The 115,343-nt window shown below is 65.8% G+C and carries 100 protein-coding genes and 1 pseudogene (1 of these 101 running past the window's edge); 46 read left to right on the top strand and 55 right to left on the bottom strand.

Translation table 11 applies throughout. The features are described 5' to 3' along the window. The 3 genes from AOM45_RS13405 to AOM45_RS13395 form a co-directional block, all read right to left on the bottom strand. On the bottom strand, positions 1–491 hold the start of the coding sequence (locus AOM45_RS13405) for an amylo-alpha-1,6-glucosidase (RefSeq protein WP_301313412.1). 1,621 nt of this gene lie to the left of the window's left edge; the window shows 491 of its 2,112 coding nt (coding positions 1–491); its start codon is at positions 489–491; its stop codon lies beyond the left edge, outside the window. A gap of 66 nt (positions 492–557) precedes the next feature. Then, positions 558–1,001: an Hsp20/alpha crystallin family protein gene (locus AOM45_RS13400; RefSeq protein WP_030466802.1), complete on the bottom strand. Its 444-nt coding sequence runs from the start codon at positions 999–1,001 to the stop codon at positions 558–560. Positions 1,002–1,304: 303 nt separating this feature from the next. After that, positions 1,305–2,408: a baeRF10 domain-containing protein gene (locus AOM45_RS13395; RefSeq protein ID WP_030466803.1), complete on the bottom strand. Its 1,104-nt coding sequence runs from the start codon at positions 2,406–2,408 to the stop codon at positions 1,305–1,307. 51 nt (positions 2,409–2,459) lie between these two features. On the opposite strand from AOM45_RS13395, the gene AOM45_RS13390 reads away from it, so the two are divergent. The 3 genes from AOM45_RS13390 to AOM45_RS13380 all read left to right on the top strand — a co-directional run bounded on the left by AOM45_RS13390 (position 2,460) and on the right by AOM45_RS13380 (position 4,565). After that, complete coding sequence (locus AOM45_RS13390; RefSeq protein WP_051783040.1) at positions 2,460–3,002, top strand: hypothetical protein; 543 nt, start codon at positions 2,460–2,462, stop codon at positions 3,000–3,002. Positions 3,003–3,348: 346 nt separating this feature from the next. Next, on the top strand, positions 3,349–4,278 hold the full coding sequence (locus tag AOM45_RS13385) for a S1C family serine protease (RefSeq protein ID WP_236703444.1): 930 nt from the start codon (positions 3,349–3,351) through the stop codon (positions 4,276–4,278). Beyond that, positions 4,275–4,565 carry an iron-sulfur cluster biosynthesis protein gene (locus tag AOM45_RS13380; RefSeq protein WP_156093723.1) on the top strand — a complete coding sequence of 97 codons (291 nt, stop codon included), beginning with the start codon at positions 4,275–4,277 and terminating at the stop codon, positions 4,563–4,565. The genes AOM45_RS13385 and AOM45_RS13380 overlap by 4 nt, the downstream gene beginning before the upstream one ends. Positions 4,566–4,635: 70 nt before the next feature. Here AOM45_RS13380 and AOM45_RS13375 read toward each other — a convergent pair whose 3' ends face one another. Continuing rightward, positions 4,636–4,818 (bottom strand): hypothetical protein, encoded by a 183-nt coding sequence (locus AOM45_RS13375; RefSeq protein WP_030466807.1) that lies wholly within the window; start codon positions 4,816–4,818, stop codon positions 4,636–4,638. A 30-nt stretch (positions 4,819–4,848) separates the two neighbouring features. Between AOM45_RS13375 and AOM45_RS13370 the strand changes: the two genes are divergently transcribed. The 4 genes from AOM45_RS13370 to AOM45_RS13360 all read left to right on the top strand — a co-directional run bounded on the left by AOM45_RS13370 (position 4,849) and on the right by AOM45_RS13360 (position 8,113). Continuing rightward, positions 4,849–5,985 carry a glutathione-independent formaldehyde dehydrogenase gene (locus AOM45_RS13370; protein WP_030466808.1) on the top strand — a complete coding sequence of 379 codons (1,137 nt, stop codon included), beginning with the start codon at positions 4,849–4,851 and terminating at the stop codon, positions 5,983–5,985. Positions 5,986–6,323: 338 nt separating this feature from the next. Then, on the top strand, positions 6,324–7,559 hold the full coding sequence (locus AOM45_RS13365; RefSeq protein ID WP_081902005.1) for a glycosyltransferase: 1,236 nt from the start codon (positions 6,324–6,326) through the stop codon (positions 7,557–7,559). Positions 7,560–7,571: 12 nt separating this feature from the next. Beyond that, on the top strand, positions 7,572–7,712 hold the full coding sequence (locus AOM45_RS50815) for a hypothetical protein (RefSeq protein WP_156093724.1): 141 nt from the start codon (positions 7,572–7,574) through the stop codon (positions 7,710–7,712). 131 nt (positions 7,713–7,843) lie between these two features. Continuing rightward, positions 7,844–8,113: an STAS domain-containing protein gene (locus AOM45_RS13360; RefSeq protein WP_156093725.1), complete on the top strand. Its 270-nt coding sequence runs from the start codon at positions 7,844–7,846 to the stop codon at positions 8,111–8,113. 53 nt (positions 8,114–8,166) lie between these two features. On the opposite strand, the gene AOM45_RS13355 is transcribed toward AOM45_RS13360, so the two are convergent. Both AOM45_RS13355 and AOM45_RS13350 read right to left on the bottom strand, forming a co-directional pair. Then, positions 8,167–9,342, bottom strand: coding sequence for a zinc-dependent alcohol dehydrogenase (locus AOM45_RS13355; protein ID WP_030466811.1), 1,176 nt, complete (start codon positions 9,340–9,342; stop codon positions 8,167–8,169). Further along, positions 9,339–9,881 (bottom strand): SRPBCC family protein, encoded by a 543-nt coding sequence (locus AOM45_RS13350; protein WP_030466812.1) that lies wholly within the window; start codon positions 9,879–9,881, stop codon positions 9,339–9,341. The genes AOM45_RS13355 and AOM45_RS13350 overlap by 4 nt, the downstream gene beginning before the upstream one ends. Positions 9,882–10,163: 282 nt before the next feature. On the opposite strand from AOM45_RS13350, the gene AOM45_RS13345 reads away from it, so the two are divergent. Together AOM45_RS13345 and AOM45_RS13340 are read left to right on the top strand one after the other, a co-directional pair. Further along, the gene (locus AOM45_RS13345; RefSeq protein WP_030466813.1) at positions 10,164–10,466 is read left to right on the top strand and encodes a hypothetical protein; all 303 of its coding nucleotides are present in this window, start codon (positions 10,164–10,166) and stop codon (positions 10,464–10,466) included. A 134-nt stretch (positions 10,467–10,600) separates the two neighbouring features. Next, on the top strand, positions 10,601–12,031 hold the full coding sequence (locus tag AOM45_RS13340) for a recombinase family protein (protein WP_236703433.1): 1,431 nt from the start codon (positions 10,601–10,603) through the stop codon (positions 12,029–12,031). Positions 12,032–12,654: 623 nt separating this feature from the next. On the opposite strand, the gene drmB is transcribed toward AOM45_RS13340, so the two are convergent. From drmB to AOM45_RS52300, 15 genes are all read right to left on the bottom strand, one after another. Beyond that, on the bottom strand, positions 12,655–14,565 hold the full coding sequence (gene drmB / locus AOM45_RS52825) for a DUF1998 domain-containing protein (protein WP_030466815.1): 1,911 nt from the start codon (positions 14,563–14,565) through the stop codon (positions 12,655–12,657). Continuing rightward, positions 14,562–18,071, bottom strand: coding sequence for a helicase-related protein (locus AOM45_RS13330; protein ID WP_030466816.1), 3,510 nt, complete (start codon positions 18,069–18,071; stop codon positions 14,562–14,564). Before AOM45_RS13330 ends, drmB begins: the two co-directional genes overlap by 4 nt. Beyond that, entirely contained in the window at positions 18,068–19,774 is a 1,707-nt protein-coding gene (locus AOM45_RS13325) for a nuclease-related domain-containing DEAD/DEAH box helicase (protein WP_030466817.1), read from the bottom strand. Before AOM45_RS13325 ends, AOM45_RS13330 begins: the two co-directional genes overlap by 4 nt. Beyond that, the gene (locus tag AOM45_RS13320) at positions 19,771–21,285 is read right to left on the bottom strand and encodes a DISARM anti-phage system protein DrmE domain-containing protein (protein ID WP_030466818.1); all 1,515 of its coding nucleotides are present in this window, start codon (positions 21,283–21,285) and stop codon (positions 19,771–19,773) included. The genes AOM45_RS13325 and AOM45_RS13320 overlap by 4 nt, the downstream gene beginning before the upstream one ends. After that, positions 21,282–21,749 (bottom strand): hypothetical protein, encoded by a 468-nt coding sequence (locus tag AOM45_RS49495; RefSeq protein ID WP_081902006.1) that lies wholly within the window; start codon positions 21,747–21,749, stop codon positions 21,282–21,284. The genes AOM45_RS13320 and AOM45_RS49495 overlap by 4 nt, the downstream gene beginning before the upstream one ends. Positions 21,750–22,687: 938 nt before the next feature. Beyond that, positions 22,688–23,548 carry a pentapeptide repeat-containing protein gene (locus AOM45_RS13315; RefSeq protein WP_236703431.1) on the bottom strand — a complete coding sequence of 287 codons (861 nt, stop codon included), beginning with the start codon at positions 23,546–23,548 and terminating at the stop codon, positions 22,688–22,690. Positions 23,549–23,581: 33 nt separating this feature from the next. Then, positions 23,582–24,604 (bottom strand): hypothetical protein, encoded by a 1,023-nt coding sequence (locus AOM45_RS13310; protein ID WP_156093726.1) that lies wholly within the window; start codon positions 24,602–24,604, stop codon positions 23,582–23,584. A gap of 1,128 nt (positions 24,605–25,732) precedes the next feature. Further along, the gene (locus AOM45_RS13305; RefSeq protein WP_156093727.1) at positions 25,733–27,175 is read right to left on the bottom strand and encodes an SAVED domain-containing protein; all 1,443 of its coding nucleotides are present in this window, start codon (positions 27,173–27,175) and stop codon (positions 25,733–25,735) included. 26 nt (positions 27,176–27,201) lie between these two features. After that, positions 27,202–27,651 (bottom strand): M67 family metallopeptidase, encoded by a 450-nt coding sequence (locus tag AOM45_RS49490; protein WP_236703532.1) that lies wholly within the window; start codon positions 27,649–27,651, stop codon positions 27,202–27,204. Positions 27,652–27,695: 44 nt separating this feature from the next. Next, the gene (locus AOM45_RS13300) at positions 27,696–29,270 is read right to left on the bottom strand and encodes a HesA/MoeB/ThiF family protein (RefSeq protein ID WP_030466822.1); all 1,575 of its coding nucleotides are present in this window, start codon (positions 29,268–29,270) and stop codon (positions 27,696–27,698) included. 8 nt (positions 29,271–29,278) lie between these two features. Next, positions 29,279–30,361 (bottom strand): nucleotidyltransferase domain-containing protein, encoded by a 1,083-nt coding sequence (locus tag AOM45_RS13295; protein ID WP_030466823.1) that lies wholly within the window; start codon positions 30,359–30,361, stop codon positions 29,279–29,281. Between the two features lie 193 nt (positions 30,362–30,554). Continuing rightward, positions 30,555–31,748: an SAVED domain-containing protein gene (locus tag AOM45_RS13290; protein WP_236703507.1), complete on the bottom strand. Its 1,194-nt coding sequence runs from the start codon at positions 31,746–31,748 to the stop codon at positions 30,555–30,557. Between the two features lie 80 nt (positions 31,749–31,828). Beyond that, positions 31,829–32,752, bottom strand: a complete 924-nt coding sequence (locus AOM45_RS13285; protein WP_030466825.1) for an AAA family ATPase — start codon at positions 32,750–32,752, stop codon at positions 31,829–31,831. Between the two features lie 23 nt (positions 32,753–32,775). Next, a complete protein-coding gene (locus tag AOM45_RS13280) occupies positions 32,776–33,294 on the bottom strand; it encodes an HORMA-1 domain-containing protein (protein ID WP_030466826.1) in 519 nt (172 codons plus the stop codon). 2 nt (positions 33,295–33,296) lie between these two features. Beyond that, positions 33,297–34,295, bottom strand: a complete 999-nt coding sequence (locus AOM45_RS52300) for a CBASS oligonucleotide cyclase (protein WP_030466827.1) — start codon at positions 34,293–34,295, stop codon at positions 33,297–33,299. A 123-nt stretch (positions 34,296–34,418) separates the two neighbouring features. Between AOM45_RS52300 and AOM45_RS52295 the strand changes: the two genes are divergently transcribed. Next, a complete protein-coding gene (locus AOM45_RS52295; protein WP_156093728.1) occupies positions 34,419–35,264 on the top strand; it encodes a hypothetical protein in 846 nt (281 codons plus the stop codon). Positions 35,265–35,309: 45 nt separating this feature from the next. Further along, positions 35,310–35,861, top strand: a complete 552-nt coding sequence (locus AOM45_RS49485; RefSeq protein ID WP_081901991.1) for an STAS-like domain-containing protein — start codon at positions 35,310–35,312, stop codon at positions 35,859–35,861. Positions 35,862–36,558: 697 nt separating this feature from the next. Here the strand turns inward: AOM45_RS49485 and AOM45_RS13265 are convergent. Next, positions 36,559–37,719, bottom strand: a complete 1,161-nt coding sequence (locus AOM45_RS13265; protein WP_030466829.1) for a DUF5677 domain-containing protein — start codon at positions 37,717–37,719, stop codon at positions 36,559–36,561. Positions 37,720–37,799: 80 nt separating this feature from the next. Here AOM45_RS13265 and AOM45_RS50810 point away from each other — a divergent pair, with 80 nt between their 5' ends. Further along, complete coding sequence (locus tag AOM45_RS50810; protein WP_156093729.1) at positions 37,800–41,198, top strand: NACHT N-terminal Helical domain 1-containing protein; 3,399 nt, start codon at positions 37,800–37,802, stop codon at positions 41,196–41,198. An 834-nt stretch (positions 41,199–42,032) separates the two neighbouring features. Here AOM45_RS50810 and AOM45_RS13255 read toward each other — a convergent pair. Continuing rightward, positions 42,033–42,794, bottom strand: a complete 762-nt coding sequence (locus tag AOM45_RS13255) for a hypothetical protein (protein WP_156093730.1) — start codon at positions 42,792–42,794, stop codon at positions 42,033–42,035. Positions 42,795–43,217: 423 nt separating this feature from the next. Next, a complete protein-coding gene (locus AOM45_RS13250) occupies positions 43,218–44,873 on the bottom strand; it encodes a restriction endonuclease (RefSeq protein WP_030466832.1) in 1,656 nt (551 codons plus the stop codon). Between the two features lie 198 nt (positions 44,874–45,071). On the opposite strand from AOM45_RS13250, the gene AOM45_RS13245 reads away from it, so the two are divergent. The 6 genes from AOM45_RS13245 (at position 45,072) to AOM45_RS13225 (ending at position 51,656) form a co-directional block, all read left to right on the top strand. After that, positions 45,072–48,299 (top strand): hypothetical protein, encoded by a 3,228-nt coding sequence (locus AOM45_RS13245; RefSeq protein ID WP_051783051.1) that lies wholly within the window; start codon positions 45,072–45,074, stop codon positions 48,297–48,299. Positions 48,300–48,742: 443 nt separating this feature from the next. Next, complete coding sequence (locus AOM45_RS13240) at positions 48,743–49,078, top strand: hypothetical protein (protein WP_030466834.1); 336 nt, start codon at positions 48,743–48,745, stop codon at positions 49,076–49,078. Next, positions 49,075–49,515, top strand: a complete 441-nt coding sequence (locus tag AOM45_RS13235) for a MerR family transcriptional regulator (protein WP_030466835.1) — start codon at positions 49,075–49,077, stop codon at positions 49,513–49,515. Before AOM45_RS13240 ends, AOM45_RS13235 begins: the two co-directional genes overlap by 4 nt. Continuing rightward, entirely contained in the window at positions 49,496–49,744 is a 249-nt protein-coding gene (locus tag AOM45_RS50805) for a hypothetical protein (protein WP_156249722.1), read from the top strand. The genes AOM45_RS13235 and AOM45_RS50805 overlap by 20 nt, the downstream gene beginning before the upstream one ends. Then, positions 49,738–50,073: a YnfA family protein gene (locus AOM45_RS13230; protein WP_174517902.1), complete on the top strand. Its 336-nt coding sequence runs from the start codon at positions 49,738–49,740 to the stop codon at positions 50,071–50,073. The genes AOM45_RS50805 and AOM45_RS13230 overlap by 7 nt, the downstream gene beginning before the upstream one ends. 89 nt (positions 50,074–50,162) lie before the next feature. After that, the gene (locus AOM45_RS13225) at positions 50,163–51,656 is read left to right on the top strand and encodes a sialidase family protein (protein ID WP_030466837.1); all 1,494 of its coding nucleotides are present in this window, start codon (positions 50,163–50,165) and stop codon (positions 51,654–51,656) included. 138 nt (positions 51,657–51,794) lie between these two features. On the opposite strand, the gene AOM45_RS13220 is transcribed toward AOM45_RS13225, so the two are convergent. The 3 genes from AOM45_RS13220 to AOM45_RS13215 are packed head-to-tail and all read right to left on the bottom strand — an operon-like array spanning position 51,795 to position 53,422. Beyond that, the gene (locus AOM45_RS13220; protein WP_030466838.1) at positions 51,795–52,067 is read right to left on the bottom strand and encodes a hypothetical protein; all 273 of its coding nucleotides are present in this window, start codon (positions 52,065–52,067) and stop codon (positions 51,795–51,797) included. After that, positions 52,057–52,221, bottom strand: coding sequence for a YkvA family protein (locus tag AOM45_RS50800; RefSeq protein ID WP_156093731.1), 165 nt, complete (start codon positions 52,219–52,221; stop codon positions 52,057–52,059). Before AOM45_RS50800 ends, AOM45_RS13220 begins: the two co-directional genes overlap by 11 nt. A 19-nt stretch (positions 52,222–52,240) precedes the next feature. Further along, on the bottom strand, positions 52,241–53,422 hold the full coding sequence (locus AOM45_RS13215) for a cytochrome P450 (RefSeq protein WP_030466839.1): 1,182 nt from the start codon (positions 53,420–53,422) through the stop codon (positions 52,241–52,243). Between the two features lie 118 nt (positions 53,423–53,540). On the opposite strand from AOM45_RS13215, the gene AOM45_RS13210 reads away from it, so the two are divergent. The 3 genes from AOM45_RS13210 to AOM45_RS13200 are packed head-to-tail and all read left to right on the top strand — an operon-like array spanning position 53,541 to position 55,437. Next, on the top strand, positions 53,541–54,089 hold the full coding sequence (locus AOM45_RS13210) for a TetR/AcrR family transcriptional regulator (RefSeq protein WP_051783052.1): 549 nt from the start codon (positions 53,541–53,543) through the stop codon (positions 54,087–54,089). A gap of 26 nt (positions 54,090–54,115) precedes the next feature. Beyond that, positions 54,116–54,817 (top strand): TetR/AcrR family transcriptional regulator, encoded by a 702-nt coding sequence (locus AOM45_RS13205; protein WP_030466841.1) that lies wholly within the window; start codon positions 54,116–54,118, stop codon positions 54,815–54,817. Next, positions 54,814–55,437, top strand: a complete 624-nt coding sequence (locus AOM45_RS13200) for a class I SAM-dependent methyltransferase (RefSeq protein ID WP_030466842.1) — start codon at positions 54,814–54,816, stop codon at positions 55,435–55,437. Before AOM45_RS13205 ends, AOM45_RS13200 begins: the two co-directional genes overlap by 4 nt. Positions 55,438–55,473: 36 nt before the next feature. Here AOM45_RS13200 and AOM45_RS13195 read toward each other — a convergent pair whose 3' ends face one another. From AOM45_RS13195 to AOM45_RS13185, 3 genes are all read right to left on the bottom strand, one after another. After that, entirely contained in the window at positions 55,474–56,364 is an 891-nt protein-coding gene (locus AOM45_RS13195; protein ID WP_030466843.1) for a carboxymuconolactone decarboxylase family protein, read from the bottom strand. A gap of 94 nt (positions 56,365–56,458) precedes the next feature. Beyond that, the gene (locus AOM45_RS13190) at positions 56,459–57,670 is read right to left on the bottom strand and encodes an MFS transporter (RefSeq protein ID WP_156093732.1); all 1,212 of its coding nucleotides are present in this window, start codon (positions 57,668–57,670) and stop codon (positions 56,459–56,461) included. An 11-nt stretch (positions 57,671–57,681) separates the two neighbouring features. Further along, a complete protein-coding gene (locus AOM45_RS13185; protein WP_030466845.1) occupies positions 57,682–58,335 on the bottom strand; it encodes an ArsR/SmtB family transcription factor in 654 nt (217 codons plus the stop codon). 54 nt (positions 58,336–58,389) lie between these two features. Here AOM45_RS13185 and AOM45_RS13180 point away from each other — a divergent pair, with 54 nt between their 5' ends. Genes AOM45_RS13180 through AOM45_RS13170 form a run of 3 tightly spaced genes read left to right on the top strand, consistent with a single transcriptional unit; the run spans position 58,390 to position 62,137 of the window. Beyond that, complete coding sequence (locus tag AOM45_RS13180) at positions 58,390–59,742, top strand: MBL fold metallo-hydrolase (protein WP_030466846.1); 1,353 nt, start codon at positions 58,390–58,392, stop codon at positions 59,740–59,742. Then, entirely contained in the window at positions 59,739–60,977 is a 1,239-nt protein-coding gene (locus tag AOM45_RS13175) for an MFS transporter (RefSeq protein ID WP_030466847.1), read from the top strand. Before AOM45_RS13180 ends, AOM45_RS13175 begins: the two co-directional genes overlap by 4 nt. Continuing rightward, positions 60,974–62,137, top strand: coding sequence for a cysteine desulfurase family protein (locus AOM45_RS13170; protein WP_030466848.1), 1,164 nt, complete (start codon positions 60,974–60,976; stop codon positions 62,135–62,137). Before AOM45_RS13175 ends, AOM45_RS13170 begins: the two co-directional genes overlap by 4 nt. Positions 62,138–62,337: 200 nt before the next feature. Here the strand turns inward: AOM45_RS13170 and AOM45_RS13165 are convergent, their stop codons facing one another. Further along, a complete protein-coding gene (locus AOM45_RS13165; RefSeq protein ID WP_030466849.1) occupies positions 62,338–65,046 on the bottom strand; it encodes a YncE family protein in 2,709 nt (902 codons plus the stop codon). Between the two features lie 770 nt (positions 65,047–65,816). Continuing rightward, positions 65,817–66,599: a sulfite exporter TauE/SafE family protein gene (locus tag AOM45_RS13160; RefSeq protein ID WP_030466850.1), complete on the bottom strand. Its 783-nt coding sequence runs from the start codon at positions 66,597–66,599 to the stop codon at positions 65,817–65,819. A gap of 219 nt (positions 66,600–66,818) precedes the next feature. Between AOM45_RS13160 and AOM45_RS13155 the strand changes: the two genes are divergently transcribed. The 7 genes from AOM45_RS13155 to AOM45_RS13125 all read left to right on the top strand — a co-directional run bounded on the left by AOM45_RS13155 (position 66,819) and on the right by AOM45_RS13125 (position 72,505). Further along, the gene (locus AOM45_RS13155; protein WP_030466851.1) at positions 66,819–67,223 is read left to right on the top strand and encodes an ArsR/SmtB family transcription factor; all 405 of its coding nucleotides are present in this window, start codon (positions 66,819–66,821) and stop codon (positions 67,221–67,223) included. Positions 67,224–67,226: 3 nt separating this feature from the next. Further along, entirely contained in the window at positions 67,227–69,260 is a 2,034-nt protein-coding gene (locus AOM45_RS13150) for a heavy metal translocating P-type ATPase (protein WP_030466852.1), read from the top strand. Between the two features lie 13 nt (positions 69,261–69,273). Continuing rightward, entirely contained in the window at positions 69,274–69,681 is a 408-nt protein-coding gene (locus AOM45_RS13145) for a hypothetical protein (RefSeq protein ID WP_156093733.1), read from the top strand. Positions 69,682–69,761: 80 nt separating this feature from the next. Beyond that, on the top strand, positions 69,762–70,448 hold the full coding sequence (locus AOM45_RS13140) for a DsbA family protein (RefSeq protein ID WP_030466854.1): 687 nt from the start codon (positions 69,762–69,764) through the stop codon (positions 70,446–70,448). A 20-nt stretch (positions 70,449–70,468) separates the two neighbouring features. Then, entirely contained in the window at positions 70,469–71,044 is a 576-nt protein-coding gene (locus tag AOM45_RS13135) for a vitamin K epoxide reductase family protein (RefSeq protein WP_201779947.1), read from the top strand. Positions 71,045–71,105: 61 nt separating this feature from the next. After that, the gene (locus AOM45_RS13130; protein ID WP_035909765.1) at positions 71,106–71,762 is read left to right on the top strand and encodes a DUF305 domain-containing protein; all 657 of its coding nucleotides are present in this window, start codon (positions 71,106–71,108) and stop codon (positions 71,760–71,762) included. A gap of 125 nt (positions 71,763–71,887) precedes the next feature. Next, the gene (locus AOM45_RS13125; RefSeq protein WP_030466857.1) at positions 71,888–72,505 is read left to right on the top strand and encodes a methyltransferase family protein; all 618 of its coding nucleotides are present in this window, start codon (positions 71,888–71,890) and stop codon (positions 72,503–72,505) included. A gap of 59 nt (positions 72,506–72,564) precedes the next feature. Here AOM45_RS13125 and ligD read toward each other — a convergent pair whose 3' ends face one another. From ligD to AOM45_RS49455, 8 genes are all read right to left on the bottom strand, one after another. Continuing rightward, positions 72,565–74,556: a DNA ligase D gene (gene ligD / locus AOM45_RS49465; protein ID WP_030466858.1), complete on the bottom strand. Its 1,992-nt coding sequence runs from the start codon at positions 74,554–74,556 to the stop codon at positions 72,565–72,567. Between the two features lie 94 nt (positions 74,557–74,650). Continuing rightward, a complete protein-coding gene (locus AOM45_RS13115) occupies positions 74,651–74,959 on the bottom strand; it encodes a hypothetical protein (RefSeq protein ID WP_030466859.1) in 309 nt (102 codons plus the stop codon). Then, positions 74,952–75,281 carry a hypothetical protein gene (locus AOM45_RS13110; RefSeq protein WP_030466860.1) on the bottom strand — a complete coding sequence of 110 codons (330 nt, stop codon included), beginning with the start codon at positions 75,279–75,281 and terminating at the stop codon, positions 74,952–74,954. Before AOM45_RS13110 ends, AOM45_RS13115 begins: the two co-directional genes overlap by 8 nt. A gap of 65 nt (positions 75,282–75,346) precedes the next feature. After that, positions 75,347–76,315: a tyrosine-type recombinase/integrase gene (locus tag AOM45_RS49460; RefSeq protein ID WP_308202532.1), complete on the bottom strand. Its 969-nt coding sequence runs from the start codon at positions 76,313–76,315 to the stop codon at positions 75,347–75,349. Positions 76,316–76,352: 37 nt separating this feature from the next. Further along, a complete protein-coding gene (locus AOM45_RS50795; protein WP_156093734.1) occupies positions 76,353–76,880 on the bottom strand; it encodes a hypothetical protein in 528 nt (175 codons plus the stop codon). An 87-nt stretch (positions 76,881–76,967) separates the two neighbouring features. Beyond that, the gene (locus tag AOM45_RS13095) at positions 76,968–77,648 is read right to left on the bottom strand and encodes a helix-turn-helix domain-containing protein (RefSeq protein ID WP_030466863.1); all 681 of its coding nucleotides are present in this window, start codon (positions 77,646–77,648) and stop codon (positions 76,968–76,970) included. Next, a complete protein-coding gene (locus tag AOM45_RS13090; RefSeq protein ID WP_030466864.1) occupies positions 77,645–78,229 on the bottom strand; it encodes a hypothetical protein in 585 nt (194 codons plus the stop codon). Before AOM45_RS13090 ends, AOM45_RS13095 begins: the two co-directional genes overlap by 4 nt. Next, the gene (locus AOM45_RS49455; RefSeq protein WP_081901995.1) at positions 78,219–78,524 is read right to left on the bottom strand and encodes an HC3 family zinc finger protein; all 306 of its coding nucleotides are present in this window, start codon (positions 78,522–78,524) and stop codon (positions 78,219–78,221) included. The genes AOM45_RS13090 and AOM45_RS49455 overlap by 11 nt, the downstream gene beginning before the upstream one ends. Positions 78,525–78,784: 260 nt before the next feature. Between AOM45_RS49455 and AOM45_RS49450 the strand changes: the two genes are divergently transcribed. Beyond that, positions 78,785–80,065: a helix-turn-helix domain-containing protein gene (locus AOM45_RS49450; protein WP_081901996.1), complete on the top strand. Its 1,281-nt coding sequence runs from the start codon at positions 78,785–78,787 to the stop codon at positions 80,063–80,065. Positions 80,066–80,071: 6 nt separating this feature from the next. Here AOM45_RS49450 and AOM45_RS13075 read toward each other — a convergent pair whose 3' ends face one another. Together AOM45_RS13075 and AOM45_RS13070 are read right to left on the bottom strand one after the other, a co-directional pair. Further along, complete coding sequence (locus AOM45_RS13075; RefSeq protein ID WP_030466866.1) at positions 80,072–80,713, bottom strand: HAD family hydrolase; 642 nt, start codon at positions 80,711–80,713, stop codon at positions 80,072–80,074. Between the two features lie 57 nt (positions 80,714–80,770). Beyond that, complete coding sequence (locus AOM45_RS13070; RefSeq protein WP_030466867.1) at positions 80,771–82,138, bottom strand: helix-turn-helix domain-containing protein; 1,368 nt, start codon at positions 82,136–82,138, stop codon at positions 80,771–80,773. Between the two features lie 241 nt (positions 82,139–82,379). Here AOM45_RS13070 and AOM45_RS53630 point away from each other — a divergent pair, with 241 nt between their 5' ends. After that, positions 82,380–83,132, top strand: coding sequence for a hypothetical protein (locus AOM45_RS53630; protein WP_030466868.1), 753 nt, complete (start codon positions 82,380–82,382; stop codon positions 83,130–83,132). A 254-nt stretch (positions 83,133–83,386) separates the two neighbouring features. Further along, positions 83,387–84,376 (top strand): acyl-CoA dehydrogenase family protein, encoded by a 990-nt coding sequence (locus AOM45_RS13060; RefSeq protein WP_169792636.1) that lies wholly within the window; start codon positions 83,387–83,389, stop codon positions 84,374–84,376. 26 nt (positions 84,377–84,402) lie between these two features. On the opposite strand, the gene AOM45_RS13055 is transcribed toward AOM45_RS13060, so the two are convergent. After that, entirely contained in the window at positions 84,403–84,909 is a 507-nt protein-coding gene (locus AOM45_RS13055; RefSeq protein WP_236703429.1) for an NUDIX domain-containing protein, read from the bottom strand. Between the two features lie 145 nt (positions 84,910–85,054). Here AOM45_RS13055 and AOM45_RS13050 point away from each other — a divergent pair, with 145 nt between their 5' ends. Beyond that, positions 85,055–85,999 (top strand): DUF5753 domain-containing protein, encoded by a 945-nt coding sequence (locus tag AOM45_RS13050; protein ID WP_156093736.1) that lies wholly within the window; start codon positions 85,055–85,057, stop codon positions 85,997–85,999. Between the two features lie 7 nt (positions 86,000–86,006). On the opposite strand, the gene AOM45_RS13045 is transcribed toward AOM45_RS13050, so the two are convergent. After that, positions 86,007–86,933 carry an aminoglycoside phosphotransferase gene (locus tag AOM45_RS13045; RefSeq protein WP_236703427.1) on the bottom strand — a complete coding sequence of 309 codons (927 nt, stop codon included), beginning with the start codon at positions 86,931–86,933 and terminating at the stop codon, positions 86,007–86,009. Positions 86,934–87,869: 936 nt separating this feature from the next. Here AOM45_RS13045 and AOM45_RS13040 point away from each other — a divergent pair. The 9 genes from AOM45_RS13040 (at position 87,870) to AOM45_RS13000 (ending at position 97,883) form a co-directional block, all read left to right on the top strand. Continuing rightward, positions 87,870–88,928: a hypothetical protein gene (locus tag AOM45_RS13040; RefSeq protein ID WP_236703425.1), complete on the top strand. Its 1,059-nt coding sequence runs from the start codon at positions 87,870–87,872 to the stop codon at positions 88,926–88,928. After that, positions 88,925–89,212 (top strand): hypothetical protein, encoded by a 288-nt coding sequence (locus AOM45_RS13035; protein WP_030466874.1) that lies wholly within the window; start codon positions 88,925–88,927, stop codon positions 89,210–89,212. Before AOM45_RS13040 ends, AOM45_RS13035 begins: the two co-directional genes overlap by 4 nt. A 50-nt stretch (positions 89,213–89,262) precedes the next feature. Beyond that, positions 89,263–89,982, top strand: a complete 720-nt coding sequence (locus tag AOM45_RS13030) for a hypothetical protein (RefSeq protein WP_236703423.1) — start codon at positions 89,263–89,265, stop codon at positions 89,980–89,982. Between the two features lie 42 nt (positions 89,983–90,024). Beyond that, positions 90,025–91,311, top strand: coding sequence for a hypothetical protein (locus AOM45_RS13025; protein ID WP_030466875.1), 1,287 nt, complete (start codon positions 90,025–90,027; stop codon positions 91,309–91,311). Next, positions 91,308–92,813 carry an SCO6880 family protein gene (locus AOM45_RS13020; protein WP_030466876.1) on the top strand — a complete coding sequence of 502 codons (1,506 nt, stop codon included), beginning with the start codon at positions 91,308–91,310 and terminating at the stop codon, positions 92,811–92,813. The genes AOM45_RS13025 and AOM45_RS13020 overlap by 4 nt, the downstream gene beginning before the upstream one ends. Positions 92,814–93,079: 266 nt before the next feature. After that, positions 93,080–94,309, top strand: a complete 1,230-nt coding sequence (locus AOM45_RS13015) for a putative type IV secretion/conjugal transfer ATPase (protein WP_236703419.1) — start codon at positions 93,080–93,082, stop codon at positions 94,307–94,309. Between the two features lie 75 nt (positions 94,310–94,384). Then, positions 94,385–95,446 carry a C40 family peptidase gene (locus AOM45_RS13010; RefSeq protein ID WP_236703417.1) on the top strand — a complete coding sequence of 354 codons (1,062 nt, stop codon included), beginning with the start codon at positions 94,385–94,387 and terminating at the stop codon, positions 95,444–95,446. Further along, the gene (locus AOM45_RS13005) at positions 95,443–97,311 is read left to right on the top strand and encodes a type IV secretory system conjugative DNA transfer family protein (protein ID WP_051783046.1); all 1,869 of its coding nucleotides are present in this window, start codon (positions 95,443–95,445) and stop codon (positions 97,309–97,311) included. The genes AOM45_RS13010 and AOM45_RS13005 overlap by 4 nt, the downstream gene beginning before the upstream one ends. Next, the gene (locus AOM45_RS13000; protein WP_030466880.1) at positions 97,308–97,883 is read left to right on the top strand and encodes a hypothetical protein; all 576 of its coding nucleotides are present in this window, start codon (positions 97,308–97,310) and stop codon (positions 97,881–97,883) included. Before AOM45_RS13005 ends, AOM45_RS13000 begins: the two co-directional genes overlap by 4 nt. 186 nt (positions 97,884–98,069) lie before the next feature. On the opposite strand, the gene AOM45_RS50790 is transcribed toward AOM45_RS13000, so the two are convergent. Continuing rightward, entirely contained in the window at positions 98,070–98,849 is a 780-nt protein-coding gene (locus AOM45_RS50790) for a DUF7662 domain-containing protein (protein ID WP_156093737.1), read from the bottom strand. A gap of 233 nt (positions 98,850–99,082) precedes the next feature. Further along, complete coding sequence (locus AOM45_RS12990; RefSeq protein ID WP_156093738.1) at positions 99,083–102,622, bottom strand: DUF4365 domain-containing protein; 3,540 nt, start codon at positions 102,620–102,622, stop codon at positions 99,083–99,085. Between the two features lie 423 nt (positions 102,623–103,045). Between AOM45_RS12990 and AOM45_RS12985 the strand changes: the two genes are divergently transcribed. After that, positions 103,046–103,972, top strand: coding sequence for an aminoglycoside phosphotransferase family protein (locus AOM45_RS12985; protein WP_030466883.1), 927 nt, complete (start codon positions 103,046–103,048; stop codon positions 103,970–103,972). A 113-nt stretch (positions 103,973–104,085) separates the two neighbouring features. On the opposite strand, the gene mobF is transcribed toward AOM45_RS12985, so the two are convergent. Together mobF and AOM45_RS12975 are read right to left on the bottom strand one after the other, a co-directional pair. Further along, positions 104,086–108,948 (bottom strand): MobF family relaxase, encoded by a 4,863-nt coding sequence (mobF, locus tag AOM45_RS12980; RefSeq protein WP_030466884.1) that lies wholly within the window; start codon positions 108,946–108,948, stop codon positions 104,086–104,088. 308 nt (positions 108,949–109,256) lie between these two features. Next, positions 109,257–110,276, bottom strand: coding sequence for a hypothetical protein (locus AOM45_RS12975; protein WP_156093739.1), 1,020 nt, complete (start codon positions 110,274–110,276; stop codon positions 109,257–109,259). Between the two features lie 851 nt (positions 110,277–111,127). On the opposite strand from AOM45_RS12975, the gene AOM45_RS12970 reads away from it, so the two are divergent. Beyond that, entirely contained in the window at positions 111,128–111,565 is a 438-nt protein-coding gene (locus AOM45_RS12970) for a hypothetical protein (protein ID WP_030466886.1), read from the top strand. Here the strand turns inward: AOM45_RS12970 and AOM45_RS12965 are convergent. The 7 genes and pseudogenes from AOM45_RS12965 to AOM45_RS12935 all read right to left on the bottom strand — a co-directional run. Further along, positions 111,562–111,990, bottom strand: coding sequence for a hypothetical protein (locus AOM45_RS12965; RefSeq protein WP_030466887.1), 429 nt, complete (start codon positions 111,988–111,990; stop codon positions 111,562–111,564). The genes AOM45_RS12970 and AOM45_RS12965 overlap by 4 nt on opposite strands. A gap of 623 nt (positions 111,991–112,613) precedes the next feature. After that, positions 112,614–113,087 carry a single-stranded DNA-binding protein gene (locus AOM45_RS12960; protein WP_059362400.1) on the bottom strand — a complete coding sequence of 158 codons (474 nt, stop codon included), beginning with the start codon at positions 113,085–113,087 and terminating at the stop codon, positions 112,614–112,616. Positions 113,088–113,414: 327 nt separating this feature from the next. Next, the gene (locus AOM45_RS12955) at positions 113,415–113,633 is read right to left on the bottom strand and encodes a hypothetical protein (protein ID WP_030466889.1); all 219 of its coding nucleotides are present in this window, start codon (positions 113,631–113,633) and stop codon (positions 113,415–113,417) included. 77 nt (positions 113,634–113,710) lie between these two features. Continuing rightward, entirely contained in the window at positions 113,711–114,052 is a 342-nt protein-coding gene (locus AOM45_RS52290; protein ID WP_201779946.1) for a hypothetical protein, read from the bottom strand. A gap of 39 nt (positions 114,053–114,091) precedes the next feature. Beyond that, positions 114,092–114,571 carry a hypothetical protein gene (locus AOM45_RS12945; RefSeq protein ID WP_030466891.1) on the bottom strand — a complete coding sequence of 160 codons (480 nt, stop codon included), beginning with the start codon at positions 114,569–114,571 and terminating at the stop codon, positions 114,092–114,094. Between the two features lie 105 nt (positions 114,572–114,676). After that, positions 114,677–115,051: a hypothetical protein gene (locus AOM45_RS12940; RefSeq protein WP_030466892.1), complete on the bottom strand. Its 375-nt coding sequence runs from the start codon at positions 115,049–115,051 to the stop codon at positions 114,677–114,679. A gap of 47 nt (positions 115,052–115,098) precedes the next feature. Further along, a pseudogene (locus AOM45_RS12935) lies at positions 115,099–115,343 on the bottom strand (IS630 family transposase); the annotation flags it as partial.

The following is a 115,343-nucleotide window of genomic DNA, read 5'->3' as shown; positions in this document are numbered from 1 at the left end:
GCGTGCTCGCCGCTCACCCACAGGCCACGGCTGCGGCGGCTGAGTCTCAGCCCGTCACCGCGCACCTCCGCGGCGTGCCTGTCGTCCGGGCGCACCCGGTCTTCCTTGACCTCGAAGAGATCCGCGAAGTCCGCCTGGACGTGCACGGTCAGCGTCACCGCCACGTCCGCCGGGCCGTAGTTGCGCAGCACCACGTCTTCCCGCATGCCCGCGCCGACGTACCGGGTGCGTTCGACCAGCAGCGAGCTTTCACCGTGCTGCCCGAGGTGTGCGCGGCCGAGGAACGTCGTGCGGAACGGCTCGCCGGGCACTACGGTGATCGGCTCGACCGGCGCACCGTTGAGCAGCACCCGCCACCTGGACACGATGCGCGTGTCCAGGTAGAAGGTGCCCTGCGGTCCCGCGGGATGGATGTCGCCGTCGTGGCCGCAGACGCAGAACGACGTGCCGTTGACGAGGGTGACGATCCCGCCGCCCGGACCGGACGGCAGCGCCGGCGGCTGTCCCTCGAACGCCCAGCCCTCGGTCACGTTTCCGCTACCCACACAGGACCTCGCTCAGGAGCCGGTGTTCTGAGCCTCGATCACGCGTGGCTGCTCGCTGCCGCCGGCGATCTCGACGCGTCGGGGCTTGCTCTCCTCCGACACCGGGATGCGCAGGGTGAGCACGCCGCGGTCGAAGCTCGCCTCCAGTCCGTTCATGTCCAGGTTGGCACCCAGGAAGAACTGACGGCTGAACTCGCCTTGCGGCCGTTCGTTGATGATGACCTCGTCGTTGTCCCCGTGCAGTGGGCGACGGGTCGCGCGGATGGTGACGACGTTGCGTTCGACGGTCACGTCTACGGTGCTCGGCTCGACACCGGGCAGGTCGACGTGCACGTACACCTCGTCGCCCCGGCGGTAGGCCTCGATGGGCATCGTCGAGCGCGTCCGCGTGCCGCCCAGCACCTGCTCGGTGACGCGGTCGAGCTCGCGGAAGGGGTCGAACCGCATGAGTGTCATCGTCCTGTCTCCTCTCGTGGCGGACACCACCAGGCTGGCAAACGACCGGGCCCGCTCGCGTACTCCTGCGAGGTCCAACTTCCCCGCCCGCGTTCGTGCTCCAGAGACAGGACCACCCGTATCGGCCGGAAGAGACGTGCCGCACTCCAGGCCTTCGCGCAGGCCGCGGCGGAACCGGCCTGGTTCCCGGTGCCGGGCCTCACGGGCAGCGAATGCGACCGTCCACTGTGGATTTTCCGGTCGAGCAGCACGAACGTGCCCGTGGTCAGTGAGCACATCGGCCGCCGGCGCCCGCAACCCGCGCTAGGGGAGCGGAGGGAGTGGAAACCTGAGATGAGCGGCCACGACGTGCTCGCGCAGCGGCGTGTCCACCCGCACGTGTTCGACCGATCCCGCCTCGTTGACCACCGTCTCCACCAGTTCGTCGAGTACGTCCGGTGTACGGCGAAGCTTCCTGCCGCACAGCGGGCAGTCCGCGCCTTCGGTGGCGAGCCAGTGGTTCTCGTCGCACACCACGCCCGGCGTCATGACGTCGTCCTGCACGAGCAGCACGTCCACGGCGGCCGTCGCTCCGGCCCACAGGCAGTCGCGCAGTCCCACGGCCGCCAACCCGCCCGTCGCGTGCTTCTCCAGGGTTTCCTCGACCTGCGTGCGCTCCTGTTCGCGCTCGTACCGTTCGAGGATCCGGTCGGCTTCCGTTCGTACAGCGGCGTTCGTGGCGCGGTCGAGGTCGACGTGGAACTCGCCGGCGATCCTGTTCTCGAGTTCCTTCGGCAGCATCTCGACGAGCCCGGCGACTTCCTCGTGCACGCCGCCGAGCACGAGAATCTCGAAGTTCCCGGCCCGCCACAGGTCGTGCACGGCGCCGACCACCCGTCGGAAATGCCGTTTGTCCAGTTCCTCGTCCCGGTGGCCGTCGAGCTCGGGCGCGACGGGGTCGCGGAGCTTCTCCAGCTCCTCGATCTCTTCCTGGTACAGCGCCCACAGTCGCGCCTCGCGCCGCGTGGTCACCACGACCAGCGCCCGGTGGTACTCGTCCAGCACGCCGAGCATGGGCCGTACCCATGGTGTGGCGTCCACGACGACCCGATCCGTGACGTGCCGCGGCAGCTCGACCTGTTCGAAGAGGTCCCTGCCGCTGCAGGAGAACATCGCGACGGTTGTCGAGTTCCTCCAGTTTCCGGTGCGGATCGCGTTCTCGATCCGGTCGAGATCGTCCCGGACGGACAGCCGCGCCTCGCGGTCCAGGTCGTCGTCCTCGGCGAGCGGCTTGAGCTCGTGCAACATGCTGGACACCTTGGACACCACGGCGCCGGGTTCACCACGCACGTCCACGTAGACCGAGGTGACGGGCAACCCGTCACCGCGAAGCCTGATGATGCGGTCGATCGTCTCTGCGGTCAGCATGTGTCCAGCGATACCCGTGTTTGGCTCGGCCATGCACGGCTATCTGGAGCCATGGCCCACTTCAGTCTCGACCCGGCCCTGGTGCGCGAGTTCACCGAGGACCAGCTGGCCCCCGCGGACGAACGGGAACTCGTGAACCAGGTAGCCCGCGTCCTCCCGTTCCACGCGGAGCTGCCGCACGCTGTCGCCGCGGACATGCTGCGCGTGGTGAAGCACGTGGGCGGCGACAGCGCCCTGCTGTCCTGGCTGGACAGTCATCCCGGCCATCCCCGCCTGGTCGCCAGAGTGTTCCGCGTGATCGGCGTGCTGGACGAGCTCACCGCGCGTCCGGACGTGGTGTCGGCGCTGCGTTCGCTGCGCTCGTCCGACGGTGACCCTCCTGACCTGGAGGGTGTTCTGCCGCCTGCCACCGACGACTCCACGCTGGCGAGCCTGTCGTGGCGGATCGAACGGCTGCTGGGGGACGCGCGTGACTCCGAGGCCGTGCGGCTCGCAGTCGCGTCGGTGGACCTGTTGCGCCGGATCGTGCCATCGCTCGACGCGGAACTGACGCGACTTCGGGAGGACCTGTGCAGCGCGGATTCCGGCGGGTAGCCGGGTGTCCTCGACGCCCGCACGCCCGTCTTCGCGGTGTTCGGCAAACGGTGAACCGGTCGAGTTCGGTGGAGTGCGCCTTCTCCTGTGAGGACGAAGTTTCCGTCCGCGTTCGTCCTCCAGGAGCAAGTCGCCGACCGGAGACGAACCCCGGAGACCCTGCGGCGTGCCGGCGCACGAGGGCGGAGACTGCGCGTCTGTCCTTCTTGGACGCTCAACGTGGTGGACCTGTTGCCGCAGGTCCTTCCCTCGCTGCAAGCGAATCTGCTGGGATTTCAGCTGTACCTCGTGTGAGTCGGGTATCGGCGGGTAGCCGGGCGACATGTTCGCACGAATTCTGACTTTCTTGCTCTTGTTGCTGGGCGTGGTCGCATGCTCGGACAGTCGGTCTCCGCCGCCTGCCGGTGCGGGCTCCTACGCCGACGTGGTCACGCGCACCGCGCCTTCGGCGATGACCGTCCGCGTCGAGGACGGCGTGGGCAGTGGCGTGGTGCTGCGTTCTGACGTGGTGGTGACGAACGAGCACGTGGTGAAGACCAACCGGCAGGTGCGCATCCGGTACGCCGATGGGCAGGAGTCCGGTGGCGAGGTGCTCGCCACGGATCCGTTGTCGGATCTCGCGGTGATCCGCACCGAGCGGAAGAACCTGCCTGCTGCCGAGTTCCGCGACGAGCTGCCCAGGCCGGGGGACACCGTGCTGGCGATCGGGAGTCCACTCGGGTTGGAGTTCACGGTGACGGCGGGGATCGTGTCCGGTCTGCACCGGACGTTGCCCGGCGGGCCGCAGGTCGAACTCATCCAGACCGACGCGCCGATCTCGCCCGGCAACTCCGGTGGCGCACTGCTCGATTCAGCCGGACGTGTCATCGGGATCAACGAGGCCTACATCCCGCCGGCGCAGGGCGCGGAGTCCCTCGGGTTCGCGATTCCGTCCGGCGTGACCCTGAACGTGGCGGAGAAGTTGTTGTCCGCCGGCAAGGTCGAGCACCCGTACCTCGGGGCGTCCTTGGGGGACCTCACGCCGGAGATCCGCTCGCGGTTCGGGATTTCCGCTGAACGCGGAGCTCTGGTCCTGGGGGTCGAGCCCGGAGGGCCTGCCGAGACCGGCGGGATGCGAGCCGGGGACGTGATCGTGGCGATGAAGGGTGAGGAGGTCGGCGATGTGCAGGACGTGCAGGCCGTGTTGAGGTCTTCGCGCGTCGGGGAAAGGACGTCTGTTTCGGTGCAACGCGGGGAGCAGCGGACCGAGTTGACGGTCGTCCTGGGTGGTCGATGATCGATCGGGAGGTTGCAGTGCTGGAGATGACGCCTGTTGCGGCCGGTGTGATCAGGGAGCTGATGGCGGGGGAGGGACCGTCGGCGGGACTGCGGCTCGACTTCGCGGACGGCGACCTGCACGTCACGCGAGCCGACGCGCCCGAGGAGGGCGACGAGGTGGTCACCGCTCGTTCCGGCGAACGTGTCTTCGTTTCGCCGGAATCGGCGGACTATCTGAGTGACAAGGTCCTCGATGCCCGCACGGACAAGGACGGCACCCCTGTCTTCGCGGTGTCAGGGCGGTGAGGCACACGTCCAGGCCGCGGTTCGTCATCCGCTCACCGCCCGCACGGCGAGCTCGGGTGCTCGACCAACGTCAGGGCCTGTCGGACGCGGCACTGTCCGAGAACTCCCACCACGCGAGGGAGACCCAGTCGCCGTTGACGAACGCGTCGACGGAGGTCCCACCGCCGCGGATGACCACTTCCGTGCCGGCTGGATACAGCGTGCCCGACAGTCCCTGAACGGAGACAAGCAGCGTGCCAAGGCGTTGCGCCATGGCACGAATCTACTGCCGAAGTTGGTGAACATGAAGGCTGTCGTTTACAAGGAGCCGTACAAGGTAGCTGTCGAAGAGGTACCGGACCCGAAACTCCAGCACCCCGACGACGTGATCGTCCGCATCACCTCGACCGCGATCTGCGGATCCGATCTGCACATGTACGAGGGACGGACCGCCGCCGAGCCGGGCATCGTGTTCGGGCACGAGAACCTCGGCGTGGTCGAGCAGGTGGGCGACGGTGTCACCGCGATCAAACAGGGCGATCGGGTGGTGATGCCGTTCAACGTCGCCTGCGGGTTCTGCGTCAACTGCGTACGCGGCTACACGGGATTCTGCGTCACGGTGAATCCCGGGTTCGCCGGTGGCGCCTACGGATACGTGTCGATGGGCCCGTACCCCGGTGGGCAGGCCGAGAAGCTCCGCGTGCCGTACGCGGACTTCAACTGCCTCAAGCTGCCGCCCGGAAATGAGCACGAACTCGACTTCGTGTTGCTGGCCGACATCTTCCCGACCGGCTATCACGGCTGCGAGCTCGCCGAGGTCACCCTCGGCGAGTCGGTCGCCGTGTTCGGTGCCGGTCCGGTCGGCTTGATGGCCGCCTACTCCGCGCTGTTGCGCGGTGCGGCCGAGGTGTTCGTGGTCGACCGCGTGCACGAGCGGTTGCAGAAGGCACAGGAGATCGGCGCCGTGCCGATCGACTTCACCAAGGGCAACGCCGCGCAGCAGATCGTCGAGCAGTGCGCCGAGCTCGGCGGTGCGGACAAGGGCGTCGACGCTGTCGGATACCAGGCGCACTCGGACAGCGGCGCCAAGGAGGAACCGGCCGTCGTGCTGAACTCGTTGATCGAGGCGGTTCGTGCGACCGGCATGCTCGGCGTGCCAGGACTGTACGTGCCCGCGGACCCCGGTGCGGCGGACGAGAAGGCGAAGCAGGGCATGCTCCTCGTGTCGATCGGGCGCATGTTCGAGAAGGGCCTGCGGATGGGCACTGGTCAGTGCAACGTCAAGCGTTACAACACGGGGTTGCGTGACCTGATCATCGCGGGCCGGGCGAAGCCCAGCTTCGTGGTGTCGCACGAACTGTCGCTCGACGAGGCGCCGATGGCGTACGAGAAGTTCGACAAACGGGTCGACGGTTTCACCAAGGTCGTGCTGCACCCGTGACCGGAACGGCCGCCGGGTTCGTCCTGGGAGGCCGAAGAGCGTGGCCGCGTTCGCGTGCACGCCGGTGAGCCGGACGTGCCGGCGGGGACGCCCGCCGGCACGAAGTCCGTGCGGCCCGGTCAGGTCCCCGGTGGCTGCTGCCTTTGCGTGAGAACCGGAACAACGACGTACGGCCGCGCCCCGTGTCGCCGCCACACCTGTGTGAACCGGCGTGACCAATCAGGACCGTCGACTTCGTCCTCCTCTGCTGAAGCGCCACCGTGGCCGGTTCGTCGACGATTGCCTTCTTCATTCGACGCGAGGAGGCGGACGTGAAGCACGACCGATTCCGGATCGCGATGGTGTCGGCACAGGAGTCCGGTGCCGGACAGTTCGTGCACGTCGCAGGACTGGCTGCGGCACTCACCGCCGGCGGCCACGACGTCACGGTCTACACCCGCCGGGAGTGCTCGCGTCCGCCCGGCCGCGACCGCACGGAGTTCGGCTACGACGTCGTGCGCGTGTCCGCCGGGCCCGCGCAGCGCGTCGACGAGGACGAGATCGTCCCGCACCTGGGCCGGCTCGCCGATTCTCTCGGCCGCGAGTGGCGGGACAACCCGCCGGACGTCGTGCACGCGCACGGTTGGACGTCCGGACTGGCCAGCGTGCTGGCCGAACGCCAAGGGATTCCCGTGGTGCAGACGTACTACGGGATCGGCGGTTCTGCCAGGCGGCAGCAAGGAGAACGACTCGTCGGCGGAGAGGCGACGCGGGTCGCCGCGATGTCGTCCAGCGAGGTGTTCACGCTCGTGCGCATGGGGGTCGATCGACGCCGGATCTCCGTCGTTCCGACCGGTGTGGACGTGCGGATGTTCACTCCGTGGGGACAAAGCGCCAAACGTGGTACGCGGAGTCGCATCGTGGCGGTGTGGACCACTGCGTCGCACAGCGGGCTGGCCGACCTCGTGAAGGTGCTGTGCCAAGTGGACGACGCCGAGTTGGTGATCATCGGCGGACCGGGAAAACGGCACCTCGGGCGGACACCCGAGGTGCGGCGGTTGCGCGCGTTCGCCACGTGCGCAGGGGTCGCGGACCGGATTGTGTTCACCGGCGCCGTGCCGCGTGAGCAGACGGCCGATTTGCTGCGTTCCGCGGACATTGTGGTGTGTGCGCCGCGTTGTGAACCGGTCGGCCACGCCTCGCTCGAGGCGATGGCGTGCGGCGTGCCCGTGGTGGCGACCGCGGTGGGCGCGTTGGCGGACTCGGTGGTCGACGGGGTGACGGGTGTGCACGTGCCGCCTGGCAGGCCGCGTCATCTGGCCAAGGTGCTGGGCGGGTTGCTCGGCGATGAGATCCTTCGCGAGGAGTTCGGTGTCGCGGGCCGCGACCGGGCGTGTGCGCGGTACTCGTGGGACCGGGTCGCGGCCGACACCGTCCGGGCCTACGAACGGGCGGGCGCGCGGACCTCCGGCTCGGTGCAGCTGGCCGTCAGCGCTGCACCCGGTCGCGGTGATCTCGTCGCGTGCGGGGGAGTGACTCCTGCCGCGGCACCTCGGGCTCCGGAAACGGACGACGACGAGTCGTCAGGCGGATAGTGCCGGTCGCGCGTGGGCCAGTTCACCGAGCGTGTGGATCTTGAGTTCTGCGATGGCAGACCCGGCATCGTGATCGCCGAGCTTCGCGGCGTCCTCGACGACGCCGCCTGCGGTCACCGCCAGCAGGAGCGCCGCGAGAAACTCCGGAAGTGACCCCGCAGGTCTACCGCCTGCCGGGGAATTCTGCCTCGCGGACCGAAGCGTCGCACGCGTGTGGTGCGGGACCGTCTTCACCCGGAGATCTGCTGGAGGTGCGCATCTTGGTACCCGTCACCGTCGCGAAGATGACCAGACTTCGCGTGATTCATCTCAGTGGGGAGATCGATGCGTCCACTGTGGACCTGTTTGTCCGCGAGATCGAGCCGCACCTGGACATGTCGAACGCCACGATCGTGCTGGACCTGAGCCAGGTGACGTTCCTGGGAACCGTCGGCTTGAAGGTGCTCGCCCAGGCCGAGCGACGCGTGAACCGGGCTGGGTCGAAGCTCCGACTGGTCGGTGCGACTACGGCTGTTCAGCGTTCGCTCGAGATGCTGGACGCGCTGCGCGCGTGACTCACCCGCGTTCGGTCACCGTGCTCGTCGCGGTGACCGAACGCGGGTGTCTGTCAGGGTTTGAGGACGACTTTCTCGCAGTTGTCCTGCTTGTTCTTGAACATCTCGAAGCCGCGTTCGGCCTCGTTGAGCGAGAGGGTGTGGGTGATGATCCTGGTCGGATCGATCTCCCCGCGTTCGATGCGTTCCAGCAGCGGCTTCATGTAGCGGTGGACGTGGCACTGCCCGGTGCGCAGTGTCAGCGAGCGGTTCATCCACGCGCCGGCGGGGAACTTGTCGATCAGTCCGCCGTACACGCCGATCACCGAGACGACGCCGCCGCTGCGACAGGACATGATGGCCTGACGCAAGGCGTGCGGTCGGTCGGTCTCGGACCGCACGGCCTGCTTGACCCGGTCGTAGGCGGAGATGTGCGGGCTGCCGTGCGTGGCTTCCAGGCCGACGGCGTCGATGCACTTGTCCGGTCCGCGCCCACCGGTCAGCTCCAGCAGCCGCGACCGCACGTCGACCTCCTCGAAGTTCACGGGCGTGTGGCCTGCCTGTGCCGCCATCCGCAGCCGATAGGGCTCCTTGTCGATGGCGATGACCTCCGCGGCGCCGAGGACCCTGGCGCTGTCCATGGCGAACTGGCCGACCGGGCCGGCACCCCAGACCGCCACCACGTCGCTGGGCCGGATGTCGCACATGTCGGCACCCATGTAGCCGGTGGGCAGGATGTCGGAGAGGAACAGCACCTGCTCGTCGGTCAGGTCCGACTCGATCTTCAACGGGCCGACGTCGGCGAACGGCACGCGCGCGTACTGCGCCTGACCGCCGGCGAAACCGCCGGTCAGGTGCGAGTAGCCGAAGATCCCCGCGACGGGGTGCCCGAACATCTTCTCCGCGATCCCGGCGTTCGGGTTGGTGTTCTCGCAGCACGAGTACAGCCCGGCCGCGCAGGCGGCACACGCGCCACAGGCGATCGGGAACGGCACCACGACCCGGTCCCCGACGCGCAGCCGGTCGGGGGCGACACCGGGGGCGACCTCGACGACCTCGCCCATGAACTCGTGCCCCATGACGTCGCCGTCCTGCATGGTCGGCACGTAGCCGTTGACCAGGTGCAGGTCCGAGCCGCAGATCGCGGTGGAGGTGATCCGGACGATGGCATCGCGGTTGTTCAGGATCTTCGGGTCCGGCACGTCGCGGACCTCGACCTTGTTGCGGCCCGCCCAGGTGTTCGCCCTCATGCGTCCGGTCCCTTCTCCAGTTCGGCGTCCGACAGCGGTTGTGCCGGGCGCTGCGGGAACTCCTCGCGGGCCCGCTTGCCCCACGGGGCGCCGTCGGACCGGACGACCTCACCGGTCTCCAGCACCTGCTTGAACCGGCGCAGGTCGTCGTCGAGCTGTTGATGCGGTTCCTCGCCGAAGTACTGGGCGACCGCCTTGCCGATCGCACCGCCCGGAATCTCGTACACCAGGCCGACGTGGACCTCGGTGCTCTCGCCGTCCGGGGCGGGCACGAACCGGACCGTGCCGGCGTTCGGCACGTCGGCGTCGCCGGTCGACCGCCAGGCGATCTTCTCGGCGGGCACCTCGTCGGTGATCTCCGCGTCCCACTCCACGTTCTGACCGAACGGGGCGTCGGCGACCCAGTGGCTCGTCCGGCCGCCGGTGGTGCGGATCTCTTTGAGATGTCCCATGAACGTCGGGAGGTTCTGCAGGTCGCGCCAGAACGCGAACACCTCCGCGACGGGTTTGCGGACGGTAGTCGCAGCTGTCAATTCCATGGATCCTCCTTCGCATGCCCCGAACCAACGGCACGGAGCCGATCGCCCCGGCTCGGTGATCGGTCCGACGGACAGCGCCGGTGACCCCGCTGAGGGCTCGTTGTGGTCGTGGACGACGTTCCGGCGCGGTAAGGTCCACCGCCTCGTTCAAGCCGGGGGTCCACTCGGACCGAACTACCCCTCGGAGTTGCGCCTAATCTCGCCGGTCGACCGAAATGCGTCGGCCGCGGCGCGGTTCACTCGTGTAGACGTCCAGACAGCGGGAACACCGCGTACGTGGCCATGTCGAAGTTGCGGGACGTAGCTACGGCGCCTGGCCCGTTCGCGTTGGTCCACCTCGTTGCATCACACGACACGGAGGACGCGGCCAAGGTCACCGAACTGCGCTGGCGAGGACTTCGCGACCAGCTCGAGGACCAGGGCACGCCGGAGGAGACGCTCGCCGCCCTGGACGAGGCCGTGCCGGCGGCCGATCCGCCCGCCGGCAAAGCCGGGCGCGTGCTGATCGCTTCGGGCGCACAAGTGCTGGTGGACAAACTCTGCCGGTGCCGCCGTGTGTCCCCTGCACCGTTAGATGACATCTGAGTGGGCTAGCCGTGATGGGGAGCTGGCCCGATGTCTGGTGTGGCTCGCGCTTGGTCTGTTCGGGTGGAGATGGACAGGACGTCGTCACGATGCCTCTGGCGTGTGGGTCTCGGTTTTGACCGAGGGAGCTGACTGTGGCCACGTTGACGAACGCCGAACTGGTTGCCGCGTTGACGGGACGTCGCCGTCCAGTGGCACCGTCTGAGGAGCCTGGCCTGCGCTTTGCGTTCTACGGCCGGATGTCGACGAGCAAATTTCAGGATGTGCAGACGTCTCGCGCGTGGCAGCGCGCCGTGTCGGATGAGTTGATCGACGGCGTTGGCTCTGTCGTCGCGGAGTTCTTCGATGTGGGTGTGTCGCGGCGGTGGTCGTGGCTGGACCGTCCGGAGGCTGCGGCGTTGCTGGCGGCTGCCGCGGGCCCTGATCGTGACTTCGACGCGGTTGTCGTCGGTGAGTACGAGCGGGCGTTTCACGGCGATCAGTTCCGCGAGGTCGTGGCTCGGCTGAACGCACTGGGTGTCGAGGTATGGCTGCCGGAAGCGGGAGGTCCGGTGGAACTCGGCAGCCCTGTGCATGAGGCGTTGATGGTGTTGCTGGGTGCACAGGCGCAGCGTGAGGTGGCGCGTGCGCGTCAGCGGGTGTTGGCGGCGATGCGGTCTCAGACGCGGTTGCAGGGGCGTTTCCTGGGTGGACGGCCGCCGTACGGCTATCGGTTGGTTGATGGTGGTCGTCATCCGAATCCTGTGCATGGTCGGTGGGGCCGGCGTGTGCAGGTGTTGGCGCCGGATCCGGTGACCGCGCCGTGGGTGCGATGGATTTTCGCCGAACGTGCACGCGGGCGGACGGTGGCGTCGTTGGCGCGTGAGCTCAACGAGCGTGGCGTGGTATGCCCGTCGGGCGCGGATCCGAAGCGGAACGCTCACAGGTCGGGAGAGCGGTGGATCGTGCGGACGGTGGCGATGATTTTGGAGAATCCGCGGTATACCGGTCGGCAGGTGTGGAATCGAAGCAGTACGACAGGTCACGGGTCACGCGGACGTGTTGGCGGGCGCGGCTCGGGTGCGCTGCGGTACAACCCGGTCAGTGAGTGGGAAGTGTCCGAGCGCATCGTGCATGAGCCTCTCATTGATGACGAGACGTTCGTCGCGGTTCAGGGCTTGCGGGTGGCGACGCCTGCCAAGGACGGGGAGGTTCGGCGCTACCTGCTCGCCGGGCTCGTGGTGTGCGGGCTGTGTGGCCGGCGGATGGATGGGCACTGGGTTCATGGGCGAGCGGGCTACCGGTGCAGGCATGGCTTCAGCAGCGCCAAGCGACGCCCCGAGAACGCACCGCGGAACCTTTACGTCCGAGAAGACCACCTGCTCGAGGCGCTGCCACATCTACTCGCGCGGACTGCTGGGTCGGTGCAGGAAGGTGTGGGCGAGGAGTTGGTCGATCAAGTCCGCGAGCAACGCCTGCAGATTCACTATGACGATTACCGTCTTGAAATTCGACCTGCACCACTAATCCTGAAAACCATGGAGCCTGCTCGTCGTCCAGTTCAACCGGCGCTCGCGTTGGATTAGTGCGCTGGCGTAAAAGTGGTCGAAATATGAACTACCCCACGGGATTCTGAGGAATCCCGTGGGGTAAGAGAATGTCCGAGGACGAAGTCGCACACTATTCACCCACGTAGCGCTTCCTGGCTCTGAGTAGGCCACCTAGCCCGTTCGATGGAGGAGGCCCGTCCCGCGGTGATGACGCGGGACGGGCCTCGGTCGTGGTGCATGGGGGCGCTGCCTGCGGTTTCACGCGCCGGGACGTGTGGGACACGCCAGCTGAACCCGTCCTTGCGATGGACGATGGCAGCTTTCTGGCCCGATCACGAGGAAGCAGAGGGGGACGGGACAGCGTTCTCTCGCTGCAACCAGTCCGCTCGTCAGCGTTGCGGCTCAAGCCGGCTGCAGTGATGATTTTTCGAGCGGTACAGGGTGGAACGACGCGCCTACCTGGGCGGACAGCTCGACCGGCGAGATTGGGACTGGGGACAGACACGTGCCACGCTCGCCGTCTTCTGTCTCCGGTGGTGGCTCGTGGAGGGAGTCCGGAGGGACGGCACACCTGACCAACAGGCTCCATTAGCTCAACCCCGCTGGACGGGACGCTGTCGCCCCTGCCTCGTTCACCACGGTTTGTTGGCCAGGTACAGCTAGGCGAACGAAGAGAAGTAGCCAAGAGTCGGGTCGGTATATGTCCCGATCACTAGGCCCCGATCGAGGAAACGGTTGAACTCCTCGCAGCTTGTTTCCGGGAGCAGCGCGCAGCCGTGACACGCAGCCAGGTTGCACGAGTCCGGTCCCTGTCCCTTTTCTCCAACATCCATGCATACGGGATCGGTCGAGCACCAGCGGGCGTCCGAGATCGCCGAGGCGAAGACGGAGCGAAGGTTGTCGGGACGCGCCATCCGTACCAGACCGCCCATCGTGCCCTCTGAGTCGCCGGCTGCCGTGTAGATCAGTAGTCCGGCCATCTCCCTCCCGACGGTCGTCGAGACGTAGAGCCGCTCACGGAGCGACGCCGAGCTGTAGCCGCAGGCGAAGATCAACTCGTTGATCAGCAGGTGCCCGAGAGTGTGCAGTAGCACGAACCGCGGAGTCAGGGCGCGGTCCTGAAGGCCGCGCTGCGCGGCGACTTGACCGTAGTTGTTGGTGATGTTTTGGGCACGGGTCTGGACTTCAGCGCGGATCTCCCACGCCGCGAGCCTTCCGGGGTCGAGCTCGAAGTAGATGCCCTCGCCCTTGACCACGTAAGCAGGCAACCAGTCCTGGACCGGCGGCAGCGGCTGACGGCGTAGTAGCGCCTTTCCGGCGCTCAACTTCAACACGTCGTCTCTAACTCGGGTGAAGCCTCGCAGCGCTCGGGTCTCTCGAAGCACGTCGACGGAGCGGGCGCGCTCTAGGTAGCGATTGAGGTCCGTGTGGAGACCGGGATTGGTCGCCGTTAGGTAGTCATCCTTCGGCGTTTCGCGGATGTGCTGGAACTCCGGAAAGCGCCACACGTCGCCGCCGGTGAGCAGTTCGGCGTCGGATTCCTCGCCGGACTCCGGTTCTTCCTCGCCGACCCCAAGAAGATCGCGGTATCCGGCGATGAGTTCCTCATCGGAGATCGGGCCGAACAGTTCCGGCGGCACGTTCTTAAGGAGCTGCTCGCGGAGCATGTTCACGCCGAGTTCGGCACCAAAGATGCTGTGCAGCGTCCGCATAGTGCCGCTGACTGCTGGATGGCCCATTAGTTTATGCATTTCTTCACTGACTGCTCCCTCCTTGCGTGGCAGGTAAATGGAGGATTCAACCTTTGGGAAGTAGACGTTGCCGGCGGCGCGTAGGGCGCCGCGAATCGGCTGGTCACATACCCCGTCGAGTTTCGCCAACCACGGGCGGGCACCAGTACAGAGATAGGGGTCGTTGGGCGACGACAGCTGGTCGCTCAAATTGGTGTGCTCTTCACCGTTAACGTGGCGCGCCTCGGTGATGCCCCGAAGGTTGCGCTCCTTGCCGCAGGCGTCACAGACCACTCGCTGACCGTCCAGACCACCGCCGCCCAGCGACTTGAGGCGCAGTGTCCCAGTACAGGTCGGCTGGTGCGACCTGTGCACCCATTTCTCGAACGGGAAGTCGTCGAGGTGCCCGGCGGAGCAGACGGCAACGAACGGCACCTGCGACATACGCGGCTTGTACTTCAAGTCGGCGTGCTTCTTGTCTTTGCAAATGACCGGCTGCTGCATAGTGAGCGTAGAGAGTTCGAGCCGCTTGCAGAACATGCAGAAGCACCACCGAGGGAAGCGGAGCACCGGCACGGTCAGCTTGACGTTGCGCTTGTCGTTGCCCTGGCCTTGGGGTCGGAAGTCCGGCGGTAGCCGGAATTCCGAAACCTGCAGCCTTGCCTCCAGCCTCCAGTCGTGTTCCTGGTATTCCTCGAGTGCGAGCGTGCCGATGTCGTCGGGCTTGTACCAGTGGTCGAGTCCTGCCGTGATGACAGACGTGCCGTTGACGAGCACGCTCATGGCACCCACGCCGAACGGTGTGACGAGCTGGGCTCGCCGCATTGCACCAGTGCTCATAGTCCGTCCTCCATGTCAGCATCGGCGTGGGTGTAGGCCAGCGAAATCGCTAGACGGCATTCGGCGTCGACGTTTCGCATGCTGGTAGGTACGTCCCAGATGGTGGCTTTACTGCCTAGGTCGGGAAGCATGCCGGCGTAGCGCATCAGTCCCTGCTTAGGGTCGCCCCACGGCGGCGGGTTGGCTTCCCACTGCGTCCGTTCCCAGCCATTCCACTGGCGGGCTCGCTTTTCCGCGATCTTCTCCAGTATCAGGACCTCGTCCTTGTCGGCCATGAGGGCACGCTCGCGGAGCAAATCGATTGCCTCGTCGAACTCCTGAGCCGGAAACGGGTACGGCGGTAGGTCCCTGGGGGAGACCTGGCGGACGTACGCCACGGCGGCGGCGTGGAGCGCCCGGCGCAGTACTGGGGTGGCGAACGGCGTGACCGAGGTCGGCTCGACCTGGGCATAGAGCTGCTGGTGGTAGGTGCGGAAGCGCTCGTAATGGCTGCGGTCTCTCGGCTTTGCAGCACCATAGATGGTGATGACTAGGCCAGGGCTGACGTCGGCGCGGCGGCCGACACGACCAGAGACCTGGATGTACTGCGCGGTGGTCTTTGGCTGACCGACGATGGTCATCAGACCAAGACGGTCGATGTCGACCCCAACCTCGATGATATTCGATGCGAGGCAGATGTCGATTGCCTCCTGACGGTCCTGTCCCGGCACGTAGCGCACCTGAAGTTGTTCGATCGCCTTGGGGATCTCGTCCGACCGGCGACGGGACGTCAATTCCATGGAGCGGTTCGGCCAGCGGGGATCGATGCCGTCGCGACGTACCAGACCCGTCAGGTAGTCAGGTACGTCGGACTCCAGCAGCGAGACGGTATTGCCGAGCTCGCGCAACGAGTTCAGGAAGTTGAGATTGGTCCAGTAGCCGTCGCGATCATCCTCGGGCACCTTTGTGGCGCCCTGCAGGGTGGCGGCAAGCACCCGGGTCTGGATAGTTTGCATCGACCCGAGCGAGGCGCTCATGATCCCCATGTAGCGCCGTCCCGGTTCCAGTTCCCCACTGGGCAGCCGGGCGGGCTCGGCGAAGAAGGAGCGGCCTTCCTCCAGCCCGTGCGGCGGAAACAACGCGACTTCGTCGCGCCCGTAGAGGCCCTTGATCTGGTCCTCGAAGCGCCGGATGGTGGCGGTCGAGGCAATTATCTTGGGTGGGATGGGGGCCTCGCCGCGGCGGTCAGTGCACAACTCGTCAACAACTGGTTCGTAGAGCCCGACCATGGAGCCGAGCGGTCCGGAGATGAGGTGTAGTTCGTCCTGGATGATCAGACCAGGGGGTGAAACGGAGCGCTCGCCCTGCTCGTCCAACCCGAATAGGTTCCGTGCTTCGGGACGCCATGCCATCATGGCGAACTTGTCGACCGTGCCTATGACGATCGAGGGACGGACTGCGTAGATGTCCTCGTCGACGACGTGGACGGGAAGGCCGGCGCGCCGGGAGTAGCGGCACTGTGAGTCGACGCAACGTAGGACGACTTTCTGCCGCCTGACCTCTTCGTATCCAATGACGTCCTGCCCTCCCCTGCCCTTGGGCTTGGTGCCCATTTGTGTACCGCACCATGGGCAGCGCAACAGCAGGAAGAGGTTCTGCTCGTGCGGGTTGCGGCGCAGCTTGCCGAGCACTTCAACGGCTTTCTTCCAACTGTTCGGTGTCGACGACCCGCCGAGCCAGATCCCAATGCCGAACGGCGAGACTCCAAGAGAGTCCGGGTTGTTGTCGCGAATCTCTTCGAGCACGCAGACCAACGAGGCAGCGCGCAAGAACTGCTGTGCGGTGAGCAACCGCAGCGTGTACCGCATCAGGATGTCGGTACCAGCATCGTCCGGATTGCGGAGCCGCCGGGCCAACAAGCTGATCGCGGAGGCGCCGAGGTATGCCTCAGTCTTACCACCGCCAGTCGGGAAGAAGATCAGGTCAACGAGCGAGCGGGTCTTCCGGGTCGGGTCGACCAGCTCGGGCAGGCTGGCGAGGATGAAGGCGATCTGGAAAGGACGCCATGTGCCTCTGCCTTTCGGGATGTCCGGCTTGGGGTGGCTGCCCTTGATCCGAAGGACATCGTCCTTTCCTCGCTCGACTTCTCGCAGCGGAAAGTTGGATCGTACTTGCTGGTAGAGCATCGCCTCATTAGCCCAGCGGAAAGCCTGGGTCGCTGTCGGGTTCGATTCCACCAGCGCCCAGCCCTCCTGCATCCGCTTGAGAGCATCGCTCGCCAGCTTCATGTGCCGGCGCGCGGCGGGGCGCAAACGTTCGGGCAGGTCGTCGATCTCCGACGTTCGGCCAGCGATCCACTCGCCGTATAGCCGTAGAACGGTCTCGACCTGTTGTTTGCCCCTGTCGGTGCCGTCAGCAAGTTCCTTCATGCTGACATTGACGGCCTGGCGGTTGCCTTCGGCGTCCAACAGGTACCTGCCGCGCTCATCGGTTCGGTAGACGTCCGGTGTCAGGCTGACAACCTCATAGGTCGGCAACGCGACCGCCTTCACGAACGGCACGGGCGATCCCGCGCCACCGTCCCACTCTGCAGCGCAGCCGTGCCCGATGGCATAGGTCCGCTTGTTGCGGTAGAGCAGGTCGATGGACTGCTCTTCGGCATCTCGATCAGGCAGCTCAACCTCGGGATAGGGTTCGATCGTCAGGTCACCGACGGGGGTGACCGTGAAGCCCATCTGAAACAAGGCGCTGCTGGGCCCAGTGCCCATCGCGTTGTTGACCACAGCCACGGTGATGAGACGCAGCTCCGGATCATCCCCGCCCGGCACCGGTCGGCTGAAGACCTGCGTTGTTGGAGCGACGCCTGGCACGTCGCCCTCAGGGACTGTGGGGACGTTCTTGAGCCGGTTGGTCTCGTGCCGCAGCACGGCCGCCGGGACGATGCCCAGCAGCTCGAACGGGCGGCGGACCCACCAATCGACAGGCTTGCTGACGCTGGGAATGTGCACCATGAGCTTCTTGTAATGGGCGCCGCTCACGCGGATTCGTAACGAGCCGCCAACAGGGACGCGACACTGAAACGAGATGGCCATCGCGGACGGTTTGAACCTGTTTGCGTCGGTCAGGTCGAAGTCGTCGGAGTCGGCCTCGTCCTGCCAGAGCGATCCCTTGATCTCGATCGGCGGGCCATTGGGGTCGTCCTCGCTGGTCGCCACGCCGGGGACGCCGGTCAGGTCGACGTCGTCGCCGTCCGTCGTTCCAGATGCTTCGATGGCTGTGCCAGCGACGGCGGCACCGCTGTAGAGCACGCCGATCCCGTAGCGGGACAGCGGTGTCCCGATGGTGAGGATCTCTTCTTTGGTGGTGGCGTCATGGAACTGCCCCCTGCTTTCCTCAGCATTGGCGAAGGTGAGCGTGCCGCTGGCGCAGTCGAGGGGCTTCCCGGTGGGATCGTCGTCTCCTGTGGGGCCGAATAGTTCGCGCCGTAGTTCGGCTTCGACGATGGCGCGGGCTTCGAGTCCGCTCATGCGGTGCCTCCTACGGCCTTGCGGAGTGTGTTCGTTTCGATTAGGGCGATTAGGCGGTCGGTGGCACGCGTCAGTCCGATGTAGAGCAGTGAGTCGAAGTTTTCGATGGCCGCTACCTGGCGGTCGAGGTCGGTGACGACGACCGCTGGCGCTTCTAGTCCTTTGAAGGCATGGATGGTCGAGTACTGCACCTGGCCGGGACGGGCTGGGAGTCCGTCGGCGGCTTTCAGAATCTGCCGAAGCCACTGCTCGTTTGTGGTGGCCGCAGTCGAATAGTCGCGATGGGGACTGAGTACGACGATCTCGTTCAGCTCGTAGCCCTCGTTCCTGAGTTCCCGGATAGCGGCTGCGAGGAGCGCTGACTGGTCCTGCCCGGCCCGGTATTGGCGGAAGGTCGGGTCGATGCCGTCGTCGGGGCGGCGGAACCGCTGGTAGCCCGGCTGGAGGTCGCAAAGGAGATTCACCTGGTAACCGATTCGCGGCAGATTGCGACAGTTGTGTATCAGCTTGTGACTGGTCAGGTGGGGCGTGCGGGCGCGAAGTCGTTCGCGACCGGTCTCGTTCTCGAAGATCGCCTGGCGCTCGAAGTCGCCGAACAGCAGCACCCGCCCATCCTTCAGCCCGCCATCCACCATCAAGTCGAGTACGTCGAGATACTGCTCGGTGGCGATGTCTTGGATCTCGTCAACAATCAGGAAGTCGTTCGCCGACGCCGGGCCGCTATTTATCAGCGTCTCTAATGCACGTTCGGGCAGTTCCTCCCTCCAGAACCCGCGTGTTGGGTTGTTGGGAGCATGGTGAAGCCCAGCGAGACGGAGCAACTCCTGATGGAAGGTGCCGACCGTGAGGCCGTCGAGGTCTGCCATGTCGGCGACGAGACGTTTGCCGAGAAAGCGGTTGAAACACAGCAGTCGTCCCTGCTTTCCGGTCGCCACCTCGCGCCGGGCCGATTCCATGGCGAGAAACGTTTTGCCTGTACCCGCTGGACCTGCAAACAACACGCTGCGGTTCTCGGCCACGGCGTCGAGGGCGAGGAACTGCTCCTCGATGAAGGAGACAAGCTGGGTTTTGTGGGCACGGCGACGATCTCCGGCGACCGTTGCCAGCTCGAACTTGGGACGCAGCAGCCTGGCGACGCGGTCAGCAGTCTCCCCGTCAGGTCCGACGCCGCCGTAGGAGAAGTACTTGATCTTGCCGTCGAGGTGCTTCGTCCCGGCCGTTAGTGTCCGCACGACGGCTGCTGGGGCGGCTTTCAGGTCCTCCGAGTCCAGCACTTGCCAGTCGTGCCACTCTGGGTTCGGCGGCAGCATGGTACGAGCGCGGACGCCGGTGAACCAGACAGCGGAGAGCATCGGCACCGAGCGCAGGTCGACGCGTTTTTGCCTCAGATAGGCGCGAAGGCTGTGCATAGCTTCGCTGGCCTGCTGGAATGGTCCGCGGGCGGTCGGCGCGTCGTTGCCGAGTTTCCAGCTCCCATCGGCACGCCGGTCGATCGACTGATGCGACTTTACCTCGATAATCAGGATTCCGGTATTCGGAATGATGACGACAAAGTCGGCCTCGCCTTCGACCTGGCGCACGTGATCGGCGATGCCGAGGGAGTGCAGTACGACCCAGTTGTCGGTCTCGCCACTCTCTCGAAACGCCGTATACACAGCCTTCTCGCCCGGTGACACATCATCCGGGCAGAATGCGGGCATCATTCGAGCCACTGCCCACCCCGATCTTCAAACGGCACACGTGCATCATGTCGTGGCACGATTTCTGTGAATGGAGAGACCGCAAGCACGCGGGTCGCGAGGATGCCCCGAAAGCCTTCGGCCTCCACGTCCAGCCTGATACGGCCACCAGCCTCCAGTTCTGAAAGGTCCGCAGAAGAGACGGCCCCTTCAAGTAACTTCCCGATCTCCGCGCTCACCTGATATAGCGTCCTGCGCAGCGTGGAGGCATAGCCGAACGTCGGCTGGGTCGGAATGCCGAGCCACCGCAGGAGCCGTTCGAAGTCTTGATCGCTGACAGGGCGGATCAGAGCGGGATTCACCCAAGCACGCGCCCGGTCTGCGGCTTTCACTCCTACTGCCCGCAGCTGCTTGACCACTTCTCGATACCCTGCCTTCTGAATCCGCTCAGCTAGCAGGTACTTCCAGGCCCGCTGGGCCTCGTCGATGACCACACCGCGCGCCAGGCGGGCAATAGCCGCCTGGTACAGCGCGTCGCGCTCGGTCTGACCCTGCCGCAGCAGCAGGTACGTGCCCGTCCTGACCGCTGCAACATCCGTGTAGGTGACACGCTCTCCGGCAGGCTGCTCCGGGTTAAGGGAGCGGATCCTTTCCCCGTCGTCGAGCCACATGGCTCGGTTGCCGCTGAGCAGCACCTTGCGAGCTTCGACCTCCTCGCTGGTTGGCTCACGATCACCGTTCTGGTGCTTGCCCCAAACTGGTTGGGGCAGGTAATCATTCGCATCCTCAGGCTCGTCCGACGGAGCGGGGCCCGACCCAGCCGTGTCGCCCTCAAGGAAAACCCGGGCTTCGATTCGGATCGCTCCCTCTGCGTAGGCGGCGATGGCAGACCGGGGCACGCTGCGGTCACCAAACCAAGCTGGCAGGAAGAAACTCACCTCGCTGGTGACTGGCGCTGTTACCAGCGACGATCGGTAGAACCGGGGCGGTCCAATGACGTAGGCCTGATCACGCTGGGACTCGTTTCGCTCGAGTTCACCTACGGTGGACAGCAGTACGTCGTGCTCCTGAAGCCATGACTTCAGTCCCGCCGCGGCAGCCTTGCTGCCAGCGATCACGATGATGGAACCCGCACCAACCTCTTCGATCGACCGCAGCAGCAGCGTCCCCACAACGGGATCGCTCGAAGCCACCAGGTCAGCTGCGGAAGCGAGCTCGTCGAGCAGCCCTTGATCCCCGATGGCCCCGTGCAGGCGCTTGGCGTGCTTAGTGACCTCTCTGGCCAGTTGGGGCAGGCTGGGGTTGAATTCCAGAGGCTGGGCCTGGGTGATCTGCCGCCAACGTAGCGCCTTGGCCGCGCCGACCAGGTCCTCAATGCAGGCTCCACCATCGTCCTTGAACAGCGCAATTAGTCGACGGACAGCAGCATTGAAGCGTGCCCCAACAGGATCCTCGACGGCGACGACTTCAACTCCGGTATGAACGAGACTGGCAGATGCAGCGTAGCGCTGGTTCAGCCCATCGATACGGCTCATAGCGCCACAGTGAATGCCAAGGCTTCGACACCAGCCGGCGGGGGCCAACCAAGGTCATTATTAAGCGACAACGGCTCGCTACGAGTATTGCGCAGCTGAATCACAAGCTCTGCTGCTGTCTCGTCTGCAACCGAGCGATCCAATACGCAGATCACGACGGGAGCTTCGATCTCGGATAGGTACTTGATAGCTCCGTTCCCGTCGAGAATCACTGCGTTCACGCTTCCAGGTATGGGCAGGTGGTCTGCGAGACTGGCTGAGGAATACACCAGGGTAAACCAGGTTGCCACTCGGCCAATCTTTGGCATGAGCAAAGACCCTATTCTGCTCGACGGCAACTGGTCGTTTTGCCGAGCGAGATGTGCCTCAAAGTCCTCCTTCAGCCACGCCAACGTTCCGACAATGGCGAGGTCGGCAGCCGGCCTTGCGAGGCGGTCATCCCACGCCTGATCGAGTCGCGCCATGTGTTCGAGGCTGCCTGGCTCCGGACGAGGTGCGCGTTCAGGCTGGTCAAGCTCAGTAATTGGGGCCAGCGCTCGGATGCCGTCGATCCTCCATGACGACCCGGCGAAGTGCGCCTGGGGCGGATGCGCTCGTTCGTCCAGGTACGAGAACACCCCCGCGATCACTTGACGGCTGTTGACGGCCCGGAGTGGCTGTCCTGGTTCCATGTCACGGAGAGCATCCAGCGGCGCCGTTAGAGTCGGTGCCTGGCTTGCGAGAACCCAACCACACCCGATCAGAGACGCTGCAAAGTCCCGCTTCGGCACTGACAGAGCGATAACCAACTGTCGGCCGATTGACTTCCGTGAGTAGCGCGCGGCCCTAGCTCCGAGTGCCAAGAGCGGCCCAATCCACGGCGCCGCTCGCCCTGGTTCGTCGTAAGACATTGACAGCACAAGCCGAACGGGTCCGCCCTGGAGAGACGCCATCACAGGCACCTCCTCTTGAATCGACCTCGCGCGCTGTTCGCACGACTGATCATTCGCGAGAGAGGACCCCCTCGTTACTTCAGCTGGATGCTTCGGCAGTGTCTCCATGTCTGGAGAGCGACTTGTGCCTGGCCTTGCGCAGCCGTTGCCGCCTGACGACAGGCGTGTTCATGGGCGTGATCGTCTACGGCCTGGGCTCGAACGACTACACGTCCAAGCCCTACGTCCGAGTGCGCCCAGCTGGTCTTGTCCGCCAGGCTCCCCTCGAGGTTGGAACACAGCCGAGGTTGGTGCTCCATTGGGGTGAAGTTGGCCGAGCACTGCCACTGACGAGCTTCTGATCGCCGTCAGAGCGGATCTGGGGCCAATTCGCATCGGCGTCGTTTGCTCGGCTGTCTCGCTGATCGCAGCACAACATCAGGAGACGATGCATCGGTTTGAGCCAGGCCTCGAGGACAACCTGAGCCGTGTCAGCGCGAGCATGCCGTGGCGGAAGCTGGTGACGACGATGGCCAGGACGCTGCCTGGCGTTTCTGTAGTTCGGAGACCACCACGTCGTCGACTGCGGCGTTTGTCGCCGTTACCTTCTCTAGTACAGCCCCGGATAGGTTCGCGCCACGAAGGCAGGCATCAGTCAGGTCTGCCTCGGTCAGGTTCACCCCACTGAGGTCGGCACCACGGAGATCGGCGCCGCGCAGTCGGGCGGCGTGGAGGTTCGAACCGCGGAGATCGGCACCCGCAAGTTTGGCGCCCTCCAACACGGTGTTGTCCATCGAGGCGCCTCTGGCGATGACACCGTCCAGTTGAGCGTCGCGCAGAACCTGCCGATCGATGTTGATGGCGTTGAGGGACGTGCCTCGCGCCGAGCCGCCGCGTAGGTAGTCGGCATTCGGGGGCGCATTGGTTGCTGATGATGTCTGCGCTGTGCCGATCGGCCGGTAACTGAGGAGACCGAAGCTGTAGCTCGCGAAGATACCGATCAGAACGACACATGCGGTGAGTGCGATTGCAATGCTCACGATCCGGGGGAATACGCCGGAACCGACGTAGAGAGCCAGTATCCCGGTAATTGCGACCCCGGCGAGCAGCACTCCGAACGGGCCCCACACCTGACCCAGCACGGCCATAGCCGTGATCACCGCGATCGGCCAGCCCCAGAGCCACCGATCGCGCCGACGTAGTTGCGGGCTGTCCGTTTGGCTGCCGACAGGTCGTGCCGCTGCTTGGCCAGGGCGCCAACCTCGGGGCTCGTTCCGGTTGGCCGGCGGGGGGATCCGGTTGTCCTGCGGCGCGGTCTCGTCCGTCTGCTCGTCACCTTGGTCAGCCACCACAGCCGAATCGTGTCAGGTTGTTCCAGGCAACGGTCATTCGGGCGGCTCGGCCGCAGCCTGCTTGACAATCAGCTCGACGCCCTGCCGGGACGGAAGGGGATGTTCGTAGGGCAGGGATGCCTTGCGGTCGAACCTGAAGACCTCCATCAGTGTCGCGTTCCTCGCGCGTTCGTCGGCTCCGTTGGCGACTTGCGGGAGCCGCAGACGGTCATACAGATCGAACCTGCTGAGATCAGTCAGTACAGCCAAACTAGTGCCGTACTCGTGCGCGAGGGCGACCGCGCCGCGGTAGGCGAAGAATGAGACGCCGTAGGGCACGATCGCAAGGAGCATCCAGAGCCCGTGACGGCCCATCAGGACGAAGGTAATGACCATCGCGCACAGCGCGACGAAGGTAGTTCTGATAGCGAGTTCGAGCTGGACCCGTTGATCCTGCACGTAAGAGATCTCCCGCTCGCCGCCGAGCATCACGAGCCTCGGAATGGTCATTAGCGGATCGAGTCCGTAGGGTGCGCCGACGTTGGTCTCGTAACGTCGCAGCACATTGCCCAGCCTCGTCGGCATGACGTCGGCGATGTCCGGGTAACTGTTGCGTGCTCGGCTGCTCTCAGCGCGGACGACGGCGGACTCCACCACCTCCACAGGTACGTCCTCGTAGCGCAGCGCTAGTGGGCCATGGGCCTTCACGTTGTCGTCAGCCGCCAACTCCGCTACTTCTAATGCAGTCCGGCGACGACGATGGTGCATCACTCTTGCGGTCGCCAACGCGACTCCCAGGCGTGAGGTGCCCCAGTAACCTTCGAACATCTGGATCATTGGGAATTGCAGCGGGTTTGTGGCGAGGGCCAGCACGAGCGCGCCAAGTCCGAGGAACGCGATCTCGTGCAGCTTCACCTCGGAGAGCGCCGACCAGTTGACAGGCCCCGACCAGCTCACCCGCACGAGCATGTACGTGTAGGCAATGAGCAGGATCGACGGCATCGTGCTGACCACTGTGAAGTACCGGCCGACCTTTCCAGAACCACTGGAGATCGTTCCCACAGCATCGGAGCTCACCCTGTCACCTGCCATTCCGTTCCACAGGCCTCACAGACCCCACGATTGCTGCCGAGCAAGCACACGACATAGCCCTGTTCGCACTCTTCACATAGGTGCGGTGCAGCGGTGAACGTGTGCTTGGTACGCCCAACGCACCTGACCTTGGAGTTGCGCCCGATGGGACTGAGAGCGGAGCAGCCTGGGCACAGCAGCGCGTCCGCCTCGTGGTCGTGTGGACACCGCCAGTGCCTTCCGTTCCAGCTGATCAGGAGCTCGTCGCACAACAAACACGGGCTCCATCGGAAAAGGCCATCACCTCGACACCACCCGCTGTGCTCCGTGAGCCACGTAGAACGAGACTCGCAATAGGGACAAGACAGAGATTTCGTAGGTTTCCACCCGAAACCAGGTGGTGTATTTCCCGTGAATCTGGCGAGCGCCACGACGCAGAGCACGCTTGCCAGCGTGACCGGTCCCATCAGTCGGGAGGGGTGGCGAGGGCGTGAAGGTGCGCGTTCGCAAGGTTCCATGTCGCCACCCCCCGTCGCCGTAACAGGTTAGGCGGCCGTTCGTGAACAGGCTGCCAGCCATTCGGGCTACGGCGCGCGCCGTCCACGTCTCACGTCCGTGGGATCCACCGAGCAGAGCCGTCGCCCAGTGCGCCGGTGCGAGGAACCAGGGCACGGCTGCGGAGGTGGACGAGGTCGAGCAGGCCGTCGAAGACGGGACCGAGTGACAGGCAGCATGCGTCGTACTGGCGCCGAGCACCCCTCCACAGCAGGAGAGCATCAGTCGCGTGGTGGTGCGCAAAGGTGAAGCTTCTAGACCCCGACGGATGTTGGCGCATTACCGCCTGTCGAGCGAATGGAGCTGGCTTGTGTCCGTGGTAGTGGGGAAGTAGCGGCACCGGTTGATCATCTGAGCACCGAGTCCCTGTCGGATGTCTGGGGTGTACGAGGGCAGTCCGGCTCGGTCTTGACGAGGCGTTCAGAGGAGCGCACCAGTCGAGCCACAGATGTGGAACCGCAGCTCGCATCGACGAGTTGCTGTTCGGATAAGCGTGCGCGTTCTAAGCGGCAAACCCGAGAACGAAAGCGGGCCAGGATTGAACACTGACCCGCTTGATCAACTCGAACCGCAGCGAGGTCAAGCGCGAACGACGAAGGCGGGGGTGTACTCCTGTCCACCCAGATGCTCGTACACGTGCGTGGTCGTGAGTCGGTTCCAATGGTGTCCGAGCAGCACGGCCAGTCCGAGAGGTCCGATCAGGAACAGGTGGAGCGGACCTGCTGGTGCGTGCGGCCGGGCAAGATCTCGAATCGCCACGGCGAGGCCGTTGGCCGCCTCGGCTGTGGGCACGGACTTCGGCCCCACCCCGCGGGACGGCGTGACAGTGAGGATCTTGCTCACCGGCACCTCGTTGGCAGTGATCCAGCTGATGGCGTCTTCTGCGGCGTTGGCCGCGACGTTCACGATGATCGCGGTTCCTGGCCCCGACTCGACGACCGTCTCTGACACCGTGAGGTCGTACGGCGGCGTGTTCGCCTCGCTGGTCCAAAGCTGGTCGCCTTGGCGAATTCCGACTTCGTAGCCCAGCACGCGCCGCAGTTCGGAGCCGACCAGGAAACCCGTGGCCTGTCGCAGGTGCCCGCTGACCAGAACCCTCTTGCTGCCGCCGAGCCGGTCAGGAACGGACCGGACGTCTGCGGCGAGGTCGTCCCAGGTGTGCGGCGGCAGGGGCGCGATCCGGGTCCAGTCCGTGTCACCGCTGAAGCGGTCCACCCAGTCGAGGGCGACCGCTGCCTGGTGCGCGACCTGGTCGTGTTTGATGGTGGCGATGGAGATCGTCGTCCACGGTGAACCGCACTCCAGCCCCAGAGCCATGATCGCGCTCCTAACGTCGTCCGCGCCCAGCCTCCGGCGGCCGGCGATGACCTGCTGTGAGATCCAGCCGGCACCGAGGCTGACCGCGACAGCGTCGGAACGGAGTCCGTTCGCGGTCATGAGCAGGCTGACGTCCTTCCGGAGCCGGCCAAGGTCGTAGGCGACATCGAGGTGGAACTGGCCGAGGAAGGCCATCAGCGTCGGCTCGTCGACCTTCGCCTTGGCCGCCCATTCGGCTCGTGCTTGTCCTCGTTCTGACCGCGGGCCTCCCTGCGCGGCACGCGGCAGCAGCCTGCCGTCGCGACCGTCGCGGTCTCGGAGCAACGTGTCGGCGGGATCGATGGTGCGATTGGTCACGAGGCGCATCTCCACCGGGTCGCCCCCGGCGGTCAGCGTGATGTGCGCCTGGACCATCTTCCGGAGAACGTCCTGCTGGTCGAGATAGTCGAGACTCACCGCTGCCCGGTGGTCCACGGCGTACTTGACCTGAACGTAGGTGTTCGGTGGCCGCTGCCGGTAGAGCACGACGTCGTCGCCGTTCCCGACACCAGGTTCCTCCACCCCGACCGCGACGACGGGGTTCGGGTGGTGGCCGGTGATCGCCTCGTACAGCATCTCCATGCAGTAGCGCCAGGCGTGCAGCCATTGGTAGTCGTCACCGGCGACCCTCGCGCCGCTGGCGCTGGGCATTCCGTTGGCGGGCAAGAAGTCCTCCAGTGTCTCGTGGCCGGCTAACGCGGTCGAACCTGAGGCGAAGGGGGATCCGGCGGTGGTAGATCCCCCGCGAGCGTCACCTCACATTTTCGGGGAGTGACAACGACGACTCGGTGTGCGTCAAGCGAATGGCCGGCGGCCGTAGCGCGCACGACCACCAGGGTGGGGTTCGGTTTCTGAGGGTGCTTGACGGAGATGAGCGCGAGGCTCATGAGGTCGGTGGAACTCGGTCCGACGTCGGAGGGATGGCTGTGCCAGTCCCCGAGGTACCCCAGCCGCCGATCGGACTTCCTGGCGTTGCGCACCGCCGCCTGGGTCGTTCCTCCTGGGAGCTTGTAGTGGCGGCGTCCCCGGTCCACACTGGAGATCTCCACCGCGGCCGTGACCCACGGCTGACCGTCGACGTACACGCCGAGCAGGATTCCGCCTGTCTCGCAGGGATGTTCGCGAGCGGCTGCCCTGAACATGGTGGCCTGCGCGGTTTCCGACATGATGAGGACGGGACGACGGGTCATGTCGTCCCGTCCATCTCCGGGCGGGGGCCGTCGTACGTCCCGGCGCGATCGAACGGGGGCTTCAGCGCCTGGTGCACGATGATGCGCTCGTCGGGCAGTTGGCGTCGGCCGGTGAGGAGGTCGACGGCCGTGCGCGAGATTTCCGCGGCGGTGTGCAGAACGGCGACGGGCGATGCGTTGTGCACGGGCGCGGTGCAGCCCAGCTCCAGGAAGCCTGCTGACGGCGCGACTGGATCCTCCGTCGGCAGATCGAGGTAGGCCGGATCTGCCGGACGCGCGGCGATGGGTGTGTCGCCTTCTGCCTGGCGTTGGACGCGGGCGAGGGCACCTCCGTGGTAGAGCGCGCCGGTGACGAGCGGGACACCCGTTCTCCGGCAGATCTCGGCCAGTGCCGCCGACAGGGAGAACAGCCCGGTGCAGTCGACCACGAGATCGACTCCGTCGATCTGCTCGGTCAGTTCTGCCTGGCCGTGGGGGAGAACGTCGTGCAGCACTGTGCGGGTCCACGGTGCGTGGTCACCGATCACGAAGGACACGGCCGCGGTCTTGGGAAAACCCACGAGGTACTTCGGGCAGACGTGGCGGACCAGGTTGCCGGACGTGAGGTGGTCGTTGTCGTGCAGGGAGATCCTGCCAACGCCGGCAGACGCGAGCGCGACAGCGACGTGGCCACCGACGGAACCCGCTCCAGCGACCAGCACCTTCTTGCAGTCCAGCAGGTCCGCGTCCGGACCGGCTCGCCGCCTGCGTGTGCCGGTGTCGTTGGAAGTGGCGGGCAACGCCGATGTGCGGAGTGTGCCGTCCTCATCCTCGAACGCCAGCACCATCGCGTCGTAGGTGTCGTGGCGAGACCAGGCGAGCACGACGAAGTCGAGTCCCCCACTGGGTTCCGCCAGTCGAGCCGGCGATCTCCGCGCCAGGCCGCGGTCGAGGTGCAGCCTTTGTCGGCGGGTCAAGGCATCGAGAACCTCACCGAGGTTGCGCGGTGGGGTGCCGATGTTGCGACGGAGACAGAAGGCTCCGTTGAGGCGCGAGGTTTCTTGCTTGGGCGGTCCCGCGCGTTCCTGCGTTTCGATCATCAGAGTGCTCGTGCCCGCAATGGTGGCGATGAGCCCGAAAAGGGTGCCGTCGCTGCTGTGCTGGGTCAGGTCGGCGAACGGAAGTTCAGCCCGGTAGCTGGTCGACCTCCGTTCGAAGACGAGGTAGGAGTCGAGCGCGCGGTCCTCAACCCGGAACCCCTTCTGTGCGAGCGCAGCCCACTCGTCCAGGCGGTCCCACAACGCCTTGAGATCACGCCCGGCGACCTGAGCCGGATCGTCGTCCGCCCACAGGCAGATCGTTCCTGCTGCGGAGTGTTCAGAGTGGAGTCCTTCCACCACCACGCGGGCGTGTTGGAGCGGCCAGCCGTCGTAGAAGTAGATCTTCATCCGGGTGGTCGGGGTGAGCGACCGTAGGCTTGGTGGAAGCGGACCGCTCCACTCCCGCTGCTCGGTGCCGGGGACCGGGGAGAAGCCCTCGTTGACCAGTCCGGCGCAGAAGCGTTCGAACGCCCCGATGTCGTACGTGTCCACCTCGTTGGTCAGCCTCGCGTGATGAACGGTGCCGTGGGGCTCGCGAAGCCTCGGGGCTGGTCGCTGCCCACCGCGGTGACGGCGGAGATCGCGCCGAGCGGGAGCCCGTTGGCGTCGCAGCCGTCGGGCAGCACGAGCACCTGACCCCGGTCGTTCGTACCGAGGATCTCGCGCCAGATCTTGGCCGCCTTGCAGGGATCTGCGTCGAGGGCCTGACGGGCCAGCGTCGCGAATCCGTCGAAGGCGTGCGCCGCCGCTGTCCACAACCCAGGTTCGAGCGTCGGCTTCATGGGGGTGCCGAACACGGGGTCGGGCAACCCGCTCGTCGCGCAGTCCGCGAACTTTCCTGCGACCTGCTCAAGAGTGGAGGTGAGCAGGTCAGCCCAGGTGGAGCCCGCCACCAGTTGGGCCTTCCACACGTGGAACGCCGCTACCTCGACGAACAGGCCACCTGGACGCCGGTCTCCGAGATGCACGTGACGCACCTGCCGTAGCAGCCGCACGATCGGCCGGTACGCGTTGTCGCCGCCGACCTGCGGGCTCCATGTAGCAACGGAGAGGGCCTCGGTGTCGTCGGCGAACTGGATCGGGTCGGTCTTGATCCAGCGGCGATCTTCCTTGTCCCACTCCTGCCGATCGCGGTTGGGAATGCCCCAATGTCCTTGCAGCGGCACTGCTGGTACCGCGTCGATGGAGAACGACGTGTCGCCCAGTGGCTCGTCCGGATCCGGAAAATCGATCTTCAGCGACCGGGGCTGGGGGGTGACGCGGCCGTTCGGATCCTCACCCTTCAAGCCGTACTCTGCGACGAGCACGCGCTGCACCGCGTTGTAGATCTTCGCTGGGTCGTGGCGAGCGGACAGCTCGGTGAAACGCAGGAAGACGTCGACATCCTTGCCAGGGTAGCGGGCTGTCAGGCGGGCGTACGAGCCGATGAGGATCGAGTTGATTCCCCACTCGCGCAGTTCGGCATCCGCTTCGAGCAGTTCGCGGACCTCTGTGTGCGCGGCGATCGCACGCGCCTGCTTCTCGTCCCGGATGGTCACGTTCCGGACCGCTTGTTTGAACTCCTTGTCGAGTGTTGTTGTCACTCGTGCCTCCTGCTGTTGCACAGCGAATGTGTGCTGGTGTCGTGAGGGCTCTGCGGTGAGATGACTACTGCTGGTGCGTGCCCGGCACCGAGGTCTCGGCGGGAGAGTAGGCACACCAGACGCCCGCTGGCCTCCTGTGAGTGGCCCACACACGAAGTTGTCAACAAGCTGTCCACTTTGTACGTCGCTTTCCTCAGCGGTCGGTCGTCCAGCTGATGACGGGACCGCCGCTTCGGCCAGCTGACACGGTGGCCATCTCGAGGTAGGCGGGCGTTTCCCCCTCCCGTTCCCACTCGTAGAGCACCACGCGCAGCGTGTTGCACGCTCGACCCAGCAGCACCGCGACTGGAAACGGAACGCGCAGGAATAGGTGGACCGGCGAGCCCGCCGCGAGCTCCCCGATCCGCCGACGTAGCTCGGTCACCAGCGCGGGACCGGCTTCGGCCGGAATCAGCTCGCGCTCGGCGACGAGGATCTCCACCGCTCGCGCGAACCGATTGCTCTCGACGTAGCGCCGGAACTCCTTGTTGGGAGCTGTGTCCACGAGGTCGAGGTACACGGCCACCGGGCCGTCCGACACGTCGCCGAGAGAGATCTCCTCCTCCGCCAACGGCACCGACGGAGCTGTTCCACCGCTCCAGTCGTTGCCGTGGTGGTCCACCACGGAGACGGTCAGACCGGAGGTCGTCGGAACCGCCGCGCCGAGGGCGAACGCGATGCTCAGATGTGCCCCGCCGGTGATGTGCAGGTGCTTGACCCCGGCTGCCTGCACCAGCCGGGGGAGATCGGCGAGGAACGGGGCGATGTCCGCCCACGCCTCGGGCGGGGGGACGCTGGTGCCGGGCAGCGGCGGGCGGGTGCGGACCGCCAGCGGCGCCTTCGGCGTGCCGCGTGCGGGGAGACGCGTCTGCAGGTTCAATAGCAGTCGGCCATCGACGGCGGCACGGCGTACGCGCCGGGCGGCCATCTCCCCAGCCAGCCGGGCGATTTCCTCGCGGGTCGTCACCGGGAACTGGTCGAAGTCCCGCAGTGACCACCCTTCCTGAGGTAGGAAGCGGTCCGGCGCGCCGAAGTCCAGCTTGCCCGTCGAATCCATCACGACGCTGCCGATGGCGAATGTGAAGGCCGAGTCCGCTTCTAGCGCAAGCAGCGCGGGCAGCTCCTGGTTCCGCACGATGTCCGAGTGGACGATGTCCGGGGTGATCAGCAGCACCGCTCCGGACAGATCGGACTTGAGCGCCTCGTCCAGCCGACGGTCGAACCGTCCCGGCGGGAGATGAGTCTGGTCGTGCCAGACCGGAACGCCGTGGGAGCGGAGGACCCAGGCCGTGGCCTCCGCCAGCTCGTCGCCGTCGGAATGCCGGTAGCTCAAGAAGACCTGGTCCATGTCGTCCACCTGGGCCACCTTCGAAAACCTCACTCACGGGTGCACAACTGCAGGTCGGATTGGGGCAGGGCGTGCCGGCTCTACGCGAGCTCGGAGAACACCGGGCTGGGCGGGAGTTCGGCTGCGAGGGTGAGCAGACTGTCGTCGGTCACCGGTCCGGTGGGGAACGCGTCGAGGATCGCGGCGGGGATGAGGCGCTGGGTCAGGTCCGAGCTGGTGAAGCCGGGGCGGCTACTGTGCGGCCCGGTGAGCTCGACGAGCTTCGCGAGGGTGTCCTCCCGGATGCCGAGTCCGAGGAGTCCTGCACCGAGTATGGCGTGCCGCTGTTGTGCGTCGGGCCGGGTGAAGGTGAACGTCGCGGCGGCGCGACGCATGACGGCCGGGTCGAGCGCGGAGACCCGGTTGGTGCACAGGACCACGAGGATCGGCAGCCCGGCACCGGCGAGGCTGTCGACTCCGGCGAGGAAGGCGTCGACGCCGGCCCGGTCCTCGTGGTGCATCTGCTGGGCCTCGCGGGACTGCACCAGGGCGTCGGCCTCGTCCACGACGAACACGAGGACGGTGTCTGCTCCGTGGCGGGTCATCGCGAGGTTGCCCTCCTCCCGCAGGCGGGTGAAGGCGTCGCCGATGAGCGAGGTCATCTCGCCGACGAGACCGCTGCCGCGAGTGCTGAGCCTGAGCCGGTACAGGTGCACCGGAAGTCCTAGCTGGACGGCCAGGTCGCAACCGAACGACTCGGCCAGCGCCGACTTGCCGGAGCCGACGTCGCCCGCGAAGACGAACAGGGGCGCACGGTCGGCGAAAAGCGACAACGCAGCGGTGTCGGCTCCCGCGTGGTGCTCCGCGGCCCACCGGGCCAGGCGGTCGGGTGTGGCGAGCAGCATTGCCTCCTTGCGGAGCCGGTGCTTGACGTCGTCGAGCCCGACGAGCCGGTCGTACCGGGCTTGGCGAACGGGCTCGGGCAGTTCGATGACAGGGTGGAAGAGGTCGTCCAGCGTGCTCACGGGAAGGTACTCCAGCAGTGGGTTCAGTACTCGGAGGCGACGTACACGTCGCGGGTGACGCCGATGCCGTTGCGGCCGTAGCCATGGCCTGGGGCGGTGTAGCTGGAGCCGGTGCCGGGCTCCGTGCCCGTAGTCCGGCTGATCGGGAGCGTCTCCTTGAACGCGTGCTGTTCGGAAGGAGGGAGCGCGTGGAAAGCGGGGCTGTAGGTGAGGAAGGAGTGGAAGGGCAGTGTGGCGACGTCCGCGGTGCGCGGGAGGCGCCCTGGCGGGTTGTCCACCAGGTGGCCGCCGAAACTTGCGCGGTAACGCATGCGCAGTTTCCACACGTTGCCGGTGGCGTCGCGGAATCCGTAGTCGACCGTGTCGAGGTAGCCCTGGTTCAGCAGCAGGGCTACCTCCTCCACGTACCGGTCGATCAGGTCGAGGTCCGCGGGCTTGCCGTACACGGCGCGGAGCTGGCGCAGGTCCGCGCCGATCTTGGCGCCCACGTAGCGGGCGTCCGTGATCGTGTAGGAGGAGGAGCGCGTCAACGAGCGGGTCATGGTCAGATTCCCGGGAAGGTAGGTCCGAAGAGCTGGCGCCAGGCGTCGTTCGCCGTGCCTTTGGCGGGCGTCGTCGCCGCCCACGAGACGTTGTCGAGCGCCTCGCCGGCGAGGTCGACCAAGCGCCGACGGTCAAGGTCGCTGTAGGTCGAGGCGACGTTGTTCGCCGCGTTCACCGGATCCCAGATCTGGACGGCGTCCGTGGACGGCCCAACGGCGTCGGGCTGGTAGAAGTCGTTGAACACGATCGGCTGCTTCAGTTCGGTGACCGTGAGGTATGACAGCACCTGCTCGAAGGCAGCCGGGTAGTCGTTCACCTGAAGCGGAACCGCGTGCCAGCCGACCTCCCACAGGTGTGCCACGACGAGCTCGAGCAGGAAGCTCTTGCACCGCAACTGCGGGTCGTGGCGCTTCGCGTGCCGGATCCACGCCTTCAGCAGCCGGATGAGCTCGGCGTAGCCCGGACCGGCCGCGGCCTTCCGCTTGGCGATGAACCGCAGGTGGAGCGTGACGGACGTCAGCACCCGCTCACCTCGGCGGGTGACGAGGTAGCCCTGGTCGTCTGGATCGTTGAGGTACAGGACCGGGGCGACGTCGATCTTGAGCCCGGACCCGCGCAGGACGATGCCGACCGCGTGCTGCGAGATCGTGAAGTCGTCCGCGACCTTGGTCTTGCCGTACACCTCGACGCAGCGCTCGTGCAGCCACTCAAGGATCTTCGCCTCGTCGAGGTCCGGATCACCGGTCCGCAGGTAGGCGGCGACGTCCGCGTCTGACCCTTCGCCTCGCACGGCCTTGATCGCGGTGTGCTTGGCCGTGCTGCCGGACGCGCGCAGCTTCACCAGGTCGTAGTCCGGGTTGACGCTGATGTGCGCCTCGAGTCGCGCCCGGAGGTGTCCGACCTGTTCGCGCCGTTTGCACGCGTCCTCCTTCGCGACGTTCACCCGGTTCTCCGCAAACCGTTTGAGTGCCTTGTGATCGACGTGGTTCTCTCCGGCCACTGTGGTCGCTCCTCGTGGCTCGCGTTCGGCTGGGCGGGCGGGTGCCGCGCTTTCATTGAAGCACGTGAAAGCGACACCCCTGTGGCGGGGGTCCCAGCGTGTCCGTCTGGGATGCTTGGGTGCATGCGCATCGAGTTGACGGGCCGGTGTCCTTTGCGGCGCCGTGAGTTGCGAGTCGAACCCGTCGACCGGGGGCGGTTGGTGCTCGACGCGCGCGAACTGACGTTCGCCTGCCCACTCGAGCTGACGGCCATCGTCACCCTCGCCCGCTCGGCGGGTGACCGGAAGACCGTCCTGATCACTCCGCGGGACGGGGGTGTCATGTCCTATCTGGAGCGGATGAACGTGCTGTCCCTTCTGCCGGAAGGGGCAGTGATCGATGGTGAGCTGCCGTTCGGTGACCGGAAGAACCTGTCCGACCGGCTGCTCGAGGTCGTTCACCTGGCCGGCCAGGACGAAGCCGACGACGTCGTGCTGAGGCTCGGGCGGATGATCAGGACTCACTTCAGTCCCGAGCTGCGGGGGCTTGTCTTCCAGGCGGTCGGTGAGCTGATCGACAATGCGATCAGTCACGGAACGGGTCCGCTCGGGGCTTTCGCCGCGGCCCAGTTCTACACCGGGCGCACCAGTGGCCGCCAAGGGCTCGAGTTTGCAGTGTGCGACACGGGTGTTGGTGTCCTCACACACTTGAGCCGCAACGTCCGCCACCGTGACCTCGACACCGCGGAGGCCGCGCTCCTTCGCGCGCTTGAGAAGGGGGCCACCGGAACAGAGGAGGAGCGGGGCAACGGTCTCGCCGACCTGTGGCGGGTCACCCGTCATGGCGGAGTGACGCGGCTGGTGCTGCGCAGCGGTGACGCGGTGGCCAGTGTGGTGGCCAATCGGGACGAGCGACGTTGCTCAGGGCTCACCGTCGAAACGCGGGTCTGCGGCACCTGGGCCTGGCTGCGCGTCACCTCTCCCCACTGACTCGTCGACATGGTTCAATGCGTTCAATGAAGTCGGGAGAGGATCATGGCTGCGGCACAGGTGTTTGACGTGGGCGCGCATGGCGAGTTCCTGGCCACGCGGAGCAAGGCGCGGACTGTCAGGGACAGCCTGGAGAAGCAAGTTGACGCTCCATCTTCGGGCTCTGAAGTCGTCATTGATTTCGTTGGTGTGGATGCAATGACGATCAGTTTCGCTGATGAATTTCTTGGTAAGTTCTACACAAGTGTGGCAGCCGGAGACGTGTCGGCTGCCGTGGTCGTCCTGAGCGGTCTTAACGACGAAACTCGAGAGACGATCTCGGTGTGTCTGGAACGGCGTGACCTGGTTGCAGCGTCGGTTGATCGTGGCGAACTTCGTCTGATAGCTGCGCCTGAATTCTTGGTTGAGACTTACGAGCACGCTGCGAATCTGAAGACGTTCCGAGCCAATGACTTGTCCGAGTCTCTTGGTGTCACGTTGTCCAACATGAACAACCGGCTGAAGCGACTTGCGGCCGTCGGAGCACTTCGACGAGAGCGCAGTTCTACCTCAAACAGAGGTGGCAAGGAATATGTGTACTCGATTCCTTCTGCGTAAGTTCAGTTGATCGTGAGTACCCGCGCACGGCTTCACTTGTCCGATCGCTCCACCAGCTTGCAGGAGGTTCTCCGCGCGGCCGTCCGCGCAAAGGCCAAGCGAGCTCCAGGATCTCGTTCGTCTGCATGAGATGCCGGACTCCTGTGTGCAGCCGGAACGTGTCGTTTCGCTCGGCGGGCGGCAGTCCCTGTGAAGGCTATGCAGCCCGCCGTACGGGCCTTCTTGATTCATGCCCGCAATGTCGCGTAGCGCGCGCCTCGATCATCGAACCAATCGCCCTAGCAGCGACACGTTGAGATTCGAACTCATTGCGAAACTCGGGCGGGCAACGCTTCGAAACGATAACGGCCATCTTCCTCAGGAACGGAAGCGGTCTCAAATCTGCGACAGCTCAAGAGTGAAACCAGCAAGTGGGTCGTCGCGACTAATCATGCGACAACCCACTTGCTTGATCAACTTCGATGTCCGAGGGGGGACTTGAACCCCCACCGCGGGGCAATTTCCCCAAAACGGGGGAGACGCACCGGCGTCCCCGTCATGCCTCCGACTACCTGCAACCGGGGAGAGTTCCCCCAACTGGGGAATCTGCTCCATGGTTGCAGAAGGTACCAGACCGGCGGATGTTGCATGATTCCAGCTGGTTGCGGACCTCTCGGACTGAACTCGCCTAGTCGCCAAACGTCGGGTGATGCTGCGACTATTTCGAAAAGATCAGGCGCCACTCGACCCAAAGGTGACGTCTCCATGGAGTCCAGCGATGCACCTGCTGTTCCATCTTCTCCACGAACGTTTCTGCGTCTTCGAACAGCTGGGATCCGTCAGCGATCAGATGTTCCAACGCCTTGCAACCAAGAAGCTCAATCGGAGAAACCTCGTCTGTGCTGTGCAGCAACGTCCGGACGCACAGTTCCAGCGATGCCAGCGCCCAGACGGCGGGCTCGGCAAACCCGAACAACATCGGTCCGGTCTGCTTGTACAGCGTCTGCCCCTGCTCGAAGACGTTGAGCAACGACCCTCTCGCATCGGCGTGGATCTCGTGACTGGCCCAGCTGTAGTGACCTCGAAGGTGGGCGACGTTGACGAGCTTCTCCAACTCGGCGAAGTTGGGACGTCTCAGTCCGTTGAGTCCTGTGGCCCAGCCGTAAGACTCCTTGTACTCGGTCCCGAACCTGTCGAGGAGTTCCTGTCGAGATTGATCGAGTTGGGCGATCTCCTCTGCGGGGAGAGGATCGGTTCCCAGTTCGGCGCAGTGGAGTTGGTAAGTCCTCGCGTCCTTGGCTGTCAGGACCGCCTCGTGAAGGTAGAAGCGTTCAGCCAGATCTGCGTGGTCGTCGGTCTCTCCGAACTCTGAGAGGACGCGCATGATCACAGCGATCTCATGCAGGGTGCGGCAGCGAGCGAGCGCGGCCATGGGAAAGCCACCGGCGAGCGCGTGATGCACCTCGAAGGCTGTCCGGCATGCCCGAGCGTGCAGGCCGGTTAGCACCTCGAAGTGAAAATCCTGTCGCTCCTCGGCTTCGCGGGCCAGCCGCTTGTCGAACCGCTCCCCAGCCTCGTGAACGGCGACACAGACGGCGAGATAGAGATCAAGCGGACGTCCCCAATACGCCTGGAGTGCGCGCTGGAACAGCTTGTGTCCCCGGCGGCGGCGTCGCAACATTCGTGGCGCGGTTCGCCGGATGTCTGCGGCCACCACAGGGGCAGTTAGGTCCATCGCCTGGATCCAGGCTTTCGCTGAAGCTTCTGTGGCCTCGTCCTCTGCTAGGCCGGCGTCCGTGAATCGGCGAGTTCCTTCGACGAGCATCGTGAAGGTGTCATGGTCGAAGTCGTCGCGTCCCCCGCGCCTGAGGAGCCTCATGGGGGCATGCTACGGCTGACATGCGGCGGTCTGGTCTAAGCGATACTGCCTCTAGTGGTCGAATGGTGGGGGAGGGGAATGTGTCGCTGCTCGGAGCCGTGCTCGTCAAGCTCGCGGAGACGGTGGTGAAGTTCGCCGTCGAAGCCGGCACTGGTAGCAAGGTCGCGGGCGAGTTGGGCGGCGGGACCGTGGGTGTGCTCGGCGGGCGCGCTGCCAGCCTGTCCGACGACCGGAAGGTCCGTCGCGCACTTTCCCAGGTGGCACAACGGTTGGGCGACGAACTGTACGTCGCGTACGGACACGAGTACAGGAACCTCTCCGAGAACGATCGAGCTGCCGCGGCTGCTGCCGTGGTGGAGGTACTTGAGCAGTGCGGCGACCAGCAGAGTCTCGTTGCGCGCAATAACGCGGATTCAGGTCGTCTGGCAACTGCCCTTCGAAACGGCGCCGACGAGATCTTGCGGCGGACAGCGCTCGGCGGGGACGGCGAGGAGTACTTCGATCAGCTGCTCCAAGCGGCATGCGTTCAGGTTGTAGCGTTGACGACCCGTCGCCAGGAGTTTCTAGTCGCAGCCGGCACGGAGACGCTCTCGAGACTGACCACGCTGGACCTCACCGTGTTGCAGGAGTTCGCCAAACTCAACGCCCGGCTGGATCCGTTGCTTGCGTCGCGGCCTGAAACAGGGCCGTCCGGTTCCGTTGTGCAGAACTCCGTCGACGGCTCGGTCTCTGGACCGGTTGTCCAGGCGGGCCACGTGTCCGGCAATCTGAACATCACTTATTGGGGTGACCGATCACCGACGGAACTGATTGCCTCGGATCTCGGAACGGCTGCTTGGCGGCCCATTCGTTTCGGCGGACCCTGGGAGCTCGCGACGGCGCTGAGCGGCAGTCCTCTCGGCCCTGGAGCCGCTGACGTCTGCCCGCGGTTTCATGAGGTCGTTGAGGTGCAGACCGCGCTTGAGGCCACCTGCGCGGCAATCCTGGTGGGAAGAAGCGGCAGCGGTAAGTCGGTCACCGCGTTCCAGGTCGTCGCCGATCGGGTCCGTGAGGGATGGAAATCCCTGCGGCTCCGCGACTCGGCACGACACGTCGACGGCAGCCTGCTCGTGGACGAACTGCTTGCCGTCGAAGGCCCTCTCATCGCGTTGATCGACGATGCGCAATCCGTTCCGGGTGACACCTTGCGTGAAATTCTCGAGGCTGCAGAGCCAGATCGCTGCGTTCTGGTCGTGAGCACGGAGGAGGTGCGAGGGCCTGCGCCTGTGGTGCGGATGGTGGAGAAGCGTGCCGTAGCAACGCTTCACGCGGAGTTGTCGAAAGATCTTGCCTCACTGACTCGGCAGGTGAGTCGCGTCGACCCGAACGTGGGAGAGAGGTTTCATGACGAGTCGGTAGTTCCTCGTCTCCGCGCCGCGGCGAACCAGGGTACGCCTTGGCAGTTCTGCTTCGTGTTGTCCGGTAGGTGGCGTCGCGTTGCGGGAGCGATCGCACGAGTGCGTGATCGAGAGGATGCCCACCTTGCGCTGGTTGTCATCGCTGTCGAGCAGATTGCGACCGCAGACGCGGGTACGTCGGTGGCAGCTCTTTGTGAGAAGGCGGTCCTTGTAGGACGTGACGAGGCATGGGTAGTTCGAGCCCTCGAGGTTCTGCGCGCAGAACAGTTGATCTACGATGAGGACGGCTACTACAGGTGCGCGCATGTACAGGCTGCATGGAACGCTCTGCGGTATCTACTTGATCCTTATCCACACGAGGCGCCACCATACGTACGACCGAAGGTACTCCCGATAGTGGATGTGGGGGACCGACCGGTGACGGCACAACCAGCGCTTCGCAAGTCGACTCCGGCTCCACCTCCGCCGAAGGATGATGTGGAGCGAGACCGCCGCGTCATCGCCGCTGTCGTCGAGGCTGCGATCGCAGATCCGACGACCAGTCTCGCCGGACTTGCCTGGCTCACCAGTTGGCACGGGTTTGGCTGGGATCACATGTGGATCCTGCGGTCGCACGGCGCTGCGAGCGACGCAACGATCGCGCAGTTGATCGATCGGCTCATAGCCGTGGACGTGCGAGGCACCGACATCGGCCTCCGCGCTCATGTCTTGTGCTATCTCGGGCGTTGGCAGGACGGCCTTGCACAGACGCGCCAAGTCACTTCAATGGCTGCGGTGCTCAAGCAGTGGGTCGATGAGATGACGGCTAAGGACGCTTCAGGCGTGAGGGAGTTGTTCAACTGGCTTGGCGCGGAACGTAGCGACTTCACTACGGAGCTTCTGCGGGACATTGACGTGCGCAGCTTGACCTCCAGGTGGGTCGCCGACGACATGACATCGGCCGCGATCTTTGGAGAGGCGGTCGACAGGATCTGGTACGCCGGTGGTCCTGCGCTGCATGCGTCCATAGCCGAGGCACTCGACGCCGGTGCCCTGCTCGACCTGTTCAAGGACAACAAGAGCGAGGCTTGGGCAGGCTGTCAAATGGCTAAGACGATCGCGTGGCTTGATCCACCGCTTAGCCTGCGGCTGGCAGAGGTGTTCCTTCCAAAGGTCGCCGCCGCGATCAACGCCGATCCCGTGGAGTCCTGGCCTGACGGCGTGTACGACTTTCTGTGGCACGTACTCGGGTTCGGACCGAGCTTCCTACGCTACCGAAAGCCAACGAGACACAGTGGGAGAGTGGCAGTCAAACTCGTCTCGCAGCTCGACGCCATGGTGCTGGCTCGCGCGATCAGTTCGTCCATGCCCCGAGGATGGCAAGCACTCTCGGAACTGATGACGTTCGTCTGGGAAGCAGACCTACCTGCCTTCGAGAAGATCGTTGCTGCCGTGGACATGTCAGAGCTTGCCGAAGCTATCGAGCCGTACTTCGGCCAAAACGACATGCACATGTTGCAGATCGTTATGGTGATGGCAGAAGCCAGGCCGCAGGAGACCGAGCGGATGATCGAGTCGATGCTGGCAGACTCGGAGTCGTTGGTGGCATTGCACGCAGTCCTCGCTCCACAGGCGACAATCGAGGCGTTGAACCGCGGTGTGCCGCTCGACCTTGATGCCTCAGCTGGTCGTTGGAAGCTCGCTGCCGATGCCCTAACCGCACTCCAAGGCTGTGACAACTACACGGCGGAACAGGTCTTGGTTGCCAACTACGAATCGATCAAACAGGGGTTGCTGCTGGAATGTCACGGGTCGGATCACGAGGGGCTGTCCGAGTTTCTGCAGGTCTGTGACCACCTGTCTGCCGAGTCGCTGGACAAGGCCCTCACCGAGATCATTGACGAGGCGGAGGCCCACTGGCAGAGGGAACTGAGACGGCGAGGCTCCGTGCGCGTGCCGGTGTTGGAGCTGGTTCGGCGTGCAGCGCGTCTTCGTCCAGACCATGCGGCGATTCAACGACTTGAACGCCGTTTCCCATCGTTGAGACCCGTCAGCTGGATGAACCTGGGTTGTGCAGCCATACAGCGGCAGCGAGATGCGTGATCTGGCTGACAGTCCATCCCCGTCCAGCCCCTGCGTGGCGTTCAGTTGACGCTGAACTTGAGCGGCCGTCAGCCGCGGCGCATCTCGAACCAAGCCGCTACTACCGCAGCGATGACGCGCTGCCACGGTCGCCGGCGGGGCGGAGCGCTCGGTTTGGCCAGGGCAGTTCTGACGGCGTCTGCGTCGCGGGCAACCGCTTGACCGTTTGTCAGCAGTGCCACCACTGCGAACGCTCGAAGTGGCCAGCGCCGCGTGGAGAGCGTCGACGGTGTCCGGATCGAAGTCGAGCAGCATCAGCCGATCCCGTTCCAACCAGGACTCGAAGCCGACCAAGGTGCCGGTCGTCGCGGTCCACCACTGGCCGATGTAGTGGCATTGCCCCTTGTAAGAGGGGAAGCGTCGCACCGGCAGGCAAGACTCGAACGGCACCGACCACGCCTCGGTCAGGGACAACCGCTGCTCGCCGGCCTCGGTCACAAACGCGACCTCGAACTCCGAATTCAGCGTCGGTGGAGCGCCTCCGGGGACAAGATCGAAGTTCGGCACCGTGGCATTGTCCCGGCAGGTTTGCAGCACTCCAACACGGCTCCTGGACAATCCACAGAGTATCCAGTGGAATCGGCGTTGACCTGGGCTGATGGGAGCGCGCTGCCCAAGCGGGCGATTGGCGAGGAAGATGATCTCCTGGCGCCAACTAGGGGTCCGAACACCGATCTTCACGCGGACAGGACATTACCTGAGGTGTCTTGTCCGGCTGAACTTTGCGGGAGTGCGCCGCGCTGGGCTGTGGTTCGAAAGGTAGGCCCGGAAGGTGGCCGCGCGTATTGTCCGGACCTAGTTTTCGGGTTCAGTGGGTCCGTCGGGAACGCTTGAACCCTCGGTTGGTTCGTGGCCGAAGAGCTGCAAGCAGCGGATTCCTAGTGTCGTGATGCCGTGCGCGTCGATGTTCGCCATGCCGTCCCAGGTCCCGTCGCCCAAAGTTCGCAAGGCGCCGTGGCGAACGAGCGCGGCCAGCACCCCGTCAAGAAAACTGTCGTAGTCGGGCAACGCCAGTGCCACATGGGTCCGTTCCCAACCACGGGGCCCGCCAGGGTTGGACCACATCGACTCCGGAGGCACCGGTTGCTTAGCGATCAGCTTCAGCACCACGACGTGCGGTGCCTCCAGGTCGTTCACCATCGAGGCCAGCAGCCTCGCTTCGTCAAGGTGGCTGTCACTGCGCAGGCCATCGGCGAGGATCTGGCCGAGGGCCTGGATCTTGTCCTCCATCGAGGTCCTCGCCGCTGCTTCCAAGACCTGGGCGAGCAGTTCGAGACGAGCGTCATAACCAACTGCACGCTCCACCAGGATGTCGAGGCCAACGTCCATCAGGTCGGCCGCGTGCTTGAGCGACCGCGCCGCGCGGTCCCCGCGACGCTCTCCTGCCTGGGTCCAGACCTGTTGCAAGTACTTGAGCACTGGTGCGCTGCCGCCCACCAGCGTCGCCCCGATGGGGTTCGCGCCAAGTGCGACACTCGCCAACGTGGCGAGCGCTCCGAGCGCAGCGTCTTGACCTACCCCCGAAACCGCCTTGCCCGATCTATCGCGCTTCGTCATCGTCACTCCTGCCCAGTTTCGACTGGTGGTCGTGGTGTCTAGTTTGTGGATGCGGGCAGGTAATGACGGCGCGGCGATCCGCGTCGGCGACGCCGCAACTGGTCGCGCAGATGCCCGGTGCTTCGCCCGCAGGCGACAGCTGGGTCGGCGAGTTCGACCCGACTGGAGCATGCGGGTGCGCGGAATCCTGCGGCGGCGCACCGCCAGCGCCTCTAGTCGGCTACGTCACGCTCCCGCCATAACGCAGCGGGCCGGATACTCGATGCGAGCATCCGGCCCGCTGTTAAGGATGAAGCCGGTGACCGTGGACCGAGTTGAACACTCGGTCCACGGACTCTACCAGCGCACTTTGCTGGAGCTCGACAGTTGATGTTCGTGGTTTTGGCTTGTCGACGGCAAGGGTGCCGTGGGCAGGAGCGCGATCTAGCCGTGACCAGCGCTTTCGTTAGACGCGGTGACTGGTTCAAGGGATGCGATCGTCGTCGATTCGGCTCGAGGGTGAAAGACGCACTTCACCTCTCTCCCTGCGAGGGCCGCGTCTTTGCATGCCTCGGGGTTCTGAAGATCGAGTGAGCTGAACTGAATTGTCAGCGGCCCAATTTCGAAGTTTACGTCGTTAAATGTCAGTTGTACGCTTTCGCCTTGGATTCTCATGTTCACGCGAGTCGTGGGAACGATGTTGAGCAGGTGCAGATGTTGCTCCGCCGATTGGTGGAAAGTCGGTTGGGTACGTCCAGGTAGCGCGGCGGACTCGCCGCGGAGGATTTGGGCCGCGAACCGGATGTTGCGTTCGTCGGAGCGTCGCCATCGCTGAGGTATTGGAAGGTTCAGGCCGAGTGAATCTCGCACGGTGACGAGATCCTCCAGGAGGTCGCGTAGCCGTGCGAACATTGGATCGGCTGGCGCTGTGAGCGGTGCGTTTGCGCGCCCGTCCGGGAAGCTGATCTCCATTGTGCGGCCGACGTCAATGCCTGCCAGCAGCTCGTTGAGTCGCAGCAGCGCGGCGGGGTCGACCGCCGAGAGGGGCAATTCCGGCGATGTGCCGTCTGAAGCGACGAGACTCGCGCTGAAGGTAGGTTGGCACCCTGGCCTCTGGCGAAGTACGAGTTGAACTGTCAGGAGCCCGGTGACGTCTCTTCCGTGCAGCGTGATGCCCTCGAGTCCTCGCTCCCGACGGCTGAGGATTACCTGAAGTGGTCGAGTGGGTTGCTGGCCACCGCCCGTAGTACGGAAGGTGACTGGAATCGGCAGGCCGTCGGTTTCCGGCGGGGTGGCGATGGTGAGCTCGCCGGGACCGGCCAAAAGCCCGAGTGCCTCCAGCCCTGCGTTGCTGATGCTCGTCACGTACTGGGGAGGGATCGTGATCGTGCCGCCAACCGCGACCACGTCCTCGTATTGGCGCCGGGTGGCTTGCGCTCCCTGGTCATCGGAAGGGAAGTCCAGTTCGAAGTTGATGCGGACGTCTTCAGGCGGTGCGCCCGGTTTCGGGCTTGCGATCACCTCGTTCTTGGTCGCATCCCACCGGATGTTCCACGAGGGGGAGAGTTCGTTGGCTCGGCTGTGCAGCGTCATGGCTCGTGAGGCGAAGTCCGAGGCTCCGATGAGGAAGTCCGCTTCTGCTCGTGCTTCGGCGACTGCCTTGAACACCTCGATCTGAGCGCCGTCGAGGACAGAGCGTCGGATGTCGGGGTGTGCTGCGATCCGTTCGTCCAGCCAGTTGCGGCCAAGCCACTCGATCGTGAACGGGACGTCTGTGGCGAGCTGCGAGGTGAACCACTCGTGCTGGGTCGGCGTGGGGTCGGTTGGTACGACGAGGATCCAACGAGCGGGCTGGTAATTCGCGGCGTTGCCGAGCGAGCGCTTGATATGGCGCCGCTGCGTGTTGGCGATCTTGGTGTACTTCTTGCACTCGAAGATGACGAGGCCGTCGGGGCTGTCCCAGCGCAGGTCGACACCACCGTCTCCACCGCGCCCGTCGATGGCGACGGCGCCGGGGAACTCGCGGAGGATGAGCAGCTTGGCGAGCCTCTCGTACCCGGCTGGGTTCTCGTCGAAGTCCTCCCAACGCACGGCCACCACGGACGGTCCTCCAACTGCGACGTTTGGCCAGATGGTCGAACACGATACGTCGAAGGCCTGACACCGCGGCGGCACAGCCGTTCGGTCCTCGCAGGGCAGCGTCACGAGCAGTTCGACGCTGCTGACAGGGGAACCGGCACTGCGCGGCGAGTCGTCCGCGGAATCAACGAGGTGCTGCCACAGACTGATTCCGTGTCGATGACCGCAGGCGACGGCCTGCCCTTGCCAGAGTTGCCGCCTGAGGTGGTTGCTCAGATCGAGAACGAGTTGCCGGAGCGCGGTGGCAAGGTGGTTGCCGCGCTGAAGACGGCGGCGGCGCTGCTTGGTTCGGCACTGAGTGGTGACAGTGATCTTCGATTGGCGGAGAGCGCGGTCTACAACCTTCGTGAGGCGCTGGACGCGGTGGTCAGCGGTCGAACGCCGGTTGCCGGTGGTCTTCCTGCGGTTCTGGATGCTTGGGGACAGTACGAGTCTGAGGTTGCTCAGTGGGACAACGACGATGACGCGTCGTTGGAGAAGCTGAAGGTTGTTCTGCGGAAGGTTGCAGAGAAGCGAGATCGGAACTCGGTTCACGCTGCCAGGTTGCTGGGCTACTTGAAGGCGAAGGCCGGTGTCGACCCGCTCTCAGGCCAGCTCGACCCTGTCGTTGAGTACAACCGGTTGCGTCAGCGTGCTAGCGCTGGGCTGCACACGGATACTGCCTTGGCACATGCCACGACCCTCTACGAAAGCACAATCGCTTGGTTCGTGCGGATGTTCACTCCGCCGGATGACGTTGTGCGTGCTCTGCGTGAGTTGGCCGTTGAGCCGTGGAACGACTCTGATCAGATTGATCGGCTTCGGGCGTTGGCGACCAACCACCATCACCTCAGGCTGTTCCTGTCGAGTTTGTCTGATCCAGCATGGCTGGAACCTTTGTATGAAGCGGAAGTGTTGACGGCACCGGAGCCCGGGACTGCATGGTCCGGAGGTGCGCTCGTCGACGGGCTTGGGCGGACCGCGCCGGCCATGGTGGCGGCTTTATTGGCGTCGCTGTTCGCTGACTCGAAGCACCTCCCTGTCGAGCAACGCCTCGAAGCCAGGTTCCAGCTCCTAAGCGTTGCGACGCAGCTGGGTGAAGCCGGCCACGGGATCGTGGGTGATGTGATGGCCGCGCATCCCGACAACCGAGCCGTACGCGCGCTGGCTGTGGGCGCGGTCAAGAAGGCCACACCGGCGGCTCGCGTGGTCGATCGTGTGGCGCGTTGTGTGCTCAATGCGGAACCGATGGGGAGCGACAGGTACTACTACAAGACGGTGCTCGAGCCGCTTGTAGCGGGACTGAATGCTGAGAACGTTGTCGGCAGAGTGCGCATGATGGTGGCCAAGGTCCGTGATGCGGCAGGCCATGAGACTGCGGCGTGGGTGGTGCAAGACATCTCAAGGTTGACGACCGATCTAGGGGACGATGACCGGTACTACCTGGTGATCATCTCGCACTACCTCGCCCGGCTGATCGGGGAAGCGCGCTGCTTCGGTGTTACGACGGCACAACTTCGAGAGTGGGTCAGCAGCATTCCCGGAGTCGCGGGTGAACGGCTGATGGCGCGAGTGCTCGCTGAAGCCGAGGACGTACCTGTGGCGGAGAAGATCGAGTACGTGCGTCGCCGTCTCGCGGGATCTCCGACAGGCGACGACAAAGACCTCATCGACGAAGTTCTTGCGAACGACCCAGAACCGGACGCCCTTGCGATCTGGAGGGAAGCGCTGGGTACCCCGTCCACCATGGACAGTGATGTTGTGCCCCGAGATTGGGTGAATGCCTGGCTGTGGTCCGCGGTGCTGCCAGACCACGTGCTGGAGGCCTGGCAGGCGGAGATTGCTCACGTGACTGCCAAGTACGGACCCCCCGAGGTGCCGTTCGACACGAGAACACCGACGTCTGCCGGGTACTGGAGCCGGTCGCCGCACAGTGCCGAACAGCTGGCGGCGCTCCCTGTTCTGACGGCAGCCGAGTTGGTCGCGCAGTGGCGTCCTGATGAGGCGGCTGAGCGTGAATTGGTGAGCGCACGAGAGCTGGCAAGGGCGCTACAGGCTGCTGTAGAACAAAACACGATAGCGTGGGCAGTCGATCCAGCCGCCGTTGTGCGGATTCTGCGTGAGCCTGTCCACGTCTCGCACTACTTCGTCGGCCTCTCCAAGAAGGTTGGCGAGGTCGTGTCGCAAGTGGACTCGATCATCGCCGCCGGCGAGCTCGGCTTGTCTGAGCAATGGCCGCCGAACGTGCTCGGAAGAGATAACGACTTTGACTACGACGCCGACTGGGGCCCGACCGAGGTTGCGTTTGTTGACCTGATCGGAGCGCTTGCTGACCATGATGCGCCGATCGGACAGCATCTGGACGCTCTGTGGTCACGCGCGTCGGCACTGATCGATCGTGACGCGCATTCTGGTGATCTTTCCTCGGGCGGCAGGGACTATCTGAACAGCGCCCTCAACAGCAGGAGAGGTCGAGGCCTGTACGCCGTGCTGGCTCTGGCAGCCTGGGAACATCGACAGCAGGGCAAGGCTAGGAGCGAGTTCATCGCACTGCTCGACGAACTGGTCAGGCTTCCAGGCGCGGTTGGTATGGAGTACCGCGCGGTGCTCGCCCATAAGCGCTTGCGCCTGGAGGTCATTGCGAGCTCGTGGCTCGAGGAGAACCTCGACGTGCTCTTCCGCGACTCCGCACTTGGTGACGCAACGTTCGATCTGACCCTCAAGTACTCAAGTCGATCCACGCCGTGGTTCTACGAGGCGCTTCGCGACGACCTCTTCGAAGCCGCCAAACGAAAGTCCGAGGGCGCGGTCATGTGGATCCTCGCAGCGGTCAGGGACGATGTCCCCGGCTACGACGTGGAGACTGTCATCCGGAGCTTCCGCGGCGACGCAGACCTGCTTGCCGCCGTGTTGAACGACAGCGCGTTTCTCGTTCAGGAACGTGCAGGTGACTCGCCTGCCATGGAAAAGGCGGTTGCTACCTGGCGAGCTGCCCTTGATGCCAACCAAGCGGTCGTCCCGGTGGAGGCACTCAAGGCTGCCGGCCGGTGGGCGTTCGTGTCCGGCCTTTCGAACGAGACTTGGACAGATCTCACGCTTCGCACGTTGCAGCTGACAAACGGCGAGATCGACTATTCCACGGACGTGGCTGAGCGGTGCCAGCCCGCAACTGTCCCAGGGCAAAGCACAAGCATCCTGCTGGCGCTCCTGGGGAAGGGGGAACCCTGGGAACAGCACCACATCGCTGGCATTGCGATGAACGTGCTGCGAGAGCTCAGCGACACGCGATCAGACGAAAACTTCGATGCGCTGCGAATCCGCCTGATCGAACTCGGCTACCACGACGCAACTGACCTGGCCCCGTACGAGGCGCCGCAAGCCGACTGGCCAGCGGATGGTGCTGGCTGAGGACTCCCAGGCCGCGATGCGACCCCTCGGCACCCTGCTCAAGGAACTCGACCTCACCCAAACCCGCGGACTCAAGCTTGTGCCGGCGGATGGACGGGCACTGGGTCCACGGGGCGGATACCGGTGGCGACGTGGCTTCACCAGTGTGCTGCGCCGCCCTGGCGGTGCACCGTGCAACGCTTACGTCCGAGAAGATCACCTGTTGGAGGCACTGCCAGGCCTACTCCAACGGTCGGGTGGACTCGTGGAGCAGGACATTCGCGGGGAGCTGGTCGATCAAGTCCGCGAGCAAGGACAGCAAATCGAGTATGTCGTGCTGCGGGGTCAGCGCCTGCTGCACGCCAACGGAGTAGGCCGTTACGGTGGCCGGGGCCAAGTCCGCTGCTGGATGCGGCTGTCAGTGACTTGCATGCGGTACCTGGGTACAGGCTTACCGTCGAATCATGACCAGAAAAGCTGAGCAGTGGGCGCCGGACGCATGCACGTTGCCCACCGAGGAGCGGCCACTGCGCGTCGCCGAGTTCGACGCGTTGTTCGCGGAGTCGGTGCAGAGCGTTCGGCGCGTTGACGTCACCTCTCTGTCGCTGGACCTTCAGCCGCGGGCCGAGGTGGCCGCGCAGGCGGCCGACCTCGTGGTGCGGGAGACCGGCTGCTGTTCGTTCTTCACGTTCAGCTTGGTCGCGACTGGCGGCGGCCTGCGCCTGGAGATCAAGGTTCCCCATCAGCACGCTGCCGTGCTCGAAGCACTTGCCGCTAGGGCGGAAGGGATGCGGGCATGACCGGGTTGCGAGCCGGGGAAGTCGCTGATGCCGCGGGCGTGAACCGGCAGACACTGCGGTACTACGAGCGGGTCGGGCTCCTGGCGGAACCGGGCCGGACGCTGGGCGGGCACCGGATGTACCCCGCGGAGACGGTGACCGTCATCAGGGTCATCAAAGCTGCTCAGCGGCTCGGCTTCACCCTCGACGAGGTCGCCGAACTGCTCGACCTCGGGACGCACCGGCACGGCAAACCGGGACTCCAGGTGCGGGCGACAGCCAAGCTGGCCGAGGTCGAGACCAGGATCGCCGACCTGGAGATCATCCGTGACACGTTGAAGGCCGCGGTGGCCGCGGGCTGCGACGATCTCATCGCGTGCTCGCACATCCCGTCCTGCCCGCTGCCGTTCGCCGGCCTCGCCGAAGGGAAGGCTGCCGATGCAGGCTCCTGCTGCTGACACGGCGCGCCGAATCGCGTGGTTCGCCGGCGCGGCCTGCCTGCTGTGCTGTCTGGTGCCCGTGCTGGGCGTCGGTGGTGTGGCGGGGTTCTTCTCGGCGATCGGCTTCCGTGACGTGCTGGTTGGTATTGCCGTCGTTGCAGTGGTGGGTGCTGGCACGTGGATGGTGGTTCGTCGCCGGCACCGGTGCGCTGGTGACGGTTGTGGCTGCCAAACTGCCGGATCATGACGGTTCTGCGTTCTGTCGTGTTGTTCGTGCTCGCTGCGGTGGCCGAGATCGGCGGCGCCTGGCTGGTGTGGCAAGGACTCCGGGAACATCGCGGTCTGCTGTGGATCGCTGGCGGCGTGCTGGCGCTCGGCGCGTACGGATTCGTCGCGACGTTCCAGCCCGATCCGAACTTCGGACGGATCCTCGCCGCCTATGGCGGAGTCTTCGTTGCCGGTTCGCTCGCCTGGGGCATGGTGCTGGACGGCTTCCGACCGGACCGGTGGGACTACCTGGGCGCGGGCATCTGCTTGATCGGAGTCGCCGTGATCATGTATGCGCCGAGGGGCTGACGCTTGCTCATCGAGCCGCTGGCGCAACGATCCGGTCTGCTACGACGATTCACCCATGAGGGGGAAAGCAGACATGCGGAGGTACCCCCATGCATGCGACCAGACGGCTCATCGCAGCTGCTGCAGCCGTCCCTCTGGTTCTCTTCAGCGCAGCGGCTCCTGCGCCGGCCGCGCCCTTTGCCGCTGGTGTCGACGTCCTGGTCAGCGGCCCATCAACGCTGACGGCCTGTTCCTTCGGCGCATCGGCGGACTTCGCCGCCGCCTACGACAACACCGAGGTCGAGCCGCAGGTGGCGGTCAACCCGGTCAACCCGGCCGAGATGATCGGCGCGACCCAGCAGGACCGCTGGCCGGACGGCGGCGCACGCGGCCTGTCCTCGTGGATCACGCACAACGGCGGCGCTAGCTGGACCAAGCTGCCGGACGTGCCGTGGAGCGGCTGCCAGGGCGGCCCCACGCGGTTCGGCCGCGTCACCGACCCGTGGGTGACCTACGACAAGGCGGGCAACGCCTACTTCATCGGCCAGCCCATCGACTCGGCTGCGCTCGGCTTGTCCGCGATCTCGGTCACCAGCCTCGACCGGACCACCGGCACCTGGCGGCCGCCGCAGATCATCCAGGAGGACTCCGGCGACCGGGGCGTCTTCAACGACAAGGTCTCCGTCACCGGCGATCCGACCCGTCCCGGCTACGCGTACGCGACGTGGATCCGGGGGACCTACCCCAACGACGGCAAGCAACACCCGATCGCGGACCTGCACTCGTTCGCCTACCGCGGAAAACCGATGTTCTCCCGGACGACCGACGGCGGACTGACCTGGTCCACGCCGGTGTCGATGCGCGACTCGAACACCTACATGCAGGGCAACCAGATCGCGGTCGGCCCGGACGGCACGCTGTACAACGTCGCCGCGAACCTATTCACCGGTGCGGGTAACAACGACAAGGGCGTCTACATGGGCGTCATGACCTCCCGCGACGCCGGCCTGCACTGGTCGGCGCCCGCGAAGATCGCGCCGATCCAGTTCGCCCAGCTGTTCGTGCCCGACGACAACTTCCCGATCCGCGCCGAGGACTACCTGCCCGACATCGCGGTCGACATGACCAGCGGCGCGGTCTACGTCGTGTGGGCCGACGGACTCGGCGCCGCCCTGAACAAGGTCGTGCTGGTCAAGTCCACCGACGGCGGCAAGCACTGGAGCGGCCCGACCGTCGTCGCCACCGGTGGTGCCGGCGTGCAGTCCTACAACCACTCGATCGACGTGTCGGACACCGGCATGGTCACCCTGACCTACTGGGACGACCGGAACAACGTGCTCGGTGACGGCGTCGCCACCACCGACATCTGGATCCGCCACTCGCACAACGGCACCCAGAGCTGGGAGCCAGAACAGCACCTGTACGGGCCGTTCAACCACTACACCGCGCCGATTTCGTACTTCGCGCCCAGCGATCCGAGAGGCTTGTTCCTCGGCGACTACATGGGACTCGAAACGATCTCGGGTAACAACACCATCGCCTTCTTCACCTCAACCATCGCTGACGGAGCCGATGTTCACGCCGTGCGGCTGAACCACAGCTGACAGCGTGCCGGGTGCGGGCGGCAGCATGTACCGCCCGCACCCGCGCCTCGAAGACACCTTTGCCCGTCCAGTTGAAGGGCGCGGCGGTCACGGGTTCGGTGGCGCTACTCGTGTGACCAGGGCTGCAGCTTGGTGGCCTCACTGTGTTGTGTCGTCGTGTGTGCGGTGGCGCAACGCGGCGAGAACCCGCTCGGCCGTGGGCACGTCCAGCCGGCACGCGTGCATCTCCGGTGCACCGTCGTGGTGGTTCATCACGTCGACCCCGTCGACCAGGACGGTGGGTGACGGGAAGTCCCCGACTCGTTCCAGCACGGGGACGTCGAGGTCGAGCTCGCGCAACGCCCCGGTCACCACGTCTCTGGCTGCTGCCGCGTTCGGGCAGTCAGTGGCAAGCAACAACTCAATCCGCACGTCGCACCCCCGTAAGCCTGATGACAGCAGCGAAACCGTCCTCGGTTCCGGGCCGGTGCGCCGACCGCCTCGAGCCCAGCACGCCGCGCAACACCGCGATGACGATGATCGCGTCGTCGGCGTACCCGAGAGCTGGGATGACTCTGACGAGCACGACCGCACTGTCCGAAAGGTCAACGGGCCCAAGTCACCGGAAGTGCCATAAGCCCACCGGTCAGCACGTCGCGGCGGATCGTCAGGTCCTCTACGGGAACGGCCAGGTGCATGGTGGGGAAGCGCGGGATCAGCTGGGAGAAGACGGCTTGTAGTTCCATGCGGGCCAGTGGTGCGCCGATGCAGTAGCGGAGGCCGTGTCCGAAGGTGAGGTGGGCGGCGGCCTGGCGCGAGACATCGACGCGGTCCGGCTCGGCGAAGACGGTCGCGTCGTGGTTAGCGGCGCCAATGTCGAGCAGGACGAGGTCGCCAGCGCTGATCCTGACACCGTCGATCTCCATGTCGGTGCGGGCATAGCGGGGGATCCCGCCGCCGCCCTTGCCGGGCGCGCGAAGGATCTCCTCAACGGCGTTCGGGATGAGGCCAGGGTCCTCCCGCAGCGCGTTCCACTGATCAGGGTTGGCGAGCAGGAGCAGCGCGCCCATGCCGATCTGGACCACGGTCGTCTCGTGGCCGGCGAAGAGCAGTGCCATGGAGAGCATGGCGGCCTCCTCGGTGGAGACGCCGTCGGTCGCGCGCAGGCGGGAGATCACGTCGTCGCCTGGCTCTCGCCACTTGGTCTCGACGAGGCGCATGCCGTAGCCAAACAGGTTGCCGAGACCTTGTTCGGAGACGGTGCGGTCGTTGATGTTCGCGGCGGCTTCGGTCCAGGCGCGGAACTGGTCGCGGTCGTCGTAGGGCACGCCGAGCAGTTCGCAGATCACGAGGATCGGCAGCGGGACTGCGACCGCGGCGTGCAGGTCGGCTGGAGTCTCTGAGGTGGCCAGTTGATCGAGCAGTTGTGCGGTCAGTGCGTCGATGCGGGGACGCAGTGCGCGCATGTGCTTGGGGGAGAAGTGCGGTTGCAGCAGCGCCCGCATGCGGGCGTGGTCGGCCCGCTCGGTGACGAAGTCTCCCAGCGGGCCGCCGAACAGGGCGGATTCGCCGGTGCGCGCAGCGTTCTGCGGGTCGGGGTGGGATCTGCCGAGCCGGTCGTCGCCGAGCAGGTCGCGCACGTGGGCGTAGTCGGTAACGAGCCACGCGTCGTGGCCCACCGCGGTGCGAATCCGGTGGACCGCGCCCTGGGACTGAAGTACGCGCAGTTGCGGAGGGACCTGCAGCGGCTGGGGCTGCTCGAACGGCAGCTGGGCAGGAGAAACCATGACGTGTGCCCCTTGTTCAGGTCATCTTGTATAAGTTGACTTAAACAAAGCTACTTGTTTAGTCTGACCTAAACAAGCGGAGGTAACGGTGGTGGCGAGCCCTCAGAACGTGCAGCGCATGCCGCGTGCACAGCGACGCGAGCAGATCCTGGACGCTGCGACCCGCGCGTTCGCCCGTACCGGATATGTGGCGACCGGACTGGACGGTGTGGCTGCTGAAGCCGGGGTCACCCTTGTGTTGCTGTACCGGCACTTCGACTCGAAGGCCGACCTGTACCGGGCTGTGCTCGATCGGGCGTGTGCCCGGCTGGAAGCAACGGTCGGTTCCAGTGACTACGACGAGAGCAGCATCTCCGCTCTGCTGCGTGCTGCTGCCGACGATCCGGACGGATTCCGCTTGCTGTTCCGGCACGCGGTGCGTGAACCGGACTTCCGTGACGTGGTGAACGGAATGCAGGCGATGTCGGCGGAGGTCACGCGGCGCGAGCTGGCCGCGGTGATTCCGGAAGGTCCATGGCTGGACTGGGCGGTGCAGTACGTGCCGACGGTCACCCTCGAGGGCGTGATCGCCTGGCTCGACGCCGGCCAGCCCGACCCGGATCAGGCCGCTGACCGCATCGCCTTGGTAGTGCACAGCGCAATTCGGGCGGCGAACGGTGTTGACTGACTCAGTCGGTCATTTATGCTGGGCGGGTGCCACGCACTCGTTCAGCGGACATGTTTCCGAAGCTCGTCTCGGCCGCGGCCGAGACGTTCATCGCGCAGGGTTTTCAACGGACTCAGATGCAGGACGTCGCCGACGCGCTGGGGGTGGCGAAGGGCACCGTCTACGGCTACGTCGAGAACAAGGACGCGTTGCTCGGGGCGGCGCTGCGGTTCGCCGACGGGGTGGAGCCGCTGCCCGAAGTGGCCGACCTGCCAGTCCGTGCGCCGGCGGAGGGCGAGCTGGCCGCGATGGTGGCCGAGCGGCTGCGGGGCGAGGTCGAGCAGCTGCGGCTGGTCGAGGCGCTGTCGAAACGACGACGTGGCCCGCTCGCCGTAGAGCTGACCGAGATCATCACGAACCTGTACGACACGCTGTCCCGGCACCGGGTCAGCATCAAACTGGTCGACCGCTGCGCCCCCGAGTTGCCGGAGCTGGCCGACGTCTGGTTCGGCCAGGGACGCTCGGGCCTCGTTGTGGTGCTGACCGAGTATCTCCAGCGGCGCAAGGCGTTGCGGCTTCCCGGACCGGCACCGCTGGTCGCTCGCACGATCCTGGAGACCTGCGTGTTGTGGGCGGTGCATCTGCACTGGGATCCCGCCAGGCAAGAGCCTCAGGACACCGCTGCCGTTCCATCCACGCTGGCAGGCCTGCTCACGCGTGGACTGCTGCCTGAAGGGGCATCGACATGAGCAAGAAGCTCAGCAACGAAGGTCTTCGTGAGGTGTGGGATCGCTACGCGCCGCGCTACGACCGCGACATCGGGTTCTTCGAACGCGTCCAGTTCAGCGGGGGCCGGGAATGGGTGTGTCCGCAGGCGACCGGTGACGTGTTGGAGGTGGCGATCGGCACCGGCCTCAACCTCCCGCACTACCCGGCGGACGTCAGGCTGACCGGCCTGGACCTCAGCCCGGCCATGCTCGACGTCGCCCGCACTCGCGCGGCCGAACTCGGGCGTGAAGTCGAGTTGCACGAGGGAGACGCGCAGGCGTTGCCGTTCCCGGACGAATCGTTCGACACCGTGGTCTGCACGCTCGGCCTGTGCGGTGTCCCCGACGAGCGTGAGGCGATTGCTGAGATGCACCGTGTGCTGCGGCCTGGTGGGAAGCTGCTCTTGCTCGACCACGTCGGCAGTCACCACCGGATCGTCCACTTCGGACAATCGTTGCTGGAGAAGCTGAGCGTGCGGATGTGTGGTGACTACCAGACCCGGCGGCCGTTGCCGTTGGTGGAGCAGGCCGGGTTCGTGGTGCAGCAGCAAGAACGGCTCAAGCTCGGCATGGTCGAACGGGTGGCCGCGGTCAAGGCCTGAGCCAGCCTGCCACTAATCGGTCATGAGTACCTTCGATCAGCCTTGCGGGACAGCACGTCGGCCGGCGTCGAGGCTGCGCAGACCGGCGCCGACAGCCGCGGCGGCGGTGATCTCGAAGATCTCGTCCTCGCTGAGACCCGCGGACTTGAGATCGGCGATGTCGGTGTCGGTCACCCGGAACGATGAGTCGCGGACCTTGGCGGCATACGACGCCCACGGTGCGTCGGTCGGTTCGCCGCTTGCCGCGGCGCGCCGTGTGGCCGGGTCGGTCTTGGCGGGGGAGTCGAACACTGTCGTGCGCAGGTTGCCGGCCAGCCGGTCGTACCGATCACCGGTCTTGACGCCGTTCGTCGGGCCGGTCAAGAAGCCGGGGAAGCGATAGCCGAAGCGGTGCAGCGACTTCGTGCCCTTGAGGAGCTGCTCCTCGGAGTCGAGCTGGAAGCCGAACGCGTTGGCCAGCCGGTTGACGATGTTCCAGATCAGGTTGACGTGCAACGCGTCCAGCACCGCCTCGTGCCCAACACCCTGCGGGACATCGGCCGTGCTCACGTCATCCGGCGCGGTGGTGACCTTCTCCAGCAGGGCCAGGACCGCGGTGAGCTCGGGTCGCGCCGAGCCGGGATCGGCTGCGTCGATCTCTCCGTTCGAGGCGATCCGGGTCATCTCAGTGTGGCTCTCGATGCAGAACGGGCAGCGCAGCAGCTGGGCGGTGAACATCGCCATGTACTCGCGTTCGCCCGCGGTCCAGAACGACGGGCCGCGCATCATCTCGGCGGACAGGTCGAGCAGCGGTGCGCCGAGGAACTCCGGCCGGTACAGCAGCGTCTTCGGCACGTCGGACATCGGCACCCGCGAGGTCAGCTCCGCGAAGGAGAAGAACATCCGGACGCGCAGCCGGTGCTCGTGGTCCAGCACGTCGAGTCGCATCACGCACCTCCGGTGGGGTTGGCCGTCTCGTCGAGTAGAAGACGATCGAACCCCACCGGAACTCGACACGCAGGGCCAGATCGATCCCAGAAAGTCAGACTTTGAGGCGCGGGCGGATGGCGACCAGCGGCACGAGAACGAGCGCGATGATGCCTCCCGCGAACGAAAGAGTGGGAAAACTGCTGCTCGCGACGACGAATCCGGAGGCCATGCCACCGGTGGCACCGGATACGGCGATGGCCGTGTCGATCCGGCCCTGCACGGTGGCGCGGGTTTCGAGCGGAACGGTGTCCGTGACCAGCGCGCTGCCGCTGACCAGTCCGAAGTTCCAGCCCAGGCCGAGCAGTCCGAGCGCGAGGGCGAGCAGCGCAGTGGAGTTGGCGGGTGCGAAACCGGCCACCAGCCCCGCTGCGAGTAGGGTGACGCCGGAGGCGGCGACGACGGGCAGCCTGCCGATCCGGTCCACGAGCCACCCGCTGATCGGCGACGGCAGGTACATCCCGGCCACGTGGACGGCGATGACGAAGCCGGTGGCGGCGAGGTCGTGGCCGTGGTGGCGCATGTGGACCGGGGTCATGGTCATGATCGCGATCATCACCGGCTGGATGATCACCATGGTGGTCGCGCCGATCAGCAACAGCCGCGTGTTGCCGCTGGAGTCGCCGCTCGCCACGGGATCGGCGGGCAGCGACCGGGCGGTGAGGAGCGGGTCGGGCCGCAGCATCACCCACAGCACGATGGCGGCCGCGATGTAGGCGAACGCCGCGAGGATGAACGGCCCCGCCAGCGCTGGGACGTTCCAGCTCGCGGCGAGCTCGCCGGTCGGGGTCACGAGGTTGGGGCCGAGCACCGCGCCGGCCGTGGTGGCGACGAGCACCGTGCTCACTGCACGGCCGCGGCCTTGTGGGGCAGCCAGATCAGCGCCGGCGTAGCGGGCTTGCAGGTTGGTCGAGCTGCCTGCGCCGTAGACGAACAATGCGACGAACAACAGCACGGCGTTGTCGGTGGCGGCGGCGATGACGACTCCGAGCGCGCCCACTGCGCCGGTGAGGTAACCGCCGGCGAGACCGGCGCGTCTGCCGTGCAGGCCGGAGACGCGGGCAAACAGAAGGGCGGCGAGTGCAGAGCCGATGGTGAACAGGGCCGCGGGTAAGCCTGCCGCGCTGGTGGCTCCGAGCATGTCTTGGGCGAGCAGCGCGCCGACGGTGATGCCCGCGGCCAGTCCGGCGCCGCTGAGGATCTGGGCTGCGACGAGCACCGTCAGGATGCGTCGCTGGGCGGGGTGACGAGTGATCAGAGTGTCCATTTCTCGGAGCGTCAGACCGCGACGGGGAGTTCGGCGAGACGCCACTCGAGCATGCCGTCGGCAAGGCGCCGGGCAGTTCGTCCCTGCGCGGTGAGCAGCCGGACGGCCTCGTGGGAGAGCACGCAGTAGGCACCGCGGCAGTACGCCACGACCTCCTGGTCGGCCGGGAGCTCGGCCAGTCGGTCCGCCAGCTCGTCCAGCGGGACGGACACAGCGCCGGGGATGTGCCCGGCGGCGTACTCCTCGGCCGGGCGCACGTCGATCACGGTCGCGCGTCCCGACCGGACACGGTCGAGGAGCTCCTCGCGGCTGACTGCTTCCGTGTCGTCGCCGAGGTAGGCCTCACGCGCGGTGCGGACGTCTGGCAGCCGATCGTCCGCGACGGTGCGCAGCTGCGCGAACAGCGCGGCGACGTCGTATCCGGCGAGCCGATAGAAGATCTTCGTGCCCTCGCGCCGAGTGACCACGAGATTGGCCTGCTTGAGCGTCTGCAGATGCGCCGACGCGGTCGTCAGTCCCAGCTCCGCCGACTTCGCGAGCGCGTCGACCGTGCGCTCGCCCTGAGCGATCAGGTCGAGCAGCTCCAGTCGTTTGCCGCTCGCGAGGGCTTTGCCGACCCGAGCGAACTGGTCGAACAACGCGTTCTTGGCATCCCGGTCGCCCATGGTTCTCCAATCATCCTTGGAATAGTGTAGAACACTGGATGTGGGAAGGAGACGATGACCGTGGCTGAGGTGCTTTCGCTTGTCGACGAGGGGCTGGGGAACTCCGCGTATCTGGTCGATCTGGGCGACGGCCGGGCGCTGGTCGTCGACGTGAGCCTCGACCTGAGGGAGATCGGCCGCGCGGCGCAGCGACGTCGGCTGAGCGTGGCGTTCGCCGCTGACACCCACCTGCACGCGGACTTCCTGTCCGGCGCCCGCCAGCTCTCCGCGACCGAGGACACCCGCGTGCTCGCCTCCGCGGCCGGGCACCGCGAGTTCGCACATAGCGGGCTGCGTGACGGTGACGAGGTCGACCTTGGCGGCTTACGTCTGCGGGCGTTAGGGACTCCGGGCCATACCGACGAGCACCTGTCGTTCCTGCTGCTCGACGGCGACCGTCCGCTCGGGGTGTTCACCGGTGGCTCGCTGATCGTCGGTGCTGCCGCACGGACGGACCTCGTGGCTCCCGACCGAACCGAGGAGCTCGCCCGCGCTCAGTACGCGTCGTTGCGCAGGCTCGCTGAGCTGCCCGACGACGTGGCGGTCTGGCCCACTCACGGCGCCGGATCCTTCTGCTCCGCCCCGCCTGGTGCGGACCGCACGAGCACGATCGGCAGGGAGAAGGCGACGAACCCGTTGCTGCGTGCGGCCGACGAGGACGCCTTCGTGAAGGAGCTACTCGGTTCCCTCGGCAGCTACCCGCCATACTTCCGCCGCCTCGGTGAGATCAACCGCAAAGGCGTTCTCACAGGAACGCCCGAGCTGCCACCGCTGGAAGTTGGTTCGGTGCAGCGGCTTCTGGCCGACGGCGCCCGGTTGATCGACGTGCGACCGGTCGACGAGTTCGCCGCCGTGCACGTGCCTGGTGCGCTGTCGATTCCGCTGCGGCCGGTGTTCGCGTCGTGGCTTGGCTGGCTGGCGCCGCACGACCGGCCGCTGGTCGTGGTGCGCGCCGCCGACCAGGACCCGGCGGAGATCGCCTGGCAGGCAGCCAAGATCGGCTACCTCAGCCTGGCAGGTGAGCTCAACGGCGGAATGGACGCATGGGCTGCCGCGGAACTTCCCACCGCCACAACCAGATTGGTGGGCCCAGACCAGGTGAGCGGACCGGTGCTGGACATCCGGCAGGAACCCGAGTTCGCCTCCGGTCACCTGCCGGGCGCGCAGCACGTCGAGCTCGGCGACCTGCCCAACCGCGTTGACGAGGTGCCGCAGGAACCGCTGATCGTGATGTGCGGACACGGCGAACGGGCCATGGGCGCGGCCAGCCTCCTCGAACAGGCGGGACACCGCGACGTCGCCGTGCTCACCGGCGGACCTCAGGATTGGGCCGACGCGACCGGCGGACGCCTGGAGAGCGGCAGGTGAGCCTGCAGCTCGGCCTGCGCGCCAACCTCGCCCAGTTCAGCCTGCTCGTCGCGGTCAACGCACTGGTCGGCGGTGTACTCGGCCAGGAACGCGCGGTGCTGCCACTGCTGGCCAAGGACGAGTTCGGCCTGACCGGCTACACGTTCGTGCTCACCTACGTGGTCGCCTTCGGCCTGACCAAGGCCGCCACCAACTACTTCGCGGGCACCTGGTCCGACCGCTTCGGCCGCCGCCCGGTGCTGCTGGCCGGCTGGCTGGCCGCGATCCCCGTGCCGCTGATGCTGATCTGGGCGCCGTCGTGGGGATGGGTGGTTGCGGCGAACGTGCTGCTCGGCGTCAACCAGGGCCTGACCTGGTCCACCACCGTGATCATGAAGATCGACCTGGCCGGGCCGTCGCGCCGCGGCCTTGCGATGGGCCTCAACGAGGCCGCCGGCTACATCGCCGTCGCGGTCACCGCGCTCGCCACTGGCTACCTCGCTGCCCGCTACGGGCTGCGCCCGGCACCGTTCCTGCTCGGGCTGTCCTATGTGGTCCTTGGGATCGGTCTGACCGTGTTCGCCGTGCGGGAGACCCGAGAACATGCTCGGCTTGAAGCGACACAGCACCCCGCTGCCGCTGAGGGCATGCCGAGTGACCGCGAGATCTTCACCCGCACGAGCCTGCGGGAGCCCGCGTTGTCGGCGGCGAGCCAGGCTGGGATGGTGAACAACCTCAACGACGGTCTGGCGTGGGGCCTGTTCCCGATCCTGTTCGCCACCGCCGGCCTCTCGGTCGCCAAGATCGGTGTCCTGGCCGCCGTCTACCCGGCCGTGTGGGGCCTGGGGCAACTGGTCACCGGCCCGCTGTCAGACCGGTGGGGCCGCAAACACCTGATCACCGCTGGCATGCTCATCCAAGCTGCCGCGCTCGCGCTCGTCGCGGTCGCCGACACCTTCGCGGTGTGGCTGGTGGCGGCCGTGCTGCTGGGCGCAGGCACCGCGATGGTCTACCCGACCCTGCTGGCGACGATCGGCGACGTTGCGCACCCAGCGTGGCGTGCGCGAGCGGTTGGTGTCTACCGGCTCTGGCGCGACGGTGGCTTTGCGGTGGGCGCTCTGCTCGGCGGCATCGTCGCCGACCTCTGGGGCCTGCGCGCCGCGGTGTGGGTGGTCGCCGCACTCACAGCGCTGTCCGGAATCGTGGTCGCCGTGCGCATGTACGAAACCCACTCCAACAGGAAGGTCAGCGCGTGACCGTCCCACGTGGACTCCTCGACGGACCGATCTACCTCGACTACAACGCCACCACACCGATCGATCCCGCGGTGGCCGAGTCGATGCTGCCGTACCTGACCGCGGAGTTCGGCAACCCGTCCAGCACACACCACTACGGCCGCGAGTCCCGAATCGCGCTGGACCACGCCCGTGATCAGGTGGCAGCACTTCTCGGCACGTCAGCTGAGCGGATCGTGTTCACCGGATCCGGCTCCGAGGCCGACAACCTCGCCATCCGTGGCGCCGTGCTGGCCTCCGGCGTGGTCCGGCCGCACGTGATCACCCAACCCACCGAGCATCCCGCCGTGCTCCAGGCGTGCGAGGCGCTGCGCCGCTGGCACAACGCGGAGGTGACGTTCCTGCCCGTCGACGGCAACGGCCTGGTCGACCCTGCCGATCTCGCCGCGGCGATCAACCCGCGCACCGTCCTCGTGTCCGTCATGGCGGCGAACAACGAAACCGGTGCCCTGCAACCGATCGACGAACTGGCCCGCATCGCCCGCGAGTACGGCGTGGTGTTCCACACCGATGCCGCCCAGGCGATCGGCAAGATCCAGTTCGACGCGACCGAGCTTGATCTCGTGACGGTGGTGGGGCACAAGATGTACGCACCCAAGGGAATCGGCGCCCTGTGCATCTGGCCCGGTGTACCTCTGGAGCCGTTGGTGTACGGCGGCGGCCAGGAGCACGGCCTGCGCGCGGGCACCGAGAACGTCGCCCTCGCCGTCGCCCTCGGCACCGCCGCCGAACTCGCTGCGAAAGACCTCGCCTCGGGTTGCCATGACCGCATCCGCGAGCTGCGCGACCGCCTGCATCATCGCCTTGCCGCCGAACTGCCCGGCCGAGTACACCTCAACGGCCCTGACACGGCCCGGCTGCCCAACACCCTCAACATCAGCATCGACGGCATCGCCGGACACGAACTACTCGACGCCACAACGGCAATCGCCGCGTCCACCGGTTCAGCCTGCCACAGCGGCAACCACCAGCCCTCACCCGTGCTCACCGCCATGGGCATGCCCGCAGACCGCGGCTTGGGGGCGTTGCGGTTGTCGCTGGGCCGCTGGAGCACCACCGAGCAGATCGACCAGGCCGCCCACCACATCGTTGAAGCCGCGAGTGCCTGCCCAACGTCTTGAACTCGAGCGGGAGGAACGTGGCGGCGAGCGCCGCGCGATCACCGTCGCGAGACTCCCGACGTCTGCGCGTCGGCGAGCAGCAGGCGGGACTCGTCCACGGACGGTTCGTCAGCTCGCGGTCGCGAGCTGACGAACCGTCTACTTGGCCCAGACGATCTATGCGGCTGTTGCACCGGCCGGAGCCGGCCGTTCTTCATTTGCTACGAGAACTTGCACGACCCGTTGGGCTTGATCACTCGGACCTTGTCGGATGCGCTGAATTGGGTGCCGTTCGTGAGCTGGCCACGCATCGTTGCCTGCGTGGATGTTGTTCCCAACCCGGTGAGTCTCGTTTCGAAGTGGCAGACCATGTCCAGGTGTCCATCGCGGTTGACGTCCTCGCCGCGACGGGTGTCGCACGTTGCGAGACTGCGTTCCGTCCCGTTCAGGCCGAACGTGAGCGACTTCGGGTTCACCGTCTTGAGCGGGTTGAACGCTGCGGTTCCAAGTATCGCGACAGGCACCTTGCCCATGCTCTTGGTGTTGATCACGTTCTGGTTGTCACCTGGCTTGATGTCGATCGTGACCGATGCCTGCTGGCAGGTCGCCAGGTAAGCGTCCAATGCCGGCGCCTGGTAAGGCCGGAGGTCGGCGGCGTTGCGCGCTTCCCGTGCTTGCGCACAGCCCGACGCACCGATGTCGCCAGGCGTCGGGATCTTCACGGCGACTCGCGTCGAGCCGAGCACTCCGGCGTCGTTGTGTCCGAGCTCTAGGGTGGCGGCATAGGTGCCCGGTGCGCTGACGCCGTTGGTGTCGAAGCGAAGGCGAACCTCTTTGCTTGCAGCGCTTTCGATCGTGACGTCACCCGAAGCCGCTGTCGTGAAGCGTGGGTCGGCTGTGAGTTGAGGGCGCACCGTCAGGGGAGATCCTCCCTGGTTGGTGAAGCTCAGAGGTATGTCCACGATGCCGGTGTTCGGATAAGCGATCAGGTCCACATTGGTCGTGGAGACGAGTGCCAGGTCGGGCCACCACACGTTGTCGGCCTTGGCCTTCTCGACGGTCGGTTCCGCGGTTCCCGGCTGGTTGAAGTCCACGACGGCGACATTGCGGGCGTCCCAGGTGGCGCCGGTGCCCCAGAAGTAGAGGTGATTGAAGTCCTCTGATCCCAACGAACGCAGAGGATCTGCCTTCCACTCTGCGACGTCCGCGGGGTTCTGGATGTTCGGATTCTTGGACCCGTCCTGCACTGTGCCGTCGCAGTTCCAGTCGATGGCGGTCCAGCTGTCGCCGTCACGCTTGGAGTTGTTGGGACAGCGGTACTTGACCCGGAAATGCCCGAACGGATCGGGGGTGAGACCGCCCGCCTCCTCGAGGGCGTCCCGGTGCAGCGGGTCGAGTTCCCTGCTGGAGTAGGTGATGATCGCCCCTGTACCTGCGTTGGTCTGCAGCCCGGTGTTCGAGTAGAAGTAGTTCATGATCGAGAGGTAGTTGGCCTTCTCGTTCACGTAACGACTGCCGGGGTCGTCACGCCGTTCACGACCACCGTGTCCGAGGCCGAGGTTGTGACCGAGTTCGTGGGCCAGCGTCACGCCCTCTTGTGTGTCCGTGTCGATCTTGCCGCGTGCGATCAGGAGATCGTGGCCTGGGATCCCTCTGCTGATGCCGGTCGTGCAGCCGCTGGGGGAGCAGCCAAGGTCGTCGACGTACAAGACGTAGTGGAAGATGCCGCGTCGCGCTGTGTCGACGTTCTGGGTTCGTAGTGCGTCCAAGGGCTGCCAGTCGGTCCACTCGGAGGGTGGTGTCGCGTTGCCGATTCCGTTTGCCCGGCTTCGGCTTGACCACTTCTCGCTGGTCACCGGATTCATGATCGTGTCCGGTCCGCCGTCCATGTGCAGGTTGATGCCCTGCTGGCCATCAGGGTTTGGCACTGGCCAGTTCCTGAATGCGCTGACCACCTGGTTGACCGCTGTCGTGGACGGTTGGTGGTTGTAGCCACCGCCGAGGGAGATCGGACCGATACGACGCGGCTCCTTGGTCAACCAGTCGATTTCGACGAAGAAGTCCTTGTGAAGCGGATTCGCCCCCATCGCCGGGAGATCAAGGTCGGCAGTGCCGTCACCATTTGTATCGATCGGATGCGACTCCCAGTCGTCGGAGATTCCGTCCGCGTCGGAGTCGCGGTATGCGTTGATACCGCAGTTCACGGAGCCCACGTCGAAGGCGTTGAGCACGCCGTCGTACGCGTCCTTGGTCCAGATCACGCTGGTCCCGGGGAACGTGACGTCATCGCATTCGAGATCTTCGATGCGGGCTGGATAGGTTCCGATTCTGGTGAGGTCTGCGCCGTCCTTGCTCATCCGGAAGACCTCGGAGCAGCCGTTGTTGGCGACGAACAGCTCTGACTGTCCTGCCGCAAGCCCCGACTTCCCGCATCCGTTCAGCCTGCCGCCCACGTTGATCGTGCCCAGTACCGTGCCGGCCTGACTGAAGTGGGTGATCGTGGACGACACGTCACCACCTGCCCACAATGTGCCGTCCGTCGCGTCGTACGCCAGACCGTCGAAACAACCATCGGATTCGAAGCGACGCTGCGAACTGCCGGTGGCGAGATCGACGGTGTACACGTCTTCACTGGCCGCATCGCAGGCCCACACCTGGTCGCCGGCTCGGTCGAACGCGATTGCGCCGATACCCCCGAGGCCTGTCACGGTGTAGCTGCGGGTCGGGCGTCCGTCAGTAGTGTTGACGCCCGACAGGATGTTGGAGTTCGCGCAGGAGACGAGCAGCTCGGTTCCGTTGAATGCGATGCCGACACCGACGGAGCACGCTGGAATCTCTGCGGTAAAGCTGCGGATGATGTCACCAGGAGCCGCGGTCGCGACGGGTGTGGCAGCGAACGACGCGCCGCTGGCAACGAGGAGCGCGGCCACCAAGGCAGCCTGCTTCCTCCTGGGCGAGCGAGTTCTTCGAAGGCGCATTCCGCGTAACATGTGGAGCCTTTCGTCGTGCCGGCAGTGGCTACCTTTTGGTTCGCCGCCGAGATGCGCGCATGGTGCTTTTGCTGCATCTGCCCTCCGCGAGGAACGGCGCTGCGATCACGGCACCTAGATCACCGCTCGCCGCGACTTGCTCATGTCAAATCTGCAGGGCTGAATACCCTGCTGCTACCGGTTGTCTATTTAGTTCACCGTCGCCGTGAAGTGTGCATCGGGGTATCGCCGTCGTGCTTGCTGCTGTTAGCTGACGGTTGTCGTGTGCCTCGAATGGGCTAATGGATCAGGTCGGAGGGTAGTTGCGTGCTAACTAAGGGATGAGTCCGGCCTTTTGATCCAAATGGGCCGCGTGGTGGTGTTCGGGCAGCGTTATAGGTGAGATCAATCGCTGGCATTTGATTCATGCATGGGGCGGTCTCGGCGTAATTCCACTCCTGCGACGAGAAATTCTAGTTCGAGAGGAATTGGAATGATTTCGCGTCGCTGACGCCTACACCGCTCGCCGTATCCTCAAGGCTGCAGGAACGACCCGAACTCAGTCACGCCCTAGGCGAGTGGCTGCTCTTGCTCGAGGACAACGCCGGTGACGCCGAAGGCCTCATCGCCGATCTGGCCCAGGCGCTGAAGGCTGCATGAGCTCGGCCTGTTGCGGCGGGCTCATGCCTGCCGCAACAGGCGATGTTCCGGCTGGCCTCGCACAAACGTGGTCAGCGGAAGGCCTGGACGAGATAGAGGAGTGCCAGGCTGATCGCGAGTCCGCCGAGGACGCGCCGCAGCACGACTTCGGGCAGGCGCGGTTGGAGATGGGCGCCGAGGTAGCCGCCGAGCAGGCCACCCAGTCCACAAGCGAGGCCGAGCAGCCACTCGGGCGCGATGTCCCCTGAGGTGGTGAAGGACAGCACGGTATAGGTTGCCGCACCGACGATCGAGGTCAGAAACGTCGAGGCAAGGGCTGCCGGTGCGACAACGGTGACTGACAGGCCCAAGCCCACGAGGACGGGGCCGAGGATCGAGCCGCCACCGATCCCGGAGATCCCACCGACCGCGCCGGCGACCAGACCGAGCGTCATGACGAGCTTGGGCGACGGTTGACGGCGTTGACCGTTATGCCGCGGCCGCACGGTTCGCCAGCACAGCCATACGCCGAGAGGCAGCAGAACCGCGGCGACGATGAGCCTGAACTCGCGGGCCCCAGGTACCGCGAAGACCCTGATCAAGGCGCCTACGACGACGCCCGGCAGAGTGCCGGCGATGAGCTGGCGCGTCAGCGGCCCGCCCAGGGAACCGTGCCGTCGGTACCGGAGCAGAGCGCCGGGCGCGGCCACGATGTTGAACATCAGGTTGGTGGGCGTGACGGCCGGGCTGGGAACCGCGAGCACGCTGAGTTGCATCGGCAAGAGGAACACCGCACCGGAGACGCCGACCGGCGCTGTCACCAGGGAGATCAACAATCCCGCGGCGAAGCCGAACGCGTACTGGTGCCAGGCCACGCACTCGTCCTTTGAAAGACAGGTTTCCCGTGCCCGAACGTCTCCGGGCCGCGATCACGATAGCTAGGCACCACGAGGCCGATCCCGCACGTTGGGATGCCTCGTCGGCCGCCGTCGGCCTGGTCATCCTGCGGGTTCTCGGTGAGGAGATAGCAACGGGCGTTGATATGAGGCCGCCGAAGTCTGTTCCAACGTATCAATGAGCGTTAGGATGTGCGTGTGACTGAGGAACGCCGGGACACCTGTGACCTGTTGTGCCTGGACTTGCCGCACGCTGAGGAGATCCGGACGGGTCTGCCTGAGCTGTCTGCGGTGGAGTCGGCGGCGGCAGCGGCGCGGGCGCTGGGTGATCCCACGCGGCTGCGGATCGCGGCGGCGCTGCTGACCGGCGGGGAGCTGTGCGTGTGTGACGCCTCATGGGTCGTCGGCGCGGCGCAGAACCTGACTTCGCACCACCTCCGGCAGCTCAAGATCGCCGGACTGGTGTCGTCCCGTCGCGACGGCCGGCTCGTGATGTACGCGCTGACCGGCCGCGGCCGGGTGCTGGTCGCCGCGGTTCTGGCAGAGCACACGGACGAGGTCGTGCCCGCGGGTATGACCGACAGCAGAACACTGGAGGGGTGAGTCGTGGCTGACGAATGCTGCGGGCCGCAGGAGCCGCGCTCAAGGACAACGACGGCGCAAGGCGACCCGCAGGTCGACGACCACGGTCCCGAGCAGGGGTCGGGAAGCTGGTGGCAGGTCCGTGAGCTGCAACTGGCCGCCGTCGCCGCAGTGCTGCTGGCGGCCGGGTTCTGGCTCGGTTCCACGGGAGCGGAGCTGGCGGGCAATGGGCTGACGTTGGCCTCGGCGGTGGTGGGCGCAGCCTCGTTCGTGCCGGGGGCCGTGCGCAACCTGCTGCGTCGCCGGGTCGGGGTCGCCACCCTGATGACGATCGCCGCGATCGGCGCTGTCGCGTTAGGACAGATCACCGAGGCCGCCATGCTCGGCGTGCTGTTCTCCATCGCCGAAGGCCTGGAGCACTACGCCATCGCCCGCACCCGCCGGGGCCTGCGAGCACTGCTGGGCCTGGTGCCGCCCACCGCGTCGGTACTGCGGGACGGGACCGAGCTCCAGGTCGCCCCGGACGAACTCGTGGTCGGCGACCGCATGGTGCTGCGACCCGGTGAACGCGCCGCGACCGACGGAATCATCCGCACCGGCCACACCAACCTCGACCTGTCGGCGATCACCGGCGAGTCGGTTCCGGTCGAGGCCGGTCCTGGCAACACGGTGCACGCGGGCGCGATCAACGGCGGCGGCGCCATCGAGGTCGAGGTCACCGCGCGCGCCTCGGACTCCTCGCTCGCACGGATCGTGCACATCGTCGAGGAGGCCCAGGACCGCAAGGGCACCGGGCAGCGCCTCGCCGACCGCATCGCCCGCCCGCTCGTCCCGGCGATCATGATCCTGGCCGTGCTCATCGCCGGGTTCGGGGCGCTGCTGGGCGACCCCATGGTGTGGCTCGAACGCGCGCTCGTTGTGCTCGTCGCCGCGTCCCCGTGCGCGCTGGCGATCTCCATCCCGCTGACCGTCGTCGCCGCCGTGGGCGCGGCGAGCAGGCAGGGCGCACTGGTCAAGGGCGGCGCCGCGCTGGAGGAACTCGGCCGCATCGGCACTGTCGCGCTGGACAAGACCGGCACGCTGACCCGCAACGCTCCCCGCGTCGTGGACGTCCTGCCCGCTGGTGAGAGCACTCGCGAGCAAGTGCTGGCCGCGGCTGCGGCACTCGAAGCTCGCAGCGAGCACCCGCTGGCCCGCGCGATCCTGCAAGCCGCAGATACCGTGCCGGCCGCGGACGACGCCACCGCGGTGCCCGGTCACGGTCTGATCGGATCGTTGGATGGAGTCTCGGTGCGGCTGGGTAAGCCCGGCTGGGTTGATCCTGGATCGCTGCGAGGCGAGGTCAACCGGCTCCAGCAGGCAGGCGCCACCGTCGTCCTCCTCGAGCGGGACGGGACTCTGCTCGGCGCCGTCGCGGTCCGTGACGAGCTGCGTGACGAAGCTGCTGAGGTCATCAGCAGGTTGCGCGGCCTGAACATCGACACCGCGATGCTCACAGGCGACAACACCGCCACCGCAACGGCTCTGGCAGGCAAGGCGGGCATCACCACCGTCCACGCTGAACTGCTGCCCGAGGACAAGGCGACGCTGGTCGGCCAGCTGCGCAACGGCCGCAAGATCGCCATGGTCGGCGACGGCGTCAACGACGCCCCCGCGCTGGCCACCGCCGACGTCGGCATCGCCATGGGCGCCATGGGAACCGACGTGGCGATCGAGACCGCCGACGTGGCGCTGATGGGGGAGGACCTGCGTCACCTGCCCCAGGTGCTGGCGCACGCGCGCCACGCCCGCCGGGTGATGCTGCAGAACGTCGGCCTGTCGCTCGCAATCATCGGCGTGCTGATCCCGTTGGCCGCCTTCGGTGTGCTGGGGCTGGCCACTGTCGTGCTCGTGCACGAGTCCGCCGAGGTGCTGGTCATCCTCAACGCCATCCGTGCCGCCAAGAGCACTCCGCTGCCCGAGGTCACCGCCGTCACTCCGACCACTCCTCAGTCGCTGAACCTCACGGTGGCGAGCACGCCGAAGCAGGGTGACTCCGGCTGCTGCGACGCGTGCTGACGGCAGCGTGTTCGTGACCGCTAGCCTGGTGCGCGTGCCTGGCGCCGGCAGCATGCGGATGATCGCGCGAGTGAGTCTCGTGCGGGTCTTCGCTGTGCTCGCGCTGGTCGTGGGGATCGCGTTGCTGCAGGGCACGCCGTGCGAGCGGGACGTTGCCTGGTCCTCGCAATGCACGAACGTCGAGACGCAGGTGTTCGCGGACTTGCCAATCACCGGCGACGCCGCATCGGATCTGCTCGAAGACCTCGGCGGAGTGTCCGGAGCCTGCCTGGCGGTGCTGCTCGTCGTCCTGCTCGTGGTCATGGGACTGCGCAGCCCCGGCCTGTTCCTCGTGAGCGCCGTATCCGTGCCTGTGCCTTGGCGGGGCCCGGATCGGCGTCCGGGTGTGCGGCTCACGCAGCTCTGCGTGCTGAGGACGTAGACGACCTCTCGCTGCTCGGCTTCCGGCTGGGCGGCACGCGATCGTCCACATTCTTCGCACCGTTGCAGAGGTATGTCGTCATGACCAAGAACGCCAGGATTTCGTTGATCATCATCGCTGTCGTCGTGGTGGTGGTCGGAGGCTTCATCCTGATCAGCAAGCTCACCGGGCCCTCGACACCGCAGCAGCCAGGGTCCACCAACGCCGTCGGACCCGTCCCGGCGCCGGCGATGGCCGCGCTTGTCCGGCCCGACAGTCACAAGCTCAACGACGTGCCCAACGCCAAGGTGACCGTCGTCGAGTTCCTCGACCTCGAATGTGAGGCGTGCCGTGCGGCTTACCCCGGCGTGGAGAAGCTGCGGGGCGAGTACGGCGACCGCGTGACGTTCGTGATGCGCTACTTCCCGGTTCCCGCCCACCGCAACGCCGAGCTGGCCGCCACTGTTGTTGAGGCCGCGGGCAAGCAGGGCAAGCTCGAAGCGATGTACCACCGCATGTACGAGACCCAGGCGAGCTGGGGCGACCAGCAGGTCTCGCACCGCGAGACGTTCTTCGGGTTCGCTCGTGACCTCGGACTGGAAATGGCCAAGTTCGAAGCCGACGTGAACGATCCGGCCACTGTGGAGCGAGTGCTCAGGGACCGCAAGGACGGCGTGACCGTGGGCGTCCAGGGCACTCCGACGTTCTTCATCAACGGCACCAAGTTCCAGGGGCCGCCGAGCTACAGCGCGCTCAAGGCCACCATCGACCGGGAACTGGCCAAGTGACCTCAACCGAAGTGCGATTCGTGACCCGGCTGCTCCCGTGGCTGCTCATCGCGGGCGGCGGGATCGGCCTGATCGCGGCCTTCGTGCTGACCGTCGAGAAGATCGCGCTGCTCAGAAACTCCGACTACGTCCCGACGTGCAGCATCAACCCGGTGCTGAGCTGCGGCTCGATCATGAAGACTTCGCAGGCCGAGGTGTTCGGGTTCCCGAACCCGCTGCTCGGCATCGCCGGGTTCGCAGCGGTCGTCACGATCGGCGTGGTGCTGGCGACTGGTGCGGCGTTGCCGCGCTGGTGCTGGCTTGGTCTGCAGGCCGGCGTCACGTTCGGCGTCGTGTTCGTGCACTGGCTGATCTTTCAAAGCCTGTACGTGATCGGGGCGCTGTGCCCGTACTGCATGGCCGTGTGGGCCGCGATGATCCCGATCTTCTGGTACACGACGCTGCACAACCTCGAGCAAGGGCATCTGCCGTCACCACGACGGGCAACGGCCGCGATGGTCGGCTACCACAGCGTGGTCCTCATCCTCTGGTACCTGCTTATCGCCGGTGCGGTGCTGCAGGCGTTCTGGTTCTACTGGTCGACGTTGATCGGGTAGCTCCAAATCTTGATCACCTTGGGGCGTGCCGTTCAACGCCGCCCCCGCTTGGAGGCAAATGATGGACGAGCAGGCGACGACCCCGAACTGGTCCCGGCGGGTGATCGGGATCGCGGTCGGTATCTCGCTGGTGTTGCTCGGTGCGGCCGGAGGAATCGCTCTCGCGCGTTCCAACTCGCCCGACAACGCACCGACCGCGGTCGACATCGGGTTCAACCAGGACATGTCGTGGCACCACCTGCAGGCCGTGCAGATGGCCAACCTCGTGCCGAGCCGCAGCAACGACACCGACGTGCGCCAGATCGCGTTCGACATCGGGTCGACTCAACTTGAGCAGGTCGGCAGGATGAAGGGCTGGCTCAACATGTGGGGCGAGCTCGAGCAGGCGCCCGCGGGTCAGCTGATGACGTGGATGAACGGTGATCACCACCATTCCGCGTCCGGTGTGGACGGTGGCCGCATGCCGGGCATGGCCACATCGCAGGAACTCGCTCGCCTGCGCGGGTTGAACGGCAAGGAATTCGACGTGCTGTTCCTGCAGCTGATGACGCGGCACCACGAGGGTGGCGGCGCGATGTCCCGGTATGCGGCGGACAAGGCGGCCACTCCGGTCGTGCGAAATCTCGCCAACTCCATCGCGACCAGCCAGGACGCTGAAGTGCTGACACTCAAGGCGATGCTCACCGCCCGCAACGCGCAGCCGCTCGGCACTGGCTGATATCAGCACGCCGTTCGTATAACCACCTTGTGGTCACCGGGTCGTCCACGGAGTCGGTGTCGACCGCCAGGACAACGTCCACGAGTTCGCGGAGAGCGCGGGCGAGATTCTGTGAGGAGTGTCGGATGGTCGGCTTGGCATTGGGCATGTCCGTGGTCTACCTGGCGCTGGCGTTCGGCTGGCGCAGCTGGGCGCAATGGCGCGCGACAGGGTCCACAGGCTTCCTTGGTGTCCGCGGCCCGATGGGCTCGCTCGAATGGTGGGGCGGTGCGCTGTTCGCGGCGGCGCTCGTCCTGGGCCTGGCAGCCCCCGCGTTGCAGCTGGCCGGCGTGCTCACACCGGTCGATGCTCTCGATGGAGGAGCCGGTCACGCTATCGGCGCGGTGCTGGCGGTCGGCGGAATCGCGGCCACCTTGGCGGCTCAGCGGGCGATGGGCACGTCCTGGCGAATCGGTGTGGATCAGGCGGAAGCAACCACGCTGGTCACGCACGGTCTGTTCGCGCACGTGCGCAACCCTGTCTTCACCGCGATGATCACGACCGGCGTTGGCCTGGCCTTGTTGGCGCCCAACGTGATCGCTCTGGGAGCCCTGGTTGCGCTCGTGCTCGCGATTGAGATCCAGGTCCGTGTGGTGGAGGAACCGTACCTGCTGCGCACGCACGGCGAGGTATACAAGGCTTACGCCTCGCGCGCCGGCCGGTTTCTGCCCGGCCTCGGCCGACCTCGCTCGTCGGCCAGCTGAGCGGTTTGTGTGCGGGTTACCCGGATCGCCACAGCGTTCACCGGCCCGACTTATCGCTATCAACCGGGAAGGGGTGCTCGGTGCTGGTCGACGGATGCGAAGAGATCGCCAATGTCGTCTGCTCGTTCGAGCACCTCGTCCGCGGTGAACACCAACTGTTCCGGCTTGCGGCAGTCGCGGACCTCGTCCCACGTGATCGGTGTTGCCACGGTCGGCTCGTCGCGACCGCGTAGCGAGTAGGGTGCGATGGTGGTCTTGGCGGCGTTGTTCTGACTCCAGTCGATGAACACCTTGCCCTCACGGCGCGCTTTCGTCATTGTGGCCGTCACCTGTTGAGGTGTCTCCTGCTCGAAGGCCAGCGCGATGGCTTTTGCGTAAGCCGAAGGGGCCTGTGCGTTGGTCGTCTCGATGCCTGCGTAGACCTGCAGGCCCTTCGAGCCGGAAGTCGTAGCGACCGGGCTAAGACCGTCTGCAGCGAGCACTTCGTACAGCCGCTCGGCCACCCGGCAGCAATCGACGATCGTGGTGCCTGGTCCGGGATCGAGGTCGAACACGAGCCTGTTAGGCAGTTCTCGTGTGCCGTCCACAACTGTCCATTGAGGAACGTGAAGTTCGAGCGCCGCGAGGTTGGCGGCCCACACGAGGGCCGCGAGTTCGTGCAGCAGCGGATACCGAACGATCTCGTCGGCGTCGGCTCCCCGCCGGGAACCGCCGCTGCGCAACGACACGGTCGGAAGCCAGCCCGGCGCGCTCGCGTCGGTGCTCTTCTGGAAGAACTTCTGCCCGTGTACCCCGTTGGGGAACCTGACGAACGTGACCGGTCTGTCGCGCAAGTGCGGCAGCAAGATCGGAGCGATCCTGCTGTAGTAGGCAATAATCTCGCTCTTGGTCGTGCCGTCCGGATACAGCGTCTTGTCCAAGTTGGACAGAGTGAGCGTGCGGCCGCCCGCGTTGACCGTCACGCGACTGCCGATCTCGGGCGACTCGGCGGCACGCTGCGGGCTGGGGCGGCCTGGCTGCGGTGCGATCACCTCGGACGGATCGCGGTCCGCGCGCAAACCACGCCACGCGGTGTGCCGTAGCCGACCGTCGTCGCCGCGGGTGAACTGCCGGAACCGAACCTCGCCGACCAGCACCGGGTCCACCCATCGAGCACGCACGACATCCTCACGCGGGGGCGCGGCTGCAAACGGGTGGCCGGGGCGCTCCAGCGGTTGCAGCCGGTCGCGCAGCTGATCGCGATCCTGCCTGGTGAAGCCGGTGCCCACATCGCCGATGTAGACCAGGTCGCCGGTGTCCGGGTCGTGCGCGCCGAGCAGGAGTCCGCCGACGGTGCCGGTGAAGCCGCTCTGGCCAGGCCTCCAGCCGCACACGATGACCTCGTGTGTCTGCACGAGCGGGTGCTTGCACCAGAAGTCGGGCCGCTTGCCGGGGAGATAAGGAGAATCGAGCCGCTTGGCGACAAGGCCTTCGTGACCTTCTGCTGCCACGCGCTCGAGGAGCCGTTGCGGAGTCAGGCGCTCGGCGGACAGATCTTCGGTGGTGAACGACGGCACCACGGTGATCCGGAACGGATCAGGCATGGAGAGCTCGGTGAGCTGTTGCCGTCGCTGTTTGTACGGCCGGTCGAGGAGAAGCTGGTGGTCGAGCTGTAGGAGGTCGAACGCCAGGAACCGGACGGGGACGTCGTCGAACGGGTCAGTGCGCCGGGCGGTGCGGTGCCTTTGGAAGCGGCCTCGTCGTTGCTGCAGCAGGCCGAAGTCGATCTGCCCGGCCTCGTTGTAGACCACGACCTCACCGTCGAGGACCGCGGCGCGCCCTCGCAGCGCCGCGGTCAGCCCGCTGGTCAGCTCAGCGAACTCGGCGGTGAGGTCGAGACCGTTACGGCTGGTCAGCACCGTGGTGCCGTCCGCAGCGATCCGCATCGCCACGCGGTAGCCGTCCAGCTTGTACTCATAGGCCCACTGCGGGCCCTCGCGGAGGCGTCCGCCGTCTGGCTTGGCAAGCATGGGGTCGATCCACGCGGGAACGGAGCTGTGCGCCGCAGCCATGGTGACCTCCGTTCCTGATGTGTTGCCCTCTCACCAGGAATCTGAAAGTAACCCGATCGGCCTAACTTCGCGCGTCGGTGCAGGTCAGCTCCGTCTACTCCCGCAATCGCAGCACGTCGAAGGAGACGAGCTGGTCGGGCACGTACAGCTTCTCTCGCCGGCCGTCGGCGTAGTTGATCGCGTAGTTGACGACGCCGAGCCAGTCGCCTTCGACGCCGGGGAAGCGGCCGTGGAGCTGCCCTTTCACCGCACCGGTCAAGTCGAGTCCAGTGGGTATGACATGCCGCCTGGCGCCGGGTTTGCGGGCGAACAAGTCGTCCAGGCTGACCGAGACGCCGGTGAGCACGGGTCTGCGGCCGTGTACGTCGTCGCCCTCCCAGATAGTGAATGGGCTGTTAATCATGTTGGCGGTCCTTTGAGGACAGTGCAGCCCGCGATCGGCTCTGGACGAGATCGAGGTAAAGCTCCTCGGACAGCTCCGCCCTGTCGGGTGCGGGTGCCGTGGCGGTCAGCCGCCAGAAGTGATCGGGGGTGTCGGTGGCGCAGGCCAGGCAGCTGATGTGGGCTTCGCCGTCGTGCACGACCGCTCGGAACTGAGAGTGGCCGAGGGTGTGCCGACCGAGTTTGCATCGCGCGGGCAGGAGCGCCACCCGGCGGCCGGTCGTGTCGAACCTGTACGTGAGCTGACCATCCATTTGGGACGGTTCGAGAAGCTGCCGATCCATGAGGCAAGAACCTATCACCGCATTCGCACATATGTTCGTTTAGACGCGTGCGGCGTCTGCTCCACTCACGCTGCAATGGCGAGAGGGTGTGGTTCGCCGGTCAGTGCGGCCAGCGCTGTCGCGACCTCGATCTCGTTGGCGCGGATGTAGGTCGTCGTTGTGGTCGCGGAGTTGTTCGCCGGCGAGTGGCCCGCGTACGCCTGGGCGACGGCCAAGCCGAACCTGCGTTCAACGAACGTGAGCGTCGTGTGGCGCAACCAATGTGTGCTGACCAGCTGGCGTGCAGCCCACTCGTGTTGTCGGCGCACGCGTGCCCACAGGCCGTCGTAGCGGCGCTTCGAGAGGGGCCTGCCATCTCGGTAGCGGAGCAACGGGCCTCGTGGATCCGCACTGCCGCGCACGAGGCCGTGGTCGATCAGGTGCGCGATGAGGGTCGGAGATGCCGGCTGCCAGCGGAAGACCCCACCCTTCTCCTGCAGAAGGATCAGGCACTGTTCTTCGTCGATGTCGCAGGGGCGAAGAGCGAGCGCAGCACCAGTGCGGCAGGCCGTTTCCAGGTGAAGGCGGACGAGGAGCGCGTCGAGCGCTGGGTCGTTCCCCGTCGTGGACGCGACTTCTGCGACCTCCTCGACTCGCACGTTCTGCAGGCCTCGGCGTGTCGATGGGATCCTGCGAGGCTTTGGAACGAGCAGCGCGGGGTTGCGGGCAAGTGCGATGTGGTCATCGGCGGCCGCAAACTTGTAGAGGCAGCGCAGCGCGGCGACCATGTGCTCGCCGGCACTTCGGCCGCCACGACTGTTGCGCCGCACCACAGCCCGCGACTTCGTGGATTCGACCAACGCTGCGATTTCAGTAGCCGTAGGCTCATCGAGCGTTCGAGTTCCCCAGAGCGTCACTACTCGTGCCCAGTAGATTCCGTAGAGGCGCCTGGTCCCATCGCTCACCGCGGTCGCGACAACGGGCACGAACTCGGCGAAGGTTGGCACGTGCTCGCATGGAGCTTGCTGCGCGTCGAGAAGATCCTCGGGGGTCACGCCTAGCCGTTCGAGCACTGCGCGAGCTGCGGCTAGATCAGCTGCATCTGGGCGCTGCATGATCGAGTCCGACGGCAGGTGCGTGGTACGCGTTGAGAATTTTCCCCAATGCCGCGCAGTCGTACGCCAAGAGCACTGCCGACGTGGGAATGCAAACGAGCAACAGTCTGTCGCCGGCGTTCAGGGAACGCCATCTCCGGATCGGGAGCGGCAGCTTGATGAAACCTCTGGGCGAGACCAGGTCAGTTCCGTAGTGAGCTGAGCGAACAACGATGATGTCGCCGTGTAGCGCGATGTCGATCCGGCCTTCCGGCTCCCAGCTCAGCGCCCGAAGGATCCGGCGGTCGGCGAACCTGCCGTGGTCGTCGATCGCGGCCATTCCGAAGTGGATCGTGCCGTCGCCCGACAACTCGCTGAGGTTGAGAGAGGTGAGCGGCTCCCTTTTCAGGCACGCTGCCGTGAGGGAGTCCGGAACGACTGCGCCGATTATTGCCTCTGCGGTCGTAAGACCGGGTCGGTGTCTACGGCGCTCCCTGCCGTCCCGTGTGCCAGTTGTCGCGGTCATGAGCTTTATGCAACCGCGCGTATGTGTGGATGCCCAGCGAACTGGCTTAAGACGTGCAACGCAGGGGAGTCGTTGCGTGAGCCGCCACTATTGCTGATCATGAGCGGCGTACAGGTGCGTGAGTACCGCGCGGAACGTCGGGTCAGCGATCTTCAGCTGTTGCACCCTCTTGTCGGTCTTTGAGTGGCACGCGGCGTGCACGATCAGATCGACCGCGTTCACCCCGTAGAGGCGGGCCAGTTGGGCGACCATGATCGGCGTTGGAAGGGTGACGCCACATTCGTAGTTGGACAGGGTTGCCACCGATACCTGTACCGGCGCAACGGTTGCCACGTCTGTGAGGCTCCAAGTGAGGTCGTTGCGCACGTCGCGCAGCGCCTTGCCGAGAGCCACTTTGTAAGGCTGCCGGGTCGAGAACTGGCCGAAGGCAGCTTCGATGTCGAGGCCGCGTTCCTCTGTGAGTTCCCTCAGTTCGGCATCATCGGCCAACTGCAGTGTGGTCCGCGCGCGAACGCGCATTTCCTGTGGCAGCAGGAAGTAGTCCTCTGCCGGAAACGCCTCAAGGTCTGTCCGGCGGGTCAACACGCCGGCCTTGATGAAGCGCTGCAACTGGTTGGCCAGATCCGCGTTGGGGAGCCTGGTCAGCTCGCGTAGTCGCACTACCGTGAGCTCAAGGCCTACGCGTTCGAGAAATGCGGTCAACATCAGTCCGCCTTTGCGGTTCCAGGACAGTCGTCGGTCCTTGGAGACCTTGTCGACCAACTTCACGATCTACCCGTGTCCTCGAGACTTGGCGCAGCCTCGTGCGGGGACTCCGCGGAACGCAACGCCTCACCGAACCAAGCAGCGTGGCGCTCCAGCTTCCGCGCCGCCGAGTCGACCAGAACGACCAGCACTTCGAACGCGCCAGCGCCGCCCAGGAGCGATGCAGCGCGCTGGATAGCAACCGCATCCCGTGCCGCGTGTGCGGACACGAAGGCGGACGCGACCTTGACGTTCTCCTGCCACGCTGCGCGATCGTTGGCGTCCACGTCCTCCGGGATGGCGAACGTGATCGGGAACGCGATGGGCGAGACGAGTTGATCCTGTGGGACGCCGTCGAGCAGGACCCTTGCCAGGATGCTCGCTGCGGAGACAGCAATCCGCGGGTCCGCGTGGGTGACGACAGACTGGAGCGTGCGTTCGACCAGTTCGGGTTCCGACTGCAGGTGGTGACCGAGTGCGCGCAGGCCCCAGGAGGCTCCGAGTCCGCTGTCTGGGTCTTGTCGAAGTCGAGCCTCATCTTGAGCGATCTGCTCGACACCGCACGGGACGTATCCGATGTCGGCTGGTTCGCGATCACGCTCCACGGAGGGCGTCCTCGTAGGAGCGGCTCGTGAGGGGAGCGATCACTTCCTTGATCTGCGCGGATTCAGTCACGGGCTGCATGCCCTCGCGAGGCCACGGCAGGATCTGCTCCTCCTCTCGCCAGGCGAGGTCACACACCCCGCACATCGGCCAGCACCGTTCGGATTCTGGCCACTTGTCGGACTTGGTGGTGACCTCGATTCCGCACAACGTGCTTCCCGGATCGCCTTCAGCGAGTGAGCTCGGTAGCGCGTGGCGCGCCCCGTCATGCGGTTGCCATTTGTAGCTGCGAGACATGCCCGATCACTTCCCGCGGACGTAAGCGCGATCTGCGCGCGATGTCGGTAGTGATCCACTCAAATTGCCGCGCCGCTCAGAATCCAGCCCACGAATCTGCCGGCGATCTAGCAGGGATCTATCATCTGGCGCCTCTACCTGCACAAACGTGCGGATGCCCCGATTGGGTGAAGCTGGACATCTTTGGACTGATCCGCTGTTTTGTGCACCCTCCAAGCTAGGCTCGTGGTGAACTATGCGCATTCACATCAGGGGGATCGATGGCCACGCCGAGGGAGGCGTTCTCGAAGCGCCGCAAGGTCGTGGGTTTCTCACAGGAGCGGCTTGCTCTGCACCTTGGCGTCACCACCGGAACTGTCGGGCGATGGGAACGTGGCGAGGCGACTCCTGAACCGCCAACGCAGCGACAGCTCGTGCGAGCGCTCGAACTTACAAGTCTCCGTGAGTTGCTGGAGCTTCTCTATCCGCAGAAGTCGTTGCTCTCAGCGGCGGACGAACGTGCCGAGATGCGGTCGATCGGCAGTCGATCAGGCCAGCCGCGACGTGATCCTCGTGGGTCCATCCAGATCGGACATAGCCTTGATCGGGTGCACGGAGTCATCCCGCTTGTGCGGCGGGCACTCGATGCATTCGATCTTCCTGACGACGGGCCCACTCGTACGCTCGTTGAGATCAGCGCAGACGTGGCTCGGGTCAACGAGCACCGTCTTGAAGCCAGGTACGGCGCTCTTGCCGACGCCCTGCCGGACCTCCTCGCAGAGCTGGCGCGTGCAGGGCAGCTCGCTATGGAAGGCCTGCAGCAGCAACAGGTCGCGTTGCTTCGTGCTCTCGCACTTCGCGCTGCGGACGGGATAGCGTTCAAGTTCGGATACCTTGATCTCTCAGCCCGCCTCATCGATCTCATGCGACAGTCCGCGGCTCAGGCGAACGACCCGCTGCTCGTGGCAGCCGCCGAGTACGTCCGCACAGAGACGTTCTTCGCCAGCGGTGATCTGAGCACTGCTGGTCGAGCACTCGTCAAGGCTGCCAGTGAGTCGTCTTTGTCCAATCTGGACGATGAACACGTTGCTGCCGCCTATGGATCCCTTCACATGCGAGCCGCAGTGGTGGCCGGGCGGATCGGCGATCCTCGCGCGGCCCGAGACCATCTGAGTGAGGCCAACGAGGCGGCCAAGAGGGTTCCTGAAGGCGTCTACCGCGGCACTGCCTTTGGCCCGCAGTCGATTCGCATCCACGAACTCGCGGTGGCCACCGAGCTGCGCGACCCGGCGGGCATCGAGCGGGCAGCGACATGGCATCCGTCGGGGGAGTTGCCCGCGGAGCGCCGTTCTCACTACTACATCGAGCTGAGTAACGCGCAGCACGAGCTGGGCCACCATGAAGAGGCCTATGTCTGCATCGAGATGGCGCGGGACGCGGCTCCTCAACACACGCGGGAACATCCTCAGGTCAAGGGCACGCTCGCTTCGCTGCTCCAGCACCGTCCTGGAAACAGCAGGGTGGTTGAGCTCGCAGCTTGGGCTGGAGCACGGGCGATCTGACGGGCTCTAGCCAGCGAGCAGCGCAGGAAGCTCGCCGAGTGAGTCGATGACCCAATCGGCATCCCGTTCCACCAACGGATCGTTGGCCCAGAGGTATCCCCAAGGACCGCGGCGGATCAGCGCCGTGCGCAGTCCCACCGCCTTCGCGGCCACGACGTCGTTGTCCCGATGATCTCCCACGTACACGATCTGCTCCGCGGGCGCAGCAGCAGCTTCAACAACGCGATCGAAGAAGGCGTTCGATGGCTTCGCAACGCCCCATTCCCCGGACGTCGAGACGAAGTCTGCCGGCAGGGCAAGAGCCCGCAGCAGCTCGCCTGCACGGGTGGTCTGGTTGCCGGCAACCCCAACCTTGAGTCCAAGGCCCCGCAGCGCGGCGAGGCTTGACCGGACATCAGGGTAGAGGTCCTGCTCGTCAATCTGTTCGCCCAGCCCGGCGTCTTCGCGCAACTGCCGTTCGTGCGCGACGTCGAAGCCTGGCCGGAAGTACTGGAAGGTCTCCGCGTTGTCTCTTCCAGAGACTGTAACCGCGCCAAGAACTGTCGAGAACGTGTGCCGCGGCACGCCGATCCAGTCGGCCCACGCACCCCACTCGCGCGAATCGTCCAACAGCGTTTCCCCGACGTCGAAGACGACAGCAGTGACCATGCACTTACTCATACGCCATCGGGATGAGCTGAGCGAGCGCTCCGCCCAGTTGGGCGTCTACGCGACCGCGCCTGTACGGGCAGCGAAGGCCTCCAAGCCTGGCAGAGCGCGCGCTGTCGGATGTCGCAGCAGGCTGATGGTGATCTGCTGGATCGGCTTGCGGTATCGGACTTCGTCAGGGGAAGCCTGTTCGGCAGCCAGCAGCGCGCGGAGGGATTGCTCGGGTTTGTTCCACTCGTGGAAGGCGTGGGCGATGTCGGACCAGTAGCGAGCACGTCGTTCGGCCACCGGGATAGCGGCCGGGTTGATCCGCCTTGCGGCTTCGATCGCGGCGCCGTAGTCGCCGAGGGCTCTGGCGACGCTGATCCGGTACAAGCCAACGCCGGTGGGACCGAAGGCGGTGAACCGGTGATTGCCGTCTGAGCCGAGCCTGGCGGCCGCCTCGACTGCTTCTGCTGTCAGGGTGAGGGCGGTGTCGCGGTCACCGTCGACGGCTGCGGTGTAGGCAGCGGTCGACAGCAGAGATCCGTACACCGACAGGTGCTCTGGGCCGCGGTGCAGATCAGGCTGCAAGCTCTCGATGGAGTCGGAGATCAGGCTCTGTGCGGCGTCGGCGTGCCCGGTACGACGTAGCACGATCGCCCACGCGCGATGTGCTGTGGCTTGGGTGAGGATGTCGTCCGTGTCGTGGGCCGTTTGCACCGCGCGGTCTGCTGTGATCAGTGCGGACTGCGTGCGGTTGAGTTTGACCATGAGCTCGGATGCGAGCGTGTACAGGTCGGCCATCAGGCTGTTGGCGTCGGCGGGATTCTCTGCTTCCGCGCGGGTGGCCATCGCGGTCGACAAGACGGCGGGCAGCCTGGAGGCGGATTCGGTGTAGTGGCCGAGCTGGAACACCGAGCGCACTTCGGCTACTTGGCGCCGCAGTTCGGTGACCTCTACCGGGATGGCGCCCGTTGAGGGTGGAGCGAGCAGGGCGCGCTCAAGCGCGTCCACCGGGTCGTTCTTGGCCCAGGACGGAACTCCGGCACCGAGTGCCGCGGTGCCGGCCAGACTGGTCAGTCCCGCGAGCAGCGTGCGACGACGCATGGGATCGGTCTCCTCGTCCGGCGCCAGGATGACGTTGACCCTAGCGACGGGACGCGGCGCGTGCACGGACCGTGATCGTGTGTCGGTGAGACCGAGCAGGTGCGGCGGGATCTTCAGCGCCTTGGCCAGGCACCGCAGGACCTGAACGTCACGCAGTGGCTGCTTGCCACGCTCCATCCGCGACAGCGTGGAAATGGAGTAGCCGCACTTCTCCGCGAGATCGGCCAGCGTGAGCGGGGTGGCGCGACGGACGGCACGCACTATCGCGCCGAGATCACCGGAATCGACAGCGACTCGGACCTCCTGGGAGTCCCAGATCGCGCGAGTCGGATCCATCGCCTGCACTCCTCACTCAGAGCAGGGTGTTTCAGCGTATCCAAACGATCACGGTGCGTGCCAGCTGATTTGCACACCCTGCAAACGGCGCACCGGGTCCAGCAACTTCGCTGGTCAGAGAGGTGGCGTAGGTCGTGTTCTGGGTGCTGCCGCGGCAGCCCACCGTCCTGCCGCAGGAGGAGGGACGACGATGAGCACCCCAATAACGTCGGAGCCGAACTTCTCTGCCGTTGGTCGGGAGATGACTGTTTGTGAGCTCGACCGCGCAGGCCTGTTGCACGCGGACAGCAACGTCGTGATCAGCCGATACGCGATGTTCATTCCGGTTGATGAGCTGGGCACGCCGCGTCCGGTCGTGATCCGCTCTGGTGCGGTGATCGAGCCGTTCGCCGTGGTTCACGGCGGCACGACCATCGGCGAGCAGGCTCGCGTTGAGGAGCACACCGTCATCGGAAAGCCCGAACTCGGCTACGCCGTCGGGAAGATCCGTCCTGGTGTCGGTGGCGGCACAGTGATCGGCGCAGGAGGGACTGTTCGCTCGGGCGCGGTTGTCTATGCCGAGGTCGGAATCGGCGTGAACACACTGGTCGGGCACCACACGCTGCTCCGCACAGCGGTGCAGGTCGGCACGGAGACGCAACTCGGTCACCACCTCACCGTGGAACGCGAGACCCGCATCGGCCGCGACGTGCGCTGCTCACCTGGCTCGCACATCACCAGTTCGACCGTGCTAGCTGATCGCGTGTTCCTGGGCGCCGGCGTCCGCACGATCAACGACAGGACGCTGACCTGGCGTGATCCGGACCGTGAGCCCACACTCGCTGCACCGAGGTTTGACACCGGGGCCAAGGTCGGCAGCGGCTGCGTCGTGCTGGCAGGTGTGGTGATCGGTGAGTGCGCACTGGTCGGGGCCGGCTCCTTGGTCACTCGCGATGTCCCACCGGGAGTGCTGGCCTATGGCCGTCCGGCCCGCGTGCAGGGAGAGGTCCGGTGAAACCGGCCATGCCTGACGGTGCACCCGCAGCGACCGAGGCGATCAAGACCTGGCTGCAGCCGCTGCAGCCTGTCCTCGACCCCGGCGGCAGGATCGACTGGACCCGGCTCACGAGTGTCGCGGAGATGTTGGACCGAGCCCTGAGGCGCTATCTGGTGGGTCCGGACCTCCCTGCGGGCACGGAGAGGAGCGGCCGTCTGCGGATGATTCGGCAGGACCTCGCCCGCCACGTCGACACGACCGGGGAACCGGACGTGTTTCAGGTGCTGACGCAGTTCATGTGCGGCTACTGCGATATCGACCTGCGTGACACCACTGGACTCGGCCACGGCAGGCTCATCGCCCGCCACGGCAGTCCGCAGACCAAGCGCCGGTGGATCCCGCGGCTGCTGGCGGGCGACCTGGCCGGGATCGCGGTCACCGAGCCCCATGGTGGATCCCGTCCGGCGGAAACCAGGACCTGCGCCGTCGCCGGATCGGACGGAACGTGGACGGTAACTGGCCGGAAGACCTGGATCAGCCGCCTGACCGAAGCCGCGGTGTTCGTGCTGTTCTTCCGAGCCCCGGATGGCCAGCTCGTTGCCGCCGCAGTCGACGCGAGCGAACCGGGCATGGTCCGTCAGCCGATTCCGCCGACCGGGCTGGCCGGCTGGACGTGGGGCGTCCTGGACCTCGACGCGGTGAAGGTGCAGCCAGAGGAGGTTCTGCACGGGCAAGGGATGGGGCTGCTGCGCGAACACTTCGCCGAGTATCGACCGCTGGTCACCGCCACCGCGCTCGGAGGCGCGGCCGCAGTCTTTGACACAGTGACCGCCCGGCTTTCCGAGCGGAAAACCACCGGCGACGTGCACCGACTGCGTGACTCAGCGCTGATCACTCTCGGCCGCACGCACGTCCAGCTCGCGACCGCGCTATTGGGCGCCGTCATGGCGTCCCAGCTGGCTGAAGGCGGGCACGCTGACGCGGAACTGTGGGGTGCGGCGACGAAAGCTCATGGCATCGACACCGCCAACTCCGCCACCGCGGAACTCGCGCTGTTGCTTGGCGCGTCCGGGTTCCGCGCCGACTGCCAGACCGCCAAAACCCGCCGGGACCTGAGTGGACTGCTCTTCGCCGACGGCATCCACGACAGCCTCTACCGGACAGCGGGCAAGCAACACACGGCCACTAAGGACACCGCTGGTGGCATCACCGCTGTTCCGGCGCCACGGGACCAACTGAACTCGGTCGCGCTGACCGGCTAACCAGGGTGGTACGGCAGGAAACCGGGCTACGCGACGCGCTGTCCCTGTTCGCACAACGCGGTGGCGCCTTGCTCGGCAGCCTGCACGGCGACTGCCAGACGGTCAGCCAGCAGCGGCTTCACCTTGCTCCGGGCTTCGTCCAAGCTTCGGAAGCTCGCGGAGAGGATCTCGCCATCCGTGAACACCATGCCGACCAGATCGGTCTCGTCGAGCACACCGCCGTCGAAGACGAACACGACACCCTCAGGACGGGAGTCTTGTGGCCGCACGTAGTCCACCACGAGCAGTCGACCTAGCGGCCGTTCCCACCCCAACTCCTCAGCGAGCTCACGAGTCGCTGTCGCCCACGGCGACTCGTCCGCTTCCACTGCGCCACCGGGAATCTCCCAGTTCGGCTTGTAAGACGGCTCGAGCAACAGCACCCTGCCCGCCCTGTCGCGAAACAGCACTCCGGCGGCCATGCGCTTGCGGGCCAAGCCAGCCACGTACTGCTCCACAGGCAGCACCTTGTCCGCAGACTCCGATGTGGTCACCCGCGGCACCCTAGCCAGCTCGCCCCCTGCGCATTGAATCGGGGCGATCACCCGATCGTGGAAGCTTCGTCCATCAGAGCGTCTTTGCAGGTAAAGGCCCACAGATGTGGGAACTCCGCCAGATCGATGCGAGATTCGCGAGCTGGTGCGAACCGGCGCAGGCGAGGTTGGCTGTTGCTGTCTGGCAGGACAGACCTTCAGCTACAGCAAGGAAAAGGCGCGCGCGATGCCGAAACGATTTTCCACTGTACGAGGCCGTGAGCTCGGCAATGGGCTTCGAACGGCCATCGCACGTACAGACTTCAGCTCCTCACTTGCGCTCGCCGAGCGGCTCGACTGGGACCCGGCCAAGCTTTCGGGGCTGCTCAACGGCAAGGGTGGCACCAGTGCTGTCGAGCTGGGCCTGTTGCTGGGCATCTGCGGGGTGGAGCCCGCTGAATGTGACCACCTCCTGTCACTGCTTCCGGTGGCGCACGTCAAGAGCTGGTTGCAAGTGCACGGAACTTGTCCGCCGGTTCACCACCGCACCCTCTTGGAGAACATCGCTGCGGCCAAGACGTTGGTCAGCTGGCGAGGGCTTGCGTTGCCGGAAATGCTGCAGACACCTGCGTATATGCGTGCGGCGATGTCAGCTTCGCCCAACATTCCAGCGGACGAAGTGGAAGCGCGTGTCGGGGCGCGGCTGAAGATGCAGGAACAGCTACGCCGCAGCCAACTGACCTGCACGTTCTACCTCCACGAACTAGCACTGTCCCTGCCTGTTGGTGGACCTGACGTGCGCCGGGAGCAACTTCACCACCTGTTGCGCAGGGCGGTCCGTTCGAACATCGTCATCCGGATCATGCCGACGAAGATCGGGGCGCACGTCGGCATGGACATGCCGTTCACCCGCTTGACCTTCGCGAAGTACGAACCCGTTGTGTGCGTGGAGTGCGAGAACTCCACTGCGTTCATCGAGGACGAGGCCTCGCTAGATGGCTACGCAACGACCGTACGTGCGCTGAGCGAGTCCAGTTTGGATTCGGAGGAGTCGAGGGTCCTGATCGCTCGCCTCGGGGAGGCGCCGTGGCCACTCGAAGAGGCAGTCTGACGTCAGTTCAGAAGGTTTCGACGAGCTTCCTCAGTGGTGCGGCGAGGTCCGGGTGGTCGCCCTTGTCGATTCGGTGCAGCAGCCGGGCAGCGACGTAGAGCAGGGCGAGCTGTCCAGCGTCGGTGTGGAGCACGTGGGCGAAGGTGCTCCACACTCGATCAGCGGTCTCTGGCACGAGAAGGCTGTAGCAGAACAGTGTGGCCGCGTCTGTCCCAACTGGACCGCGGCCCCATGACTCCCAATCCAGCAAGCTGAAGTCTGGTCCCATCAGGTTCGCCCAGTGCAGGTCGCCGTGCACGGTTTCCCATTGGCGGACGACGGGGTTCAGCGAGTTCCCGATGTGCTGCTGGATCCTGCCGGTGACCAGAGCCTGATCGGCATTGATGCGGTCGGTAGGTGTCGCCGCGACCACCTGGATCGTTCTGCCGAGCTGCGTCCACCACTCATCGGGAAGGTCGATGGCATGGCTCAACGTATCGGTGGGGGAGCAGGGTGAACCTGGAGCCAAGGTCATCAACTCGGCACGCTGCTGCCGCCACTCCTCCCACTCGTAGACGTCGAGAACCCGCGGCTTGGACAGCGTGGCGAACACGTTGGCGGCGAAGTTGCCGGTCCAGAAGTCGCCGCCGGTCCACTGCTTGTCCTCGGACGCCACTCGAAGCCAGAGCTGCCGGTCAGCTGCTTGCACGCGTGCGCTGATCGACCTATCGGACCAGCCGAACCGAGCTTGTCCTACAACGGTGAGCCCGAAGTGGTCTGCTGCGTGGCTGAGGTTTTCGTGCATCCACTGCCGGAACTGCGCGTCGGCCTCGCTGAGGTCGATGTTCCGTGCTCGCAAGCTGCCGTCGAGCGCCGGCGGATGGTCAAGCTGTTTGGACACGGGATCCTCTCGCCTTGGTTGCGACTTCCTTCGTATCGCTTGGAAAGGCTCCAAGGGAGGGCTCGCAAGGTGGATTCCCCCAACGGGGTCTGCGTCGCGCGACTGGACGGGGAACCCGTTGAGGAGTCACCAACCACTAAACGTCACCCACAGTGCGTGCCGGCGCCAAGCGAACCGCCGTTCAAACCTGTATCTACAGTTGCTTCAGTGTTGACTAAATTCAATCCCGACTGGGTGTTGGCTCGTACGGCACCGTTACGGCACATGTCATCGCAGAGAGCTGAGTCACCGTGGCTAGTTGCGGTCTCCCTATAGCAAGGCGAAGCGGGGTACGACTTTTGCTCACTGGAAGAGTTGGGTTCTGAACCTTGCTCATTTTCCGGCGATTGGAACTGGTCGCGGAGCGGGTGGGTTCGAGTCATGTGCACGCTAATGCTCGGAATGGTTGACGCTTCGGTACTTCGGAATATCCTCGGGAATGAAGTGTCAATGAACCCCGCTGGGTGTGCGGCTTGGCTGGGTGAAGGAAATTCCGTTGGATGGAAGAAGGCGTGCCGGCTATAGGTGATGAGGCTGTTTCGGGCCCTGTGACCTGCAGTATCCCGTTGATGGTTGTGCGACCACGGTCCGCGCTGCCGATCTGCTGGGCGTCGTAGCTCGGGCGTTATTCGATTCAGGGTCGCGATGTCCAATGGAACCTGCGTGAAGGGGGGAATGGTGGTTGTTGTCGGTCGAGAGTTGTCGGCGTGTAACGCTTTGGGCGGCTCTGCGAGCACGCTACGTAATCCAGCGTCTGGTTGCGTCGGTGCCGAGTCATGGGCCGGTGCGGCACGGCAGAATCCACTGTCGGGTTTCGCGGGGTCGAAATCGTTCGCGGCAGGATCGTTTCGCCCACAGCGGTGTGCTCCGCCAGCAGGTACCGAAACCAACCCGGCCGCCAGCGGATCCTCGACACCGGCGAGTTCCATTGCGCCCCCAAGGAAATCGCCGATGCCACTCGTCGGGACGGCCTGCACGCCGAGCGAACCCGAGGGCGTCCAGGTCCTCGAGAGCGAGCTCGCGCTGGTCGCCCGGCGAGCGTGGCGGGGACTGCAGGCCGCCGATGTCGACGCGGCAGTCGATGCGGGCATGCTCGCGGCCGCCATCAAAGCCGCAGACGGCGTTCGTCGCCCTGCATTCGGCGAAGCGGCACACGCCGCGGCAGCCGATGTGGCAGCCGCTGCCGCCGTGATCCAACGTCAGGGCTTGCCGCCAGGTGCGGCTGCCCCGGTTGACTGGAACGGGTTTGGCTTGGTGATTCCGGTGTTGGCCGGATCGCCAGGCGCCGGCGCGTCGGTGTTCACCGCCTTGATGGCCGATGCGCTGCAGCTCGCACATCGGAACGTGCTTCTGATCGATCCGGCTGACCCGCCGCGGTCGGGATTGGCGATCGCCGCGCGCTCGGACGGCCCGTGGTTGACCAAGCCGCACCCACAAGTCCACATTCGCTTCTCGTGGCGCGCGCATGCGCTGGTGGCACGCCTGGAAACGGCTCTGCCGGTCATTGCTCCGGGCATGGTGCCGCCACCGCGGTTCTGGCTTCCGCAGGGCCCGCGCCCGGAGATCACCGTCGTCGACCTCGGTCACGATCCTTGGCGGGTGGCGGCGCACCCGCTGCTCGGCGCTGGGGCGTGGTTGCGTCGAGGCACTCCCGCGCCGTTGCCGGTGCTGGTGGTGCGACCGAGTCGTCCTTCGCTGTTGCACGCCGAGCAGGTGCTTGCTCGCCTCGAGCGTTGGGTGGTCACCGGCGTGGTCAGCCCGCCTGTCCAGCTGGTCGTGATGGGCGCCAAACGCTGGCCCGCGGGTGTCGCTGGAGCTGCGGGGCGTCGGGTGTGTGCGTTGCTCGAAAGCGCGGTGTTCGTGTCGCATGACCCCGAACTCGCCGCGTCGGGTGTTACCGGGGCGGTCACACCTCTTCGGTTGCGGCAGGCGATCACGCCGTTGCTCAGCCGATGGGGACTTCTCCCGCACGTCGTTCGCGGGTGGCATGGCACGAAGGGACGGCCATGATCACGTACATCACGGCGGTGTTGGCCGACATCCCGAACCCGACACCGGTCGCCCCGCCTGGCAGCGAGGTGATCGTCGAGGTTGTCGGCAATGCGAAGTGGGGCGCCGGCATGGCTCTGGTGCTGGGGTTCTTCGCCGGCCTGATCGTGTGGGCGGGCGGTCGCTGGGTGGATCACCACCGAGCTGGCCGGATCGGCCTGGTGATGATGTTGTGCGCCATCGCCGGTGGGCTGCTCTACGGGATCGGTTGGCAGATCATCGACCACTTCGCGAGCGTCAAGTGATGGCCGCGAAGCCGCCGGGCACAGGCCGCCGCGCACGAGCTGGGCTCAGGTTGGGCAGCATCGCCATTGTCGCAGTCGTGCTGCTGGGTGCCGTTGCGGCGGTCGTGGTCGCGCACCACGCCACGGACCCGCACAGCGCATCTACGAGCTCTCCGACATCGACTTCGGAGACCGTGACGAGAAATGGCACTGCGGCCCAGGACGAGAACGTGCTGGCGGCAGCACCCATGTTGCAGCTGCCTGCCCAGGCGGCGCAGCCGCAGGCCATGACGACAGGTTCTGCCGGACCCGCTATTGCTGTCGCAGCGCCGACGATCACCAACGGCCGTTGGATACCCGGCGGCTTTCCCGAGACGCCGGAAGGTGCGCTCGGACAGCTGAAGGCGCTCAACGAGACAGCGCTGGCCTCCGCCGACCCGCAGGTTTACGCCCTTGGTTATCGCGAGCTCTCCGAACCCGGTGCGCCGGACCCCGGCTCGACAGGGCTGACGTCATTGCTGCGTTCCATGCGGGCGCGTGCGCAACTGCCCGCGGCAGGCTCGGTCACTGGTCTGACCGCGAGCTACCTCGTCACCCATGGCCAGGTGAAAGGCGCGGTCACGGCCAGCCACTACGTGGTGGTGTGCGTGCTGGGGCAATTCTCGGTCGGGTTCAACGGCGAAGCCGTGGCGGCGGGAGTCGGCGACTGCCAGGCAATGCGCTGGTCCGGCACCGGGTGGCGCATCGCTGCCGGCGCGCTGGCAGCGGCGGCTCCCTGCGTGGCCCGGTAGCGCGGACATGGTGAAGGCCGGCTATCGGGAGCTGAGTTAGAGATGTGGCCCTTCGACGACATCGGCAACGCGCTCGGCGGACCGGTCCGGGACATGATCGTCACCGGGTTCGAGGCCGCGATGCTGGCTCTGTGGCGGGCATCCTTGTTCGTCCTGCAGGCGGCGTTCGGCCTGGCGGACAAGTTCTCGGTGTTCACGGTGGACACGCGTAGCGGACCGGTTTCGATCTTGTGGCCGATGATGCTGTGGATCAGCGGTGTCCTCGCGCTCGGTTTGTTCTTCTGGCAACTGACCGCCACGACGTTGCGGGGCGGCCGGGGTTTTCTACGGCTGGTGGGAGGACCCGTGCAGTACGGCGTTGCGCTCGCCTTGACCGTTGGAATCGTCGCGGCGTTCTTGGCCGGGGTCGACGGGCTCACCTCCGGGATCCTGAAGTACGGACTGCGGGCGGAGAACTTCACCGACGCACTCAACGCGACCGGGTTCCTCGACGCGGCCGGCGACGGAGTGAACGCCACCGTGCTCGGCATCGCAGCTTTGATCGGAGTGATCCCGGCCGGAATCGGCTACGTGCTGGAGATGCTGTTCCGCGAAGCGGCTGTTTACGTCATGGTCGCGACCGTGCCGGTCTCGGCGGCTGGGCTGCTGTCCGGCATCACCGCCTCGTGGTTCTGGCGGACGTGCCGGTGGCTGATGGTGTGCGTCGCGATGAAGGCCGTGCTGGCGATGACCCTGGTGCTGGGAATCGCGATCTCCGGTGGATCGCAGGGGCTGTCCGGACTGCTCGCGGGCGTTGGAGTGCTGATCATCTCGTTGTGCTGCCCGTTCGTCCTGTTCCGGCTATTCGCCTTCGTGGACCCCAACAGCGATGCCGGTGCTGCGTTCCGTGATGCCCTGTCCGGAGCAGGTGTCGACTCCTACGGCGAGAACAATCCGGCAGCTCTGGCAGCGTCCGGTGCACGCGGCGGAGGGGGCGGTGGCGGTTCCCAGGAAGACGCGAACACCGGCCGGTTCGACGAAGCCGCCGCTGAGTACGCCGAGCAGGAGATGGACGAGACTGGCGTCGGACAGTCGTCAAGCAGCCACTCTGCCTCGCAGAACTCTAACCAGGACAACAAGAGCGCCACGTCCGGTGACGACTCGAGCGGCGCCGGATCGGACGAGCCGAATCCCGACGATGACGACCACGAGTCCGTGCCACCTGCCGCCAATACCGGATCGGTCGTCTCGTCGAGCCCCAACACCGGCCCTTCGGGTCACTACGGAGCCGAAGGCGAAGGCGGCGGCGAAGCTGCTGCAGGAGCTGAGGAAGCGGCGGTGATCGTATGACCACGCCCCGAATCTACAGAGGACTCGACCGTCGCGAGCACGCCGGTTGGATCATGGGCCTGACCCCACTGCAGGCACTTGTCTGCATCGCGCTGGGGGCGCCGGTGTTGTGGGCGATCAGCGCTGGTCGGTTTGCAGACGCGGGGATTCTCTTGTTGGTCTGCGGAACGATCGCCGCGCTCGTGGTGGTTCCGGTGCGCGGCCGTCCCGCGATGCGTTGGCTGGCGCACCTTGTGCTCTTCGAGGTCGGCATCATCACCGGCTGGTCGCGCTGGCAGTCGAAGGCCGCCGCCGGTATGCCAGTCGACCCGAATGAGCCTGACCTGCCAGGTGCGCTTCAGCGCGTGAGCTTTCCGGACGGCCCGCAGTTTCGGGACGTCGGTCGTGTCTGTTTGATACACGACACTGTTGAGGGCCGGTGGGGTGCGGCCGCCAGGCTGACCCACTCCGGTGTCGGAATGTTGTCCGATGAGCAGTGTGAGCGGCTGGCAAATCGGCTTGGCACCCTGCTGCTGTCGCTGGGCCACCGCGATGTCGTAGATCGGTTGAGCCTGCTGGTCCGCACCGTGCCGGACGACGGAACTGAGTACGAGGTGTGGCGCGGCGATCATGAGATCCGCGACGCGCCTGCGTTGGCCCGTCAGGCCAACGCCGAGTTGGACCACATCATCGGCAACGTCTCGGTCAGGCACGAGCTGTTCGTCGTGGTGTCCGGCTCGGAGGACAAGCTCCGCAAGCCGGCCGCTGCTGCCGGCGGCGGTGTCGCCGGTCGCGCGCAGGCGCTCTATCGGGTACTGGACGGTCTGGAGGACCCGCTCAAGGCGCTCGGAGCTCGCACTGTCCAATGGCTGGACGGGCCGGGCATGGCCGAAGCCCTTCGTACCGGGTTCAACCCAGCCGCACGGGCGTTGCTGGCCGCGGCAAACGAACGTGGCACCCGCGGTCGGGGGTTGGAGAAGGCGGCGGCCGGGCCGACCGCCACACCTGTTCCATCCGCACGTTCCTACACCCACGACGGCTTCACCACCGTCGCCTACACCGCGTTGATGCCTGAAGCGGGCACCGTGTTCGGCAGCCTCGGTCCGTTGCTCGCTGTTCGTACGGCAGGGGAGCGGCGAACCTTGGCCATTCACTATGAGGTTCTTGATGCGCGCCGTGCGCAGCGGGCCGTTCGCGGCAACAGGTTTCGCACGAACGTGATGACAGATATCAAGCGGCGCAAGGGTTTCAACGCCTCCGCCATGGAGGAGCGCGATGCTCGCGGTGCCCTCGTGCAGGAGCGTGCTGTCGCTGCTGGTCACTCGGTTGTGCGGTTTGCCCTGGCGGCGTCAGTCACCGTGCCGAGCAGCTGGAACGTCGAGGACCACGCTGCGCGGTTGGAGAACGACGCGAGCGGTCGATTCCGGTTGCTCAGGTTGGAACTGGCGCAGGACTCCGCATTCGTCGCCGCCGTGCTCCCGGTCGGGATCGGGTTGCCGCGGCAGCGAGGAGGTCTGTTGTGAGCCGTAGACGTGCTGGTGAGCGCAGCGTGGCTCAGCTGCTCGGTACTTTCGGTGCGCTGCCGGATACGACACGTGCGCCACAGCAGCCGAGGACAGCCCGAGATCGGGTGAACCGGCCGATCGCACCGCGGCGAGGTCGGGCGCGCCCAGGTGAAGGTTGGTCGCCTGTCGAGGCGCCACTTGCGGTCTACCAGGCTGCCACCAGCGAAATCGGTGGCTTGTTCCCTCTGTTGGCCGCCGCGGGTGTGCCTGCGGTGGGGGCGCGGATGGGATACGACACGTTGTCGGGCGGTGCGTTCTACGTCCACCCCGTCGAATGGGTCCTACGTGGACTGTCGACCAACCCGAACCTCATCGTGTTCGGTGAACCCGGTCGCGGTAAGTCGAGCACGATCGCGGCGTTCCTGCTGCGGATGATGATGTTCGGGTTCCGCAGCTTGATCGCCGGAGACGTCAAGGGGGAGTACAGCCCGCTGGTCCGTGCAATGGGCAACACGCCGATCGCGCTCGGTCGAGGGAGCCCTGCTCGACTCAACGCGCTGGACCTTGGGCCATTGCGCAGCCGTTGGAACAGTTGGTCGGTTTCCCGTCAACGCGAAGAACTAGCCGGTGTTCTCGGCCGCTGGGTCAAGCTGTTAGTGGCGCTGGCCGATGCGCAGGGCTACGAGCCCACCGTGACCGACGAGGCTGTGCTTTCAGCGGTCCTGCGGGGACTGGTGGGTATCGGGGACGGCTACACCGAGCTGCGGCCGATCACCATCCCCGACGTGCAGCGGGTGCTGGCAGACCCGGACAACGTGCTGTGTGAGACCACCCGGTTCGCTGACCGCCGTCAGTTCCTCGACGCGCTCCGGCCGATGACTGACGCGCTGGGCAATCTCATCTCCGGCCCGCTGGCCGGCCTGTTCGATGAGGAAACCAACATCCGGCTCGACTGGGACGCGCCAGTGCAGTCGATGGACCTGTCGTTGTTGCGCTCCCGTGGCGACCAAGCGATCGCAGTCGCTCTGACCTGCCTCGGGTCGTGGTCGAGCATGGCGACGGATCTGCAGGCCGACGGCGACATCCGCATCGTGGTGCGCGACGAGATGTGGAGGCAGATGCGGCTCGGGCTGCGCGCCGTGCAGGCCGCCGACTCAGAACTGCGGCTGTCCCGTATCGAGAAGAGCATCCAGGTCCTGATCGCACACAAGCCGAGTGACCTTATGTCGGTCGGCGCGGCAGGCTCGCAGGAAGTTGCCATAGCCCGAGACCTTCTCGCCCTGTGCTCGAGTCGAGTGCTGCTAGGTCAGTCCACACGAGTCGCCGATGAGCTCGCCGAAGCCTTGGGGCTGTCGGAACGCGAGCAAGAGGTCATCACGGGTTGGGCGATGGATCGCCAGGGCCGCGCGCTGTGGAAGGTGGAGAACGCGCCCGGTTACAAGGTCCAGACCGTGTTGTCGGGCGCGGAGCGGCGGGTCTTCGACACAAACGCACAGCTGCGTCAGGCCGGGTAGGACACCGTGGCAGCGCCCCGAGCGTTCTCAGCACCGGTGCTCGGTGGGGTGGTTGCCGCCGTCTATGTAGCAGTCGTGATCCCGGCGCTCCTTGTGGGCGCCGTCCTGCTCTCGATGACCAGCGTGTTCGCTGCGGCCGCCTCGTGCTCACCATCCGGCCTGTCCGCCGGGTACGGGCCTGGCGGCGTAACCCAGCAGGTCGGTGACCACCCGTTCACCGCGGAGCAGTTGACCAACGCGCAGATCATCGTGGCCGTCGCCGTCGGCCGAAAGCTGCCCGAGCGGGCGGCCGTGCTGGCCTTGGCCACCTCTATGGTCGAGTCCGAACTGCGCAACGTCGCTTACGGCGACCGCGACAGCCTCGGATTGTTCCAACAGCGCCCCAGCATGGGCTGGGGCAGCCCGGCGCAGCTGCTCGACCCGGTTTACGCGGCCGGCAAGTTCTACGACGCGTTGCTCGCGGTGCCAGGCTGGCACACCAAACCACCCGGTGAGGCTGAGCAGGCCGTGCAGCGCTCCGAATTCCCAGAGCGATACGGACCTCGCGAACCGGCGGCTGCCGCGCTCACCGCGAAGTACTGGAGAGGTCCGAACAACCCCGTGCCCTCGTCGGGCGCTGATGTTGTGCTGCCTGTCGACCTCGCTTTCGGCGGTTGCCCGGACAAGGGCGCTGGCGAACTCGGCGAGGTCGATCCCAAGAAGCTCCCGGCTGACTTCGCTCTACCGACTCAGCCGCAGCAACGAGCCGCCGTGACCTACGTGCTGGCCAAGCTTGGCCGCCCATACGTATGGGGCGCCACCGGTCCAGACTCCTTCGACTGCTCGGGGCTGATGATGGCGGCCTGGGCGCATGCCGGTGTCAAGATCTCCCGAACGACCTACACCCAGATGTACGACGGTGTCGCAGTTGGCTCTCTTGCCAAAGTGCAGCCCGGCGACATGTTGTTCATCCCCGGCTCTGACGGCACCGCGGCGCGCCCCGGACATGTCGGCATGTACATCGGCCACGGGTACGTGGTCGATGCTTACGACACCGACCACGGCGTCATCCTGACCAACCTCAAGTCCTGGGAATCCAAGGTCGTTGCCATCCGCAGGGTCGTCGGCGGGCAAGTCGGCGAGGACCCGCGATCATGAGGACCGCTGTGTCGCCCACCGGTGACCGTGACCTGGCATTGATTGGCCTGATCGTCGCCGTGCTCAGCGCAATTGCTGCTGTCGCCACCACCTTGATGCTCGGCGTCGCGCTGAGCACCGTGTTGCTCGATGGGCCTTGGGAGCTACCCGGCTTCGACACCTGGTTCACCGGGGCGCTCGGCGTTGTCGCGCAGCCGGGACAGCCTGCGAGCGGCCTGGGCGAGCCGTGGGCCAGCACCCTTTCTTCGCACACCGGTTTGTACTGGACCGTCACGAGCATGCTGCTGGTCGTCCTCAGCGGACTGATGCTGGCCGCGGTGTTGCCCGCCTGGCGGCGGTTCGGCCCCGCTGCAGCAGGGCACGCGAAACGCGAGGATGTCAGGGAAGAACTGTCGTTGGCTGCAGGCCGTCGCACCGCTGCATGGACCCGGCCGAGCCTCTCTCGTGCGCAGGTACGGCAGGCACCGCTGGAGGAAGTAGCGGTGCCGTTGCATCTCACGCAGTGGCGTGAGCCGATGTGCACACCGCTCGAGAATCCCACCGGCACTCTTGCCCCGACCCAGTCCGGCAAGAGCCGTCAGGACCTTGTGCACAAGGTGATCGCGGCGCCCGGTGCGTTGCTGTGCTCGACTACGAAGCCCGATTTGTTGGAGTTCACCGCTCTGCTCCGCGTCGGCCGCCGTCCCGCTGCGCCGGTGAAGTTGATCGACCTGACCGGCACGGTGGCGTGGCCGGCTCGAGTGCACTGGTGGCCAATGCAAGGATGCGACGACACCACTGTGGCGTACCGCCGTTCGCACACGATGGTCGAGGCTGCCTCTGTCGGCCTGACCGGAGTGGGTGGCAACGACAAGGTCTTCCGCGACCGAGCGAAAGTGGTGCTGCAGGCCTACTTCCTCGCCGCTGCGACGCACGGCCGCGGCGTTGACGACTTGGTGCGGTGGGCGATCAGCAAGCCTGTTGACCAGGAACCGGTCCGGCTGCTTCAGCAGGCTGGCCTGCACGAGTACGCCCGGAACCTGCGTTCGGAGATCGGCTTGGTCGCCGAGACATCCGATGCGGTGTGGCTGAGCGTGCGGCGGGTGATCGAGCCGTTCATGGACCCGCAGATCCGAGAGCTGTGCACTCCTGCTCCTGGCCAGGACTTCGATGTGCGGGAGTTCCTGGCGCAGCAAGGCTCGTTGTACCTGATCGCCGGCCAGCACCAGTCCGCGCAGGCCGCGCCGATTCTCACTGCGCTGGTCGAGCATTGGCTGACGACGGCACAGGAAATGGCGCTGCACTCTCCGAACCGCCGCCTCGACCCACCAGCCTCCGCGATCCTCGACGAGATCACGAACGCGACTCCCGTACCGCAGATCCCGGATATCATCTCCGACTCCGCCGGCCGTGGCGTGCTCATCCACTGGGGCGCTCAAACCGTGGCAGCACTGGAAGATGCGTTCGGTACCCAGCGAACCCGTCAGCTGTTGGACAACACCACGACCTTGTCGGTCTGGGGCGGGATCAAGGACCGGACCACCTTGGAGTGGGTTTCCTTGCTGACGGGGCATCACGATCGTCGTCGGTACCAGCAGCAAAGCGACGGCCTTCTTGGCCATGCCCGCACCTCGGTCGGGCTGGAGACGGTGCCCACCTACCGACCAGGCGACGTTCGTCGCGTGCGCCGCGGTCGCGTCCTGGTGATCCACCGGCACCTTGCCCCGATCCTGGCCCGTACCGTCGATGTGCGGAAACGACCCGATTGGAAGATGATCTGCAGCCACGTTCAGGCTGTGCGCGACGGGCAGGTCGAGCTCGGTTCGGACGGGCTCGCTGTCGGAGCAGGGCCGAGGACCGGCCAGTTCGGCGGATTCGCGGCATGAGCGGCGAGGCAGAGCGGTCGGGTGCCGATGTGGGAGACCGGGATGCTCAGATCTCGGCGCTGACTGATCTCGTCGAGGCGCTGACGCGGAAGCTGCGGCGCCTCGAAGACAGGGTCAACCAGTTGGTTGCGCGACCCGGACCGGAGTCCAGTGCGGACGAGGATGCTGCGGCCGAGCCAGCCCCGTGGGTGTGGTTCAGCCCGCCTGCAGCTGCCGAGAGCGACCCTGCTGGAGACGGAGATCCGCGGAACACCGTCGACAACTTCGTGGCTTGGTACAACGTCACGTTCGTTGGCGTTGACGGGAGTCGTGCTCGGCCGATTCCTCAGTGCTGGAGCCAGCATCCCGGACTGGCGATGGAGGTGGCGACGCTTGCTTACAGCTGGCGTGCGGCCAACGTCGGCCCGAATGCCACCGAACGCGATGCGCAGCACTGGCTGCACCAGTGGCGCCCCGGCTTCGCTGACCGACTCGCCCGTGAGTGGGGGAGTCCGGACTGCCTTGATGGGGACCACCGCGACGACGGACGTGCCCGCGCCGATCGGCACGAGATCGCCGAGCAGCACGCTTGAGAGCTGCTTCGGGTCCTGACGCCGCGGAGCGTGAACCACTTGGCTGTGCCAGCGAGTTTCGGCACCGCTTCTCTGCAGATTGCAGCACTGAGGCCGTCATCACGAGCTTGATCAACTTCGTAGAATTCTGACGCCACAACATCTTCGTGACCGAAGTTTGGCGTCGCTCGCCAACCGTTGACCGCGTCACTCCGCCCCTCGATCCGCATTCAGGATGTCCACTACGTCGTCGACGTACACCAGAGCGAGTGCGGCGTGCTCTGCAAGAACGCGAGCCGTCTTGCGAGCCAGAGGCAACACGGAGCGCTGTCCATCCGTCTCGATGTCCGCTTCGACAGCCACGGACAGACTGACAGTGCCACCCGCCGCCAGGTGGCGGACGAGTTCATCGTGGAGCCGCTGACTCGTTCGCTGCGTCGGCCCAGGATTGCGGTAGTTGCCGACGCGGCGCCGAAGGTTGTTGGTCTCACCGACATAGATCCGAGGCCTCCCCGCCGAGTTCGCGAAGGTCAAACGATAGATCGCGGCGACACGAGGCAAGCGCGGGAACACCAGCTTTTCGTCGGACAGTCCAACCTCGCCGCCGACACGCCATACACAACGCACGCGCACGTCCAGAGCGGGAGCGTCGTCGTCGATGGGCAGCTCAATCGCTGTAACGTCCGGCTGGCTCTCACCTGCTGCTGCCATCGGAGCGTCATGTCGAACGAACCGCACGTGACGGCGTTCCAGGGAGACGAGGTCGACCCGCCAACCGGCGTGGTGCCACGCCGCCTGCTGGGATCGCACACCGTTGGCCCACCACGCCCGGTGGTCGTATGCCGAGGCCGGCAGACCACCGACAAGGTCAGCAATCTCGGCAAACGACAGCTCAACACCCCGCAGACCGTCGCTTGCCGCGGCAGCAAGGCGTCCCGTCAGGGGTGCATACTTGCCCGCCAATCGTGCTCCCATCACAGCGATCACAGCCTGGATGGTTGGCAGTGTCCCCGGCAGGACCGAGAAATGTGCGCAGGCACGCCATCACCTGGGGGCTGGGGGCCACCTGGACCTGAGCCATCGACGACGGCCGAGCGGTAGGGACCGAGGAGGCTAATCGAGTGGTGTCAACATTCGCGGACACGCCGCAGTCAGTGATCATGGCAACGACATGCTTGGCGGAGAAGTGCTTTCCGACTTCGTCGACGGAACCAACCAGTTCAGTGATCTCGCTCGTCCCGCTGCCGGCGAATGGTTTCGCCGGCAGCGCGGGCTGCGTCGTGCAAGACGTCTCGAGTTGGTGTGTCGACGGCCAGATGATCGGCGATCGTGTCGGTGACCCGACCAAGGGTGTCTTCCAAGGCGCTGTTCGCGAGGTGGTCGGCGACGCCGATGCAGACTCTGACCAGCCATGCGACGAGTAGGTCCGGTTCGTGTGCATGAACGTTCTCGAGGATGGGCAGGCAGTCGGCGAGTGCGCTGTTGTAGTCGGACCAGAAGCCACCGCGCTGCACATAAGTAGCCGCCGCACCGAGAGACCAGTTCTCGTCGCGAGCAAGGCCAAGGAGCTCCTCGGCGGTCAGGGTCAGATCGACGACGTGGGCGCGGGCCAACGTCTGCACGTCGACGCGCAGCGAGTCCTCGGCCAGGTTCGCCTCGATCAGCACGTGCAGCAGGGCGAGGGTGCTGAACGCGGGTATTTCACGCTCTACAGCCAGTTCGCGAACAACGACATCATCGCTCCACAACGGTTTGCCCGTCTGAGCAGCCGTTTCGAGCGAGCTGACCCAAACTTCTCGATCGCCGAAACCACCCCGGTCGGGGAAGACCTCGCGAGCAGGAGTGTCTACAGCGACAAGATCACGAGCTGCACGGTCGACATCGGCAATCCGAGCGATGAACTCGCTGGCTTGCTGCCCGGAATGCTCGGTTACCGTCAAAGCGCTCTGGTCGGGATCGAATCCTATCCAGCTCACGCTGTCGGGATCGCGGCGAAGTTCGGCACCGGTTGCCTGGATGTCGTGTAGCACGTTGCGCGGCACGACGAGTTCGGCGAACGCAGCTCGCAGTGAGGGCCATCGGTCAGTGAGCAACGTGGCAGTGGTCAACGCGCTGGTCTCCACCACGACCGACTGGTTGAGGGAGTTCGTTGCGGCGGCGATTTCCCAATCGAAGCGGTCGGGATCCAGGGTCATCGCGACTATTGGACCGCAGGCGCGTTGGATCAGCGCTTGGGTATACAGCTGGCCGCGGGATGCGACCACCAATCCGAGGGGCAGCCGTGCCTGCCTAACGAGGTTCAGCAACAGCCGATCCTGCTCAGCACGCGGCGCCAATTGGGCCCGCATCATCTCGGCGAAGCTCAGTCCGTCGATGTTGATCGTCCGGATCGGACCGTCGGGATGACGGGTTGTGTAGTCGAGGAGGGCTTCCTGAAATCTCTGCTGGCCAGCTTCGTCAAGATCGGGCAAGATCGGGCGCCCGTCTGGGGCGTGCCGACCACCCGCGTGCATCAACGTGGCAAGGATCTGCGCACAGACCTCGGAATCGTCAGGCCAGCGGGTCAGGCTCTCCAGCGCCGTGGCGATGTCGGCTTCGGTGAAACCGAACTGCGCATGCAGGCCCATCCACGCACCCAGCGCGCCGCGATGGATGATGGGCGGATTGAGTTGCTGCAAGCGTGCCCATGCATCGTCGAGACGACCTTGGTTGATGGTTGCGCCGATCAGCACCCACTGAAGATCGGCCTCTTGTGGATGCTCGCCAAGCGCCGCTCGACTCTGCGTTTCGACGTTCATCCAGTCCCCGCGCATCGAGTAGAACCCGATCAACCCGCGACGCAGCGCCAGCCGTCGCTCAGCCGGGAGATCGGGGCGAGACAGGAGCTGGACAGCCGACTCCGCAGCGGCGTCAGGCTTGTGGCTTCGCAGCAGCAGGTTCAACCGCATCGCGTCCAGCGCGACGTCGCCGAAGCGAGCGATTCCCCGAGCACATTCCTGCAGCGCCTGATCGTATTGGCCGTCGTTCTCCAACACCTCGACCAATAGCTCCACCGCAGCGGCCGACGTAGCGACGTGACGGCGCAACTGCATGACTGCGGTTTGAACGTTGCCGCGGCCGGCTTCGCAGCGGGCGCCCAGGAGATCGGCTGTGACCGGATCGATGATTCCGGATTCGCGCGCCTGATCGAGTTCGGGAAACGGCCAGGCACCCAAGGTCGCCATCAGGTAGATGCCGCGCAAGCGCAAGTCGTGCTGCTCGATGGTCGGTAGTGCCTCTCGCCACAATTCGATCTGGTCGTCGCGTGGAAGATCAGGGTCGGCGGTCAGCGCGCGTAGACCTGCGGCGATCGGCTTTCCCTCAACTCGGTCAACGAACTCGGTCGCCTTGTCTCGTTGGCCCAGGGTGAGGGCCGCGATGGTGCCGAGGTAGGCGACATTTCCTTCGCTTGCTTCGTGTTCGCTCGCATGTCCCTGGGGCGAGGGCGTGGCTAGGTTGATCATGGTTGCGTATGCGCCGACAAGGTAGTGCTTGCGCAGCAGCACCGTGAGCGCCTGCTCGCTGGGGCCCGACCAGCGGCGTCGCTGTTGCCATGCGGTCGTGGCCAGCTCCTCGGCGCGGCGCAGATCCTCCGCCGGCACAGCGGCAGAGCCATCTGTCACGCGCCACAAAAGCGCCTCCGCCATCCGCAATTGCAGACCGCTGTTGTCCGGACCTGCGGCCAGTGCCTGCTCGGCGTAGGACACCACTCCGCTGATGTCACGGCGGTGTCCTGCATCCTCGCCGAGAATCTGCAGGCACATCTCTTCGCTGGCCAGGTCGTGTGGTGACGCAGCCCGGAGGGCTTCCGGAACCGGGATCTGGCTGGTTTCGCTCAAGCGCCTAACGTGCCAACGGACGGCATCGAGGAGCAGAGGTGATCCACCAGCGGTCTCAGCCTTCCTCAGCAGGTCAGCTGCCCTGGTCATGTCTCCGGTACCGGCGGTGAAAACCGCGGCGAGGGCGTATAGCCGCCCTGCGATTGCTTCGACCTGCCCGGCGGCCAGTGTGAACGCCTGAGCTGCCAGGTCGGGGTGGCCGTGTTCCACCGAGTACGCGCCCAGGATCGCTTCGAACTGCCCACCGCCACGCACCAACCAGCTTGGCTGGCTGGCCAGGATTGTCTCGACCGCCAATCGCGGTTCACAACGCCCGCGCGCCAACGCGACGGCGAGCCGCAGCGCTCCGCGCGCCTCGCTAGCCGCAACGCGACGAATGGCGTCCGCCACCGACGGCGGCAAGTGCGGCATCGTCTCGTCCAGCGGGTCTTCCGTCGCGCCAACTGCTGCAAAGGCAATGGCGGCGATAGCGTCTTTGGAGTCTGGGGTGATCGTCTGATCGCGTGGGATGACGATCGTCCAGTCGTTCGGCGTGTAGTTGATTCGTTCCGCAGTGACGTGCTGCCAGTACAAGGTTTCTGTGTCCGGATCACAGAAGATGATCAGGACGGGGAGGGTATGTCCCAACCAGTAGCGCAGGTGACGTTCGTTCCCCTTCGCGCGATACCGCCACCCCTCGGAAGTCGGCTCGAAGTAGGATCGCCCGGTCTTGATCTGCAGGGCCACAGGGCGCCCCGACGGCACGCCGTCCGTCTTGGGTTCCACGTGTGCGTCGATGCCGTAGTCACGGATGGGCTGGTCGCGAAATACCCATCCCCACTTGGTGAAGGCAATAAGGGTAAGGCCAAGTCCAAGCTGTTCGGTGTCGGCGCTGTCCGTCATGCCAACCCACACTGGTGTCGATGACGCTTGGTGACGTTGCTGCTCACGGCTTCCGTCCAACACGTCGAGCCCGCGCTCGGTCGGCAGATGAGCTCCGGTTCAGCGCGCCGCGTGCTCCAGGCGCAGGCTGCTTGTCGCATTGCACTGCCGTCCAACTTCTGAGACTTCCAAGGCATCGGTCGTAGCAGGCTACGTGACCACTCCGGCGCTACTGGGTAACGCGCCCGGCATGCCGGGTCTGTTTCGGCCTTGGCGTCGTCCATGATTGTCGCGGGTGGTTCAGGTTCATGGGTGTGATGCGGTCGATGCAGGGCGCCGTGCAGGATGCGCAGCGCCCATGGGAGTTCACCCGTGTCGCCGAGCGTGGGGCCGTCATGGTCGTTAGCCTGGCTCAGCTGGGATGATCGAGTGTGTGGGGCGGGTATGAATGCTGCGCGGGATGCCGAGGTCGCATCGTCGTATGCCTCGGTGGGCGCGTTGTTCGGCGTTGACTTGATCAGTTACGAACTGTTGCCCGGGTTCACTGGCGACGGCGTGTACAAGGTCAGCGACGGCCACGCCGACTACGCGTTGAAGGAAGTGGTCGATGAACCAGGGCTAGCGTTTCAGCTGGCCTGGCTGCGCGACCTCGCCAGCAACCCTGACATTCGCACGCCAACTCCGCTGGGCCGCGCCGAGGGTGGCGTGGTGCCTGTGTCCCTGGGGGATCGGAAATGGATCCTGTCGAAGTGGGTTCCAGGCCGTATCAGTGCCTTGGAGACCGACCAGCTCATGGCGGCTTACGGGCGTGTTCTGTCGGCATTGCACCGTACTGAGCTATCGGACTCGACCACGCGCGTGACGACGGCGGCGCGCCGCTATGACTCCGTCTACTTCGACAAGGCTGCGGGCACACTGACTGAAGCGCTAGGAGATGCACTGGCGCGCGCGGACTTGGAGTTGTTGTGGCGGGCGATGTTGGTCAGTGAGGAAGTGCTCGAAAGCCTGGAGAAGATCCAAGGCGAGATCGGAGCGGTGCACGCCGGTATCCATGAAGACCACCTCATGGTCGACGAACAGGGCGGGTCGGTCGGGGTAGTGGACTTCGCGCGCTGCGGCCTTGGTGTCCGCGCGCTTGACGTGGCGATGGTCGCTCACTATCTGCCCGATGAACGGCACGACGAGCTCAGGTCGCAGTACGCCGCCCGGGGTGGCACGGCCGCAGGACTGGACGGATACGAATGGCCCAGCCTGCTCCTGCTCACCGCGGTCGACAACCTCGCGACGCTCAGTCTGTCGCGCCACACGCGCGAACAACTTCTTTCCGGCCTTCCTGACCTTCTGGACTGCGCGCGCAGCGCCCTGTCGTGACGAGAGTGCGTGGCTAGCCGAAACCGTTCGCCTTCGCGCCTTGTGCGCTCGTGGAACGCACTTGCGGACGCGCCCAGCTCGGAGACGGCGTGTGCAGGGGAGCAGCGCTCGCCTCAATAGTCCATCCCAGAGCTGAGATCGTGTCGCTCGTCGACCTCTTCTACATCGTCGTAGCGGTGTAGCTCCTCAGCGGTGTGCGCGGGATGTGCGTCATCTCGACTGGCCGCGAGCGCCTTGGCGTCCTCGCGGAGATCTTCAGCTCGCTCGATCACGTCGTCGCGCAGAGCCGCGATACGGCGTTCGTTCGACGAGAACTGATCTTCAGGTGTGGTCACGACTGGCCTCCACTGTTCGTTGAGTTTGTTCCAGGCTCGGCTACGGGAGTCGTCCCTGCGGGGCTGTGGCCCAAGCGGGACGTCTGGGTTGTTGGTCGTGATGCGGTATGCCTCGCGGTATGCCGCAGCGCTTGCGGCCAACTCGTCCCACCGGGATGCGGCGGTCGAGTCGATGGGACGCGGACCGAGACCGCTAGACCAACGCGGCTGCGACTCAGCGACGTCCTGGCGCAGCTGGGCTGCGCGCTCGGTGATCGCCCGTGCGAGCTGGTCGAGGTGCTTTGCCAGCTCGGGACGGTCGGTGAGCGCAGCTGGATCCGCGGCGTCGAGCCAGGGGAGTGGGCCGCGGGGCCGCTCCTGTTCGCCTGGCGCGACGGCACGTTGGATGCGCTGTTCGACCCGTCGGTAGAGCACGGCGGCCGGATCACGTGCGCCATCGAGGCCGGAGAGGCTGTCGCTGTCAGGGACTGCCTGCTCGATGGTCCAACCCCAGCTGTGCGCCAGGTGTAGGAGCCAGCGCAGCGCAGGTTCGGCGTCTTGCCCGAGCGCGGAGGGGGCGCGAGCGGCGAGGACGTGAGTGATCTGGGTTTCGAGGTGCTGTTCGTCGGCGGCTCGTGCACTCCGTTCGTAGCGGCGCACGAGGTCGTGCAGGTCCTCGAAGGGGTGTGAAGAGGCGATTTCGTCAGCGGCGATCGCGGCTAGCAGGTCGTCCGGGTCGATCGCGTCACGCAACCTGTCCAAGGTGCTGGTGCGGTTGGTCTTGGTGCTGTCGGGGTGTGAGGTGTCGCTTGTGGACGGCGGCGTCCACCGGACGATCAGGTCTTGCCACGCACGTGCGCGTGGACCGTCGCCTTCGGGCTCTGCGCCTAGTGGGCGAAGGGGTTCGTTGGTAGTGACGTTGTAGGTGTTCCGGTAGGCCGCGCCCAGCCCCGCCAGCTCGTCCCACAGTTCGGCAGCAGCGGGATCATGGTGGGGGCGCGGTCCCAATCCGGCGGCCCATGCCGGCTCGTCAGTGATGACCAGCGTTCGCAACTCCTCGACACGTGCGCCCATCACCTGGTTCAGGTCCCACAGATAGTCGAGCAGCTCTGGGGTTTCGCGGAGTTGCTGGTGGTTCGGATGTGCGAGCCATGGCAGCACAGAGCGCCATCCGCCGCCCTCACGGCGCTGTTCAAGGAGTGCGGCCTGCAGGGAATCGGCCGCGAACTGATGGTCGGGCAAGGGGTCAGCTGTTGGGCGTGCGGCAAGCCAACGGGCGGCTTCGGCCATGGCCGTGTCAGCGTCGAGGCCCTCGGAGGCTGCTGCGGCTGCAAGGTGCCACACCGGTTCCCATGTGGTGTCCTCGACTGCGGCGGTAGGCGCGTGCTGCTCGATGACGGCGCGCCAACGGTTCGTGGCGGCCAAGGTCGGCGCGGAGACGCGCGCGGGCGGGTCGCTGTCGAGCAGTCGTTGCTTTACACGCCACTGGAGCACAGCAGCTGGATCCTCGACGTCCTCGGTGTCGAGCGGGCCCGCCGAGAGAGCGGACGCGAGCAATGGTCCGGACTGCCAGCCGAGGGCTTCGGCTGTGCGGAGGGTTTGTCGCAGCGCCGGGATGGCCGGACGGTCGAACAGCTCGGGAACCTGGTCGGTGAGCACCGCCTCAACCTGTTCGTCGACGCCCAGCAGCGCGACGTAGTCGTGACGGCCGACCAACGTGCTCAACGACTCGGCCGCCGCTAGGGCGTTGCGCAGCTCTTCGTTGGCGGCAGTCTCGGCCGATGAACGGGTGAGGGCGGCCTCGAGCACGCCGCGTGCGGTCCGTTCGAGTGGCGTCTCCTGGTGCGAGTCGATGGTGTGCTGGTGGGTTTCGACGTAGATGCGGTTGTCGTTCACGGCGCGAGTGGCGAGGGTGTAGAGCTGTTCACGAGAGATGCCGTGGGTGGCGATCGCATGCGCGGAACCGCGGCTTGTCATTCCCTGGACGCGGTTGATCGTGGCCGCGTAGCCCAGCTCGACCTCCTCGGTGACGTAGCTGGAGGGCACCACCACGGTGCCGCGGCTGACCTGGTGCCGCAGTTTCAGCGCACCGTCGCGACGTACCTTGACGACGTCCCACGTGTCGCCGTTCTTGATGAAGTCCTTGCCGCCGAACAACGTCCGCAGCCGGTCGTTGCGACGGGTGACTACCCAGTCGCCAGCGCTGGCGTGGGTACCGTCGTGAAGTTGTGCAGCCCGACCCTTGCCGCTCACATCTCCGCGGAGCATGCGCAGCGCTCGGGCTTCAAGGTTGAGCGCGGTGACGTCGTCGTTGGTCGGGACGATCAGCAGAGACTGGTGGCCGGCGTCGAGGTCGTTGCGCCAGGCACGGTGGGCGGCGTCTCGGATCGTTTCGCGGCTGCCGTCAGAGATCCAGCCCTGGTCGAAGTAGTAGTCGAGGCCCGCGGGATCAGCGTCATGGAGTGCGAGCGATGCGGCCCGCTGGCCGGGATCGCGGAATCTCACGACCTCCTTGAGCCGCACGGCGCCGTGGACGTGTGCGAACCAGCGGACCGCGCCACCGGCTTCCACTGCTGCGAGCTGCTTGTCGTCGCCGACCAGCCTGACATCGGCTCCGCGGCGCAAAGCGAAGGCGACGACGTCATGCAATGTGTGCGTGCCCGCCATCGAGACCTCATCGATGATCAGCACGTCGCCGCGGCGGAACGGGAAGGCTTTCTCTGCAACGCCTATCTTCTGAGCGAAGGTGACCTGGTGCAGGGTGTGTGGGCGGGCGTCGATCGCGTCGGCGAGCACGTGCGCGGCCCGTGCGCTCGGCCCGAACGCGTACACCCGGCCACCTTCCGCGCGCACGGCGTTGGCGTAGACCCGCATCGCAGTGGTCTTGCCGGCTCCGGCTGGGGCGTACAGCAATTGCACTCGGCGTCCGGATTTCGCGAACGAGGTGACGGCGGCTCGCTGGCCGCGGTTGAGCGAACCTCCTCCGGAAATCGCGTTGGCAACAGTCTCTGGAAGAAGACGACGGCCGTCGGTGAGGGCACCCCAGGTGGCTAGGGCGGACTCCTCGCGCAAGGTTCGGCCGGTCGTGAACCGCTGGCTATTGTGCTCGACGAAGACCGACTCGCCGGAACGTCGCCGCAGAGCGTTCGGTTCGGCTACCAGCGAAGGTGCCTCCAGCGACACCAGGTCCGGCGATTGCAGCACCGTGCGCACGACATCGGCGATCAACTGGTCGCGGCCTCTGTCCGCGACACGCAGGTGCGCGGTCTGGCGATGTGCTTCGGCTTCGATGTTCCAGGTGTTGAAGTGACCACGCTGGTCGGAGACAACTGTGAGCGTTGCCTTGGCGAGCTCGTGCAGGTTGAAGTCCGCGATGTTGTCGGCGTGGCCGCCGAACACTCGTTGCCCCAGCGCATCGATCACCTGCTCGGGGACCATTTTCTCGGCCCGGAGACGCCAGCGGTGGAGGTGTTCGGCCAGTGACCGCGGCGCCTGCTTGCTGCTTCGGGTGCCGTACTGGGCACGCTTGGAGATCTCGAGAACCTCTTTGGGAGAAGGCTCTCGGCCGTGCTGCCGACGGAATTCGACGATTCGACGGGCGCGGTCCTGCTCGACCTGGGCCGCGCGCTGCGAGAAACCGGTCAACAGGGCGGCGGGCACTCCGTCCAGCTCCCACGTCGGCCGCTTCGCGTCGATGCCACCAGAGGGGCGTTCGGTCCACGAGGCACCGTGTTCGCGGCAGAGGTCGCGAACACGGCTGTTGTAGTACTCCGACAACGTGACCGCAGCGGCGAGGACGGTGCGTCCGTCCAATGAGGTCCAGCGTCCATCCGGGCCCTGCACCTTCGTGCTGATGAGCACATGGGTGTGCAGATGCGGGTCGGCCGCGCGTGAGTCCCAGTGCTCGAAGATTGCTGCGGTGATCCCCTTCACGTCGTGCTGCGTGTAGCCACCAGCACCCTTGCGGGTGTACGCGACGGTGTTCTCGAAGTAGGCAAGGGTTTCGCGCACCGCCTGGCGATGAAGACTCACGAGGAGCTCGCGGGTGCGCTCGTCGGCGAGCGCCCAGGCGACGCTGACGGATTTCGAAGGCGCGCAAACGAGCTCTACGCCGCTGACGGCCGACTTCATGGCCTTCTTCTGCGCGGCGAGCCACTTGGTCAGCTCGTCCTCTGAAGGCAGCTGGCCTTCGTGTTCGTCGGCGTAAGCCTGTGACAGGACGAGGCGACGAAGGTCCGCGCGTGTGGCGTCATCGATCGGAGCGCCTGGCGGCAGGTTGTTGTCGAGGTTGTGCCGCTTGTAGGCCTCGATGACTTTGCCGCGCAACCGATCCGCACCGTCGTACTGAGGGAACCGGTAGCCGAGTTTGGTGGCGGACAAGGCTTCCGCCTCGGTGTGACCGAGGGCGATCATCTCCGCCTGGATGCGGTCTGCGTCCGGGTGGCGGCCTTCGCCGAACAGCGCGTTCATCTGTGCGGCCGTGACTTCGCCGTGCATGTTCAGAACGGCTGCGCCACGCCCGAACCATTCGCCAGGTGGGTAGCCGTGCGCCAAGTAGTAGTCCGACAGTGACTCGCCGGCCTCCAGACCGCGGTCCGCACAAGCCACCGAGCCGGTGAGGTACTGGTGCCCACCGGGCGAGAGCTTGCGCACGCCGATCACAACCACCAGCTCAAACTCGGTCGTGAAAGGACGTCCAGCACGCGCGCCAATAGCGTGCAAAACTCGGTGGTTTATCGATTCAGAACCGTGGAGCACTCACAGTGCAAGAGGTGCTGTGTGCCGGCGGGCTGAGGGACGGAGGTTGGGGAGCGGCGGGCGGCGGGTGAGGGCGGCTCGGAGGTGAGGGCGGGCAGGCCTGGACGGGGGCAAGAAGAGAGGCTGGGCTGCTGAGGCACGGGGGAGGTGCACACGCGAAAGCCCCCGGCGGAAACCGGGGGCTTCGGGAACGCGCTCGTGCGTTGGGACCTCTACGCGGCGGCCAGTTCGTCCAGCTCGGCGGCCAGCTCTCGGCACGCGGCGCACTGGCCGTCGTCGGCGACAGGTGCGTTGGTGTCGTTAGGTTCGCGCTGGACTCCGCACGTCACACAGTCGCTGAGTTCGGCGGTATCCTGCCGTGCTTCGGCGGGCGGTTCGGCTGAAAGGTAAGCGCGTGCGTAGTCCGTGATGATCTCGCGCACGGCATCCGTAGGGGCGTGGCGCCAGTCGGAGCGCAGCAGTGCCCGCGCGACAACGTCGCCGTGCTTCGTCCAGACGAACGAGCAACGGGCCGTCACAAGGTCTGCAAGGCTGTGGCCAACCACCAACTCCGGGAGACCTGCGCAACCTACCACACGGCATTCGCCACACAGCATGTCGTCACCATGTCCGGCTTGGACGCGCGCTGCGTTCAGGTCATAGCGTCCTCGGCAGATCCCGCACGCGAGGCACGCGAACGGCACCTCATTGGCGTACAACGCCGCGCGGTCGTAGTCGAACCCTGAGGCGTAGACCTGCTCGGCGGCCGCACGGTCATGGCGGTCCGGCACCTGATCCCCGTCCGCAACTCCGGCGCTGTCGACGCGGTAGCGAGCGAACCCGGCGGCGTCGGCCTGTTCCTGACGGGAACGAGCTTTGCGGCGCAGCTCGTTCCGCTGCTCGGTCTTCAGATCGCGCGGCGCTTCGTGCTTGTTGGTGCTGTTCCAATGCGGCGCGCGCTGGGAGCTCCGTTCAACGGTCCGGCGCGTTTCACCCGGCTCGGGCAAGCATGCCGCGACGATCGCACGGTCTTCCTGGCTCGGGGCGGTCTCCAACAGGTGGTTGATGAACGCAAGGGCGGTGTGCGGGCGCTCGTCCAGCTCGTTGGCGATGCGCGCGATCACCCACAGCGTCCGCGTGGGCGCGACCTTGAGCAACTTCCGCCCGAGCTTGCGGGCTGCGCGGATGTTGCCTGACCTGACCAGCTCGGCAAGCTCGGAAATGGTCTCTGGAACAGAAATAGCTGCAGACATGGATTACCCCACTACTGATTTTGTGCTTCACCGGGTCTGGCGTTCCCGGCGCTTCTTTCTTGCAATTCTGATCCTAGTGACCGAATAGGGTGCTTCGCAAGAAATTGAAGTAGCACGATGGGGTGTATCTGCATATTCACTGGCGCGCGATTTGCAAGATATCCGCTGGTCAATGCCTTGAGTGTGGCAGTTCAATTGTTGAAATGCCGCCCATTCCTCCCCGCTCCCCCTGTCCCTGCCGGTCCTTGTGGTGTGACGGCCGGGTCAAGGTGGGTCCCGAAAAAGATTTTGACGGAGCCTGCGGAGGCAAAATGTTTTTGGGGTGCCTTGATGCGGCTGGCACGGCATAAGATGATTGAGGGCAGGGGGGCTCAGGTGACCACTCAGCGCAGGCAGGTTGAGGCGCAGCTGGGCGGCTTGGAGAGTTCGGAGTCGCGTCAAGGCGGCCTGGCGCGAGGCGGTCGTGTCGCCTGCGGCGGATCGCCTTTGCACATTCGGCGGTCACAGACCGCTAGACTCTGCGATGCCGGTTTGGGTCTTACTGAGTCCTGTGCGCCGGCAACTTGTCGTCGCAGTTTCTGGCGAGATCCGCGTTGTGCGGTGAGCCCCTCGTGGGCTTATGCGACGACACACGAAGGCGTGCTGGTCCATCGGGCCGGCACGCCTTCGCTGTTCGATGGCTCGGTCTGTCGCCGTGTTCCCGTGGGCGTCGGCGAAACAACCGATCTGGGCCGGTTTTCGTTGACGTTCTTCTCACCGTGTCGTTCGCTTGGAACTAAGGACGGATCGGGAGGGAGAAGGGCATGGCTGCATCTGGAGCCGGAGGCAGGCGTCGGGCACGCCGGTCGACCATGGTCAGCAGGCGACTGGCTGCAGCGCGCGAGCGGCACGTAGAGCAGCTTGCACAGCAGCGCGAGAACGAGCGGAATGTCGACTCTGCTCTCGAGGTGTACTTCTTGGCCGACGAGAAGATCGCTGAGGCGGAGCAGGAGTGTGAACGACGTACGGCTCCTCATGAGCTGGCGATCGCACGACTTCACGAACGGCGCGATGTCGTGGTTGAGCAGCACCGGGCCGAGCAGGGCCGCGCAGCGCTGGCCGCCGCCGAGGCAGACCGAACAGTCGAGCAGATCGCCACACTGTTCGGAGTGGACGAGAAGACGGCTCGGCGACTGATCGCGGCAGGCAGGGACGAGCGGAAGTCCACCGTCGAAGCCAGCGAGCCTCCTGTCCTGACAGACCTGGCACCCGACCCGGCTGACCCGGCCGTAGCGGCGACGCTCGCCTAGCGCGCTCGTTCGCTGGCCCTCCGTCGGGGGGAGTGGCTGGAACGACGACGGAACCACTGAATCCAGAGGACGACCGTGGTCACCCAGCCGATGGCCATCAGGCCGACCGCGATGGGGGCGAGATCTCCGAGTTCTCCGACGGCGACCGCCAGCGGTAGGAGCACCGCTCCGGCCGCAGCACCCCACAGAATGCGCCGGGTCGCGACAGCCGGCAGGAACCAAGCACGCGTCAGCCGTGCGATGCCCATGGTGAGCACCGCGCCGATCACGATCAGGAACGGCAGCCCAGTCGTCCAAGGGCTACCTGGTGCGAACACCTTGCCGGTCAGTACGGCGATCAAACCGGAGGCCGCGGCTCCGACGTAGGCGCCGACTCCGCCAGCGCCGATGAGACGCATGAACACGACCAGCGCGGTGACCCTCATGCGATTTGAGGGTAGAGCACGTCGGCGGTGCGGTCCGCGGAACCGGTGATGGAGAGGACGAGCGGTCGTGCTGACTTCGTGTGCTGCGGCGGGTTCTCTTCCTCGGCCTTGTCCCACGATCGGGTGAGAAGTCGACCTGGAACATGTTGGCGTGCCGAGCCTCCGATCGCTTGTCTGCTTCTGCACGACAGACCTCTTTCGTCGGGGCGCACCTCCAAGCTCGTCCACAGTGGAGGAGCCCATCCTCGACCTCTGTGGTGGATAGCCGGACAACCCTGGCCAGGCGTGGCGATGCGGGGTCTCGCGCACGCCTGGCCGAGGGCGAGCGGGCAGCTGTGCTGTGGGGTGGCAGCACGCGCCTCAGCTCGGCCGGAGAGCATTGAGGTTCATCGGGTGCAGGACCGAGCGGCCGACCTTGGCCGGACGCAACCCGCTTGGGGCGCGGCGGATGCGTCCGGCCAGGGGGATCGGGCTGCAACGTCCTAGGTGGATGGACGCGCGCCACTGATCGGCCGGAGAGAACTGGTGAAGGACGGCGAGGTGGCGGTGGCGGGCGCCCTCATCGGCCACCGCAGCCGGAGCGGGCCCGGACGCTGTGCATCCGGGCCCGCTCGGTGTAGAGGTCAGAACGCGGGCTCGCCGACGAAGCCACGAGCGCTGGCGTGCGGTGCCTCGTTCCACGGGTCCTGAGCCGGCACGGGGGCGTGCTGAACGGGCCGGCCGCCATCTCCACGGCTGACCTTGTTGACCTTCGCGGTCGCGTAGCGCAGCGAGGGGCCGATTTCGTCGACCTCCAGCTCCACCACCGTGCGCTTCTCGCCTTCCTTCGTCTCGAAGGAACGCTGGCGCAGGCGCCCGGTGACGAGCACTCGCGAACCGCGGGTGAGCGACTCGGCCACGTTCTCGGCGACCTGCCGCCACACGTTGCACCGCAGGAACAGCGCTTCGCCGTCCTTCCACTCGCCCGACTGCTTGTCGAACGTGCGGGGCGTAGACGCGACCGTGAAGGACGCCACCGCGGCACCGCTCTGGATGAAGCGGAACTCCGGGTCCGCGGTGAGGTTGCCGACGACGGTGATGGTGGTCTCTCCAGCCATGACGAGAACTCCTTGTCAGATTCGGTGATCGGATCCCGACCTCCCCGGTTCTCGAATCCGCCCACCCGCTGGCAATACTTCGAGTGGGTTCGCCCGAGGGGGCTGTCGATCTGCGTCTCGGAGCTCAGGTCGTGGAAGGCCCCGCAGGGGGCGGCGGGGGTTCCGGCCCGTGCTTTTCGGGCCGGGTTCATCGGCGCGGACCTGGAACGAGCTGATAGCGTCGGCGCAGATCGACAGGTCCCTCGGGTGGACCTTGCTCACCCTCGCTCCTCAACTTGCCCCGTGCTTTTGGTCGGCCGTGTGCCGGGCAGTGGATTCCTGTGTGCGTCAGTTCAGGTGTCGCTCGGGCGTGAGGCAGTCTGCGAGGTGGCGGGACAGCCAGCGTCGCGAGGCATGAGGCTCGCCCGCTTCATCGAGCAGCCCGGCCATGACGTTGATCTCGATGCAGGAGAAGACGTCGGCTAGTGCCGCGGCGAGCGTTGGGTTGCTGAAGACCTGTGACCACACCTGGAGTGGGTCGTAGAGCAGCATCGGAGAGCTGGTCACGACGTGATCCTCATTCTGCGGTTGAAGCCGACTCCGATCGTGGGAGGAGGCGGAGGTTCGGTTGGGAGCGTTGCGGATCAGCGGCCGAGCTCGTCCAAGTAGTAGGCCTGGCTATCGGCAGCAAGCTCGGCGTGGTCGATGCCCAGGGCATCGGCCAGGTGCAACAGGTCTGCGCAGAGATCGGTCACCACGACGGTGAGCTCCTCGTTGTCGAACTGGCCGGAGCACGCGGCGTGGGCGATCACGCCGGCCGCCGCGAACACCGCACGGTCGCTGTTCAGGATCGGGAGAAGCGCCCGGAGATCGCTGAGGGTGGTCACCGCAGAGAGCAACGAACGATCCGGGGACTCGCCGCGTGAATAGTCCTGCGTCGGGGGATTGACGCCGGTTTGGGGAGTGGAGGTGGAAGGCTCGGACATGCTGCTCTCCCTGGCCATGAGGCTCGTTTCCGGAGGCGATTACGTGCGGCGCAGGACCAACCGGCATGGGTCGTCGGGTGTGGTGACATGCCTGAGCACGTGGAAGACCAACGGCGGACCGCTACGACCGACTTCGATCGCGAGCTCGTCGACCGTGAGGCCGGTGTCGTGCAGGGTGTCGTTGCGAGCGTCGGCGAGCCACCGTTGTGTGAGGCGATCGCCCGGCCGCAGCAAGTTCAGGACGGTCGACCAAGACAGGTCCGACTGGAACAGCCGGGCTCGACACACCGTGGTGACGGCTGCATGCTCGTTCCACTCGACGTCGAAGGGCCGCTCTAGCTGGAACCCGACGATCTCGACGCCGCACGCGATGGTGCGGTTGTCTAGCTCCTCGCAGGTCTTGGTGGCTCGTGCGACTGCAGTGCCGGCTCGGGCATCGAACAGGAAGGTGACCGCGTCGGATGACACGAGCGCAGAGATGTCCTCGGCGGTGAGCGCTGCAGCTTTGGGAAACTCCATCGGACAGATCCCTTCTGACGGGTCGTCGCGAGAACTGACGTGAACTGCCACCAGGCAAGGTGGAGAACGAGTGCTGGGAGCTGGCGACCGAAAACGTGCGGTGCATCAGTTCTCGAACAACGCGCTGTAGGCGTCGAATGCCGTTGACACGTCGTTGATGGCGTTCTTGATCTTGCTACTGCGGTGGGTCGACTGGGTCAGCCTCTCGACGGCCTGCCGCAGCGCGGCGAAGGTGGCCGTGTGTTGTTCGGCAACCACATAGCGAAGGGAGTCCGCGCTGCGGATCTGCGCGCAATGCAGATGCAGAACATCGCGTTGTGCCGCTAGAGCTTCCTCGTCTTGGACGACATGCACTGCAGGCGCACCTTCGTTGAAGACGTGGGCGCAGTCATAGCAGGTGTCGATACTGAGCGCGGGTTCGATCGCTGTGATCAGCAGGCCGCCTGGCAGACGCGCTCCCACGTGAATCTCTTTGGTCACGACGTACGCGTTCGTGCTGCCTGGTCGTACGACGGCAACTCGTACAGCTAAGCACGTGGCCAGAAGTCTTGTCCGAAACCTTGGGGTAGCCAGGGGCTGGTCCAGGGTGCGGTGGTGGTGAGGTTCTGTTCGGTGGTGCGGTCGCGGAAGTAGGCGTGTGCCTGGCGGACGCGGCCGGCCATGGTGGCGGGTGCGGTATTGGCGATGTGGTGTTTGAGCCCGGCCCAGATGCGTTCGACGGGGTTGTCCTGCGGGCTGTATTTCGCGCCTTCGATCAGCATCAGGCGTGGGT

Origin of the sequence: Lentzea aerocolonigenes (genome assembly GCF_000974445.1) — a bacterium.
In the GTDB taxonomy this organism is placed as follows: domain Bacteria; phylum Actinomycetota; class Actinomycetes; order Mycobacteriales; family Pseudonocardiaceae; genus Lentzea; species Lentzea aerocolonigenes.
This window is presented reverse-complemented; position numbering and strand designations above follow the sequence as displayed.

Bases quoted from the DNA above. Each gene is read 5' to 3' on its own strand.
- AOM45_RS13400 (WP_030466802.1), bottom strand. From the start codon at position 1,001: ATGACACTCATGCGGTTCGACCCCTTCCGCGAGCTCGACCGCGTCACC.
- AOM45_RS13395 (WP_030466803.1), bottom strand. From the start codon at position 2,408: ATGCTGACCGCAGAGACGATCGACCGCATCATCAGGCTTCGCGGTGAC.
- AOM45_RS13390 (WP_051783040.1), top strand. From the start codon at position 2,460: ATGGCCCACTTCAGTCTCGACCCGGCCCTGGTGCGCGAGTTCACCGAG.
- AOM45_RS13380 (WP_156093723.1), top strand. From the start codon at position 4,275: ATGATCGATCGGGAGGTTGCAGTGCTGGAGATGACGCCTGTTGCGGCC.
- AOM45_RS13375 (WP_030466807.1), bottom strand. From the start codon at position 4,818: ATGGCGCAACGCCTTGGCACGCTGCTTGTCTCCGTTCAGGGACTGTCG.
- AOM45_RS13370 (WP_030466808.1), top strand. From the start codon at position 4,849: ATGAAGGCTGTCGTTTACAAGGAGCCGTACAAGGTAGCTGTCGAAGAG.
- AOM45_RS13365 (WP_081902005.1), top strand. From the start codon at position 6,324: ATGGTGTCGGCACAGGAGTCCGGTGCCGGACAGTTCGTGCACGTCGCA.
- AOM45_RS13360 (WP_156093725.1), top strand. From the start codon at position 7,844: ATGACCAGACTTCGCGTGATTCATCTCAGTGGGGAGATCGATGCGTCC.
- AOM45_RS13355 (WP_030466811.1), bottom strand. From the start codon at position 9,342: ATGAGGGCGAACACCTGGGCGGGCCGCAACAAGGTCGAGGTCCGCGAC.
- AOM45_RS13350 (WP_030466812.1), bottom strand. From the start codon at position 9,881: ATGGAATTGACAGCTGCGACTACCGTCCGCAAACCCGTCGCGGAGGTG.
- AOM45_RS13345 (WP_030466813.1), top strand. From the start codon at position 10,164: ATGTCGAAGTTGCGGGACGTAGCTACGGCGCCTGGCCCGTTCGCGTTG.
- drmB (WP_030466815.1), bottom strand. From the start codon at position 14,565: ATGAGCACTGGTGCAATGCGGCGAGCCCAGCTCGTCACACCGTTCGGC.
- AOM45_RS13330 (WP_030466816.1), bottom strand. From the start codon at position 18,071: ATGAGCGGACTCGAAGCCCGCGCCATCGTCGAAGCCGAACTACGGCGC.
- AOM45_RS13325 (WP_030466817.1), bottom strand. From the start codon at position 19,774: ATGATGCCCGCATTCTGCCCGGATGATGTGTCACCGGGCGAGAAGGCT.
- AOM45_RS13320 (WP_030466818.1), bottom strand. From the start codon at position 21,285: ATGAGCCGTATCGATGGGCTGAACCAGCGCTACGCTGCATCTGCCAGT.
- AOM45_RS49495 (WP_081902006.1), bottom strand. From the start codon at position 21,749: ATGGCGCGACTCGATCAGGCGTGGGATGACCGCCTCGCAAGGCCGGCT.
- AOM45_RS49490 (WP_236703532.1), bottom strand. From the start codon at position 27,651: ATGTTCAGGGCAGCCGCTCGCGAACATCCCTGCGAGACAGGCGGAATC.
- AOM45_RS13290 (WP_236703507.1), bottom strand. From the start codon at position 31,748: ATGGACCAGGTCTTCTTGAGCTACCGGCATTCCGACGGCGACGAGCTG.
- AOM45_RS13280 (WP_030466826.1), bottom strand. From the start codon at position 33,294: ATGACCCGCTCGTTGACGCGCTCCTCCTCCTACACGATCACGGACGCC.
- AOM45_RS52295 (WP_156093728.1), top strand. From the start codon at position 34,419: ATGCGCATCGAGTTGACGGGCCGGTGTCCTTTGCGGCGCCGTGAGTTG.
- AOM45_RS49485 (WP_081901991.1), top strand. From the start codon at position 35,310: ATGGCTGCGGCACAGGTGTTTGACGTGGGCGCGCATGGCGAGTTCCTG.
- AOM45_RS13265 (WP_030466829.1), bottom strand. From the start codon at position 37,719: ATGAGGCTCCTCAGGCGCGGGGGACGCGACGACTTCGACCATGACACC.
- AOM45_RS13255 (WP_156093730.1), bottom strand. From the start codon at position 42,794: ATGACGAAGCGCGATAGATCGGGCAAGGCGGTTTCGGGGGTAGGTCAA.
- AOM45_RS13245 (WP_051783051.1), top strand. From the start codon at position 45,072: ATGACCGCAGGCGACGGCCTGCCCTTGCCAGAGTTGCCGCCTGAGGTG.
- AOM45_RS13240 (WP_030466834.1), top strand. From the start codon at position 48,743: ATGACCAGAAAAGCTGAGCAGTGGGCGCCGGACGCATGCACGTTGCCC.
- AOM45_RS13235 (WP_030466835.1), top strand. From the start codon at position 49,075: ATGACCGGGTTGCGAGCCGGGGAAGTCGCTGATGCCGCGGGCGTGAAC.
- AOM45_RS50805 (WP_156249722.1), top strand. From the start codon at position 49,496: ATGCAGGCTCCTGCTGCTGACACGGCGCGCCGAATCGCGTGGTTCGCC.
- AOM45_RS13225 (WP_030466837.1), top strand. From the start codon at position 50,163: ATGCATGCGACCAGACGGCTCATCGCAGCTGCTGCAGCCGTCCCTCTG.
- AOM45_RS13215 (WP_030466839.1), bottom strand. From the start codon at position 53,422: ATGGTTTCTCCTGCCCAGCTGCCGTTCGAGCAGCCCCAGCCGCTGCAG.
- AOM45_RS13210 (WP_051783052.1), top strand. From the start codon at position 53,541: ATGCCGCGTGCACAGCGACGCGAGCAGATCCTGGACGCTGCGACCCGC.
- AOM45_RS13200 (WP_030466842.1), top strand. From the start codon at position 54,814: ATGAGCAAGAAGCTCAGCAACGAAGGTCTTCGTGAGGTGTGGGATCGC.
- AOM45_RS13195 (WP_030466843.1), bottom strand. From the start codon at position 56,364: ATGCGACTCGACGTGCTGGACCACGAGCACCGGCTGCGCGTCCGGATG.
- AOM45_RS13190 (WP_156093732.1), bottom strand. From the start codon at position 57,670: ATGGACACTCTGATCACTCGTCACCCCGCCCAGCGACGCATCCTGACG.
- AOM45_RS13185 (WP_030466845.1), bottom strand. From the start codon at position 58,335: ATGGGCGACCGGGATGCCAAGAACGCGTTGTTCGACCAGTTCGCTCGG.
- AOM45_RS13180 (WP_030466846.1), top strand. From the start codon at position 58,390: ATGACCGTGGCTGAGGTGCTTTCGCTTGTCGACGAGGGGCTGGGGAAC.
- AOM45_RS13140 (WP_030466854.1), top strand. From the start codon at position 69,762: ATGACCAAGAACGCCAGGATTTCGTTGATCATCATCGCTGTCGTCGTG.
- AOM45_RS13130 (WP_035909765.1), top strand. From the start codon at position 71,106: ATGGACGAGCAGGCGACGACCCCGAACTGGTCCCGGCGGGTGATCGGG.
- AOM45_RS13125 (WP_030466857.1), top strand. From the start codon at position 71,888: ATGGTCGGCTTGGCATTGGGCATGTCCGTGGTCTACCTGGCGCTGGCG.
- ligD (WP_030466858.1), bottom strand. From the start codon at position 74,556: ATGGCTGCGGCGCACAGCTCCGTTCCCGCGTGGATCGACCCCATGCTT.
- AOM45_RS13115 (WP_030466859.1), bottom strand. From the start codon at position 74,959: ATGATTAACAGCCCATTCACTATCTGGGAGGGCGACGACGTACACGGC.
- AOM45_RS13110 (WP_030466860.1), bottom strand. From the start codon at position 75,281: ATGGATCGGCAGCTTCTCGAACCGTCCCAAATGGATGGTCAGCTCACG.
- AOM45_RS50795 (WP_156093734.1), bottom strand. From the start codon at position 76,880: ATGACCGCGACAACTGGCACACGGGACGGCAGGGAGCGCCGTAGACAC.
- AOM45_RS49455 (WP_081901995.1), bottom strand. From the start codon at position 78,524: ATGTCTCGCAGCTACAAATGGCAACCGCATGACGGGGCGCGCCACGCG.
- AOM45_RS49450 (WP_081901996.1), top strand. From the start codon at position 78,785: ATGGCCACGCCGAGGGAGGCGTTCTCGAAGCGCCGCAAGGTCGTGGGT.
- AOM45_RS13075 (WP_030466866.1), bottom strand. From the start codon at position 80,713: ATGGTCACTGCTGTCGTCTTCGACGTCGGGGAAACGCTGTTGGACGAT.
- AOM45_RS13070 (WP_030466867.1), bottom strand. From the start codon at position 82,138: ATGGATCCGACTCGCGCGATCTGGGACTCCCAGGAGGTCCGAGTCGCT.
- AOM45_RS53630 (WP_030466868.1), top strand. From the start codon at position 82,380: ATGACTGTTTGTGAGCTCGACCGCGCAGGCCTGTTGCACGCGGACAGC.
- AOM45_RS13040 (WP_236703425.1), top strand. From the start codon at position 87,870: ATGCCACTCGTCGGGACGGCCTGCACGCCGAGCGAACCCGAGGGCGTC.
- AOM45_RS13035 (WP_030466874.1), top strand. From the start codon at position 88,925: ATGATCACGTACATCACGGCGGTGTTGGCCGACATCCCGAACCCGACA.
- AOM45_RS13025 (WP_030466875.1), top strand. From the start codon at position 90,025: ATGTGGCCCTTCGACGACATCGGCAACGCGCTCGGCGGACCGGTCCGG.
- AOM45_RS13020 (WP_030466876.1), top strand. From the start codon at position 91,308: ATGACCACGCCCCGAATCTACAGAGGACTCGACCGTCGCGAGCACGCC.
- AOM45_RS13015 (WP_236703419.1), top strand. From the start codon at position 93,080: ATGGGATACGACACGTTGTCGGGCGGTGCGTTCTACGTCCACCCCGTC.
- AOM45_RS13005 (WP_051783046.1), top strand. From the start codon at position 95,443: ATGAGGACCGCTGTGTCGCCCACCGGTGACCGTGACCTGGCATTGATT.
- AOM45_RS13000 (WP_030466880.1), top strand. From the start codon at position 97,308: ATGAGCGGCGAGGCAGAGCGGTCGGGTGCCGATGTGGGAGACCGGGAT.
- AOM45_RS12990 (WP_156093738.1), bottom strand. From the start codon at position 102,622: ATGACGGACAGCGCCGACACCGAACAGCTTGGACTTGGCCTTACCCTT.
- AOM45_RS12985 (WP_030466883.1), top strand. From the start codon at position 103,046: ATGAATGCTGCGCGGGATGCCGAGGTCGCATCGTCGTATGCCTCGGTG.
- AOM45_RS12975 (WP_156093739.1), bottom strand. From the start codon at position 110,276: ATGTCTGCAGCTATTTCTGTTCCAGAGACCATTTCCGAGCTTGCCGAG.
- AOM45_RS12970 (WP_030466886.1), top strand. From the start codon at position 111,128: ATGGTCAGCAGGCGACTGGCTGCAGCGCGCGAGCGGCACGTAGAGCAG.
- AOM45_RS12965 (WP_030466887.1), bottom strand. From the start codon at position 111,990: ATGAGGGTCACCGCGCTGGTCGTGTTCATGCGTCTCATCGGCGCTGGC.
- AOM45_RS12960 (WP_059362400.1), bottom strand. From the start codon at position 113,087: ATGGCTGGAGAGACCACCATCACCGTCGTCGGCAACCTCACCGCGGAC.
- AOM45_RS52290 (WP_201779946.1), bottom strand. From the start codon at position 114,052: ATGTCCGAGCCTTCCACCTCCACTCCCCAAACCGGCGTCAATCCCCCG.
- AOM45_RS12945 (WP_030466891.1), bottom strand. From the start codon at position 114,571: ATGGAGTTTCCCAAAGCTGCAGCGCTCACCGCCGAGGACATCTCTGCG.